Here is a 113,604-nt window from a genome sequence, read left to right as displayed (position 1 = left end):
CCCGCTGGCCGTCCTGTCCCTGGCCGTCTTCGCCGCCGCCCTCCCCGCCCTCGCGATCACCCAGTACGTCTGGGGCGCGCGGGCCCGCCTCGTCCGGCGGAGGGAGCGGGAGCTGTACGCCGCCGCCCGCTCCGGCCGGGCCCGCCCCCTGACCCGGCTGGCCGTCGCCTGCGGCTGGGCGGTGACCCTCCTGCTCGGCTGGACCGTGCCGCGCTTCTTCCGCGAGGCCGCCCTGTACACCTTCGCCGACGCGCTGAGCTGGGCCGTCGAGGCGCTGTCGGTCATCAGCGTGGCCGCCGGGGTGTTGTTCCTGCTCTGGTGGGCACGGGACGCGTTGGGGATACTGGCGCGTGCCCTGCGATCGGGCGGATCACCTGGCGATCCATGGGACCCCGGCCACGGCGCGCGTCCGCGAGAGGGCGCGGCGCTCTGGACGGGCGCGGCCGTTGCGGTCGCGGCCCTGCTCGGGGCCCGCGCCCACCTCTGGGAGCCGGCCACCGGCGTGATCTACGCGCTGCTCACCGCCGCCCTCGTCTGCGGGGTTGTTACCGACGAGTAGCATAGGCACGGAACCCCATCCACAAGCGAGGAGCGAATCCGTGCCTTCCTCTCGTGACGTCGTGTTCGTCGACGGCGTGCGCACGCCCTTCGGCAGGTCAGGGCCGAAGGGGCTGTACGCGGAGACCCGCGCCGACGACCTGGTCGTCCGCGTCATCCGCGAGCTCATCAGGCGTAACCCCAACCTGCCACCCGAGCGCGTGGACGAGGTCGCCATCGCCGCGACCACGCAGATCGGCGACCAGGGCCTGACCATCGGGCGCTCGGCGGCGGTGCTGGCCGGCCTGCCGAAGACCGTGCCCGGCTACGCCATCGACCGCATGTGCGCGGGCGCGATGACGGCGGTCACCACGGTCGCGGGCGGCATCGCGTTCGGCGCGTACGACGTCGCCATCGCCGGCGGCGTCGAGCACATGGGCCGCCACCCCATGGGCGAGGGCGTCGACCCGAACCCGCGCTTCCTGTCGGAGAAGCTGGTCGACCCCAGCGCGCTGGTCATGGGCATGACGGCGGAGAACCTGCACGACCGCTACCCGGCGATCACCAAGGAGCGCGCGGACGCGTACGCGGTGCTGTCGCAGGAGAAGGCGGCCAAGGCGTACGCCGACGGCAAGATCCAGCCCGACCTGGTGCCGACCGCGATCAGGACGGCGGAGAAGGGCTGGGGCCTGGCCGTCGAGGACGAGGCGCCGCGGCCGGGCACGACGATGGAGGGGCTGGGCGGGCTCAAGACGCCATTCCGGCCGCACGGCCACGTCACGGCGGGCAACTCCTCCGGCATCAACGACGGCGCCACCGGCTGCGTGGTGGCCGCCGCGGACGTCGCGGCCGAGCTGGGGCTGACGCCGAAGATGCGGCTGGTGTCGTACGCGTTCGCGGGCGTGGATCCCGAGGTCATGGGCGTGGGGCCGATCCCGTCCACGGAGCGGGCGCTTCGCCTGGCGAATCTCGATATTTCGGATATCGGGCTGTTCGAGATCAACGAGGCGTTCGCCGTACAGGTGCTGGCCTTCCTCGACCACTTCGGGATCGCCGACGACGACCCCCGCGTCAACGCCTACGGCGGCGCGATCGCCTACGGCCACCCGCTCGCCTCCTCGGGCGTGCGGCTGATGACGCAGCTCGCCCGGCAGTTCGGCGAGCGTCCCGACGTGCGTTACGGCATCACCACGATGTGCGTCGGCATGGGCATGGGCGGCACCGTGATCTGGGAGAACCTGGCATGACCAACATCGACACCTGGCGGGCGCTGCTGAGCGAGCGCAACACCGACGAAGTCGTCACCAAGGCGCTGGTGCGCGACGTGCAGCTGCCGTACGGCGCCGGCACGATGGCGCTCATCACCCTGGACAACGGCTTCGACCACACCAAGCCCAACACGTTCGGCCCGCACGGCCTGTTCGCGCTGAACGGGGCGCTGTCGGAGATCGCCCAGCGCACCGACCTGGCCGCGGTGGGCGTGACGGGCAAGCCGTTCATCTTCGCCGTGGGCGCCGACCTCAAGGGCGCGGCCTCCGTGGCCTCCCGGGAGGAGGCGCTGGCCATCGGCGCGCTCGGCCACCACGTCTTCCGCCGGCTGGGCGAGCTGGCGATCCCGTCGTTCGCGTTCGTGAACGGCGCGGCCATGGGCGGCGGCCTGGAGATCGCGCTGCACTGCACGTACCGGACGATCTCGGCGGGCGTGCCCGCGGTGGCGCTGCCGGAATGCTTCCTCGGCCTGGTGCCGGGCTGGGGCGGCACGCAGCTGCTGCCCCGTCTCGTCGGCCCGGCGAACGCGATCAAGCTGATCATCGAGAACCCGCTGGCGAACAACCGCATGATCAAGGGTGCGGACGCGTTCGAGCTGGGTGTGGCCGACGCGATGTTCGAGCCCGCGGACTTCCTGGAGGAGTCGCTGCGCTGGGCCGCCAAGGTGGTCAACGGCGACGTGGCGGTGGAGCGGCCGGCTCACGGGGAGGGCTGGGAGAAGGCCGTCAACGACGCCCGGTTCCTGGTGGACATGAAGCTGCGGGGCGCCTCGCCGGCGCCGTACCGGGCGCTCGACCTGATCGCGCGGGCGGAGACCGCCGGCCGGGACGAGGGCTTCGCCGCCGAGGACGAGGCGCTGGCCGACCTGCTCATGAGCGACGAGCTGCGGGCCGGGCTCTACTCCTTCGACCTCGTGCAGCGCCGCGCCAAGCGGCCGGCGGGCGCGCCGGACGCGTCGCAGGCCCGCAAGGTGACCAAGGTCGGCGTGGTGGGCGCGGGCCTGATGGCCTCGCAGATGGCGCTGCTGTTCGCCCGCCGCCTGGAAGTGCCCGTCGTGCTGACCGACCTCGACCAGGCCCGGCTGGACAAGGGCGTCGGGTACGTGCACGCCGAGGTGGACAAGCTGCTGTCCAAGGGCCGCGTGTCACCGGACCAGGCCAACCGGCTCAAGGCCCTGGTGACCGGCTCGCTGACCAAGGACGCGTTCGCCGACGCCGACTTCGTGATCGAGGCCGTGTTCGAGGACATGGCGGTCAAGAAGCAGGTGTTCGCCGAGGTCGAGGCCGTGGTCTCGGCGGAGTGCGTGCTGGCCACGAACACCTCCTCGCTGTCGCTCACCGAGATGGGCGCCGGGCTGGCGCACCCGGAGCGGCTGGTCGGGTTCCACTTCTTCAACCCGGTCGCGGTCATGCCGCTGCTGGAGATCATCAGGGGCGCCGCGACGGACGACGCCACGCTGGCCACCGCGTTCGCGGTGGGCAGGTCGCTGAGGAAGTCGTCGGTGCTGGTCAAGGACGCCCCGGCGTTCGTGGTCAACCGGTTGCTGACCTGCTTCATGGGCGAGGTCGTCGCCGCCGTGGACGAGGGCACGCCGCTGGAGACGGCCGAGCACGCGCTCGACGGGCTCGGGCTGCCGATGACGCCGTTCGCGCTGCTGCAGCTCGTCGGCCCGGCGGTCGGCCTGCACGTGGCCGAGACGCTGCACGAGGCGTTCCCCGACCGCTTCGGCGTCTCGGAGAACATGGCCAAGCTGGTCGCCTCGGGCAAGCCGGGCGTCTACCGGCCGGACTTCACGCTCGACCCGGAGGCGGTGGCCCTGTTCGAGGGCGGCTCCGCACCGTCCACGGCCGAGCAGGTGCGCGAGCGCGTGCTGCGGGCCCTGGCCGAGGAGATCCGCATCATGCTGGACGAGGGCGTCGTGGCCGCCGCGCAGGACATCGACCTGTGCATGATCCTCGGTGCCGGCTGGCCGTTCCATCTGGGCGGGATCACCCCGTACCTGGACAGGAGCGGCATCGCCCGGCCGCGGTTCCTCGAACCCGGCGTAGCCTCGCTGCCCGCCTGATTTTAGGGAGGCCCGTACGGCGGGCCTCCTTAACTCCCTCCGGCCTCCGTCGTAGCGTTTGGTGCCGTCCTACGAACGGAGAGTAACCATGATGAGAGCAGCCGCCGCCATCGCGCTCTGCGGGACCTTCCTGATCGGCGGGTCGTCGCCCGCGACGGCCGCGCCCGATCCGAAGCCCAGGGTGCAGCTCAAGATCGTCAACGCGGTCAAGGGCGGGGAGACGAAGACCGTCTGGCTCCACTGCGCGCCCGTCGGGGGCACCCATCCCAACCCGCGGGCCGCCTGCCGCCTGCTGGAGCAGGTGAACGGCAAGCCGGCGCAGCTCGCCGTGGCGCCCGGCACGGCGTGCACCCGGGAGTTCGAGCCGCACGCCGTCGTGGTCGTGGGCCGCTGGCACCGCCAGGTGGTGAAGTGGGCCAAGGTCTTCCCGAACTCCTGCGAGGTGCGGGCCGCGACGGGTGCCGTCGCGTCACTCTGAGACGTACGCGCGGGGGGTGGGCGACGCGCTCATCCCCCCTCGCGCTCGGCGGCGGCCTTCTTCTGCCACGGGGTCGCGGTGCGGCTGTGCCAGTAGCCATAGCCGAAGTAGAGGACCACGCCGATGGCCATCCAGATCAGGAACCTCAGCCACGTCTGCACCGGCAGGTTGAGCATCAGGTAGAGGCAGGCCAGCACGGACACGATCGGCAGCACCGGCACGAACGGCGCCCGGAAGACCCGGGGCAGGTCCGGCCGCGTCCTCCTGAGGATGATCACGCCGATCGACACGACCACGAACGCGAACAACGTGCCGATGTTCACCAGCTCGGCCAGCTCCCCGAACGACACGAACCCGGCCAGCGCCATCGTGACCAGCCCGATGATCACCGTGAGCCGGGCCGGGGTGCCGTAGCGCGGGTGGACCGTGGCCAGCGAGCGCGGCAGCAGCCCGTCGCGGCACATCGCGAACAACACCCGGGTCTGGCCCAGCAGCAGCACGAGCACCACCGTCGTCAGGCCGGCGATCGCCCCCACGCTGATGATCGTGGCCAGCCAGGCATGGCCGACCGCGGTGAAGGCGTCCGACAGCGGCGCGGCCGTGCTCAGCTCGCTGTAGTGCTGCATGCCGACGACGACGAGCGAGACGGCGACGTACAGGACCGTGCAGATGGCCAGGGAGCCGAGGATGCCGCGCGGCACGTCGTGCTGCGGCCTGATGGTCTCCTCGGCGGCGGTGGCCACGATGTCGAAGCCGATGAAGGCGAAGAACACGATCGCCGCGGCGGAGAAGATGCCGATCACGCCGAACGCGACCGGCGTGATGCCGAACAGCACCTGGATGAGCGGCGCCTGGAGCCCTTCCACGCGCGCCGTGGACACCGCCTCGGGGATGAACGGCGTGTAGTTGGCGGCCTTGACGAAGAACAGCCCCGCCACGATCACCAGCAGCACGACCGTGATCTTGGTGATCACCAGGATCAGGTTGACCCGCGAGGACAGCTTGATCCCGGCCACCAGGATCACGGTGAGGAGCAGCACGATGAGGATGGCCGGCACGTTGACCACCGGATCCTCGCCGGCGATGGCGGCGGGCAGCTCGAGGCCGATGGAGGCCAGCATCGAGGCGAAATAGCCCGACCAGCCGACCGCCACCACGGCGGCAGCCAGCGCCAGCTCCAGGATCAGGTCCCATCCGATCACCCAGGCGGGGAACTCGCCCAGGGTGGCGAAGGAGAAGGTGTAGGCCGACCCGGCGACCGGGATCGTGGAGGCGAACTCGGCGTAGCACAGAGCCGCCAGCCCGCAGACGATCGCGGCGACGACGAACGACAGCGCCACCGCGGGACCCGCCACCTCCTTGGCGACCTGCCCGGTGAGCACGAAGATCCCGGTGCCGACGATCACGCCGATGCCGAAGACCGTGAGGTCGGTGGCCGTCAGGCGCTTGCGCAGCTGATGCTCCGGGTCCTCGGTGTCGCGGATCGACTGCTCGACAGTCTTCGTCCGAAAGATGTCCACGATCAGCCATCCTTCCCATACCCTCGGTGATCATTCCGATGTCAGGGTCGGATCGGGGAGGATCCCGATGGAATCTCGCGATCCGGGTAGCAGGCTGGAACTATGCTCAATGATCTGCTCGATGCCCTGGCCGGGCAAGACCTCGGCGTGGTGCTGCCACTGCTGCTGGTCTTCCTGACCCTGGACGCCTCGGTGGGGGTCGGCCTGATCACTCCGGGCGACGGGCTGCTGCTGGTCGCGGGCGCCACCGCCGACAGCGCGGGCGAGGCGCTGGCGCTGATCGTGGCGGGTGTGCTGGCGTGCTTCGCGGGCGCCTCGGGGGGCCACTTCCTCGGCCGGCGCTACGGCTCCCGGCTGCGGCACGGCAGGCTGGGGCGGCGCATCGGGGAGCCGCGGTGGGTCCGCGCGGAGCTGCTGTTCGAGCGGAGCGGGTGGGCGCTGGCGCTGGCGTATTTCCTGCCGGTGCTGCACGCGCTGACCCCGGCCGTGGCGGGCACGGTGGGCATGTCGTACCGCAGGTTCATGCCGTGGGCGATGCTGGGCAGCACCGCCTGGGTGAGCACGTACGTGACGCTCGGCGCGGTGGCGGGCGGCGTGGTGCGGCAGCACGCGCAGTGGCTGCTGCCGGTGGCGGCCGCGGCGGTGGTCGTGGTGCTGGGGATCACCGCCGCGGTCCGCAAGATGGTCAGCGGCGGGCCGGCTCCACGTGGGAGGTCCGCTTCGCGACCGCCTCGGTGATCTGCCGGGCGAGGTCCTGCCCGGTCAGGCCGATCTGGCCGAGGATCGCGGCCCGCTTGGCGTGGTCGAGGAAGCGCTGCGGGATGCCGAAGGTGCGTACGGGCACGTCGACGTCGGCGTCGCGCAGCAGGCGGGCCACGGCGTCGCCCACGCCGCCCACGCGCCCGTTGTCCTCGACGACCGCCACCAGCTTGTGCGCGCCGGCGGCCAGCACCAGCGCCTCGTCCAGCGGCTTGACCCAGCGCGGGTCGACCACGGTGGCCGAGATGCCCTGGGCGTCGAGCAGGACCGCGGCGTCCATGCAGGCCTGGGCCATCGGGCCCACACCCACCAGCAGCACGTCGGGCTCGCCCGCGCCGTCTCCTTCCGGTGCCCGGAGGAGGTCCATCTCGCCCAGCTTGCCCACCGGATCGAGCGCCTCGGCGACCGGCCCCTTGGGGAAGCGCAGCACGGTGGGGCCGTCGGTGACCTCGACGGCCTCGCGCAGCAGCTCGGTCAGGCGGTCGCCGTCGCGCGGCACGGCGATCCGGAGCCCGGGCACGACCTGGAGGATCGACAGGTCCCACATGCCGTTGTGGCTGGCGCCGTCGTCGCCGGTCACGCCCGCCCGGTCGAGCACCACCGTGACCGGCAGCCGGTGCAGGGCGACGTCCATGAGGAGCTGGTCGAAGGCCCGGTTGAGGAACGTGGCGTAGACGGCCACCACCGGATGCATGCCGCCCAGCGCGAGCCCGGCGGCGCTGGTCAGCGCGTGCTGCTCGGCGATGCCGACGTCGTAGATGCGGTCGGGGTAGGCCTCGGCGAAGGCGTTGAGGCCCGTCGGGTGGAGCATGGCGGCGGTGATCGCCACCAGGTCCTCGCGCTCCTTGCCGAGCCTGACGAGCTCCTCGCTGAAGACGTTGGTCCAGATGCGGCCCTTGGGCTTCTCCGCGCCGGTGGCCCGGTCGAAGGCGCCGGGCGAGTGGAACTGGTCCTCGTCGTGGTTCTCGGCGGGGGTGTAGCCGCGGCCCTTCTGGGTGAGGGCATGGACGATGACGGGGCCGCGGAAGTCGCGGGCCTTGCGCAGGGCCGCCTCCATGGCCTGCTCGTCGTGGCCGTCGATGGGGCCGACGTATTTGAGGCCGAGGTCCTCGAACATCACCTGCGGCGCCAGGACGTCCTTGACGCCCTTCTTGAAGCCGTGCAGGGCGTCGTAGAGGACGGGAACGTTCCCCAGCTTGTCCTTGAAGTATTCGAGCATGTCCTCGTAGCGGCGGTTGACCCGCAGGGAGGACAGGTGTGAGGCCAGGCCGCCGATCGTGGGCGAGTAGGAGCGCCCGTTGTCGTTGACCACGATCACGACGGGCAGGTCCTTGACGGCGGCGATGTTGTTGAGCGCCTCCCAGGCCATGCCGCCGGTCAGGGCGCCGTCGCCGATCACCGCGACGACCGTGCGGTCGCTCTGGCGGCGCAGCTTGAACGCCTTGGCCAGGCCGTCGGCGTAGGACAGCGCGGTGGAGGCGTGGGAGTTCTCCACGAAGTCGTGCTCGGACTCGGCCTGGCTGGGATAGCCCGACAGGCCGCCCTCCTGCTTGAGTGCCTCGAAGCCGGCGGCCCGGCCGGTGAGCACCTTGTGCACGTAGGCCTGGTGACCGGTGTCCCAGACGATGGGGTCGTTCGGCGAGTCGAAGACACGGTGGAGCGCGATGGTGAGCTCCACCACACCGAGGTTGGGGCCGAGGTGACCGCCGAACCTCGCGCAGGAGTCGACGAGCACGTCACGAATCTCCCCCGCGAGCCGCGGCAACTCCTCGGCAGCGAGCCGTTTGACGTCCTGCGGTCCCTTGATCGAGCCCAGCAACCCGCTCACGGATGCGACTCCCCTCTGCTCTTGTACGCCGATCCCCAGAGTCTAGTTCGCGGACGCCTCACTGACTCCATCGAGTCAAATCCACCCACATATGTCCGATCTTGACCTACTCTTTCGGTACCTATGAACTCCGTCCCCAAAAGCAGACTCGCGACACTTGTGGCGGCCGCGCTGGCACTTGCCCTGGCAGCGGCCGCTTTGGTGCTCGTGCTGGCGGACGTGGCCACCACGTCGACGGACCCCGTCAACGAGGGCCAGCAGCTCTCCTCCCCGCCGGCGAAGGTGTCCAGCGAGAAGCAAGGGGCCGGAGCTCCCGGCAGGGCGCTGGCGACCGCGAACCCCCTCTACAGGACCGGGCGGCTCACGGACGTGAACTGCTCGCCCGGCACCCTCCCGGCGGGGAGCATGGTGGCGTACCGGCGCTTCCTGACCCGCGTGACGGCCTGCCTGAACAGGGCGTGGGCCGCGCAGTTCCGCAAGGCCGAGATGCCCTTCGCCAAACCGCGGCTGCGCATCATCACCAGCAAGGTCAAGACGCCCTGCGGCGCGTGGAACACCGGCGCCGACGGCGTCTACTGCTCCACCGACCGCACGATGTACCTGATGATCAGCAGGGAGCAGCTGCGCAACCCGTTCCCGCTCGGGATCACCCGGCTGATCGCCCACGAGTACGGTCACCACGTGCAGCAGGTCTCCGGCATCTGGAATTACTACTGGTCCGCCAGGGCGACCGCCGGCAAGGCCAAGCGGCTGCAGTTGTCGCGCAATTCCGAGTTGCAGGCGGAGTGTTTCTCCTCGGTCTTCATGAGCACCATGAAGGGCACGCCACTGGTCACCGACGCCGACTGGGCGTACACGGTGGGCTGGTTCAGGAAGAACGGCGCCAAGGGCTGGCCCCAGAACGACCACGGCAAGGGGCCGACGCAGGCGGCGTGGATGACCCGCGGTTTCAATCGCGGCACCCCGGGCTCGTGCAACACCTGGGCGGCAAATCCCCGTAACACCACCTGAACACCCTTTAACGTTGCTTTACCTGGGACTCCCTCTTTAATAGGGTGCCTTCTCATGCGTATCCCCCGATTGGCGCTCATGGCGGGCGTCCTGGCGAGCATGCTATTCGCCGGCACCGCCCATGCGGCCACCGCGTCCGCGCCGGCGTACAAGCCGGTCTTAGTGAAGAGCCCGATCTACAAGACGGGCAAGCTCGGCTACGAGACCTGCGAGGAGCCGCGCGTCCAGGGCGGGAGTCTGGACGAGGTGAAGGGCTATCTCGACGCCGTGCTCGACTGTCTCAACGAGGCCTGGGAGCCCAAGGTCAAGCAGGCCGGCTTCAAGTTCAGCAAGCCCGGCATGCAGGTGATCACCAAGCTCGGCGCCAAGACCGGCTGCGGCGGGTTCCCCGCCGGCGCCCAGGCGCTCTACTGCTCGCTGAACAACAAGATCACGTTCCTGGTCAGCCCGAACCTGGTCGAAGAGCCGAACGACCTCATGCTGATGCTGGTCCTCGCCCACGAGTACGGCCACCACATCCAGCAGCTCACCGGCATGTTCAAGGCCCTGCAGTCCTACGACGGCAAGAGCGAGGCCGTGCTGCTCGACGTGATCCGCCGCTTCGAGCTCCAGGCCGAGTGCCTGTCCGGGACGTTCATCGGCAGCGTGTGGCACTCGCTCGGCCGCCCGGAGACCGACTTCACCTACATCGTGAAGCACGGCGGCAGCGGCCTCGACCTGTCCGCCATCGGCGTGAAGCAGAAGAGCTGGGGCGAGCAGACGCACGGCAGCGCCAAGAACGCCGGGCTCTGGCTCAAGCGGGGCTTCGACACCGAGTCGGCCGGCGGCTGCAACACCTGGAAGGCGCCGAAGTCTCAGGTGTCCTAAATCACGCTTTTGTCACTAAGATCCGCGATCGTGCGCATAACCCTCACAGCGCTGGCCACGTGCATGGTCGCGGGTCTCCTCGCCCCGGCCCCGGCCCGGGCGGCGCCCGGGGTCGCGCGGCCCGGGCTGCTGGACGAGATGGGCGGCGACGTCGTCCCGCTGGCGTGCTCGATCCCCCCGATCCGGCTGGGGAGCGTGGCCTCGCTCAGGTCCTTCCACCGGGCGATGGCCGGGTGCGCCGACCACTTCTGGTCCGCCAGGTTCGCCGCCGCCGGCCTCCCCTACAGCCCGCCCGAGGTCACGATCACCACGGGCGACGACTCGGTCTGCGGGTCGATCACGGGGAGCGGCGCGCAGTACTGTCCCGACCACCGCACGATCGTCATCCGCATCATGAAGCACGATCTGCGGGACCCGTTCCGGATGAACATCGCGCACTCCGTCGCCCACGAGTGGGGGCACCACGTGCAGCAGCTCATCGGGGTGCTGGACGCGCAGGCCGCGCTGTACGAGCCCGCCTCGGACGGCGCGCGGAGGCTGCTGAGCCACCGGCTGGAGATGCAGGCCGAGTGCTTCGCCGGGGTCTTCTACAGCGCCACGCTGAAGTCGATCAAGCCCGGGATCTCCTGGGAGGACTGGATCTCTGCGGTGCGGATGGCGGACGAGAGCGACATCCACGGCAAGCCCCGCAACCTGGCGCTGTGGCAGGACCGGGGGTACAAGGGCGGGGCCACGGGGTTCTGCAACACGTGGACGGCCCCAAGGGGCAAGGTCACCTGAGGCTCTCAGGCGTTGGCGCGGGCCAGCACCTCCAAGGGGTCGGCCAGGACGTGGGCGAAGGCCAGCTCGGCCGCGCCCACCAGGGTGGCCGCGTCGCCCAGCGCCGACGTGCGCAGCCGTAGCCGCTCCCGCTGCGGCGCCATGGCGTGCAGGGTGAGCTGCGAACGCACCTGCGCCGCCGAGCCCAGGTAGATCTCCCGCAGCATCCCCCCGAAGATCACCATTTCCGGGTTGAAGATGTTCACCAGGTTCGCCACGCCCAGCCCGAGCCAGTCGCCCACCCGGCTGAGCGCCTCCTGGGCCACGATGTCGCCCCGGTCGGCCGCGTCCACCACGACCCGCACCGCGTCCCGGCCCTGGCGCCCCGACGAGACCCGGCCCGCCGACTCCAGCAGCGCCCGCTCTCCCACCTCCGCCTCCAGGCAGCCGTGCGAGCCGCAGCCGCAGGCGCGGCCGCCCGGGTTGACGACCATGTGGCCGACCTCGCCCCCGTAGCCGTCGTGGCCGCCGAGCAGGTGGCCGCCGGCGATGATGCCGCCGCCGATGCCGACGTCGCCGTGCAGGTAGATGAGGTCCCGGACGGCGGCTCCGACGCCGCGGCTGTGCTCGGCGAGCGCGCCCAGGTTGGCGTCGTTGCCGACGCTGACCGGCAGCCCCAGGCCGAGCCGGCGGGCCAGCTCCTCGCCGAACGGCACCTCCTCGGCCTTGAGGTTGGGCCCGAACCGCACCACGCCGTCGCCCTTGCGCACACCGCCCGACACGGCCGCCGCCGCGCCCACGCAGACGGTGTCGGCCCTGGTCTTGCGGCGCATCTGGCGGGCGAACCCGGCCAGCACGCCCACCACCTCGTCCAGCTCGAACGTGCCGCGGTCGCGTACGGTCTCCCGGCGGTCGAGGATCACCCCGCCCAGCCCGACGCGGGCGACGGCCAGCCGGTCGGGGCCGACGTCGAAGGCGAACACGTAGACCCGCGCCGACTCCGGGCGCACCACGAGCGAGGGCCGGCCCGCGCGCCCGGTCTCGCGCGGCAACTCCTCGCGGACGAGCCCGGCCGCCGTGAGGTCGGAGGTCAGGGCCATGATCGTGCTGCGGTTGAGCCCCATCTTCGAGGTCAGCTCGGCCCGGGAGATCGGTCCGCCCAGGTGGACATGGCGGAGCAGCGCGCCGAGATTGTGGCGCCTGATGTCCTCTTGGGAGGGACCGGCACGCATGGTCTGGGGTTCCTTCAGGGGCTGAGAGTCGCTGATCACCTTAGACCAGCGGCAGCCGCCCGCTTGCGCGCCAGGGCGTCCACACCTGCGGCGAGCAGCAGGACAGACCCTGTGACCAGGTATTTCACGCTCGCGCCGTACCCCATCAGGCCCATGCCGTTCTCGATCACGGCCACCACGGCGCCGCCGAGCACGGCGTCGAGCACCCGGCCCTTGCCGCCGAACAGGCTCGTGCCGCCGATGACCGCCGCGCCGACCGCGTACAGCAGGACGGAGCTGCCGCCCGTGTTCGGGTCCACGGAGCTGGCCCGCGACGCGGCCACGATGCCGCCGATGGCGGCCATCGAGGAGCAGATCACGAACGCGCTGATCTTGATCCGGTCGACCGGGATGCCCGCCCGGCGGGCGGCCTCGGTGTTGCCGCCGACGGCGTAGAGGTGCCGCCCGAACGCGGTACGGCGCAGCACCAGCGTCCACACGACCAGCAGCGCCAGGATGACCGGCACCACGATCGGCACACCGGTGAGCGAGACCAGCGCGGGGTTGCGGCTGCGCTCCAGGTTGAGCGCGAAGACCGCGAGACCGGCGACGAGCGCCAACATGCCGACGCGGAAGGCGATCAGGGTGAGCGGGTCGGCCACCAGGCCGCGCTTGGACCGGCTCCTGGCCCGCCTGAGCTGCACCCCGGCGAAGATCGCCACGCAGGCCGCGTACAGGGCCCAGCCGAGCCAGGGCGGCAGGTTCCGGTTGGCGATGGCGACGACCACGCTGTCGCGGATGGAGATGTTCGTGCCCTCGTCGACCAGCACCAGGACCAGGCCCTGGAAGGCGAGGAAGGCGGCCAGCGTGACCACGAACGACGGTATGCCCACCTTCGCGACCAGCGTGCCCAGCACGGTGCCGATGATCACGCCGGTGAGGACGGCGGCCAGCATGGCCACGTACCAGGGCTGGCCGGCGCTGGTGAGCGTGACGGCCAGGACCGCCGCGCAGACGCCGCTGGCGAAGCCGGCCGACAGGTCGATCTCGCCGAGCAGCAGCACGAACACCAGGCCCATGGCGATGAGCGTGATGGCCGCGCCCTGCGTGAACAAGTTGGCGAAGTTGATCGCGGTGATGAAGGAGGGGCGGGCGACGGCGAAGACCGCGCAGAGCACGACCAGGCCCAGCACGGCGGGCAGCGCGCCCATGTCGCCGCCGCGCACCCGCTGCGCGTACGCGAGGAAGCTGTTCCTGATCGACGGGGCCTGCGCAGCCGCGACGATGGCCTCCCCCGGGAGTTCCTTGACCTTGTTCATGGGGTGACCCCGTTCTTGAGGCCCAGATCGCCGCTGCGGCCTGAAGTGATCAGTTCGACGACCTGTGCATGCGTCACGTCGGCGGTCTTGACCTGGGCGGCCATCCTGCCGAGATAGAGCGCCGCGATCCGGTCGGAGACGGCGAACACGTCGTTCATGTTGTGCGAGATGAGCACCACGGCCAGGCCGGTGTCGGCCAGCCGGCGCACCAGCTCCAGCACCTGCGCGGTCTGGGCCACGCCCAGCGCCGCGGTGGGCTCGTCGAGGATGACGACCTTGCTGTTCCACAGCACGGCCTTGGCGATGGCCACGGTCTGCCGCTGCCCGCCGGACAGGCTGGAGACCTGCTGCCTGATGGACTTCACCGTGCGCACGGAAAGGCCGCTGAGGGTCTTCTCGGCCAGTTCCTCCATGCTGTCCTCGTCGAGCAGGAGGCCGTTCTTGCGCTCCCGGCCGAGGAACATGTTCTGGACGATGTCGAGGTTGTCGCACAGGGCGAGGTCCTGGTAGACGATCTCGATGCCCAGCTCGCCCGCGTCGCGGGGGCTGTGCACGTTGACCTCGCGGCCGTCGAAGAGGACCTGGCCCGCGTCGATCGGGTAGATGCCGCCGATGCACTTGACCAGCGTGGACTTGCCCGCGCCGTTGTCGCCGACGAGCGCGGTGACCTCGCCGGGGAACGCGGAGAGCTCGACATTGTGCAGGACCTTCACCGGGCCGAAGCTCTTGTCGATCCCGCGCACTTCAAGGAGGGGGGTCATGTGGCTCCCTAAACAGGGGTACGGCCGCGCTGGTGGCGCGGACCGTACCCCGCGGTGTTATTGAATTCCTGCCTCGGTGCACTTCTCGGCGAAGTCACCCGTGCACAGTTCCTCCTTGGTGACGTAACCGTCGGCCACCACGTCCTTGACGTTCTCCGCGTAGATGGCCTGCGGGTCCATCAGCTCGGCGGGGACGTCCTGACCCGTCTCGGGGTCCTTGACGCTGCCGCTCGCCGTGGGCTTCTCACCCTTGGCCAGCGCGACCGCGAGCTTGGCGGCGGCGTCCGCCTCCTTCTTGACCGCCTTGTAGACGGTCATGCACTGGTCGCCGGCCAGGATGTTCTGCAGGCCCTGGACAGTGGCGTCCTGGCCCGTGACCGGCACCTTGCCGTTGAGGTTGTTCTTCTTCAGCACGGTGATGGCCGCGTTGCCGAGGCCGTCGTTGGCGGCCAGCACGCCGGCGATCTTCGGCTGCTCGGTCAGCATCTGCTCGAAGATCGTGCCGGCCTGGGTGTTGTCCCAGTCGGGCACGGCCTGGTCGGGGCCCTTGACGTACTCACCGGCGTCGAACTTGGGCTTGAGCACCCCGTCGTAGCCACTCTTGAACAGCGTGGCGTTGTTGTCCGTCGGCGAGCCGTTCAGGTAGGCCACGATGGGCTTTTCGGCCTTCTTGTCGGTCAGGCACTTGCTCAGGCCCTCGCCCTGAAGCGTGCCGACCTTGGTGTTGTCGAAGCTGACGTAGTAGGCGGCACCGCCGCCGAGCGTCAGCCGGTCATAGTCGATGGTGGCCACGCCCTGGGACTTGGCCTTCTCGATGACCGTCTTGCCGGTGCCGCTGTCCAGATTCACGATCATCAGAACGGTGGCACCGTTGGTGATCATCTGGTCGGCGATGGTTTGGAACGCCGTCTTGTCGTTCTGGGCGTTCTGGATGTCGTACTGGACGCCGGCGGCCTTGAACGCCTCTTCCAGGTACTTGCGGTCCGCCGTCTCCCACCTTGCCGAGGACTTGCTGTCCGGCAGGATGACGCCGATCTTGCCTGCCTTGGCCGCGGAGGCGGTGGCGGACGAGGTCGACGTGGTGGTCTGACCGCTATCGCCCCCGCAGGCGGTGAGACCGAGGGCGAGCGCTGCTGCCGCGGCGGTCAGGCTGAGGATCCCCTTGCGCATGGTGCAGGGTCCTTTCTTCCGGAGGGGCCCGGATGAATGTTGTTTGCGGCAACGTATTCCGGGACGGACCGGTTTGGAAGGGGGTCGCGGCGGCTAGTTTGTTGTTTCGGGTAACAATCCAGAAACGTCGCCTCAACCTTCCCGACTCCTGCCGTTGCCGTTCGGGACCGATCCAGTGTGTTCTCACGCCGGATCCGGCAGCTCCGCTCCCGCCCGCCGGCCGGATCGCTCAGGGTCGCGAGGGCGGCGATCCGGCCCTCGACGACGCGTCACCGGCCCTCGATCGAGTGGACGGAAAATTGCGCGCCACGCACTATGTGCGCGATGCGCAAGTCGCGAGTAGAGTGCGACGGGGACGCCCGGGCTCTCTCCGGTCACGGGGGCCCGCCCCAGCCCGCATGTCCACTCGCACGACCACACGGAGCCCTCTGATGCGTGCCTACGGTGTCACCTATGACACCGGCTTCCTGTCTGCCGGAACCACCACCCACGAGCCCTTCGAGCCTGGCACGGTGCGCCGCGAGATGCAGATCATCCGCGAGGAGCTCCACTGCGACGCGGTCCGCGTCACCGGAGGAGACCTGGACCGCCTGGAGATCGCCGCACGCCACGCCGCCCGCGCGGGCCTGGAGGTCTGGTACTCGCCGTTCACCAACGGCCTCACCCAGGAGGAGCTGATGGCGTTCATCGTCGGCAGCGCCGAGCGGGCCGAACGTCTACGCCGGGAAGGGGCTCGCGTCGTCTTCCTCACCGGCTCCGAGATCAGCCTGTTCACGAAGGGATTCCTGCCCGGTGACAGTCTGCGGGAGCGGCTCGGCCTGATGGCCGAGCCCGCACGGCTGCGCGCCACGCTCCCCGAGCTGCACGTCCGCGTCAACACCTTCCTGGCCCGGGTCACCGCCGCGGTCCGCGACCGATTCGGCGGCCCGATCAGCTACGCCTCCGTGCCCTTGGAAGGCGTGGACTGGGCTCCGTTCGACATCGTCGCCACCGACGCCGGATACCGCGACGCGACCACCGCGCCCGGCTTCCGCGAGGCGGTCCGCGCGCAGGTCGGGCAGAGCAAGCCGTTCGCCGTGACCGAGTTCGGCTGCACCACCCACCGCGGGGCCGCCGCACTGGGCGCACGCGGCGACTCCATCGTCGAATGGGACGAACGCGCCCGCCCCCGCCTGACCCGGACCGTCACCCGGGACGAGGAAGAACAGGCCGCCTACCTGCGCGAGTTGCTCGCCGTCTACGACGGCGAGGGCGTGGACGCGGCGTTCGTCTGCACCTTCGCCTCCCGTCACCTGCCGACGTCCGCCGAGCCCGAGCGGGACTTCGACACCGCGAGCTTCGGCGTGGTCAAGATCCTGGAGCACGGCCGCACGGGGACGACCTATCCGGGCCTGCCGTGGGAGCCCAAGAGCGCCTTCCGCACCCTGGCCGAATACGGCCGCGCCAGGGCGGCCGGGACCGGGGAAGGGGCGACAGCGTGACACCGCCCGCAACGCGGCTCGGCAGGACCGGACTGCAGGTGAGCCGCCTCGGCTACGGAGCGATGGAGCTACGCGGGCCGCGCGCATGGGGCGAGCCGATCAGCGACGATCGGGCCCGCGCGGTGCTGAACACGGTCCTCGACTCGGGGGTGAACCTCATCGACACCTCGCCGGACTACGGCGACGCCGAGGAGCACATCGGCCGCTGGATCTCCCACAGGCGCGACGAGTTCATCCTCTCCAGCAAGTGCGGCTGCCCGCCCGCCGTGGACGGTGACCCGCGGACGTTCCCGCCCCACACCTACACGAGGGCGAACGTCCGGGCGTGCGTCGAGCAGAGCCTGCGCCGGATGCGTACCGACCACCTCGACATCCTGATGGTCCACATGAGCCCGAGCGTCGCCGTGCTGCGGGCCGAGGACACCGTCGCCGAGATGCTGGCGCTCCGGGACGAGGGCAAGATCCGCTACACCGGCATGTCGGGCGAGCTGCCTCACCTCCCGGAGCACATCGCGCTCGACGCGTTCGACGTCTTTCTCCTGCCGTACTCGGCGCTCGACCGCTCCCATGAGAAGCTGATCGGCGCCGCCGCGGCAGCCGGTGCGGGGACGATCGCCCGCGGCTCGGTCGCCCGCCCGCTCACCGCTCCGCCCGAGGCCATCCCGGAGCCGATGCGCCGGCCGCTCGCCGACCGCCACGCCCGGCTCGCCGCCGCGCGCCTGGACGAACTCGCGGACGGTGCCTCGCCCATGGAGCTCCTGCTCCGCTTCATCCTCACTCACCGAGACCTGCACTCGGTGATCGTCGGCTCGACCCGGATCGCGCACGTGCAGGCCAACGTCGCGGCCGCCGGCAAGGGCCCGCTCCCGCCGGACGTGTACGACGCGCTGCGCGACCGCCTCAGCGCCTGACAGGCGGGTCATGTCCGTTCGAGGGGCATGGCCCTGCCCGTACGCAGGACCCGGCAGGTCCGTCCGCACACGGGCATGGCCCTGCCCATACGCAGCACTCGGCAGGCCCGTCCGCACACCGGGTCCGGGAGGTCCATCCTCGCGCGTCCCCGTGCCCCCGCCCACGGTGTCAAAGATCGGACACGTGCCGTCCGATTGTGGACACGACCCGTGACAGACCGCCCGCCCGCCTGCGATACCTCGATGAGGCCATCCTGCGGTGCGGGCTGGTGAGCTCACTGGGGGTATCCGTGAAGCGGCTCTGCAGCGCCCTGACCTCGATGCTGATCGTCACCACCGGGCTGGTCGCCGGTCTGGCACCGCCCGCCGGGGCGTTACCGGCGTCGTTCCAGAGACAGACCGTCTTCAGCGGCCTGAACCACCCCTCCAACCTCGAGTTCTCCCCCGACGGCCGGGTCTTCGTGGCCGAGAAGAGCGGGCTGATCAAGGTCTTCGACTCGCTCGCCGACACCACCCCGAGCGTGTACGCCGACCTGCGCACCCAGGTGCACAACTTCTGGGACCGCGGCCTGCTCGGCCTGGCGCTGCATCCGGACTTCCCGGCCGACCCCCGGCTGTACGTCCTGTACGCCCACGACGCCGTCCCCGGCGGCACCGCGCCACGCTGGGGCACCCCCGGCGGCACGGACGACCCCTGCCCCACCCCGCCCGGCGCCACCGGTGACGGCTGCCTCGTCACCGGCCGCCTGTCGGTCATCTCCCCCTCCGGCGCGGAGACGCCGCTGATCACCGACTGGTGCCAGCAGCACCCCAGCCACTCCGTCGGCGACCTCCAGTTCGGCCCCGACGGCGCCCTGTACGCCTCCGGCGGCGACGGCGCCAGCTTCAACTTCGCCGACTACGGCCAGGACAACCTGCCCGCCTCGGACGTCACCCCGGACAACCCCTGCGGCGACCCGCCCTCGCCGGTCGGGACGGCGCTCACCCCGCCGGCCGCGGAGGGCGGCGCGCTGCGCTCACAGGACGTACGCACCGGCGCCGACCCGGCAGGGCTGGCCGGAACGGTCATCCGGGTCGACCCCGGCACCGGGGCGGCCGCCGCCGGCAACCCCAACGGGAGCAGCTCCGACCCCAACGTGGCCAGGATCGTCGCCCACGGCCTGCGCAACCCGTTCCGGATCACCAACCGGCCCGGCACGTCCGAGATCTGGTCCGGCGAAGTGGGCTGGAGCACGCACGAGGAGGTCAACCGGATCGCCTCGCCCACCACCGCGGTGCCCAACTTCGGCTGGCCCTGCTACGAGGGCGTGACCCGCCAGGCCGGCTACGACAACCTCGACCTGACCCTCTGCGAGAGCCTGTACACCGCCGGCGCCGCCGCGCACGCCGCCCCCTACTTCGCCTGGCACCACAGCTCCAGGCCCGCCGCGAACGACCCCTGCCCGACCGGCGGCTCGTCCTCCAGCGGCGTGGCCTTCTACGAGGGCGGCCGCTACCCGGCCGCCTACGACGGCGCGCTGTTCTTCTCCGACTACAGCCGCTCGTGCGTGTGGGTGATGACCAGGGGCGCGAACGGCCTGCCCGACCCGGCCACGGTGGCGAACTTCGACTCCGGCATCCCCGCCGTGGAGCTGGAGACCGGCCCGGGCGGCGACCTGTTCGCGGTCGACTACACCGGCGGCCGGATCGTCCGCTACCTCTACGACAACGCCCCGCCCACCGCCGTCATCGACGCCACGCCCGCCTCCGGCGAGGCCCCGCTCACCGTGAGCTTCTCCGCCACCCGCTCCGGCGACGCCGACGGCGACCCCCTCACGTACGCCTGGGACCTGGACGGCGACGGCGAACTCGACGACTCCGCCTCCGCCAACCCGTCTTTCACCTACACCCAGCCCGGCTCCCCGGTGGTGCGGCTGCGGGTGATCGACGACCGCGGCGGCCAAGGGGACGCCACCGTGACGATCAACGTGGCCAACACCGCGCCCACCGCCGCCGTCAACGCGCCGACGGCCGCCACCACCTGGGCGGTCGGGCAGTCGATCGCGTTCTCCGGGAGCGGGAGCGACGCCCAGGACGGCGCCGTCCCCGCCGCGCGCATGCGCTGGGCGCTCGTGCTGCACCACTGCCCCAGCACCTGCCACGAGCACGAGATCACCACGTTCACCGGCGCGAGCGGCTCCTTCCAGGCGCCCGACCACGACTATCCCGCGCACCTGGAGCTGCGCCTGACCGTCACCGACGCGCACGGGCTGACCGACACCGAGAGCGTGCTGCTGCAGCCCAGGACCGTGAACCTGACCTTCGCCTCGTCACCGTCCGGCCTGCGGCTCGGCTTCAACAGCGAGCAGGTGGCCACGCCGTTCACCCGCACGGTGATCGCCGGGTCGGGCAACTCGGTCTCGGCGCCCTCGCCGCAGAGCGCCGGGGGTCAGAGCTACGCCTTCGCGTCGTGGTCCGACGGCGGGGCCGCCTCGCACCAGGTGGTCGCACCCGCGACGGGGACGACGTACACGGCCGCGTACACGCTGGTGCCGGCGCCCACCGGCCTGGTCGCCGCGTACGGCATGAACGAGGGCTCGGGCGGCACGGTCGCCGACTCCTCCGGCAACGGCAACAACGGTGCCACCAGCGGCACGAGCTGGACGACGGGCGGCAGGTACGGCCCGGCGCTGTCGTTCAACGGCCTCTACAGCTGGGTCAACGTGCCCGACTCAGCCGGGCTGCGGCTGACCGGGGGCATGACGCTGGAGGCCTGGGTACGCCCGTCGAGCGTCAGCGGCTGGCGCACGGTCGTCATGAAACGGCACTCGGGCGGCCTGGCCTACGCCCTGTCCGCCGGCGCCACCGACCAGCGCCCGCACGTCCGCGTGCACACCACCGCCGCCGCCGACCTGCCCGGCGCGGCCGCGCTCCCGGTCAACGCCTGGTCGCACCTGGCGGCGACGTACGACGGGGCGACGCTGCGGTTGTACGTCAACGGCACGCAGGTCGCCCAGCGGGCGATCACCGGAGCGGTCAGAACGGACGGCGGCTCGCTCAGGATCGGCGGCAACGGCCTGCTCAACCAGGTCTTCAGCGGCCGGATCGACGAGGTGCGCATCTACTCCCGAGCCCTCACCGCGGCCCAGATCCAGACCGACATGAACACCCCGGTGAGCTGACCCCCCGGTGCGGGCCGCACACCGCACCGGGCCTCACGCCCCCATCGAGGTGAGGATGTTCTGCACGATCAGCCCCACAGCCGAGGCCGCCGCCACCGCCAGCACCGCGATCCGCACCTTGCCCCCGTCGAGATAGCGCCGCAGCGGCCCCGACACCAGGAACCCGAGCACCATCGGCACGATCAGTACCGCCCCGACCAGCAGCGCCTGGGAGGGCAACTCGTCCACGAACGCCAGGATGGCCAGCGACTGGGCCGCGCTGAGGAAGAAGAACATCGCCAGCGTGGCCCTGATCTGCGGCCCCTTGGCGTTCTGGTAGACGAGCGCGACGGGCGGCCCGCCGATGCCGGTGGCGGTGCCGGTGATCCCGGACACGAAACCGGCCGTGGTGATCGTGTACCCGTTGCGCGGCACGCTGATCGCCCTGGCCGTCAGCGCCACGGCGACCAGCACCATGACCGCCACGAAGATGCCTCTCGCGTATATGGAAACGTAGACAACGATGACTGCACCGATGGCGCTCCCGGGCAGCCTCCCGAGGACCGCGAACCCGAGCCCGCGCCAGTCCACCTTCCGCCATTCGACGGCCAGCGTGAACAGCGGCAGGATCATGTTGACGACCTGGATCGCGCCGGGCATGAGGTCGGGGCCCAGCATGGTGAGCACGGGCGCCGCGACCAGCCCGAGCCCGAAACCCACGCCACCCTGGACGATCGCGCCCACGAAGACCGCCAAACCGCCAACAATCAGCACCAATGCCGTACTAGTCATGCAGGAGAGTCAACCATCTTTACTCTGCGTTGCCATTCATCCCACAAGAGTGACCGGCGCGCTGTAGTGTTCCGGATGACGCGGACGTAGCCTCGGAAGTATGAGCACGAAGCACAAGGCGACGACGATCCGCGTCAGTGTCGTGACCAGAGACCGACTGGCCCAGATCGCCCGGCAGGAGGGCCGCACCATGACCGAGGTGCTCAACGAAGCCATCGCCGACTACGAGCAGAAGCTCTTCTGGCAAACCGTCGACGATCAGATCGAGCGAACCCAGCGCGAGGACCCCGAGGCGTGGGCCGATTATCTGGCCGAACGCGAGCTCGTCCTGGGGACCCGTCCGCGCACCCGCCGGGTGGCACCCGAGTGGGCGGGCCTGATCACATTTCCCGAGGAGAGAGAGTGAAGCTGGCACAAGGAGATATCTGGTTCACCCGGTTCGACCGGCCGACCGGTCGCGAGCAGGGTTTCGACCGCCCGGCATTGATCATCAGCAACGACCGGTTCAACCAGTCACGGCTGGATCTCGTCCTGGCCGTGCCGCTGACCACCCGCGAACGCGGATACATCACCCACATTCGCGTCGACCGCGACGCGACCGGGTTGGCCAAGACGAGTTGGGCGATGACGGAGCAGGTCCGCGCCATCTCCCCCGACCGGTTCGACTTCTTCGTCGGCAGCGTTCCGGGAGAGGTGGTCACCGAAGTGGTCACCGTGCTGAGGCGCATGATCTGATCGCCACCTCACTGGCCTAGGCTGCCGACCGTGCCCTCCTCACCCCTCACCGTCGCGGTCCTCCTCCTCACGACCGCCTGCCTGTCCCCCGGCGGCGACCCGTTCCCCAAGGCGGCCGGGAAGCCGGCCGTCACCTCGTGTCCCGAGACGCCGCTGAGCTCGGGCGGGATCCCGCGTCATCGCGAGTACCTCCAGACAGTCGTGAAATGTCTGGACAAGTCATGGAGGGCCTATTTCGCCCGTACCGGGGTCCGGTTCAAGGAGCCCGCGGTCCACTTCCACGAGGAGCCCCAGGGCACCGTCTGCGGGATGCGGCTCGCCGACGTCGACGCCTTCTACTGCCACGGCGACCGGTCGCTGGAGTTCACGCTCACCGGCCGCTGGATCGACGACCGCACCGACCTCTACCCGTTCAAGGTCGCCGCCCACGAGTACGCCCACCACCTGCAGACCCTCACCGGCCTCCGCCGTGCCTACGAGGCCCGCTACCGCGCCGCCGCCCCCACCCGCCGCACGCGGTTGCAGCGCCGCTTCGAGTTGCAGGCCGACTGCCTGGCCGGGGTGTTCATGGGCAGCGTGCGCTCCTCCCTCGCCCGTACCGAGCGCGACTGGTCGGCCCTGTACGAGGCGATCCGCGCCAACGGCGACGCCGACGGGCGGCGCAGCCACGGCACGGGCGCCGGCCGGGCCTACTGGTTCAGGCGCGGCCTGACGACCGGGTCCCCGGCGGCCTGCGACACCTGGTCGGCACCCGCTTCCAGGGTTTCGTGAGAGACGAAAGCCGCCCCGCGGGGGTTTCCCGCGGAGCGGCTCTCCGGGTGTCGGGTGGTTCCCCCGATGCGGGCGCGTGAGGATCGCGCCCAACCCCCGGCTCGACGGCCAAGGGTTCCCCGGCCCCCGCCCGGCTCATGACCGGGCGCGGGCACGGGAAGTCACTTCGCGAGCAGCGAGCGCAGCACGTACTGCATGATGCCACCGTGCCGGTAGTAGTCGGCCTCGCCCGGCGTGTCGATGCGGACGACCGCGTCGAACTCCACCTCGCCGGCCTTGACGTGCACCGTGCTCGGGATGCCGCCCTGGTTGAGCTCCTCGACGCCCGTGATGTCGAACGTCTCCTCGCCCGTCAGGCCCAGCGTCAGCGCCGTGGCGCCCTCGGGGAACTGCAGCGGCAGCACGCCCATGCCGATCAGGTTGGAGCGGTGGATGCGCTCGTAGGACTCCGCGATCACGGCGCGGACGCCCAGCAGCGCCGTGCCCTTGGCCGCCCAGTCACGCGAGGAGCCGGAGCCGTATTCCTTGCCCGCCAGCACCACCAGAGGCGTGCCGGCCGCGGCGTAGTTGACGGAGGCGTCGTAGATGAACGACACCGGCCCGTCCGGCTGGGTGAAGTCGCGGGTGTAGCCGCCCTCGGTGCCCGGCGCGATCTGGTTGCGCAGGCGGATGTTGGCGAACGTGCCCCGGATCATCACCTCGTGGTTGCCGCGCCTGGAGCCGTAGGAGTTGAAGTCCTTGACCTCGACCCCGTTGGCCCGCAGGTATTGCGCCGCCGGGGTGCCGGTCTTGATGGAGCCGGCCGGCGAGATGTGGTCGGTGGTGACCGAGTCGCCGACCTTGACCAGCACGCGGGCGCCGGAGATGTCGGTCACGGGCTCGGGCTTCGACGGCATGCCGTCGAAGTAGGGGGCCTTGCGCACGTAGGTCGAGGACGGGTCCCACTCGAACGTGTCGCCCGTGGGGATCGGCAGCGTGCGCCAGTGGTCGTCGCCCTTGAACACGTCGGCGTAGTCGCGCTCGAACATGTCACGGCCGATCGAGGAGTTGACCACCGACGAGATCTCCTCCGGCGACGGCCAGATGTCGCGCAGGTAGACCGGCTTGCCGTCGTTGCCGAGGCCGAGCGGCTCGGTGTCGAGGTCGAGGTCCATGGTCCCGGCCAGCGCGTACGCCACCACGAGCGGCGGCGAGGCCAGGTAGTTCATCTTGACGTCGGGGTTGATGCGGCCCTCGAAGTTGCGGTTGCCGGACAGCACGGCGGTGACCGCGAGGTCGTTGGCCTGGATGGCGTCGGAGATCTCGGGCAGCAGCGGGCCCGAGTTGCCGATGCAGGTGGTGCACCCGTAGCCGACGAGGTTGAAGCCGATCTTGTCGAGGTAGGGCTGCAGGCCCGAGCGCTCGAAGTAGCCGGTGACCACCTGGGAGCCCGGCGCCAGCGAGGTCTTGACCCACGGCTTGCGGGTCAGGCCCTTCTCGACGGCGTTGCGGGCCAGCAGGGCCGCGCCGATCATGACGTACGGGTTGGAGGTGTTGGTGCACGAGGTGATCGCGGCGATGGAGACGATGCCGTGGTCGATCTCGAACGAGGTGCCGTCGGCCAGCGTGACGGGCACCGGCTTGTGCGGCCGGCCGCCGTTGGCGCTGGCGTTGGAGGCGGGCGCGTCGGAGGCCGGGAAGGTCTCCTCGCCCGCCTCGTCCACGTCGTCGGCCACGTAGTTCTGCACGTCGTGGCGCCAGGTGGCCTTGGCCGCCGACAGGGCGATGCGGTCCTGCGGGCGCTTGGGGCCGGCGATCGACGGGACGACGGTGCCGAGGTCGAGCTCGATGTACTCGGAGAACACCGGCTCGTCCGCGGCGGGGTCGAGCCAGAGGCCCTGGGTCTTGGCGTACGCCTCGACGAGGGCGATCTGCTCCTCGGAGCGGCCGGTCAGGCGCAGGTAGTCGATGGTCTGGCCGTCGATCGGGAAGATCGCGCAGGTGGAGCCGAACTCGGGGCTCATGTTGCCAATCGTGGCCCGGTCGGCCAGCGGCACGGAGGAAACGCCCTCGCCGTAGAACTCCACGAACTTGCCGACCACGCCGTGCTTGCGCAGGATCTCGGTGATCGTCAGAACCAGGTCGGTGGCGGTGGCCCCGGCGGGCAGCTTGCCGTTGAGCTTGAAGCCGACCACCCGCGGGATGAGCATGGAGATCGGCTGGCCGAGCATCGCGGCCTCGGCCTCGATGCCGCCGACGCCCCAGCCCAGGACGCCGATGCCGTTCTCCATGGTGGTGTGGGAGTCGGTGCCGACGCAGGTGTCGGGGTAGGCCTTGCCGTCGCGGATCATCACCACGCGGGCCAGGTGCTCGATGTTGACCTGGTGGACGATGCCGGTGCCGGGCGGGACGACCTTGAACTCGTCGAAGGCCGTCTGGCCCCAGCGCAGGAACTGGTAGCGCTCGCGGTTGCGCTCGTATTCGCGCTCGACGTTGCGCTGGAAGGCGTCGGGGTGGCCGAAGTAGTCGACGATGACCGAGTGGTCGATGACCATCTCGGCCGGCGCGAGCGGGTTGATCCGGGAGGCGTCGCCGCCGAGGTCGCGTACGGCCTCGCGCATGGTGGCCAGGTCGACCACGCACGGCACGCCGGTGAAGTCCTGCATGATGACGCGGGCGGGCGTGAACTGGATCTCCACGCTCGGCGCCGCGTTCGGGTCCCAGCCGCCCAGCGCACGGATGTGGTCGGCGGTGATGTTGGCGCCGTCCTCGGTGCGAAGGAGGTTTTCCAGCAGGATCTTCAGGCTGTACGGGAGGCGTGCGGCGCCCTCGACGGCATCCAGCCGGAAGATCTCGTATGACGCGTCGCCGACGCGTAGCGTGTCACGGCTGCCGAAGCTGTTCGCGGACACGGTGATTCGCCTCCTCCATAGACAGGTGTTCAGACAGAATCCTGCCGCACTGCGGGAACGCACAGCACGTTAGGTGACCCTAACTCGCAGGCCGCGGCGGATGTCTCGACGTCAAGATATCCCTAGGATATCTCGACATCAAGTTAAACCGGAGCCAGCCGCCAGAACAGCAGGCCGACGATCGCCACGGAGAGGATCGGGGCCAGGATCTTCTGCTCGAACTTCCTGCCCGTCTTGATGCCGATCTTCCACGGCAGCACGAACTTGGCCCCCAGCGGCCACAACACGGGGCATCCCCGTTCGGTCATGCAGTCCCCGACCACGTGCATGAGGCAGCCGATCCCCACCGCCAGCCCCAGCCAGGCGTAGCCCACGCCGAGGGAGAGGAAGACGGCGTACAGGCCGGCGGTCAGCCCGATGTTGACCATGGCGGAACCCATCTTGTTCCCCGGGATCCCGACGCCGATGGCCCGCAGGGCGAGCCCGATGAGCAGCACGACCATGATGTCGCGCCCGATCGGATAGGTGCCGGCCAGCCAGTGCGCCCCGAACCCGAGCGCCACCGCGAACACCAGTGAATGCGTCGCCCCGCGGTGCCCGCCGCTGAGCCAGGCGACGGCCTTGCTGAGCGCCCAGGTGACGGGCCCGAACGTCTGCGCGATCGTCGCGCTCGGGTGGTCGAGGTCGGGCAGCATCGCGGCCCCCGCGCAGATGACGGCCCCGGCGACCAGTTCGGCGGGACTGAGCGCGGTGGCCATGATCCCGGTGTCGACGAACCGGGAGGACTCGTTCATCAACGGCAGTGCGGCCAGGGGCGGAGCCAGCCCCAGCCAGGCGATGGCCCCTGTCATCGCGTGCGTGTGCCCCATCATGATCGGGACTGTACGGCAAAGAAGTCCTTTACGCGGCGAGCCATGCCGGGCGGAGACGTCACGCCGGGCGGAGGTGCCCGCAAACTGCCCGCAAACGCAGACGAGGTCGTCTCCGCGGCGACAGCACCCCCCAGCCCTGCCGACGCGGAACGACCTCGTCTGCTGTGAATAACGACGTCCTCCCCAATCCTGTTCCCGGATTCCGCAACTTTTTCGTGATCTGGCTCACTCCCACACCGGTCTTGCTAACGACACACTATCGATATATCTTTGACGCATCGAGAATAGATCACGATATAGGAGTAGAAGATGACTCATCACATCGCAGCGAGCGGGCCCTGGCCCGGCGCACACGACTACCGGCGCGCGGCCCGCGAGGCGTTCCACGCCATGGCCGACGCGTTCGAGCACATGGGAGGCCACCGAGGTCGCGGTGGCGGGCCCGGCGGGGGCGGCGGCGGCCCGGACGAGCGGCGGCTGCGCGGCAGGAGGGGCGGGCCCGGCCCGTTCCCGTTCGACTTCGGGCGCAGCGGCCCGTTCGGCGGCCCGGGCGGGCCGTGGGGCGGCGGCCACCGCGGCTGGGGCGGCCGCCCGCGCAAGGCCAAGCGGGGCGACGTACGCGCCGCGATCCTGGCCCTGCTCGCCGAGGAGCCGCGCAACGGCTACCAGGTCATCCAGGAGATCGCCGAGCGCAGCGAGGGCGGCTGGAAGCCCAGCCCGGGCGCCGTCTACCCGGCGCTGCAGCAGCTCACCGACGAGGGCCTGGTGGTCGCGGAGGAGAACGAGGGGCGCAAGACCTTCCGTCTCACCGAGGAAGGCCGCAACTACATCGAGGCCCACGCGGACGAGGTCCGCGCCCCGTGGGACGAGATGCGCCCGGACATCGATGACAACACCGCCGATCTCTGGCATATCGCCCGACAGTCGGCATTCGCCATGATGCAGGTTCTTCAGACCGGAAACGACGCACAAATCCGCGAAGCGCGTAAGACTCTGGTTGAGACCCGGCGCAAGCTCTACCAGATCCTGGCCGACGGCGACCCGGGCGAGGAGTGACGAGTCCGGGGAGAGCGAGGACCGGCATGGACCGTAACGACCTCCGCATCGGCGACGCCGAGCGGGAGCAGACGATGGCCGACCTGCGCGAGCACTTCGCGCAGGGCCGCCTGACCCACGAGGAGCTCGACGAGCGACTCGACCGGACGCTGGCCGCCAAGACGGCCGGCGACCTCGCCCAGGTCACCGTCGACCTGCCCGGGCAGCAACCCGCCTACCGCGAGCCCGCCTCCCCTTACGAGGTGGGCGACTGGCGGGCGGCGATGCACGCCCAGCGGCACCAGATCCAGGCCATGCGGCACGCCCAGCGGGAGATGCACCGCGCGGCCTGGGCGGGCCGGCGGGGGCAGATGGGGCGCCGGCACCGGGGGCCGCACCCGTTCCTGCCGGTGCTGTTCGTGTTCATGATCCTCGCCCTGATCTTCGGCTTCGGCATCTTCAAGGTGCTGTTCGTGGTGTGGGTGGGGGCCATGATCTTCAGCCTGGTGCACCGGCGCTTCCACTACCGCGGCTGACGGCCCGGCCAGATCGTTTTGGGCCTTGACCCGGTCAAGGGCTCAATTGATGATCTGGGCGGGTCTTCAGAGCGAAGGGGAACGACGCATGACCGAGCAGGGCACTCCGGTCCGTCTCACGAACCCGTTCGCCGCCGTCGCGGGCGCTGACGGCGTCGTCCTGGACGTGCCGGAGTACCAGGCCGGTTTCGAGCGCGACCACGCCGCCTGCGCGGAGCCGATGTGGAAGCTGGAGCGCGCGCAGAGCTTCTACGAGCCCGACGTGGCCAGCTGGCGGGCCATGATGGACGGCGACTGGGCCGGCTCGCTGGCCCTGACCCGGCGCATGTCGGCGCCCCTGGCCGACTACTTCCGCCGCCGCCACCCGGTCAGGCGGGTGCGGGTGGTCGAGTTCCCGATCACCGCGTACCTGCAGTGGGAGATGCACATCCTGGCGTTGCGCGCGGCGGCGGGCTCACCCTGCCGGGTGGTGCCCGCCGCGCGCGTGGCGGCCTTCGAGCCCGTGCCGGAGCTGGTGATCTTCTCTCCGTCCCTGATGTACGAGGTCCTGTACGACCGGTACGGCGGGGGCCGAGGCGGCAGGCGGATCACCGACCCCGGCGTCGTCGGCCCATGCCTGGGCGCGGTCCGCGAGCTGTTCGACGAGGGCGAGCCCGTGCACGACTTCCACGAGCGGGAGATCGTCCCGCTGCCCCCGCCGGTGATCACCGACGAGATGCGGGCCGCGCTGCCCGCCTACGCGCACCGCACCGAGGAGTTCAGGATCTGACCACCTCGTTCACGCAGCGCAGCACGGGGAAGGCGGTCAGGGCCCGGGTGTCCAGCTCGCGCCCGGTCGTCACCTCGAAGACCGCGCTCTCGCCCGGCAGCAGCGTGACAAGCTGCTCGTCCACGCTCGCGGCGGGGTCGAGCCGGTCGGGGAAGAGCGCCAGCTCGCGCAGCACGGTGGCGGCGGTGACCGTCACCCGGTAGCCGCCGGGGGTCCGCTCGGTGTGCGCGTCGTAGGCGGCCTCGGGGTAGGCCACGGCGGTGTCCTCGGCGTAGCCGCCGACCACGCGCTCGCCGCCCAGCCGGGCCACGAGCAGCTCGCGCGCCGGATCGTCGGGCCCGGCCACGGACGGCGGCAGCGCCACCCGGAGCACCGACCTGGGCGCGGCGTGCACCGCGACGACCTCCTTGGCCAGCGGCCGGCCGTCGAGGCCCTGCCGCACCAGGTGCAGCTCGCCCGACCAGGGCTCGGCGGCGTCGTTGACCAGCACCGCCGCGCCGTCCTGCACGGTGAGCAGCCGGTCGGCGTAGACGCGGCGCAGCGCGTACCACAGGGGCTTGCGCCGCCCGTCGCCGTCGATGGCCGACCACGAGGTGACCGGCCAGCAGTCGTTGAGCTGCCAGACGATCGTGCCCATGCAGTACGGCATCAGCGAGCGGAACCGCTCGATCCCGAACGCCATCGCGCGGGCCTGGTTGAGCTGGGTCAGGTAGTGCCAGTCGTCGAACGTCCCCGGCTGCGGCAGGTGGTCGCCCAGGCCGCGCAGCAGCTTGGCCTGCCCGTCCACCGCCTTCTGGTGGGAGGAGTCCGGCGTGAGCGGCTCGTCGGAGGAGCCCCGGCGCAGCGTGGCGTACGCGGGCGGCCCCTGGAAGCCGAACTCGGCCACGAACCTCGGCCGGTAGGCGGCGTAGTGGCGGTAGTCCTCGCGGTTCCAGACATCCCAGATGTGGATCGTGCCACTGGCGGGGTCGTTCGGGGGCAGGAGGGGCCCGCCGGAGTAGGGGCTGCCCGGCCAGTAGGGCCGCGTGGGGTCCAGCTCGGCCACGATCGACGGGAGCAAGTCGTGGTAGAAGCCCGCGCCCCAGCTGCGCCCTTCGAGCCGGTCCTGCCAGCCCCAGTCGGCGTGGCCCTCCAGGTTCTCGTTGTTGCCGCACCACAGGACCAGGCTCGGGTGCGGGGCGAGCCTGGCGACGTTCTGCCTGGCCTCGGCCTCGACCTCGGAGCGGAACGGCTCCTCCTCCGGGTAGGCGGCGCAGGCGAACGGGAAGTCCTGCCACACCAGCAGGCCGAGCTCGTCGGCCAGGTCGTAGAAGTCCTCGCTCTCGTACCGGCCGCCGCCCCAGACCCGCAGCAGGTTCACCCCGGCGGCGGTGGCCTGCCCGAACCGCTCGGCCAGCCGCTCCCGGGTGATCCGCGAGGGGAAGCAGTCGTCGGGGATCCAGTTGACGCCCCTGACGAACACCGGCACGCCGTTGACCTTGAGCCTGAACGCCTCCCGGTCCAGCTCGACGTCCCTGAACCCGATCCGGCCGCGCCACTCCTGCGCGCCGAGCCGCACGGTCAGGTCGTAGAGCGGCTGGTCGCCGTAGCCGCGCGGCCACCACAGGCCGGCGCCGGGCACCTGGAGCGCGAGCACGGCGGCCCGGCCCTCGACGCGCTGTTCCGCGGTGACGCCCGCGACCTCGGCGGTCAGGTCGAGCGGCTCCTCCGTCGTCCGCTCGACGCGGACGCTCACCTCCACCGTGCCGTCGGCGCGCGCGATCGGACGCACCTCCGCCAGGCGGGCGCGGCTCCAGCTCTCCAGCCCGATCGGCCGCCAGATGCCGGCCGTCACCACGTTCGGGCCCCAGTCCCAGCCGAAGTTGCAGGCCATCTTGCGGATGAAGGGGTAGGGCTCGTCGTAGGCGCCGGGCCGCTCCCCGAGCGCCGCCCGCCGCTCCTCGGCGTAGGCGTAGGCCGAGCCGAAGCGCACCACGAGCTCGTTGTCGCCCTCGCGCAGCAGGTGACGGACGGGGAAGCGGTAGGAGCGGTGCTGGTTGGCGGTGTCGCCGAGCCGGGTTCCGTTGAGGGTGAGGGTGGCGACCGTGTCCAGCCCCTCGCACACCAGGTCGGTGCGCTCGTGCTCGTCGGGCGACCAGGTGAAGGTGGTGCGGTAAATCCAGTCCGTACGGCCGATCCAGGACAGGCGGTGCTCGTTGCCGTCCAGGTAGGGGTCGTCGATGAGCCCGGCGGCGAGCAGGTCGGTGTGCACGCAGCCGGGCACCGTCGCCGGGACGCCGTCGAGCTCGTGGGAGGACCCGTCGGAGGACAGGCTCCAGCCGGCGTGCAGCGGGTGGTACGTCAAGAAGATCTCCTCAGCAGGTCGCGAGCCGGGCGCAGGCCACGAAGTGGCCGGGTTCGGCCTCCACCAGGCCGCCGGACGCCCCTCGCTCGTGGTACAGGCAGGTCTCCACCGGCAGGGCATCGTCCCACGCCTCGTGCAGGCGCGGCACGGCCGACAGCAGCTCGCGCGTGTACGGGTGCAGCGGATCCCCGAAGACCCGATCGGTCAGCCCCATCTCCACCACGCTCCCCTTGCGCAGCACCACCGTGCGCTCGGCGAGGTAGTTGCCCAGGGACAGGTCGTGCGTGATGTAGAGGACGCTCAGCCCCCTGCCCTTGAGCTCGGCCAGCAGGTTGAGCACGTCGATGCGGGTGGAGGCGTCGAGCATGCTGGTGATCTCGTCGGCCACCAGCAGCTTCAGGTCCAGCAGCAGCGCGCGGGCGATGAGCAGCCGCTGGAGCTGCCCGCCGCTGAGCTGGTGGGGGTACTTGCCGAGCACCTGGTCGGGGCTGAGCCGCACGTCGCGCAGGGAGGTGGCCACCCGGTCGGCCCATTGGGCCTCGGGCACGGCCGGATAGTACGCCTCCCTGATCATGGCGAACACCCGGTCGGCCTTGAACACCGGGTTGAAGGAGCTGAACGGGTCCTGGAAGATGCCCTGGACGTGCCGGTAGTACGCCTTGCCCGCCCGTACCGGCAGGCCGTCGAAGGTGATCGAGCCGCTGGTGACCGGGTTCAGGCCGAGGATCATCCGGCCGATCGTGCTCTTGCCGCTGCCGCTCTCGCCGATCAGCGAGACGACCTCGCCGGGGACGACCTCGAAGCTCACCCCCCGCACGGCCGCGACGCTCTTGCCGCCGAAGGCGCCGACCCTGAATTCCTTGGTGACGTCGTCGAGTCTCAGCATCAGGCCTTCCAGCAGGCTACGTGGTGGCCGGGGGCGAGCTCGGCCACGGGCGGGTCCTCGGCGCACTCCTCGCCCGCGATCGGGCAGCGGTCGCGGAAGCGGCAGCCAATGGGCGGGTTCAGCAGCGACGGCGGGCTGCCGGCGATGCCTTCGAGCCTGCGGTCGGCGTAGCGGACGCCGACCGCGGGCAGGGAGTCGAGCAGCAGCCGGGTGTACGGGTGCCGCGGCGCCTTGACGATCACGTCGGCGGGGGCCTTCTCGGCCAGCCGGCCGGCGTACATGACCATGATCGTGTCGGCGATGTGGTGGGTGAGGGCGAGGTCGTGCGTGACGAAGATCATGCTCTTCACGTAGCCGCTGTCGCGGAAGCCGAGCAGGGCGCGGGCGACGGCCTTCTGGGTGGAGACGTCGAGCGCGGAGGTGACCTCGTCCGCGATCAGCAGGGACGGGTCCAGCAGGGTGGAGATGACCATCACCATGCGCTGCTTCATGCCGCCCGACAGCTCGATCGGGTAGCGGTCGAGCACCTCGCGGGGCAGGCCGACCTGGTCCATCCGGCGTCCGAGCTCGGCGGCGTCGAGGGTCGCGCCCCTCGATCTGAGGAGCTCGGTGACCATTCTGCGGATCTTGCGAGTGGGGTTGAGCGCGCTCATGGCGTACTGGGGGATGAGGGAGACCTCGCGGAAGCGGAAGTCGTTCATCCTGCGGTCGTCGTCGATGGGCAGCTCGTGGCCGTCGAGCACGACCGTGCCGCCCACGCGGCGCATGCGGCTGTCCATGCGGATCAGGGACTTGCCCAGGGTGCTCTTGCCGCAGCCCGACTCGCCGACCAGGCCGAGGATCTCGCCGTCGCGCATTTCGAAGGACATGCCGTCGAGCGCGCGCACGTCGCCCTTGAGCGTCCTGTAGTGCACCCGCAGCTCGCTGACCTGCAGACTCATGTCTCCCTCAGTTTCGGGTTGAAGACCTCGTCGAGCCCGACGTTGGCCACGTACAGGGCGCCCACGATGGCGGTGATGGCCGCCCCCGGCGGCACGAACCACCACCACATGCCGAGCTGGAGGGCGCTCCACTGGCTGGCGTTCTGCAACATCAGGCCGAGCGAGACCCCGTCGGTGGGACCGAGGCCGATGAAGTCCAGCGAGGAGGCGATGAGCACCGAGCCGCCGAACAGCAGGATGAACGTCATGAACAGGTAGGAGCTCATGTTCGGCGCGACCTCGCGGGCGATGATCTTGCCGGTACCGGCGCCGCTCATCCTGGCCAGGTCCACGAACTCGCGCGTGCGCAGCGAGAACGTCTGCGCCCGGATCGCCCGCGCCGCCCACGGCCACTGCGTCAGCCCGATGAACAGGCCCTGCACCGCCACGCTGCGGATGCCCAGGTACGCGTTGATGATCAGCAGCACGGCCAGGGTGGGGATGACCAGGATGACGTTGGTCAGCATGTTGAGGATCTCGTCCACCACGCCGCCCCGGTAGCCGGCCACGAAGCCGACGAGCATGCCGATGACGGCCGCGATGCCGCCGCCGATCACCCCGACCACGAACGTGCTGCGCAGGCCGTGCACGAACTGGAGGAAGACGTCCTGGCCGAACGTGGTGGTGCCGAACCAGTTCTCGGCCGAGGGCGGGCTCATGGGGCGGGGGCCGTACTCGTTGGGGGTGCCGCCGGTCAGCAGCGGCCCGACCAGGCCGAGCACCAGCAGCGTGAGCACGATGCCGAACCCGGTGACCAGCTTGCCGTTGCGCACCGCGAAGTAGAGCGCCTCACGGCGCACCCCGGCCCGCTCGCGTGGCTCCACTTCCTGTAGAGCGGTCATGAGGCCTCCTTCGTCGGACTCATGACCAAGGTGCTGTGTCTATTGATGACCTCGACAAGCTCGGTCATGCCTGCGCACCCGCCATTCCCGCCCTGGTCCGCGGATCGACCACGACGTAGACGATGTCGATGATGAAGTTGGCGATCAGCACGCCGAGCACGATGAACAGGAACGTGCCCTGGAGAAGGAAGAAGTCCTTGTTCTGGATGGCCTTGAGGATCAGGCTGCCCAGGCCCGGATAGGCGAAGACGATCTCGGTGACCAGCGCCCCGGCCACCAGGACGCCCAGCTGCAGGGCCAGCCCGGTGATCTGGGGCAGGACGGCGTTGCGGAAGGCGTACCTGCGGATGAGCCTGCTGGGCGCGCCGAGCGCGGCCAGGTAGTTGGAGTAGTCTGACTCCAGCTCATAGATGATCATGTTGCGCATGCCGATGGCCCAGCCGCCCAGCGCCACCAGGAAGAGCGACAGGAACGGCAGCGTCCAGTGGTGCAGCAGGTCGAGCAGGAACGTCCACGACCAGTTGGGCCGCATCGAGAAGCTGTAGCCGCCGGCCACCGGGAACCATCCGAGGATCACGCCGAACCCCCAGGCCAGGAGCACGGCCAGCCACATGTACGGCATCGCCGTCAGCACGTAGCCCACCGGGAGCACGGTGTTGTCGAGCAGCTTGCGGCGGGCGGCGTACGCGCCGAACTGGTTGCCCACCACCCAGCTCAGCAGCACCGACGGGACGATCAGCGCCAGCGTGTACGGCACCGCCCGCGTGATCACGTCGCTCACCGGGGTCGGGAACAGCCAGATGCTGATCCCGAAGTCCCCCCGGAACAGCGCGCCCCAGAAGTTGACGTACTGCTGCCACAGCGGCTGGTCGAGGCCGAACAGGTTGTTGTAGTAGGCCCGCATGGCCTCGACGGCCTGGGCGTTGGTGACGTTGGCCCGCGCGATCATGCTGGCCACCGGGTCGCCCGGCATGAAGCGCGGGATCATCCAGTTGACCGTGACGGCGACGAAGAAGGTCAATCCGTAGATGAGCAGTTTTCTGCCGAAATATCGACGCACGTGATTCTCTCCGGGAAGGACCCTCCGCCCCCTGCGGCGTTCCGGGGGCGGAGGGACAGGGGTTCGTCCGGTCGGATCGTTACGAGCCCGAGGGCTGCAACTGGGTGAGCGTCTCGAAACCGCCCAGTTCGAGCCAGTTGCGCCACATCACGGCGCCGGTCTTGGGCGCGCTGCCGGCCGCGGCCGGCCAGTTCTTCCACACCTGCGTGCTGGACTGCGCCCACAGGCCGTTGTACCAGAGCGGGATGACCGGCATGTCGTCCAGATGGATCTGCTGGAGCTGGGAGATGATCTTCTGCATGCCGGCGGTGTCGTCGGTCTTGACCTGGTCGAGCTGCTGGACGAGGTCCCAGGCCTTGTCGTTCTTGTAGCGGGCGAAGTTGACGGTGTTCTGCTGCTTCTGGACGGGCAGCTGGAACATGTACTCGTAGTAGGTGTACGGGGAGTTCGAGAGCTGCCGCTCGTTGTTGATGAGCAGGTCGAAGTCGCCCTTGGCGCGCCTCTCGACCAGCGCGTTGAAGTCGGGGAAGTCGGGCGTGATCTGGATGCCCGCGGTCTTGGCGCTGGCGGCGATCGACCTGGCCGACTCCATCCAGTCGGTCCAGCCCGAGGGCACGATGAGGGTCAGGCTGACCTTCGAGCCGTCCTTGTTCTCCACGTACCCGTCGCCGTCGCCGTCCTTGTACCCGGCGTCGGCCAGCAGCTTCTTGGCCTTGGCCGCGTCGAACGTGAAGCCCGAGGCCGAGACCACGCTCTGGTCCACGAACTTGTCCCACTGCGGCAGCAGGCCGGTCGGGCTGGCGGCCTTGACGAGGTTGCCGTACACACCTTCGACGATCTTCTTGACGTCGACGGAGGCGGCCAGCGCCTTGCGGAAGGCCGGGTCGTCCATCGGCTTCTTCGTCGTGTTGGGCACCAGCCAGGCGGTGTTGGCCGACAGCATGTACGGGGGCTCGTTGTAGTAGGTCGTCAGGCCGAAGTTGCCCTTGACCAGGTTGGCGACGCCGGGCAGGAAGTTGTTGCTGAGGTCCAGCCCCTTCTGCAGCAGCATGCCCATCGCGACCTCGTTGCTCGGGGTGGCGATGTCGACGATGTAGCGCGGCTTGGGCTCCATGCTCAGGGCCGTCTTGCCCCACCAGTCGTCACGGCGCTGCAGGACCACGCGGTCCTGGTCCTTGCTCATGAACTTGTACGCGCCCGTGCCCACCGGGTTCTCGTTGATCCCGTCGAGCACCTCCTTCTCGGAGCGGCCCTTCCAGATGTGCTCGGGGACGATCGAGCGGCTGTACAGGTTGAAGTCCCACTGCTGGTAGTTGGCCTTGGAGAAGGTGAACTTCACGGTCTGGTCGTCGGTGGCCTCGACCGACTTCAGCCACTCCCACAGGTGGTGGTACGGGATGGTCTCCATCTTGCCGAGCTCGAAGGAGAAGACGACGTCCTTGGCGGTGAAGGGCTGGCCGTCCGACCACTTGATCCCCGGGCGGAGCTTGAGCTCGAAGGTGGTGTCGTCGGCCCACGCGCCGCTCTCGGCCAGCCACGGCTTGAGCTTGGCCGCGGTGGTGTCGTAGTGGAAGAGCGTCTCGTACACCAGGCCCTTGGTGCCGACGGCCGAGTCCCATTCCCTGATCGGGTTGAAGTTGGCCGGCGGGCCCCACTGGGTGCCGGTGGTGTAGATCGTCTCGTTGCGCGGCAGCTGGTCGGGGTTGGCGCTGGCCACCGCGCCCTGGCTCTGCGGCTGTGAGGCCGGCGGGGTCGGCGTGGACCCGCCGCCGGTGCAGGCCGAGGCGAGCAGGCCCGCCGCCACGAGCGGGATCAGGATCCGAGCCCGGTTACGCATCGCTTCTCTCCTTCCTCCGCGCCCCGCGGCGCGAAGGTACGCACGTATGTCAGACACCCCGATGGACCGGCTCCGGCCGACACCTCCTGGGAGCGCTCCCAGACCTGACACAAAGACAGGCTCCCGCCCGGTGACCGTTCACTACGTCAATCTGCTGAACCGGATAAGTACCGCGAACGTAAATTCCGCGTGTCCACCCCGTCAAGAGTCGTGACGCTTTCGAGACGTGGCCCGCAAACGCTCTCACGCCTCCTGGACTAACCGGTTCAACGAGGCGAACCCGTACCGCGGTCAGCCGTCCTCCGCCTACGTCAGCTGCTGAAACCCGTGGTGCTCCCCGGCGGGCACGCGTGGCCTGCCGGGGAGCACCCAGGCGGTCGATCTACTCGCAGTCGGTCAGGATCTCGGCGTCGCACTTGTCGACGCCGTCACCGCCGTTGGCGCTGTCCGTGCCGGCGCCGCCGAGCAGGACGTCGTTCCCCGCCAGCCCGGCGAGCCGGTCGTCGCCGTCGTCGCCGGAGGCCATGTCCGTGTCCAGCCCGCCGATGAACATGTCCGCGCCCGGCCCGAGGACGACCCTCGACCGCAGCGTGGTCCGGTTGCGCAGCGTGTCGTCGCCGGCCGCCGTGTTCGCCGAGATGGTGGTGATGCCCGCGGCCGGGCAGACCGCCTCGTTCTTGGCCACCGCCACGCACGGCGCGGCCGGGATGACCAGGTCGCCGTTGTTCCGGACGACCAGCCGGCCGCCCACCTGCGAGACCAGGAGGTCGTCGGACACGCCTCCCGAGGTGATCTGCAGCACCGCGCCCGACACGCTCACGTTGGTGGTGGCGTGGGCGGGCCCGGCGACGGCGATCAGCGCGGCCGCCAGCGCCGCCCCTGCCGTCAGCGCGCGCACCCCGTGCCTGCGCAGGACAGTGGCCCTGGAGCGCCTCTCGGTCCCCCGTGTCGTACTCATGAGTTCCCCTCTGTCGGATGACAGGCCGCCGGGATCGGCGGCCGAGGACGAGTACAGCGCGGGAACCGCCCGGTGTTCAGTGCCGGAGCGGACAGCGTTTGTGTGCCGTTCTACGTGTCTTTTCGGGGCCTCTTCCGGGAGGTCAGAGCCAGCCCATGCGCTGGGCCGTGCGGATGGCCTCCAGGCGGTTCTGGGCGTTGAGCTTGGTCATGGCGCTCGACAGGTAGTTGCGTACCGTGCCCTCGGTCAGGTGCAGCTCGGCGGCGATCCTGGAGATCGTGGCGCCGTCGCCGGCCAGGCGCAGCGCGTCGCGCTCGCGCTCGGTCAGCGGGCTGTCGCCGGCGGCCATCGCGGCCGCCGCCAGCTCGGCGTCCAGATAGCGGCCGCCGCCCTGGACCTTGCGGATGGCCATCGCCAGCTCCTCCGCCGAGGCGTCCTTGCCGAGGAAGCCGCTCACGCCCGCCGCCATGGCCCGGCGCAGGTAGCCGGGGCGGCCCAGGCTCGTCAGGATGACGATCTTGCACTGGGAGCTGATCTGCTCGGCCGCGCTCAGGCCGTCCATGCCCGGCATCTCGATGTCGAGCACGGCCACGTCGGGCCGGTGCTCGGCGACGGCGGCCATGACCTCGTCGCCGCGCCCCACCTGGGCGACGACCTCGATGCCGTCCTCCAGGTCGAGCAGGGCCGCGATGGCACCGCGGATCAGGTGCTCGTCGTCGGCCAGCAGCACGCGCGTGGTCATGCCGGCACCGCCGCCCGCAGCAGGTAGCGGCCCTCGTGGGTCGGCTCCGCCTCCAGGGTCCCGCCCGCCGCGCGCACCCGCTGCGCCAGCCCGGCCAGCCCGTTGGGGGCGTGCTCACCCACCGGCCCGCTCACCCCGTCGTTGGACATCTCCAGCACCCCATCCTCGATCGTGATCGTGCAGCGTTCGGCCCTGCTGTGCTTGAGCACGTTCGTCGCGCCCTCGCGTACGACGGTGGCCAGCAGCGTGCGCGTCTCGGGCGTCAGCGAGCCGGTCTCCGCGCGCACGGTGCAGCGCACGTCGGCCGCCTCCAGCACCGCCCGCACGCTGGCCAGGACCTCGTCCAGGTCCACGGCCCGGTAGTTCTGCACGACAGTGCGCACCTCGCGCAGCGACCGCCGGGCCAGGTCGCGCACCTCGAACATCTCGGCCGCGGCCGCCTCCCGGTCGGCGGGCAGGGTGTGCTCGGCGTGCTCCGTCCTCACCGCCACGTCGCTGAGGCTCTGTCCGAGCAGGTCGTTGAGATCGCGGGCGAAGCGCAGCCGCTCCTCCGAGACCGCCAGCCTGGCCAGCGCCTCCTCACCCTCGTGCGCCTCCCGGGTCAGGCGCCAGAGCGCCAGGTTGGCCCGCACCGCGCCCACGCTGACGACGGTGAACAGGGCCTGGACCGCCACCAGCAGGGCGATGTCCCACCCGCCGTCCCACCACATGTACAGGTTGGCCAGCACGATCGAGGCGGCGGACAGGACGACGGCCGCACGCAGGCGGACGAAGGGCGCCAGCAGCGCCATCCAGGTGGGGATCGCCCAGACCTGTGAGAACACGGTCAGCAGCACCAGGACGATCGCCCCGGTGACCGCCAGGATGGCGGTGGGCCGCGGGCCACCTCTGACGGCGATCCGGAACGGTCGCGTGCTGAGCACGTTGAAGGTCAGCAGCAGGGCGCACCCGGCCAGCACCTTGAGCACCGGGCCGCCCGCCTGCCAGCTCAGGTAGAAGCCGAGATATCCGAGGAGGGGGAACAGCAGGATGATGTCCGTGCAGTAGACGATCAGCCAGCGGACCTTGGTCAGCTTGGACGCGTTCCGCATCCGGTCGAACGCCTTCACGCCGGGACCGCCGCGCGCAGGAGGAACTCCCCGTCCGGCGTGGGCCCGGCGGTGACCGAGCCGCCCGCCGTAACCAGCCGTTCGGACAGGCCGCGCAGGCCGTTGCCGGGCGCCGCCGAATGCGCCGTCACGCCGTCGTTCCGGATCTCGAGCACGCCTCCGTCGATCCTGATCGCGCACCGCGTGGCCGTGCTGTGCTTGAGGACGTTCGTACCCCCCTCGCGCACCGCCCAGGCCAGCAACGCCCTGGCGGGTGGCGGCAGGTCGTCGACGCTGGCCTCGATCGCGCAGTCCGCGCCGGCCGCCTCGAGCGCGGCGCGCAGCCCCACGAGCTCCTCGTCCAGGTCGAGCTCCTGGTAGCCGTGCACCGCCTGCTGCACCTCGAACAACGACTCCCCGGCCAGCCTGCGCACCATGGCCATCTCTTCGGCAGCGCGGTCCACATCCTTGGTCGCGAGCTTGGCGGCCAGCTCGCTCTTCAGCGTGATGACCGACAGGCTGCGTCCGAGCAGGTCGTGCAGGTCGCGGGCGAAGCGCAGCCGCTCTTCCGCCACGGCCAGCCGGGCCCTGGCCTCGCGGCTCTTGTGAGCATCCCTGATCACCCACCAGAGCCAGCGCCACAACAGCATGGCCAGGATCATCATGACGGCGTTGAACGCCTCGGCGGCCAGGATGCCCGGCCATGACCGTCCGGTGATGAGGACGACGTAGACGGTGATCGCGGAGACCACCGTCGCGGACAGCCATACCGTCGTCCACGTCCTCAGGTGGAGCGCGGCCAGCGCCAGCCACAACATCGACGTGTCCACCCATACGGCCGTCGCGTCGCCCAGCTGCAGCATCAGCGCCACGGAGAACAGCCCCGCGATCAGCAGTCTCGGCGACGGCTTGGGGCGGTGTTCGAAGGCCGCCCTCAGGATGAGAGGGAAGAGCCCGAAGAAGCCGGCCAGCAGGACGAGGACGAGCACCATCTGCGGGATGGGGAGCCGGCCCTCCACCACCGCCGCGAGCGTGAGCACCACGTACATCAGGGCCACGAGCGCGACGGAACCGTCCATCCAGTAGAGCAGGATCTTCCTCGCGGTCTCCGGACGCGTCGCCATCACGCCCTCCCCTGCTGACTGAACAACCTCCCCGGTCAGCGAGATCCTATCTTCAGGGTGGACTTCGCCAAAGAATTCGTGACACGTCCGGCTTTGGCGTGACTCCCCGCAGTGACAACCATGCCAGCCCGTGACGGGCGGCGTACGCGGCCAGCTTGCGGGCGTCGAGCTCGGTCAGGTCGCCCTCGCCGGCCAGCACCGGGGTCAGCGCGATGCGCCGCCACGCCTCAGCGGGGTCCGCCAGGTCCTGGGCCAGCGCGATCTGCTCCCCGGCGGCCTCCACGGCCGTCGCCACCCGGCCCAGGCGCCCGCCCTCGGTGTCGCGGGGCTCGATGGGCGCCAGCAGGTTGACGGTGCCGATCTCCGCGCCCGCCTGGCGGGTGGCGCGCAACATCTCGACGTCGCCCGCGGCCAGCCCGTACCGGCGCAGCGGCAGCGTGAAGCTGACCCGCAGCGGCTGCTCGCGCTGCATGGCGTGGATGGCCCGCGCGCGGCGCAGCACGGCGGCCCGGTCGGCGCTGTCGCGGACCTCGAAGTCGATGCTGCCGGCGTCGAACGCCCCGACCACCCGGCGGTAGGCGGCGGCCAGGCCGCCCGGCCTGGTGCAGGTGGCGGCCAGCTCCTGGCCGGCGGGTCCGCCGAAGACCGGGGCGGCGTCGCCGCCCATCGCCCTGAGCCGGCCGATCCGGTTGGCCACCGGGTTCCGGCCGGGGTCGGCGAGGCCGCTCCACTTGGGGGCGCAGCCGTCGCCGCCCGCGACGAGGTGGCCGAGGGCGTAGCGGCGCACTCCGGTGCGGCGGGAGTCGGCCGGCAGGTCGAAGGCGGGCTCGCGGGCGGTGTCGACGAACGCCACGAACGCGGCGGCCGGTTGCTCCGCCGTCGCGGGCGGAGGCTTGGCGGGAGCCCGCGCGGCCGGCGGGCGCGCGGGCGGCGGAGCCGCTCCCGCGGGGAGCAGGTGGATCGCCGCCGCGGTGGCGGCGGTGAGGGCGAGCGCGCCGAGAACGGCGAGCGGACGCGGGAGCGTACCGGGCTCCCTCCTGTGCCGAGGCATGGGCCACCCCAGGTGGTCGATCGGCTACAAACGGCCTGGCGGGTGAACGCTAGCAAGCCCGTACGGCGTGGCGCGGGCCTTTTCCGGTTCGCGTCCGTTGTGTGCGGATAATGTGCTCATGAAGCTGCGGATCTTCACCGAGCCCCAGCAGGGCGCGACCTATGACGACCTGCTCGCCGTCGCTCAGGCCACCGAACGGCTGGGTTTCGATGCTTTCTTCCGGTCTGACCACTACCAGCGCCTCGATCCGGGTGACCCGGGCCCCGGCTCGACCGACGCGTGGATCACGCTGGCCGGCCTGGCGAGGGACACCTCCACGATCCGGCTGGGCACGCTGGTGACGCCGGCCACGTTCCGGTTGCCGGGGCCGCTGGCGATCAGCGTGGCGACGGTGGACCGGATGAGCGGTGGCCGGGTGGAGCTGGGCTTCGGCACCGGCTGGCACGACGGCGAGCATTCCTCGTACGGCATCCCGTTCCCGCCGCTGGGTGAGCGGTTCGGGCGGTTCGAGGAGCAGTTGGAGATCATCACCGGCCTGTGGACGGCGGAGAAGGGCTATTCCTTCGAGGGCCGCTACTACCGGCTGGCCGACTCCCCCGCGCTGCCCAAGCCGGCCCAGCGGCCAAGGCCGCCGCTGATCATCGGTGGCCTCGGGACCAAGCGCACGCCGAGGCTGGCGGCGACGTACGCGGACGAGTACAACGTGCCGTTCCACACGCCGGCCGACACCGGTGCGGCGTTCGTGCGGGTGCGGCAGGCGTGCGAGGCGACCGGCCGTACGCTGCTGCTGTCGGCGGCGCAGACCGTCGTGGTCGGGGCGGACCGGGCGGAGGTCGAGCGGCGCGCGGCCGCCATCGGCGAGAACCCCGTCACCCTGCGCGAGCACGGCCTGGCCGGCACGCCGGCCGAGGTGCTGGACAAGCTCGGCAAGCTCGCCGAGCTGGGCGCCGATCGGGTCTACCTGCAGATCATGGACCTGAGCGATCTGGAGCACCTGGAGCTGATCGCCGCCGAGGTGCTGCCGCACGTGTAGTAATCGAATAGCGGCGCTTTGCGGGGTTACGGCAGACTTGGGGGGTGCTGCTGACGATCTCCACCACCGCCCGGCCCGCCACAGACCTGGGCTTTCTCCTGCACAAGCATCCAGAGCGGGTGCAGGAGTTCAGCCAGTCGTTCGGGACGGCCACGGTGTTCTACCCCGAGGCGGGCGACGCGCGCTGCACGGCGGCGCTCATGCTTCAGGTGGACCCGATCGCGCTGGTCAGGTCGCGCGGCAAGAACTCGCCCGACTTCAGCCTCTCCCAGTACGTCAACGACCGGCCCTACGCGGCCTCCTCGCTGCTGGCCGTGGCGCTGGCCGACGTGTTCCGCACCGCGCGGGCGGGCCGCTGCAAGGCCCGTCCCGAGCTGCCCGGCACGTCGCTGCCGCTGGAGCTGCGCCTGCCCGCGCTCCCCTGCCGGGGCGGTCCCGAGCTGGCGCGGCGGTTGTTCGAGCCGCTCGGCTGGGAGGTGGACGCGCGGCCGGTGCCGCTGGACGAGGGCTTCCCCGACTGGGGTGATTCCCGCTATGTCGGGCTCTCCCTGCGCGGGACCACCCGCCTGCAGGACGCGCTCAACCACCTGTACGTCCTGCTGCCCGTGCTCGACGACGGCAAGCACTACTGGATCGCGCCCGACGAGGTGGACAAGCTGATCAGGGCCGGTGAGGGCTGGCTGCACGGCCATCCCGAGCGCGGTCTGATCACGCGGCGCTACCTGGGGCGGCGCTGGGCCCTGGCCCGCACCGCGCTGGCCCGGCTGGCCGAGCTGGGCGACGAGACCGAGGAGCGGCTGGAGCCCGCGGTCGAGGAGGAGGCCCCCGCCGACGTGACCGCCGCCGACGAGGCCGCCGCCGCGGAGGCCGAAGCCCAGGAGGACGAGGCGCGGGAGGGCGAGGCGCGGGAGGGCGAGGCGCGGGAGGGCGAGGCTCCGGTTCCCGGGCAGGGTGAGGTGCCCAAGCCGAAGGCGCTCAACGTGCGGCGGCGCGAGGCCGTGCTGGCCAAGCTGGAGCAGCTCGGCGCGGCCAGCGTGATCGACCTCGGCTGCGGCCAGGGCGAGCTGGTCGGCGCGCTGCTGGCCAGGCCCCGCTTCACCAGGGTCGGCGGCATGGACGTCTCCTCGATGGCGCTCACCATCGCCGCCCGCAAGCTGCGCCTGGAGCGCATGCCCGACGCCAAGCGCGCCCGGCTCACCCTGTTCCAGGGCGCGCTGACGTACGCCGACAAGCGCCTGGCCGGCTACGACGCCGCCGTCCTCATGGAGGTGATCGAGCACGTCGACCCGCCCCGGCTGGCCGCGCTCGAACGCGTCGTGTTCGACCGCGCCCGGCCCCGGCACGTGCTCGTCACCACCCCCAACATCGAGCACAACGTCCGCTACGAGTTCCTGACCGGCCTGCGCCACCCCGACCACCGCTTCGAGTGGACCCGCGCCGAGTTCGCCGCCTGGGCCCAGCGGGTGGCCGGCCAGTTCGGCTACCAGGTCGCCGTCGAGCCGGTCGGCGACGACGACCCCGAAGTCGGCCCGCCCACCCAGATGGGAGTGTTCACCCGTGATCAGCGTTCCTGAGCTCTCCCTCGTGGTGCTCGTCGGCGTGTCCGGCAGCGGCAAGTCCACGTTCGCGAGCAGGCACTTCAAGCCCACCCAGGTCATCTCCTCCGACTTCTGCCGCGGCCTGGTCTCCGACGACGAGAACGACCAGGCGGCCACCCCGGCGGCCTTCGACCTGCTGCACCACATCGTCGGCGTGCGCCTGGCCAGGGGCCTGCTCACCGTGGTCGACGCCACCAACGTCCAGTACGCCGCCCGCAAGAGCCTCATCGACCTGGCCAGGAAGCACGACGTGCTGGCCGACGCGATCGTCCTCGACGTGCCGGAGGAGGTGGCCATCGAGCGCAACGCCACCCGCCCCGACCGCGACTTCGGTCCCGGCGTGGTGATCCGGCAGCGCAAGGACCTGCGCCGCTCGCTCGGCAAGATCTCCAACGACGGCTTCCGGCGGGTGCACGTGCTGCGCGGCCTGGAGGAGGTCGACCAGGCCGCGATCACGTACGAGAAGGCGTGGTCCGACAAGACCGAGCTGACCGGCCCGTTCGACATCATCGGCGACGTGCACGGCTGCCGCTCCGAGCTGGAGACGCTGCTGCGCGAGCTCGGCTGGCAGGGCCTGCGCCACCCCGCGGGCCGCACCGCGGTGTTCGTCGGCGACCTGGTGGACCGCGGCCCGGACACGCCGGGTGTGCTGCGCCTGGTCATGGACATGGTCGAGGCGGGCACCGCGATCTGCGTGGCCGGCAACCACGAGCAGAAGCTGGTGCGCGCGCTCAACGGCCGCCAGGTCAAGACCGCGCACGGCCTGCAGGAGTCGCTCGACCAGCTCGCCGCGCAGCCGCCCGAGTTCGTGGAGCGGGCCAGGGTGTTCATGGACGGGCTGCTCAGCCACTACCGGCTGGACGGCGGCCGGCTGGTCGTCGCGCACGCGGGCCTGAAGGAGGCCTACCACGGCCGCGCCTCCGGCCGCGTACGCGCGTTCGCCCTGTACGGCGACACCACCGGCGAGACCGACGAGTACGGCCTGCCGGTCCGCTACCCCTGGGCCGACGAATACCGCGGCCGCGCCATGGTCGTCTACGGCCACACCCCGACCACCCGGCCGGAGTGGGTCAACAACACGATCTGCCTCGACACCGGTGCCGTGTTCGGCGGTCACCTGACCGCGCTGCGCTACCCGGAGCGGCAGATCGTCCAGGTCCCGGCCGAGAAGGTCTGGTACGAGCCGGCCAAGCCGCTGTCCGCCACGGGCCGCGACCCCGGCATGCTCGACATCGGCGACGTGATCGGCACCCGGCACGTCGAGACCAGGTTCGGCTCCCGGGTCAAGGTCATGGAGCAGAACGCCGCCGCCGCGCTGGAGGTCATGAGCCGGTTCGCGGTGGACCCGCGCTGGCTGGTCTACCTGCCGCCGACCATGGCCCCGCCGGAGACCTCCAAGCTCGACGGCTACCTGGAGCACCCGCACGAGGCGTTCGAGGAGTTCGCCGCCGCCGGGGTGCGCGAGGTCGTGTGCGAGGAGAAGCACATGGGCTCGCGGGCCGTGGCCGTGCTGGCCAGGACGCCCGAGGTGGCCGCGGCCAGGTTCGGGGTGGACGACGGGAGCGCGGGCGCGATCTACACGCGTACCGGGCGGCCGTTCTTCGCCGACACCGCGCCGCTGGTCGACCGGCTGCGCGCGGCGTGCGAGCCGCTCTGGGCCGAGCTCGGCTCCGACTGGGTGGTGCTCGACTGTGAGCTGCTGCCCTGGTCGGCGAAGGCCGGCGAGCTGATCAGGTCGCAGTACGCCTCCGTCGGGGCGGCCGCCCGCGCCGCGCTGCCCGAGGCGGTCTCGGCCCTTGAGGCGGCGGCCGGGCGCGGGCTGGGTGTGAGCGATCTGCTGGACCGCACCCGACGCCGCCTCGACAACGCTGCCCTGTTCCGCGACGCTTACGCACGCTACTGCTGGCCGGTCGACGGCCTGGAGGGGATCCGGGTCGCGCCGTTCCAGATCCTGGCCTGCGAAGGGCGGGCCACGGCGCTGGAGCCGCACGCCTGGCACCTGTCCACGCTGGGGCTGCTGGACTCGCCGCTGATCACCGGCACCCGGCACGTCTTCGTCACGCTGGACTCCCCCGAGTCCAGGGCCGAGGCGACGGCCTGGTGGGAGTCGATGACGGCGGCCGGCGGCGAGGGCATGGTGGTCAAGCCGGCCGCGTACACGCCGGGCCGGGTGCAGCCGGGGGTCAAAGTGCGCGGGCGTGAATACCTGCGCATCATCTACGGCCCCGACTACACCGAGTCGCTCGACGTGCTGCGCCGGCGCTTCCTCGGCAAGAAGCGCTCGATGGCGTTGCGCGAGTACGTCCTCGGCCTCGAGGCGCTGTCGCGGCTGGCGGAGGGCGAGGCGGGCTGGCGGGTGCACGAGCCGGTGTTCGCCGTGCTCGCGCTGGAATCGGAGCCCGTCGACCCGCGGCTCTGATGGGCATACAAGGGTGATCAGCGGGTAGTTCCCCGACCATTCGGGGGAAGGTCCGGCATGGCTACTCAATACACCCATCATGAGCATTTGGGCCACGTCGTGTTCATCACGGCCGCCGCGGCCATCGGCGGGTTCCTGTTCGGGTACGACAGCTCCGTCATCAACGGCGCGGTGGTCGGGATCCAGAAGCACTTCCAGGTGGGCCCGGTCGAGATCGGCTTCGTGGTGGCCATCGCGCTGCTGGGCTCGGCCCTGGGCGCCTGGGTGGGGGGTGGCCTGGCCGACCGGTTGGGGCGTACGCGGTCGATGCAGGTCGCGGCGCTGCTGTTCGCGGTCAGTTCGATCGGGCAGATGTTGCCGTTCGCGATCTGGGACCTGGCGCTCTGGCGGGTGATCGCGGGCTTCGCCATCGGCATGGCGTCGGTGCTCGGCCCCGCGTACATCGCCGAGGTGGCCCCGCCCGCCTACCGGGGGCGGCTGGGGTCGTTCCAGCAGCTGGCCATCGTGCTCGGGATCGCGGTCTCGCAGCTCGTCAACTACGTGATCGTGCGGATGGCCGGCGACGACGTCAACAACCACCTGTGGCTGCTGCAGGCGTGGCAGTGGATGCTGGGCGCCTGCGTCGTGCCGGCCGTTTTCTACCTGCTGTTCGCGCTGAACATCCCCGAGTCGCCGCGCTATCTGATCATGTCGGGCCGCACCAGCCGGGCGCGCGAGGTGCTGGCCGAGGTCGAGGGCGACGACGTGGACCTCGACGGCCGCATCTCGGAGATCCAGCGCGTGCTGCGCACCGAGCGCGTGCCGGGGCTGCGGGACCTGCGCGGCAGCGCGCTGGGGCTGCTGCCGATCGTGTGGATCGGCATCGTGCTGTCGGTCTTCCAGCAGTTCGTCGGCATCAACGTGATCTTCTACTACTCGTCCGTGTTGTGGCAGTCGGTCGGCATCAACCAGAGCGACTCCCTGCTGATCAGCTTCTCCAGCTCGATCATCAACATCGTCGGCACGTTCATCGCGATCTCGCTGGTGGACAAGATCGGGCGCAGGCCGCTGCTCCTGATCGGCTCGGCCGGGATGGCGATCGCGCTGGCCACCGCGGCGTGGGCGTTCAGCTTCGCCAGGGGCGAGGGCGCGGCGGTCTCCCTGCCGGACCCGCAGGGCGCGATCGCGCTCATCGGGGCCAACCTGTTCGTGCTGTTCTTCGCGCTGTCGTGGGGCGTGGTGGTCTGGGTGCTGCTCGGGGAGATGTTCCCCAACCGCATCCGCGCCGCCGCCCTGGGCGTCGCCGCGGCGGCCCAGTGGATCGCCAACTGGGCGATCACGGTGTCGTTCCCGGCCCTGGCGGATTGGAACCTGCCGCTCACGTACGCCATGTACGCCCTCTTCGCCCTCCTGTCGTTCCTCTTCGTGACCAAGTGGGTCAGGGAGACCAAGGGCCGCAAACTCGAGGACATGGGCTAATCTCCGGCACGTGCTCGAAGACATCCTCGGTCCCTCGCTCGACGTGCTGTTCTGTGGCATCAATCCCGGCCTCCTGTCCGAGGCCACCGGACACCACTTCGCCCGGCCGGGCAACCGGTTCTGGCCGGCGTTGCACCTGTCCGGCTTCACGCCCCGCCTGCTGGCGCCCGCCGAGCAGCACCTGCTGCCCTCGTACGGGCTGGGCATCACCAACATCGTGCCGCGGGCCAGCGCCAAGGCCTCGGAGCTGACCCGGGAGGAGCTGGTGGCGGGCGGGACGGCGCTGGCCGCCAAGGTGGCCGGGATCGGCCCCCGGGTGCTGGCCGTGCTCGGCGTCTCCGCCTACCGCACAGCCTTCGCCCGGCCCAAGGCGGCCATCGGCCCGAGGGACGAGCTCGTCGGCGGGGCCAGGGTCTGGGTGCTGCCCAATCCCAGCGGGCTGAACGCCCACTGGAGCCTGGCCGGCATCGCCGACGAGCTCGGCCGCCTGCGCGCGTCCCTCTAGCTCTGGTGCGTCACTTCGCGGCGAAGTCCTGCGTCCAGTAGATCTTGCCCGAGGAGTTCTTCGCCGCGCCCACCCCGATGAGCGTGTACTTGCAGTTCATGATGTTGGCCCGGTGCCCGGAGCTGTTCATCCACGCCTGCACCACCGAGGCGGGGCTCGTCTGCCCGGCCGCGATGTTCTCGGCCCAGCCGGAGCCGCCGGTGAAGCCGGCCGCCCTGATGCGGTCCATGAAGCTGCGGCCGTCCTGGGAGTCGTGGCTGAAGTAGTTCTTCGCCGCCATGTCGGCGGAGTGGCCGCGCGCCGCGGCGTTCAGCTGAGCGTCGTGCTTGAGCGGCTGACAGCCGCCCTTGGCGCGCTCGGCGTTGGTCAGCCTGACGACCTCGTTCTCCTCGGCCGAGCCCACGGTGCCGTTCGCGGGGGGCGGCGTGGTGGGGGTGGAGGTGGGGGACGGCGACGTGGGGGTGGGAGTGGGGGTGGGGGTCGGGGTGCCGCTGCCCGGGGTGCAGGTGAGCCTGGCGGCCCTGGACTTGGCGGTGCGGCCGCGGTAGTCGGTGGCCACCGCGTAATAGGTGCCCGGCTCGCAGGGGAGCGCGAGGGTGATGCGGCCGTTCCTGGTGGCGCCGCTCTTGACGACCGGGTCGGCGCCCGGGACGGCGCGCTTGATGCGGATGCGAAGCAGCGCCGAGCCGGAGCAGCCGCGGCGGGCGGCCGAGGTCTGGATCTTGAGCGTGTCGCTGACGCGCGGCTTGGCCACGCTGACGCGGCACCTGGCCGCCTCCGCCGCCGCTCCCGACGCCGCGGCGGCCTCGGCCACGCTTGCGGGCGTGGCGATCGCTGCCAGGCTTACGGCTGCGGCGAGTACCCCAAGGGGTCTACGCATAGGGGTTTTCCTCCAGTTGCGGTAGACGCTGGATGGCACCGCATTCTGTCGGGACCGATACCGATTTGTCATCAAAATCGGGACATTTCCTTAAAGCAGGAGTAAACCAGAGTGACCGCTGGGGCGTCTGCGCAGGCCATCGCGGGTGACCGAAACCCCCGCAGCACGCCGGAAAGCGCCGGCGCGAGCGCCACGCACCCGTCCTCGCCGGGCGCTATCTGCGGGTCAGGCTGGGCGGGCCGCTTGGCCCGGTTCATCCGTTCGCACCTGCCGCGATGATGAGGGCGGTGACGAACAGCCAGGCGTGGTGCCAGGACTGGTCCAGGGCGTACCGCCCGGTGCCGAGGTGCGGGGCGTCGTCATGGCCTGGCCGGGGCAGCCCCATCCGGAAGAACTCGCCCTTGCCGACCTTCTCCGCCAGCCAGGCGAGGGTGGTCCTGCGGTCCGCCCAGTAGTGCGAGGCCGCGTCCGCCAGCAGCCCCGCCGCGACGTACAGCGGGGACGGCCTCAGGCCGGTGACGAGCAGCAGCGCCCCCAGGGCGCTGAGCTTGGTCAGGGTCAGGGTGGCAACGTGGCGAAGGCAGGCCAGTCGGCCGGCCCGGCCGGGCGCCGCCTTGTGGCGGGCCTGGTGGTTGGTCTGGGCCCAGTGGTCGCCCACGCTGTGCGCGACGAGGAGGGCCACGAAGACCGCCGCGAAGGTGACGGCCCTGAGAACGGTGATCTCGGTCATGCTGCTGCCTCTCTCGTACGCGTGTCCGTACCGAAGACCGCTCGTTGCGGCGGGCGCGCCGGTCGGGTGGCTCGAATACGTTTCGCCGGCCGGGTGCCGGCGTGCGTGCTCCTCGGTCAGTCAGCTCGTCCCAGATCGGCCGAGCCATGGCGTAGATACCTCGGCCGGTCTCCTCGTTGCCGTCGTCACCTGCGCGGCGCACACCGCGGCCGGGCCGCCGCAAGATCACCGAGAGCGCGATCAAGGATGGGTTCGCCCTGGGATCGTTCGTGGGACGGAGCCGCAACGATGAGGAGTGCACAGCGCCCCGCGGCCCGGTTCGGGCCGCGGGGCGCTTTCGTGATCGTGCGTCACCGGTGCGTCATGATGCTGAGAATTCCAGAGGCTCCCGGAGACGCCATGAGACTTGGTCCGTTGCGCTGGCCAGAGGCACGTCCTAGGCCTTGACCAGCAGTGCCACGCACTCCACGTGATGGGTCATCGGGAAGGCGTCGAAGGCCCGCAGGTCGGACAGCGTGTAGCCGCGCTCGCGCAGCCAGGCCAGGTCGCGGGCGAGCGTGGCGGGGTCGCAGGAGACGTACACGATGCGCAGCGCGTCCAGCGAGGCGATCCGGTCCACGACCTCTCGCCCCAGCCCGGCCCGCGGCGGGTCCACCACCACGATGTCGGCCCGCTCGATCTGGAAGCGGTCGAGCGCCTCCTCCACGCGCCCCCGCTCCACCCTGGCCTGCGGCAGGTCACGCAGGTTGGCCCGCGCGTCGCGGACGGCCGCCGCCTCCGACTCCAGCCCGAACACCGCCCCCTCGGGACCCACGGCCTCGGCCAGCCCGGCCGCGAACAGGCCGACGCCGCAGTAGAGGTCGAGGGCCCACTCCCCCGGCTCCGGGGCCGCGTACGCCAGCACCGCGTCCACCAGCGTCTCCGCCGCCCCCGGGTGCACCTGCCAGAAGCCGCTGCCCGCCACCCGGAACTCCCGGTCGCCCACCTGCTCGTGCAGCACGCCGGACCCGCGCCGCGGCACGGTGCGGCCCTTGCCCTGGTCGAGCAGGATCGAGGCGGGCGCCTCCAGGTCGGGCACGGTGACGCTGCGCCGGGGCCGGGGCGCGACCACCACGGCCCGGTCGCCGCTGGACGAGGCGATGACCTCGACGCCGGAGGCCCCCGGCCACAGGTGGCTCTCCACCGCGACGGCCTCCACCTCCGGGTGGGCGATCAGGCAGGCGTCCACGATCTCGATGTCGTGCGAGCGGTGCTTGCGGAAGCCCAGCTCGCCACCGGACGTGGCGGCGAACTGCACGCGGGTGCGCCAGCCGAGCCCGTCCTTGGCCCCCGGCACCTCCTCCACCACGACCTCGCGCTCGATGCCGGCGAGCCGGTGCAGCTGCTCGGCCACGACCTGGGCCTTGAGCCGCCGCTGCGCCTCCGGGGTGGCGTGCTGCCAGTCGCAGCCGCCGCAGCGCCCCGGCCCGGCGTACTGGCAGGGCGGCACGACGCGGTCGGGCGAGGCCTCCAGGATCTCCACGGCGTCGGCCCGCAGGAAGCGGGTGGTCTCCTCGGTCACGTCGGCGATGACCCGCTCGCCCGGCAAGGCGTGCCGTACGAACACCACGCGCCCTTCATGGCGCGCCACACACCAGCCGCCATGGGCGACCGGACCTACCGTCAGCTCGAGAGATACCTGTTCCACAAGGACACCCTATGCCCAGCCGGGATGACTACTTATCCGACTTCTTCCATTACTCTAGGTGATCGTGGACAGGTCGCGGGTGGTGCGGCGGCGGCTCGGCTTCGGCGGGACGCTGCTGGGCACGCTGTTCGCGTGCGCGTCGCTGACGCCGTCGCTGCTGCCCCGCACGTGGCTGTACCAGGGGGTGATGGGCGCGGTCACGGGCATCCTGGGCTACGCGGTGGGTGCCTCGCTGGGAGCGCTGGGGCGGTCGTTGGTCCCGTACCGGCTGCCGGAGCGGGGGCGGCGGATGGCCTGGCAGGTCATGCTCGGCGGCTGCGCCGCGCTCGCGGTGGTGGCGCTCTGGTACAGCCTCGACTGGCAGCGCGACCTGCGGGCGCTGATGGGGGTCGACACGCGCATCACCTGGTTCCCGCCGGTGATCCTGGCGGTGACCTGCGGGCTCTTCGCGGCGGCGCTGCTGGCCGCCCGGCTCGTACGCCTCGGGGGCCGCCGGCTGAACGCCTGGCTGGACCGGTACGTCCCCGCGTACGTGGGCCACGCCTTCGGCGTGTTCGTCATCGGCCTGCTGGTCGCGGTGTTCGCCAACGACGTGCTGTTCAACGGGTTCGTGGCCAGGATGAGCGACATCTCGTCGGTCGCCAACGAGGGCACCCACCCGGGCGTGCGCAAGCCCGTGTCGGCGTTCGTGTCGGGCGGGCCCGGCTCGCTCGTGAGCTGGGAGTCGCTGGGCCGGGAGGGCCGCCGCTTCACCGGCACCGCCGCCACCCCGGCCCGGCTGGCCGCCTTCTCCGGGGAGCCCGCCGCCGAGCCGATCCGGGTTTACATCGGACTTGACAGCACCTCCTCGCCGCGGGCCCAGGCGGCGCTGGCGGTGCGCGAGCTGGAGCGCACCGGCGCGTTCGGCCGGCCCGTGCTGGCCGTGCTCGGCACCACGGGCACCGGCTGGGTGGACCCGCACATCGCCGACGCCCTGGAGTACATGTACAACGGCCGCTCCGCCATGGTCGCGCTGCAGTACTCGTACCTGCCGAGCTGGGTGTCGTTCCTGGTCGACAGGGAGAAGGCGGCGGCCTCGGGGCGGGCGCTGTTCGAGGCCGTGCGCGAGCGGTGGGCCCGGTTGCCCGCCGGGGAGCGGCCGCGGCTGCTGCTGTCGGGCGAGAGCCTGGGCTCGTACGAGCTGGAGGGGGCCTTCCGCAACCTGTCCGACCTGGTGTCCAGGGCGGACGGGGCGGTGTTCGTGGGGCCGCCCAACGCCAACCACATCTGGTACCACCTCACCAGCGCGCGCGAGCGCGGCAGCCCCGTGTGGCGGCCCGTCTACCGCTCCGGCCGGACGGCCAGGTTCGCCCAGCTGCCGGCCGACCTGGGCCGGCCACCGCGCGCCCCGTGGCCGCGCCCGCGCGTGGTCTACCTGCAGAACGCCTCCGACCCGGTCGTGTGGTGGTCGCCCCGGCTGATCTACCGCAGGCCGGCGTGGCTGGAGGGCGCGCGGGGGCCCGGCGTGAACCCGCAGATGAACTGGTTCCCGCTGGTGACGTTCTGGCAGGTGCTGGTGGACATGACGGCCGCGCTGGACGTGCCGCCCGGGCACGGCCACCGGTACGGCGCCAACATCGTGGACGGCTGGGCCGCCGTCGCCGCGCCGCCGGGCTGGGACGCGCGCGACACGGGGCGGCTGCGGGCCCTGATCAGCGGGCCCTGATCCGGCTCTCCTCGTCCTTGACCGTCTTGTGCCACGGACGCCGGACCGACCCGGGCGCGAACGGCTCCGGCCTGCCCTGCAGGCGGTCGGAGGAGTGCAGCTGCCACGGCACGCTGGTCACCATGACACCCGGCTTGAACAGCAGCCGCGCCTTCAGCCGCAGCGCGCTCTGGTTGTGCAGCAGGTGCTCCCACCAGTGGCCGACCACGTACTCGGGGATGAACACGGTCACCACGTCGCGCGGCGAGCGCCTGCGCAGGGTCTTGACGTAGTCGAGGATGGGCTGCGTGATCTCGCGGTAGGGCGAGTCGAGCATCTTCAGCGGCACCGGGATGCCCCGCCGCTCCCACTCCTCCTGCAGCTTGCGCGCCTCCTCGCCCTCGACGCCGACGGTGACGGCCTCCAGCGTGGAGGGGCGGGTGGCGCGGGCGTACGCGAGGGCGCGCATGGTCGGCTTGTGGATCTTCGAGACCAGCACGATCGTGTGGTTGCGGGCGGGCAGCATGGCCGGCTCGTAGTCCTCGGTGATCTCCAGCTCGGCCGCCACGTTGTCGTAGTGGCGCCTGATGCCCTTCATCATGAGGAACAGGATCGGCATCGCGATCACCACGATCCACGCGCCCACCAGGAACTTCGTCAGCAGCACGACGATCAGCACCAGCCCCGTCATGACCCCGCCGAAGAAGTTGATCACGCGCGAGCGGTGCATCTGGCGGCGGATCCTGGGGTCGGTCTCGGTCTTCAGGTGGCGGGTCCAGTGGATGACCATGCCGGTCTGGCTGAGCGTGAAGGAGACGAAGACGCCGACGATGTACAGGTTCAGCAGGCGGCTGACGTCCGCCTGGAACCCCCACAGCAGCAGGCACGCGCCCAGCGCCAGGATGACGATGCCGTTGGAGAAGGCCAGGCGGTCGCCGCGGGTGTGCAGCTGGCGCGGCAGGTAGCGGTCCTGCGCCAGGATCGAGCCGAGCACCGGGAAGCCGTTGAAGGCCGTGTTGGCCGCCAGGAACAGGATCAGGGCCGTCACCGCGGAGATGATCACGAACGGCAGCGACCCGCCCCCGAACACCGCGTCCGCCACCTGGGAGATGATCGGCTGCTGGTAATAGCCGGGGCCGACGGGCGTGCCGTCCGGCCTGAGCAGGTCCTCGGCGACCACCGACGGCTCGGCCACCTTCACCCCGGAGGCCAGGCCGAGGGCGATGATGCCGCCGAACATGGTGATCGAGACCAGGCCCATCATCAGCAGCGTGGTGGCCGCGTTCTTGCTCTTGGGCTTCCTGAAGGCGGGCACGCCGTTGCTGATGGCCTCGACACCGGTCAGGGCGGCGCAGCCGGAGGAGAACGCGCGCAGGACCAGGAAGGCCGCGGCGAAGGCGGTGAGGTTGGTCTGCTCGGGCTCGATGCTGAAGTGGGCGCTCGGCGCCTCGATCGCCTCCCCCAGCACCAGCAGCCGGAACCCGCCCCAGGCGATCAGGCTCAGGACGGCGATCATGAACGCGTACGTGGGAATGGCGAAGGCGGCGCCGGACTCGCGGATGCCGCGCAGGTTGACCACGGTGAGCAGGATGACGATGACGATGGCGACGGCGGGCTTGTGCTGCCCCACGAACGGGATCGTGGCGCCGACGTAGTCGACGCCGTTGGCGACGGACACCGCGACGGTCAGCACGTAGTCGACCATGAGGGCGCTGGCCACGGTCAGCCCGGCGTTCTTGCCGAGGTTGGTGGTGGCGACCTCGTAGTCGCCGCCGCCGCTGGGGTAGGCGTGGACGTTCTGCCGGTACGACGCCACGACCGTGAGCATCACGACGACGACGGCGATCGCGACCCAGGGGCTGAAAGAGTAGAAGGAGACGCCGGCCAGCGACAGGATGACCAGAATCTCCTGGGGGGCGTACGCGACGGAGGACAACGCGTCGCTCGCGAACACGGGGAGCGCGATCCGTTTGGGGAGTAGTTGCTCGTGGAGCTGCCCGCTACGCAGGGCACGTCCCACGAGCAAACGTTTGACAAGATCCGTTACCTTCGCCACGTAACGAGATGCTAGCCCCACGACGAGGCCCTAAACGAGGCGCTCCCCCATCGGGCCATACTGGTGTCGAACAACCGGCCGACCGCGACGATGCGGGGGGAAATGCATATAGTGATCATGGGGTGTGGCCGGGTCGGATCGACCCTCGCCCACATCCTCGAAGACAGCGGGCATTCCGTCGCGATCATCGACCGCGACCCGCAGGCGTTCCGCCGCCTCCGGGCCGGGTTCCGCGGGCGGCGGGTGACCGGCGTGGGCTTCGATCGCGACGTGCTCACCGAGGCCGGCGTCGAGTCGGCCACCGCCTTCGTCGCGGTCTCCAGCGGCGACAACTCCAACATCATCTCCGCCCGCGTGGCGCGCGAGACGTTCGGCGTCGACAACGTGGTGGCCCGCATCTACGACCCCCGCCGGGCCGAGGTCTACCAGCGGCTGGGCATCCCGACGGTGGCGACCGTACGGTGGACGGCCGACCAGATCATGCGCCGCATCCTGCCGGAGGGCGCCGAGCCGCTCTGGCGCGACCCCACGGGCACCGTCGTCCTGGCCGAGGTCACCGTCAACCCCTCCTGGATCGGCACCCGCGTCATCGACCTCGAATCCCGCGCCCGGACACGCGTCGCCTTCCTCAACCGCATGGGAGAGGCCCTGACCATCACGGAGGACTCCGTGGTGCAGGAGGGCGACGTGCTGCACGTCATCGCCGCGGAGACCGACATGAACCGGATCAACAAGGTGCTGGCCGCGGCACCGGAAGAGGACGAGTGATGCGCGTCGCCATCGCCGGAGCCGGCGCCGTCGGCCGCTCCATAGCGGCCGAGCTCCTGGAGAACGGCCACGAGGTCCTGCTCATCGACGTCGACCCCCGGGCCATCAAGATCGACAGCGTGCCGCGCGCCGAGTGGCTGCTCGCCGACGCGTGCGAGATCGCCTCCCTGGACGAGGCCGGCCTCAACAACTGCCACGTCGTGGTCGCCTCCTCCGGCGACGACAAGGTCAACCTCGTCGTCTCCCTGCTGGCCAAGACCGAGTACGGCGTGCCGCGCGTGGTGGCCCGCATCAACCACCCCAACAACGAGTGGCTGTTCAACGAGTCGTGGGGCGTCGACGTGGCCGTCTCGACCCCGCGCCTGCTCAGCGCCCTGGTGGAGGAGGCGGTCAGCGTCGGGGACCTCGTACGGCTGATGACGTTCCGGCAGGGGCAGGCGAACCTGGTGGAGCTGACCCTGGCGGAGGACGCACCGGTGGTGGGGCAGCGGGCCGGCTCGGTGCCCTGGCCGGTGGACTCCGCCCTGGTGGCGATCCTGCGGGAGGGACGCGTGCTGGTGCCGACGGCGGACGATCCGCTGGAGGCCGGGGACGAGCTGCTGTTCGTGGCCAGCCAGGAGGTCGAGCAGGAGCTCGCCCACCTCCTCTCCCAACACTGACCCCTCGGGATCCGCCCACCCGCGAGCCGGCTGCCGGGTGGGCCTCATATGCCCGTCCCGAGCGGTCCTGCGTCGTCGGCTCGTACGCGCTGTCCGGGCTCGGGGTTCGGCCCCGAGCCCGCGGCAAAGGGACCTCCCGGCCCTCTGGCGCCGGCCGGGCCTGGACGTGGCCACGACGCTGCGACTTTCGGGCGCTGGCTACGATCCGGGCATGTCCCGTTTCGAGGTGACCACCCTCGTCCTCGCACCCCCGGCACTCGTCTTCGACGCGTCCTTGTCCGTCGAGTCGCACACCTCCTCCATGCGAGGCTCGCGCGAGCAGGCCGTCGCAGGGGTCACCTCAGGGCAACTCTCCCTGGGCGATCATGTCACCTGGAGAGCACGCCACTTCGGCCTCACCTGGCACCTCACCTCCACCATCAGCGCCTGCACCCCGCCCTCGTACTTCGTCGACGAACAAGTGAGCGGCCCGTTCCGGCGCTGGGTTCACACGCACACCTTCGAATCGACGCACGACAGCGAAACCGGCACCGAAGCGACCCTCATGAAGGACATCGTCGACTTCGCCGCCCCCGCCGGGCCGCTGGGCACCATCGCGGAGGTCCTGGTCCTGCGGCGCTACATGACCGAACTCATCCTGCAGCGCAACGCGTACATCAAGCAGATCACCGAACCCGCCGTCCGGTGAACCGCCCTTATGGCTTGCCGATGCACCCGAGCGCCAGGCGGAGGTTGCTCTCGACAGAATCGACCGCGTCCAGAACCAGATGCTCCTGAGCCAAGGACGGAAACTCGCGACGCATGCGTTCGACGTGGTCCCACCCCACCTCGTGCCACCCCGGTATGCCACGCTTCCGCCCTTCAACCCGGCGGCGGTGAATCTCGACGTCGCTGCACAGGCATTCGATGACGATCAAGCGGGCATCGTACCGATCCGAGAGCTCCTGCCAGCGCGCGACGACGTCGTCATTCACGAGACAATCCACCACCGCCGACTGACCGAGCATCAGCTGCCGCGTCACGAGCGTGCTGAGCAGGTCGTAGTACATGCTGAGAAACGCCGGGCGGTCCAGGTTCCTCAGCAGGCCGTGGGGCTTGAGCGACCCCATCAACCAGTCGCCCGCGAACGCCGGAGCGCCGATCGCCATCGCCACGCGATCGGCCAGCGTCGACTTCCCGGTGCCGGGAAGACCGGTGAACACGATGATCCTCGGCTGCTCGCCACCCATCCCGAACACCGTCCCCTCGGTCCAATGACCACGCGGCAAGCCGCGACGATCATAGGCGTTCGCCGGCTTGAGCTCAGGAACTTCCGCCCATCGCCGGACGGCTCCGGCTGTCCGGTGTTGTCGCCGGCGGTCACGTGCCGGTGTGCTTGGCGTACTGCGATCAGGGCGATGCCGGTGGGGGTGGAGGCGCCGACGTGCCGCAGCAGGTCGCCGAGCGTGGTCGTGGTGCGGGTGGCCAGGAGGCAGGCGTCGAAGTCTCCGGCATCGTCCTGCTCGTTCACCGGCCCGGTGGCTTGGGCCGGAAGGTCACCAGGTGCTGGAGCAGCGTGCTGCCGTTCCGGCCGTCGCCCGGCGTGACTTCTTCCCCGGCCGGGTTTTGGGGAGGAACTCATCAGGACAAAGCCCTCGTGGAGGGGCATGAGCCTGCGGGAGCGCCTGAGCATGCATTGGCACGCCTACCGGTGGACCGGCGCCGGAGCCGAGCGGGGCAACGAGGACGAGCGCCGTCCCGCCTCACCCGGCTTCCGTGCCTCCCCGCTGCCGCCCATGCGGACCGGCGACTGGCTGGCCAAACCCGCATCGCGCATCGCCGCGACCTTCGACGACGCCCGGCAGGCCACGGGGTGGATGGCGGGCGAGTACGCCAAGGTCGGCGCGGCGCTGCTCCTGCCGGAAGCGGTTCCGATCGAGGAGCGGCTGAGGGCCGCCCTCGACCTGCTGAGCCGTGGCGTGGACGTGCAGTGGGGCGAATGGCTGCAGGGCGGGCGGTTCATCACGATCGGCGTGATCTGCTGCCCTAACCGGCAGGTCCGCCACCCGTGCCCGATCCGCCGTCCGCACGCGTGAGCCGCCGCCACGTCCGGCCGCGCCGGCGGATGTGCGCCGACAACTCTCCGCACAGCAGGAAACCCCTCGCGACACCCGTCCGAGGGGCCTCCCGGTTCCGACGTACGGACTCAGTCCATGTCCGCGTGGGTCTCGTCCTTCATGCCGAGCTCCTTCATGCCGAACTCCTTGATGTCGAACTCCTCCATGTCGAGTTCCTCCATCTCGAACTCCATGTCCGCACATGCTCCGTTCGTGAACACCACGAGCATCGGCTCGCGGAACTTGACCAGCGTGGCCACTTGCTTTTCGCATTTTCCGTGCTCCGGTGCCTTGGAGTCGGCATCGTCGGATGCGAGCGCGGGCATGGCGGCCAGGAGCAGGGCGGCCGCGGTCATGGTGACGGCGGCGATGGCGCTTTTGTACATGGTGGTCCCCCGATGAAGTGCGAGATGATCGTTCGCCAGCCTTCGTACCCGCACAAGTGGATCAAGTGGTTAAGGGTTGGACCCGGAGGTCTTTACTCCAGCCCCCACCCGGCCCGCAGCCCCGCCAGCGCCTCGTGGAAGCCGGGGAACGTCTTCTTCACACACCCCGGCTCGTCCAGCGTGATCCCCGGCGTGCGCAGGCCCGTGACGCTGAACGACATCGCGATCCGGTGGTCACCGTGGCAGGCGATCTCGGCGGGGCGCGGCGTCGCCGGGTGGATCTCGATCCAGTCCCGCCCCGTGGTCACCGGGACGCCGAGGCGGCGCAGGTTCTCGGCGCACGCCTCCAAACGGTCGCACTCCTTGACCCTGGTGTTGTAGACGTCCTCGATCCGTACGGGGCCGTCGGCGAACGGGGCGATGGCGGCGAGCGTGGGGACGGTGTCGGAAATGTCGCGCATGTTGACCGTGAGACCGTTCAAGCGCCCGGTCCCAGTAACGGTCACGGCATCGGTGGACATCTCGACGGATGCCCCCAGCCGGCCGAGAACCTCCGCGAACCGTACGTCCCCTTGCAGGGAGCCCGAGCCCAGACCCGGGATGGTGACGCTGTTCCCGGTGAGCGCGGCGGCGGCGAGCGGGTAGCTCGCCGTGGAGGCGTCGGGCTCGATGGTGTAGTCGGCGGCGGTGTACGGCTGCGGCGGCACCAGGAAGGTGTCGCCCGCCCGCCCCACCTCGACCCCGAAGCTCCGCATCATGGCGAGCGTGATCTCCACGTACGGTGCCGACACCAGATCCGTCACCGTGATCTCCAGTCCCTCGTGGGTGAGGGGGCCGACGAGCAGGAGCGCGGTGAGGAACTGCGAGGACAGCCCGGCGTCCAGCGTGACCCGGCCGCCCTTGATGCCGTTCGCCCGCACGGTCAGCGGGTGGTGCCCCTCCTCCCCTTCGTGCGTCAGGTCCACGCCCAGCTCGCGCAGCGCCCGCGTGAGGGGGCCGAGCGGGCGGCGGCGCATCTGGGCGGAGGCGTCGAAACGGAAGACCCCGTGCCCGGCCGCCACCAGCGCGGGCAGGAAGCGGGCGGTCGTGGCCCCGTCGCGGCAGAACACCTCGGCCTCACCGGACGGCGGCCCCTCGGGGCGGCCCTCGATCGTCCACGCGTCCGGCCCGCGCTCCACCCGGTACCCCAGCGCGAGCAGTCCCTCCGCGAAGCCCTCCGTGTCATCGGAGGCCAACGGCCGCCGCAACACCGTGGTGCCGCGCGCGGCGGCGGCGAGGAACAGGGCGCGGGCGGTGACCGACTTCGATCCCGGAACGTACATGATGCTCATCCCAGGAGCCTAGGGCTCCGAGGTCTCAGGGCCCGGCCACCCCGGACCGTACGCTCCCAGCTCTGACCGCACCCACCGGACGCCCGCGCCCTCCTCCCGCTCGGCCTCGACCAGCCCTCCCCTGCGGCCGGTCCAGCGCCGCGTACAGGGTGCCGGCACGCGGCCGCACCCGCTCCCCGGAGAGATGCGCCGGACGTCGTGCGACCAGGTCAAAGTTCACCTCGGATTCACCTGTCCGGCCGGATGCCCGGCCTCCGCCGGGTAGATGAGGATCATGCGCTACAACGTGCTGGCCTGCGACTATGACGAGACCCTGGCCAGGGCCGGTCAGGTGGCCGACGAGACGATCGAGGTGCTGGAGCGGCTGTCCCGCGCCGGCATCAAGCTGCTGCTGGTGACCGGGCGCGAGCTCGACGACCTGCTGTCCGTCTTCCCGCACCCGGCCCTGTTCGACCTGGTCGTGGCCGAGAACGGCGGTCTCCTGTACGACCCCCGCCAGCACACCTGCGACGCCCTGGCCGAGCCTCCGCCGCCCGAGCTGGCCGAGCGGCTGCGGGAGGTGGGGGTGAGCCCGCTCGGGATCGGGCAGGTGCTGGTCGCCACGCGCGAGCCCCACGACCACGACGTCCTGGAGGCGATCCACGACCTGGGCCTGGAGCTGCAGGTGATCTACAACAAGGGCGCCGTCATGGTGCTCCCCCCGGGCGTGAACAAGGCCACCGGCCTGACCGCCGCCCTCGACCGGCTGGGCCTGTCGCGGCACAGCGTGGTCGCGGTCGGCGACGGGGAGAACGACCACGCGTTCCTGACCGCCGCCGAGTGCGGTGCCGCCGTGGCCAACGCCCTGCCCGCGCTCAGGGACGCCTGCGACCTGTGCCTGGACGGCGAGGCCGGGCGCGGGGTGGCCGAGCTGGCCGGGAAGCTGCTGGCGGGCGACCTGGACGGCCTGGCGATCCCGCGCCACGACGTCCTGCTCGGGCACGCGGAGGGGGACGAGGTACGCCTGCCCACGTACGGGGTCGGCCTGCTGGTGGCGGGACCCTCGGGCAGCGGCAAGTCCACGGTCACCACGGCGCTGCTCGAACGGCTGGCCGGCGACGGCTACCAGTGCGTGATCGTGGACCCGGAAGGCGACTACGCGGAATATCCGGGTGTCACCGTGCTGGGCGACCCGGACCGGGTGCCCGGCGTGGACGAGGTCGTCCACGTGCTGGAGCAGCCGGGCCACAGCGTCGCGATCAACCTGATCGGCCTGCAGCTGCGCGACCGGCCCACGTACTTCGCCGAGTTGCTGCCCCGGTTGTCCGGGCTGCGGGCCAAGCTGGGGCACCCGCACTGGCTCGTGCTCGACGAGGCCCATCACCTGATGCCCGCCGAGGTGCGTCACGTACCCATCGAGGACCCCGGCGACCTGGGCGCGGTCCTGATGATCACCGTGCATCCCGACGCGATGAGCCCGTCCGCGCTGCGGCTGGTCACCAGCACGGTCGCGGTGGGCAAGGAGCCGGAGAGCACGCTGGCCGCGTTCGCCGGCGCGCGGGGCCTGGAGGCGCCCTCGCTGCGCCCCTTCCCGGACGGCGACCTCGCGCTGTGGCACGACGGAACCGCGGAGGCCCGGCGGCTCACGCTTGCCCCGGCCCGGATCGAGCGGACCCGGCACCGGCGCAAGTACGCGGCGGGCACCATGGCCAAGGACAAGAGCTTCTACTTCACCGGCCCCGAGGAGCGGCTGCGGCTACGGGCCAGGAACCTGCACACGTTCGTCGAGCTGAGCGAGGGCGTGGACGACGACACGTGGATGCACCACCTGCGCCGGGGCGACTACTCGGCGTGGATCCGCGACTGCCTGGGCGACGCGGAGCTGGCGGACGAGGTCGCGGCGCTGGAGCGCGCGGAACGGGACGGCCCGCCGCAGGAGAGCCGGCGGCGCGTGGCCGACCTCATCGGCGCGCGCTACACCCTGCCCGCCGAGCCCACGGCGTACGACCCCGACCACAAGGACCGCTGACGACCGGTGCCCGGACAGGCCGGGCCCCGACCGCGGCTCAGGCCGGAGCGACGGGCGGCTTGATCGGGGTGCGGCCGCGGCCGAGCACCCAGAGCATCGCCGCCAGCCCGGCCACCTGGAGCGGCCAGCCCATGACGATCTTCGCGAAGCCGAGCGCCGCCACCGCCTGGTCCCCGCCACCGAACAGGTAGACGGGACCCTGCACCGCCACCCGCACCGCACAGGGCAGCATGAGCAGCCAGGTCAGCCGCGTGCACAGCTTCACGATGCCGGGATCCTTGTGCCAGGCGGTCGGATCACCGGTGACCGAACCGATCAGGAAGCCCACGACCGGCCATTTGGTGACGATCGAGATCAGCATCGCCACCATGTAGCCGGCGTTGTACAGGATCCCGGGCAGGAAGTAGTCTTTCGCGTCGCCCGTACGGCTGGCGAAGAACGCGCCGATCGCGATGCCGATCAGGCTGTTGATCACGAACTGTGGCGAGGACCGCTGGATGATCCGCACCGCCAGCAGCAGCACCGCCAGCGAGATGCTGACGATGAGCGACGTCTTCAGGTCTTCGGTGGTGATCCACGACAGCGTGAACGCGATCGTCGGCACCGCCGCCTCGATGATGCCCCGCACACCGCCGAACGCCTTGGCGAGCTGTGCTCGCACCGCCGCCTCAACGGTGTCGTGGGCGACTTCTTCCGCCTCAGCACTCACCTGATCAACTCCCTGGGCGCAGCTCGTAACGCGGATTGAACATCACCTTGCGCCCGTCCTGCATGCTGACCAGGCCCTCGGCCTTGACGATCCGGCCGGGCTCGATGCCCGCGATCTTACGGCGGCCGAGCCAGACCAGGTCGATCACGTCTGACCCGTCATAGAGCTCGGCCTCGAGAGCGGGGGCACCGCCCCGCGGACGCAGTGTCACCGTACGTAGCGTACCCGCCACGCAGAAGCGTCGACGGCCGCCACACGAGACGATCGGGGTCGCTCCGATCTCGTCGGCGTCTTCTCGCAGTTCCTGGGCCTCGATCTCGGACTGGGTGGATGCCAGCCGACTGAAGAACCCGCGCAATCCCCCACGTTTGGGGGGCTCTGCCGTACTCATGATGGTTCAGCCTATGTGAATGTCAGCCCTTAGCGAATCTCGCTGATTTCAGGACCTCGTTTGAACGGGTTGAGGCCCGGCCGCTCCTCGCCCTCGCTCGCCTGATCGTTGGGCCGGCGCAGCGGGATCGCCTCCTCCCGCGCCATCGGCTCGTCACCGCGGACGACCACGACGTCCTTGATGAAGTCGACGTACGCCGCCGCCACCGTGTCGTCGACGGCCGCCTTGCCGGAGACCACCGCGAGCAGGAACCAGCGCGGGCCGTCGATGCCGAGGTAGCGGACCGGTCTGGTGTTGCCGTCGGTCTTCATCTCGCCGGTCAGCTCGCTGCCGAACGGCCCCTCGCGCTCCTCCAGGTGCTTGGCCTGGGCCAGGATCTTCGTCTTCACCTCGTCCCACAGGCCCGAGCTGCGCGGCGCGGCCAGGGCCTGGAGCTGCAGCGAGCTGTCCTCGTACAGGACGACCACGCCGACGTGCTGATCCCCGACCGAGGCCAGGCGCACGTCGAAGTCGGGGTTGTGCGGCAGCCGCAGACCGCCCAGGTCGATCCGGTCGGTCTCCGGGTGGGGCTCGTCGGCGTCCCACGGGCCGGACTCTCGCGTGGGGGCCGCAGCCTCCTGCTCGCCCACTTGCTCCGGCTGCTCACGACGACGACGTCGGAACACGTTCCTCACTCTCCCTGCTCATCGGGCCACTCGCGGGGCCCCTTGTCGGTCGGGCCCCGGCCGGGACCCCTTGCTGCGCACCGGTCAGCGACCGGTCGATCCGAACCCGTTGGCGCCGCGTACGGACCCCGGCAGGCGCTCGACCTCGGAGAAGACCGCGCGCTCGACCCGCTGGACGACGAGCTGCGCCACGCGGTCGCCCCGCTTGAGCCGGAACGGTTCCTTGGCGTCGGTGTTGATCAGCGTCACCCTTATCTCGCCCCGGTAGCCGGCGTCCACCGTGCCGGGGGCGTTGACCAGTGTGACACCGTTCCTGGCCGCCAGCCCCGAACGCGGGTGCACGAATGCGGCATAACCATCGGGCAGGGCGATCGCCACCCCGGTGCCGACCACGGCCCTTTCGCCGGGCATCAGCTCCACGTCCTCGGCCGCGTGGAGGTCGGCGCCCGCGTCTCCGGCATGGGCGTACGACGGCATCGGCAGCTCAGGGTCGAGCCGCTGGATGAGAATCTCCACGTTGCTCAAGGGTTCACCTCGTAGTCCTGGTGTTCGGCGGCGATGGCGGCCAGGTCGCCGTACTTGGCGAAGTGTTCCATGTTCACCTCGATGAACAGCGCTGCCGCGCGGACGGCGACCGGTCCGTCGGGGGCGCCGATGCGCCCCTCAGCCTCAAGGTACGCCTTCCTGCCCGAGATGCCGTTGCACCAGGCGCGCAGGTGGAGTGTCGTGCCCACGGGAACGGGGAGAAGGTAGTCGGTCTCCAGCCGTCCCGTCACATAGGGCTTGTGGAACAGGTAGACGGACATTCCGATGACCTCGTCCATGGCGGCGGCCAGCACACCGCCGTGCGCCAGCCTGGGCGCTCCCTGGTGCGCCTCCCCCACCGTGAACTCGGCCTCGACGGTGGCGCCGTCGGGGGTCCTGGCCGTGAGGTGCAGCCCGGTCGGGTGCCCGGTGCCGCAGCCGAAGCACTGGCTGTAGTGGGAGCCCAGGGTGGTGCCCGGCGCCGGCGCGTCGGGATGCGCCTCGGGCGCTCTGGCGCCCGGTGGCGGGGTGGTGAGGGAGGAACGAGTCACGGGTGACGAGGTTACTCCGTGTCCCCCCACCGCTCGTCCCCAGTCGCCGTGCCGCCCCGACGCCACCATCACACGGCCCAGCACCACCGCCACACGCGCCCGACGCCACCGCCTCACGGCCCAGCACCACCGCCTCACGGGCCCGACCCACCGCCACGCGGCCCAGCACCACCGCCTCACGGGCCCGACCCCACCGTCACGCGCCCCCGCCTCGCGGGGTACTCCCGGCCGCGCGGGCCTGCCCTCGGCCTCGCTGGCGGTGTGCGCCCCGACCTCGCGGGCGGTGGGCGCTCCGACCTCGCGGGCTTACGACCCTGCCGCGCGGGCCTGCGCCCCGGCCTCGCGGCCCTGCGCGCCAACACTGCCGTCACGCGCGGCGCCCTCTCCGTCACGCACCCCGGCAGCCTGCTCGCCAGACCCGGCGGCTCGCTCGCCAGACCCGGTGGAGCGATCGCCCGACTCGGTGGGCGCTTCGGACCCAGCAGGTCGATCACCCACGCCCGCAGACCGGCCACCCGGCCCAGCAGGCCGCTCACCCGACCCAGCGGGTCGCTCACCCGAGCCGCCAGGCCGCTCCGGCCACCCCCGGTCGCCGCCACCGTCGTCGCCGAGCAGCCCCCTCCCGGGACCCGGGCCGGGCGGAGGGGCGCCGCCTGGGGGTTCGTCGTCGTGGCCCGGTGGTAGCTCGGGTGGTTTGTGTCTCAGCTCCGGCAGCGCCCGGTAGATCACCGCCGCCACCGGAACCGCCACGGCGGCCCCCGCGATGCCCGCCAGGATGCCCCCGATGGACAGCACCAGGATGATCGCCAGCGGATGGAAGTTCAGCGCCCGGCCCACGATCAGCGGCTGCAGCACGTGGTTCTCGAGCTGCTGCTCCACGATGAGGATTCCCAGGAAGATCAGCGCGTAGACGAGCCCCTTGGCACCGAGCGTGACCAGGGTCGCGATGGTCCCGGCGAAGAAGATGCCGACGATGGGGATGAAGCTGGCGAAGAAGATCAGCACGGCCAGCGGCGCCCAGAGCGGCACCCCCATCCCGGCCAGCACGATGCCCATGATCAGCCCGTGCACGGCGGCCACCGCCACGGTGCCCTGGACGTAGTGGGAGAGCGTGGCCCACGCGGCCCGCCCCGCCCGGTCGACCCGCGGCGCCACCCCGCCGAACGCCTTCAGGAACCAGGACCAGATCCGGTCGCCGTCCTTGAGCAGGAAGAACGTCACGAACAGCAGCAACACGATCGAGGCGAGCACCTCGACGGCCACCGCGCCCGCGGACAGCACGGTGCCGGTGATGGCCGAGCGCTGCGCGTTGACCATGGCGGCGATCTCGTCGACGTAGCCGGTGATCTGCGCCTGCTGGAGGTGCAGCGGGCCGGTGATCAGCCACTCCTGAACGGTCCTGGCCGTCTCCTGCACCTGTTTGACCAGGTTGGGGAACTCCTCGCCGGCCCGCGCCCCCACCAGCCACCCGGTGCCGACGAGCACGGTGAGGGCCACCAGCATGGTGATCCAGGTGGCGTAGATGGGCCGCATGCCCGCGTTGCGCAGGCTTCTCGTCAGCGGGAACAGCAGCGCGGTCAGCAACAGCGCGATCGCCACGGGCAGCGCCACGAACGCGAGGCGGGCGATCACCTGGACGATGAAGTAGACGACCACGCCGACGACGATCAGGCACACGCACCATGCGGTTATCTTGGCCAGCACGGGCGGCACGAGCTTGGTTGGGCGGTCGGACAGCACGTGTTCAAGACTGGCATGTCCGGGCCCAGGATGCGCGCGGATAACGGCCGGGCAGCTCACAGCGTAATGAAGCAGCACGCCGCGCACCCATGCGACGGCACGTGGCTCACAGCCCCGAGATCGGGTCTGTGCAAGGGGTGGAGCGCGTGTCACCGTCATGGTCATGAAGGCTGTGGTGGTCCTCACCGTGCTGGCGTCCCTCATCGCCGCCCCCTCCCCCGCGTACGCCTCCCGCGCCGCCCTGGCGCTGGAGGTCCTCTCCAGCCGCGCCGACCAGGTCAGCGGCGGCGACGCCCTGATCAGGGTCCGTCAGACCCGCGGCGCGCGCCTCAAGGTCCTGCGCAACGGCGAGGACGTCACCCAGTCCCTCACGAAGACCGCGGACGGCCTCACGGGCCTGGTGACCGGCCTGGCCGACGGGGACAACACGATCACCGCGGTGGCGTGGCCGCACCGGGAGAGCCTGAGGGTGCGCAACCACCCGATCCAGGGGCCGATCTTCTCGGGCGCCCACCAGTACCCGTTCCTGTGCAAGACCGAGCGCAGCGGCCTCGGCCCGCCGGCCGTGGACAACCAGGACGGCCAGGGCATGCGCGTCAGCGGCGGCTGGAGCAAGGACTGCTTCGCCCCCACGGTCACCGACCGCCTCTACCGGTCCACCGACGGCACGTACAAGCCCATGCCCGCGCAGCGCCCCGCCGACCTGGCCACGACCACGCTGCTGGACGGCCGTACGGTCGACTTCGTGGTACGCCGCGAGCGCGGCGTCATCAACCGCTTCCTCTACTCGATCGCCATGCTGGAGGACGGCTGGAACGGCCGGGCGATCTACCGGTTCGACGGCGGCGTCGCGATCGGCCACGACCAGGGCACGCTGGGCGGCGCCGCCCTCGACCCGTACGGCCTGGGCAAGGGCTACGCGATCCTGCACTCCTCGGGCACCCGCACCTCCACCCACTACAACCTGATCCTGGGCGGCGAGACGGCCCTGATGGTCAAGGAGCGCTTCGTCGAGCGGCACGGCCTCCCGCTCTACACGGTGGGCGTGGGCGGCTCGGGCGGCGCCATCCAGCAGTACATCTACGGCCAGAACCACGGCAACAGGGTGATCGACGCCGCCGTCCCGCAGTATTCCTACCCGGACATGGTCACCCAGACCATCCACGTGGGCGACTGCGAGCTGCTCGAACGCTACATGGACCACAACCCCCGCTGGGCGAGGTGGGACGACCGTACGGCCCTGATCGGCATGAACGCCAGCGACACCGTGCCCAACCCGTACACCGGCCGGCCCGGCTCCGACGAGTGCGTCAACGGCTGGCGCGGCCTGACCCCGCTGAGCATGAACCCGCTGTGGACCTCCAACAACGACCCCGAGTGGCAGCGCATGGACCCGCCGGGCGTCAAGGACACCGTCCAGTGGACCCACTGGGACGACCTCAGGAAGGTCTACGGCGTGGACGAGCGCGGCTATGCCCGCTCGACCTGGGACAACGTGGGCGTCCAGTACGGGCTGAGGGCGCTCACCGACGGAGTGATCACGCCGGAGGAGTTCCTCGACGTCAACGCCAAGGCGGGCTCGTGGAAGGAGGCGGCCGACATGGTGCAGGAGGGCTGCCCGTTCGTGCCCTCCGCCTGCCCGGCCGACCTCGACCCGTGGAGCGCCCGCAACGCCAACCTGGGCGACCCGGCCCCGAGGCGTACGGGAGACCCCGTCGCGATCAGGAACGTGCAGCGCAGCGGCCTGGTGTTCCGCGGCGACATCGACCTGCCGATCATCGACTGGCGCCCGTACCTGGAGGACCAGCTCGACATGCACAACTCGCACCAGTCGTTCGCCTCCAGGAAGCGGATGCTGGACCACGACGGCCGGGCCGGCAACCAGGTCATCTGGTTCACCGACGCCCGCCCGGACGGGCCGAAGTTCGACCAGACGCCCGAGGCGCTGCGGGTGATCGACGAGTGGATGGCCAATATCCGGAAATATCCGGCGCGCGGCGTGACGGGCAACAGGCCGCCCGACGCCGTGGACCGCTGCTTCGCCACGGACGGCACCCAGATCGCGGCCGGCCCGCACGTCTGGGACGGGGTCCTCGACCGCCGCTCCCCCGGCGCCTGCACCCAGCGCTTCCCGCTCTACTCGACCTCCCGCATCGTGGCGGGCGGCCCGATCGAGGGCGGGGTCTACAAGTGCCGGCTCCAGCCGGTCGAGCGGGCCGTCGCGCGGGGCCTGTACGGCTCCTGGCAGCCGACGCCGGACCAGCGCGCCCGGCTGAAGCAGATCTTCCCTACGGGCGTGTGTGACTACTGACGGGCAGCTCCCGCATGGAGCGCATGGGCGAGGTGACCACCCACAGGAACGCCAGGCAGGCGCCGCACGCGGCGACCAGCAGCGTGTTCCTGACCCCGATCGCCTCGCTCAGCGCCCCGCCCAGCAGGCCGCCGAGCGGCATCGTGCCCCAGACGAGGAAGCGGATGGTGGCGTTCATCCGGCCGAGCAGCGGCTCGGGTGTGATGGCCTGCCGGAAGCTGAGCTGCGTGACGTTGAAGACGACCGCGCCCGCGCCGAAGCAGAACTCGAACACGACGAACAAGCCCAGCCGCCAGTCGGCCTCCACCCACGGCACCAGGAACATCAGCGGCGCGGGCAGCCCGATGGCCAGCCAGATCGTCGGCCCCTGCCCGAAGCGCGCGGCGATCCGGCGGTTGACCAGCGCTCCGGTGACGCCCCCGAGCCCGCCGGCGGCCATGAGCAGCCCGATGGTGCCCGGGGCCAGCGCGAGGTCCCTGGCCAGCAGCAACAGGATCGGCGGGTGGGCCATGGTGGCGAACAGGTTCGCGGTGGCCGCACACCCCGCGACGCGGCGCAGCAGCCGATGCCCGAGCACGAACCTGACGCCCTCCCCGATCTCCCTCCCCAGGTGGCCACGGCGGCGCTCCTGGCGGGCCTCCGGTTTGCGGATGGTGGCCAGGCACAGGGCCGACCAGGCGAACCCGGCCACGGTGACGACGAGCGCGAACGGCGCGGTGAGGAACTGGATCAGGTAGCCGCCGGCGCCGGGCCCGCCGAGCTGCGCCACCGTACGCACGCCCTCCAGCGCGGAGTTGCCCTCGACGAGCCGCTCGCGCCCGACGAGGTGCGGCAGGTAGCTCTGGTACGCGGCGTCGAAGAACACGGTGAACACCCCGAGCACGAGCGCGACGGCGTAGAGCTGGTGGATCGTCAGCCCGTCCAGCCACCAGGCCACCGGCACGGAGGCCAGCGCCAGGGCCCGCGCCCAGTCGCTGACCACCATCACCGCGCGCTTGCTCAACCGGTCGACGATCGCCCCGGCAGGCAGCCCGATCACCACGAACGCCAGCGTCTGGCACGCGGCCAGCGCGCCCACCTCGAACTCCGAGGCGTGCAGCGCCGAGACCGCGACCAGCGGCAGGGCCAGCACCAGGATCTGGGTGCCCGCCTGGCTGGCGCTGTCGGCCAGGAACAGCCCACGGAAGTCGTGATCTTTTAACAAGCTCACGAAAAGAGAATCCATGACCGATTGATAAAAATCAACCGGTTATAGGGTGGCCTGCCATGGGCACCAAACGCCGCCCGGCCACCGAGGCCGAGGCCCGCGCGCTGGCCTCCGCCATCCGCCTTCGCATCCTGCGGCTCTGCCTCGACCAGGCGCTGACCAACAAGGAGATCGCGAGCCGGCTCGGTGCCAATCCCGCCACCACGCTCCACCACGTGCGCAAGCTGGTCGACACCGGCTTCCTGGCGGCCGAGCCGAGCCGTCCCGGCCCGCGCGGCTCCACCGAGATCCCCTACCGCGCCACCGGCAAGTCGTGGGAGATGGACGTCCGCGAGAGCGGCGTGACCGGAGCCAACACCGCGATCCTCGACGCCTTCCTGGAGGAGGTCAGGCTCGCCGACGTCGAGGAGGGCGACTTCACCCGGCTCGGCCTCAGGCTCACCGCGCAGGGCCGGGAGGAGCTGCGCAGGCGGCTGCAGGAGGTGTTCGACGACTTCCAGGGCCGGCAGTCGCCGCCGGGCGGGGAGGCGTATTCGGTGTTCCTCGCCCTCCACCGCGACGTCGCCAGAGAAGGCTGACGCCGGGCACCCCGCGGGGGCGCCCGAGCGCCGGTCAGCCCAGGTGGACCTCGACCTTCAGCTCGTCGCCGTAGTCGAGCACGAACTCCTCGACGTTGCCCGCCGCGCACAGGTCGTCCTGCGCCTGCCGCACGAGCTCCACGTCGGGCGCCCACACGGTCAGCCGGGAGACCTCGGCCCGCATCGACTGCTTGGCCTCCGACTTGGCCTTGCGGACCTGCCCGAGCACCTCCGAGGCCACCGCCAGCACGGCCGGGTCGCCCTCGCCCCGCTCCGTGAGCGGCCAGGCGGCGCGGTGGACCGAGCCGTCGCGCCACCACGACCACACCTCTTCGGTCACGAAGGGCAGGAACGGCGCGAACAGCCGCAGCAGCGTGTCGAGCGCCTGCCGCAGCGCCGCGTGCGCCGACGCCGAGGCGGCGCCGGACTCGTACGCGCGGGCCTTGACCAGCTCCAGGTAGTCGTCGCAGAACGCCCAGAAGAAGCGCTCCACGGCCTCGATCGCCCGGGTGTGGTCGTAGGCCTCGAACGCCTCCGTCGCCTCGCGTACGGCGTCGCTCAGCGCCGTCAGCATCGACCGGTCGAGGGGCTCGGTCACCTCGGAGCCGACGTCGTCGGAGGCCAGCCCGAGCACGAACTTGGAGGCGTTGAGAATCTTGATCGCCAGCCGCCGCCCGATCTTGAGCTGCCCCGCGTCGAAGGCGGTGTCGACGCCGTAGCGCCCGTTGGCCGCCCAGTAGCGCACCGCGTCGGAGCCGTGCTGCTCCAGCAGGTCGAGCGGGGTGACCACGTTGCCCTTGGACTTGGACATCTTCTTGCGGTCGGGGTCGAGGATCCACCCGGAGATCGCCACGTCGCTCCAGGGCGTGTCGCCGAACTCGTAGTGCGATCTGACCACGGTCGAGAACAGCCAGGTGCGGATGATCTCGTGGGCCTGCGGCCGCAGGTCGGCGGGGAAGACGCGGCGGAACAGGTCGTCGTCGGAGCCCCAGCGGCCGGCGATCTGCGGCGTGAGCGACGAGGTGGCCCAGGTGTCCATGACGTCGGGGTCGGCCATGAACCCGCCGGGCACGTCCCGCTGCTCCTCGGTGTAGCCGGGCGGCACGTCGGAGGACGGGTCCACCGGCAGCATGTCCTCGGTGGGCAGGATCGGCGCGTCGTGGACGGCCTGCCCCGACTCGTCGATCGGATACCACACCGGGAACGGCACGCCGAAGAAGCGCTGGCGCGAGATCAGCCAGTCGCTGGTGAGCCCCTCGACCCAGTTGTCGTAGCGCACGCGCATGTGCGGCGGGTGCCACGTCAGCTCGCGCCCGCGCGCCAGCATCCGCCGCCGCAGCTCCTCGTCACGGCCGCCGTTGCGGATGTACCACTGGCGGGTGGTGACGATCTCCAGCGGCTTGTCGCCCTTCTCGTAGAACTTCACCGTGCGCCGCACGGGCCGGGGCTCGCCCTCGAGGTCGCCCGACTCCCGCAGCAGCTCCACGATCCGCTCGCGGGCGCTGTGGACGGTCTTGCCGGCCAGCTCCTTGTACGGCTCGTCCTCCACGCCCTCCGGCGGCTCGGGCAGCAGCCGCCCGTCCCAGCCGAGGATCGGCCGGGTCGGCAGGTGCAGCTCCCGCCACCAGGTGACATCGGTGATGTCGCCGAACGTGCAGATCATCGCGATGCCGGTGCCCTTGTCGGGCTCGGCCAGCCGGTGGGCCAGCACGGGCACCTCGACCCCGAACAGCGGCGTCAGCACCGAGGTGCCGAACAGCTCCTGGTAGCGCTCGTCGTCGGGATGGGCGACCAGCGCCACGCAGGCCGGGATCAGCTCGGGCCGGGTCGTCTCGATCCAGACCGGGCCCTTCTCGCCGTAGAAGGAGATCTTGTGGAAGGCGCCGGGCCACTCCCGGTCCTCCAGCTCGGCCTGGGCGACGGCGGTGCGGAAGCTGACGTCCCACAGGGTCGGCGCCTCGGCGAGGTAGGCCTCGCCGCGCAGCAGGTTGCGCAGGAACGCCCGCTGCGACACCGCTCGGGACTCGTCGCTGATCGTGGTGTAGAGCAGCGACCAGTCGACCGACAGTCCGACCCGCCGCCACACCTCCTCGAACGCCTGCTCGTCGAGGGCGGTCAGCTTGTGGCACAGCTCCACGAAGTTGCGCCGCGAGATCGAGATCTCACGCTTGCCGGGCTTGTCCGGGGGGACGAACTCGGGGTCGTAGGGCAACGACGGGTCGCAGCGCACGCCATAGACGTTCTGCACCCGGCGCTCGGTGGGCAACCCGTTGTCGTCCCACCCGATCGGGTAGAAGACAGACTTACCGATCATCCGCTGGTAGCGGGCCATGATGTCGGTGTGGGTGAAGGAGAAGACATGCCCGACGTGCAACGACCCCGACACGGTCGGCGGCGGCGTGTCGATCGAGTAGACCTGCTCACGCGGCTTGGACCGGTCGAAGCGGTAAGTGCCCTCGTCCTCCCAGCGAGCTACCCATACCTGCTCCAAGCCGTCAAGGGTCGGCTTTTGGGGCATGGATGGACGGCGTAGTCGCTGTTGAGTCATGCCTCCTTATGGTACGGCTTCACGGGCGCGGCCTGCGGTAGAGACTAGTGTTCGTTACAAAGGGGAAGGGAGATCGACATGGCGGAGGACAAGCCCGATGTCGCCTGGCGTGTCATCGGTGGCCTGGTGGGCCTGGTGACCGCCTGGGCGGCGCGGAAGATCCTCGGGTTCGCCTGGCGGAAGGCGACCGGCAAGGAGCCGCCCATCGACACGGACTCGCCCGAGGTCAGCATGGGTGAGGCGATCGGCTACGCCGTCGTCATGGGAGTGGGCATGTCAGTGGCGCAGATCGTGGTCAACCGGACCGCCAAGAAGCGCTACGACGCGTGGAAGTCTGTGAAGCAGGTGTCTCCAGGGCCGTGAGGAACTCGCTGGCCCAGCGGTCCACGTCGTAGGTGGCGACCCGGCGGCGCATCGTCCGCATCCGCCGGGCCAGCTCGTGCGGCGTGGCGCGCATCGCGGCCAGCATCTGCCTCTTGACGTCCTCCACGTCGTACGGATTGACCAGATAGGCCTGCCGCAGCTCGTCGGCGGCCCCGGCGAACTCGCTGAGCACCAGCCCGCCGTGCAGGTCGTGGTGACAGGAGATGTACTCCTTGGCCACCAGATTCATCCCGTCGCGCAAGGGCGTGACGACCATGACGTCGGCCGCCAGATAGAGCGCCGCCAGCTCCTCGTGGCCGTAGGACTGGTGGAAATACCAGATCGGCTGGTAGCCGAGCTGGGCGTGCTCCCCGTTGATCCGGCCGACCTGCAGCTCGATGTCGTCGCGCAGCCGGCGGTATTCGTCCACCCGCTCCCGGCTCGGCGTGGCGATCTGCACGAACACGGCCTCGCCGGGCCGCAGCTGCCCGGCCTTGAGCAGCTCTCCGAACCCCTCCAGCCGCTGCCCGATGCCCTTGGTGTAGTCGAGCCGGTCCACGCCCAGCAGCACGTGCTCGGGGTCGCCCAGCTCCATCCTGATCTCCTTGGCCCGCGCCACGATGTGCGGCTCGCGCACGATCGAGTCGAGCTGCGCGAAGTCCACCGAGATCGGGAACGCCTGCGTGGTCACGATCCGGTCGTCGAGGAAGATCTCGTTCCCCTTGTACGGCAGCCCGAGCAGCCGCCGGCACAACCTGCGGAAGTTCGAGGCGCCGCCGGGCAGCTGGAAGCCCACCAGATCGGCCCCGAGCAGCCCTTCGACCAGCTCCTTGCGCCACGGCAGCCGCCAGAACAGCTCCGTCGGCGGGAACGGGATGTGCAGGAAGAACCCGATCCGCAGGTCGGGCCGGAGCCTGCGCAGCATGGCGGGCACGAGCTGGAGCTGGTAGTCCTGCACCCACACGACCGCGCCCTCCTCGGCGGCCTCGGCGGCCGCGACGGCGAAGCGCTCGTTGACGGACCGGTACGTCTCCCACATCGCCCGGTCGAACACCGGCGGCGCCACCACGTCGTGGTAGAGCGGCCACAGGGTGGCGTTGGAGAAGCCCTCGTAATAGAGCTCCACCTCGCTGGCCGACAGCGGCACGGGGATGAGACTCATCCCGTCCTGCTCGAACGGCTCCAGCTTCTCGTCGGGCGCCCCGTGCCAGCCGGCCCAGGCGCCATGGCGGCGCTGCATCACCGGCGCTATCGCGGTGACGAGCCCTCCTGGACTCCTGCGCCACGAGGCCGCTCCGTCAGGCTCGATCGTCCGGTCCACCGGCAACCGGTTCGCGACGATCAGAAACGAGCTACGGCCACTCACGCAGTCCTCCTATGGGGTCATGTGTCAGGAGAGCCGCCGAGTGCGCGGCTCACAGCGGCCGCCACCGACTCCGGCCCCGCATGGGGGATGATCGCGGCGATGTGGGAATCGGGCCTGATGAGCCATGCCTCATCCGGCCCGGCGCCGAGCCTCTCAGCGAGCGAGCCAGTCCCATCCATCTCCGCGAGCCCGCGTACGGCGAGCGGCGCCGTAATGACCTTGCCCAGGACCTGCACAAACAAACTCGAATCGCACATATCACCCAATAGCACGAGAAATCCGTCCCGGGCAATCTGCCGCAATCTGCCCCCGGGAAGCGGCACGTCGGGCAGGATCACGCCCGGCGCGGGCACGCACAGCGCTCCCTTCGGCGGCCTGCCGAGGAAGGGCCGCGACGGCTCGGGCGTGGTGAGCGGCGAGTCCACATACCAGTACGGCTCGGCGAAGCGCCCCGAGTCCACCTCGGCGACCCGGCCGCCCTCCAGCACGGCCCGCCTGCGCATCCGCTCCTCCACGCTCCTGGGCGCGAGGAAGCGCATGGTGGCCGCGGTGACCTGCAGGTTCTCCCGCGCGGCCGCGTGCCGCTCGGCGTGGTACGACTCCAGCAGCCCCTCCCCCGCCCAGCCGTTGAGCACGAAGGCCAGCTTCCAGGCCGCGTTCTCGGCGTCGGGCACGCCGGAGTTGAGCCCCCGCGCGCCGAACGGGGCCACCAGGTGGGCGCAGTCGCCCGCCAGCAGGACCCGGCCGACCCGCATGCGGGAGGCGATGCGCGAGTGGAAGCGGTAGGTGCTGTGCCAGAGCAGCTCGTACGACCGATCCCCGATGATCTGCCGGATTTTTCGCGATATATCGGCTTCTGTTGGGATGAAGTCCGGCGCGATCTGCCAGTCGATCCGGTACGTGCCGCCGGGGCAGGGATGGATGAGCACCTGCCGCCCCGGGTTCCAGACCGGGTCGAAGTAGAAGCGGCGCTCGTTCTCCCAGCCAGGCAGCTCGGCCTTGATGTCGCAGATCAGGAACTGGTCCTCGAACGTCTCCCCGGAGAAGGCCACCCCCAGCCCCCCGCGTAGCCCCTGGGCCCTGGCGCCCGCGCAGGCCAGCACGTAGGGCGCGCGCAGCCGCCGCTGGCCGCAGTGCACGGTGACGCCCGTGGAGTCCTGGGACAGGCCGGTGACCTCGTGGTCCCAGCGCACCTCGATGAGCGGCTGCCCGGCGATGACCTCGTCGAGGATCTGCTCGGTGCGGCTCTGGGAGATGTTCACGCAGGGCGGCAGCGGCCCCTCGCGCTCGAACGTCCAGGAGAACAGCTCACGGTCGCGGTAGTAGGTGCGGGCCGTGGTCCAGGCCAGGCCCTCCTCTGCCACCCTGCCCGCCCCGGCGGCGGCCCAGATGTCGAGCACGTCGCGCTGCTGGCAGATGGACTTCGAGCCGCCCCTGCCCCGCGACGGGCGCTGGTCGAGCACCAGCACCTGGACGCCCCAGCGGGCCAGCAGCAGCGCGGCGCTCTGCCCGACCGGGCCCGCGCCGATCACGATGACCTGTGCGTCGTTCCTCATGACTGCAGCTCGTCCCACACCTGCCGGTCGCGCTCGGCGGTCCAGATGCGTGGCCGCTCGACGCCGTGCAGCTCGTCCCAGAGCCTGGAGACGTTGAACGGCAGGCAGTGCTCGAAGATCGGCCAGGCGCCGTAACGCGGCTCCAGGGCCCGGTGCGTACGCTCGAACGCCTCCTTCATCGACCCCGCCGCGCCCACCTCGCGCAACATCACCGCCAGGAAGTCGCGCGTCTGCCCGATCGCCGCCGCCACGCCGTCCTTCCCCCTGGCCACCGCGCCCCGGCCGCCGACCAGCGTCTCCGCCCCGAACGACGCCACCCGGTCGAGCGTCCCCGAGGACCACTCCCGGTGGAAGGCGTCGCCGGTGTAGAGGGCGGCCTGCGACTCCACCAGGTCTCCGGCGAACATGATGCGCCGATCCGGCAGCCACGCCACCAGGTCACCCTCGGTGTGGCCGCGCCCGCAGTATTGCAGGACGAGGTCGCCCCGCCCGCCGCCAAGATCGATGCTGAACCGGTCGCTGAACGTCGCCGTCGGCCACGTCAGGCCCGGGATCGAGCCCGGCTCCTTGAACAGGCGCGGCATCCTGCCGTATTCGCTGGCCCAGTCCTGCTCGCCGCGCTCGGCGATCAGCTCGCGGGTCTTCTCGTGGGTGACGATCACGTCCGCGCCGAACGCCGAGGCGCCCAGCACCCTGACCGCGTGGTAGTGCGACAACACGAGGTATCTGACCGGCTTGTCCGTGTGCTCGCGCAGCCGGGCCAGCCACTCGCGGGCGGCCACCGGCGTGGCCAGCGCCTCGAAGCAGACGAGGAAGTCCTCCCCCTCGATCGCGCCCACGTTGGGGTCGCCCTCGGCCGTGAGCGCGTAGACGCCCTCCGCCAGCACCTCCAGAGACTGCCTCTTCTCGCCGAGATCCGCCGACGAGGCGAACGGCTTGGCCATCGCTCCTCCTCCGCTCAGCCGTCGAAGTCCATCCGCACGCCCGACGTCCTGCCCATGCCCATCTCTTCCGAGATCAGGCGCACTCCCCGTGCCACGCCGGCCGCCTGGACCGCACCGCGTGGAAGCGCCCCGCGACGTGGCCGGGCCGGCGTTTCATCTCTTGACAGGGAAGTCAGGACGGTGATTGGTTTACCGAACATTCGGTCAGTTGACAAGGGAGACTTGCGTTGGAGAGCGCGCGTCGCATGATGGACGCCGACACCGCCTCCGCGGCCCTGGGCATCGAGTTGACGGAGCTGGGCGAGGGCCGGGCGGTGTGCCGCATGACCGTGACGGGCCAGATGATCAACGGCCATGACCTGTGCCACGGCGGATACGTGTTCCTGCTGGCCGACACGGCGTTCGCGTGCGCCTGCAACACCTACGGCCCGGTGACGGTGGCGGCGGGCGCAGAGATCACGTTCGTCTCCCCCGCCCGCGCGGGCGACGTGCTGGTCGCCGAGGCGGCCGAGCGCACCCGCTACGGGCGCAGCGGCATCTACGACATCACCGTGCGAAGGCCGGACGGACAGGTGGTCGCGGAGTTCCGCGGCCGGAGCCGGGAGCTGAAGTGAGACTTGGAGATCCCCCTGCCGCCCACGAGCTCGACCCGGTCGAGCGGGTGTCCCGCGACGAGCTCATGGCGCTGCAGCTGGAGCGCCTGCGGCGGACCCTCGACCACGCGTACCAAAACGTCCCGATTTATCGGGAAAAATTTGACCAAGCCGGGGTACATCCGAGCGACTGCAAGGAGCTCGGTGACCTGGCGAAGTTCCCCTTCACCACCAAGCAGGACCTGCGCGACAGCTACCCGTTCGGCATGTTCGCCGTCCCCCGCGAGCAGGTGGCCAGGGTGCACGCCTCCAGCGGCACCACGGGGCAGCCGACCGTGGTTGGCTACACCAGGAACGACATCGACGTCTGGGCGGAGGTCATGGCCCGCTCGATCCGCGCCTCCGGCGGGCGGCCCGGCGACATCGTGCACGTGGCCTACGGCTACGGCCTGTTCACCGGCGGGCTGGGCGCGCACTACGGGGCCGAGCGGCTGGGATGCACGGTGGTGCCCGTCTCGGGCGGCATGACGGCCCGGCAGGTGCGGCTCATCGCGGACTTCCGGCCCGACATCGTCATGATGACGCCGTCGTACATGCTGGCCCTGCTGGACGAGTTCGCCGCCCAGGGGCTGGACCCGCGCGCCGCGTCCCCGCGCGTCGGGATCTTCGGCGCGGAGCCGTGGACGGAGCGGATGCGCGCGGAGATCGAGGAGCGCTTCGACCTGCACGCCGTGGACATCTACGGCCTGTCCGAGGTGATCGGGCCCGGCGTGGCGAACGAGTGCGTCGAGAGCAAGGACGGCCTGCACGTCTGGGAGGACCACTTCTACCCGGAGACCGTCGATCCGTTCACCGGCGAGCCGGCCGAGGCGGGCGAGCTGGTCTTCACCAGCCTCACCAAGGAGGCCATGCCGGTCATCCGCTACCGCACGCGCGACCTGACCCGGCTGCTGCCCGGCACGGCCAGGCCCGCGTTCCGCCGCATGGAGAAGGTGACCGGGCGCACCGACGACATGATCATCGTGCGCGGCGTGAACGTGTTCCCGACCCAGATCGAGGAGCTCGTGCTGGCCACGCGGGGCCTGTCTCCGCACTTCCAGCTGCACCTGACGCGCCCGGAGCGACTCGACGTGATGACGGTCAGGGTCGAGGCGCGTCCCGAGCTCGGCGGCGGGCGGGGCGAGGCGGGCGAGGCGCTGCGCAGGGCGGTCAAGGACGTCGTCGGCGTGAGCGTGGAGGTCGAGGTCGTGGATCCGGAGACGCTGGAGCGATCGGTCGGGAAGCTCAAGCGGGTCATCGACCGGCGAGCTGCGGCGGACGACCACGACAAGCAGGGATAATCGGGCATATGGCCACTCCAGCCCCTACGCGTCAGCGCAGGCGCGGGCACGACCCCGAGTCCGTGCTGTCCATCGCCGTGGGCGTCTTCAACGAGCGTGGCTACGACGGCACCAGCATGGAGGACCTCGCCAGGGCGCTGGGCGTCACCAAGTCGGCCATCTACCACCACGTGCCGGGCAAGGAGCAGCTCCTCGCCCGCGCCCTCGACCGGGCGCTGGACGGCCTGTTCGAGATGGTGGCCGACGAGCGCGCCGCCTCGGGGGCGGCCATCGAGCGGCTGGAACGGGTCGTACGGCAGAGCGTGCGCATCCTCGTCGACCGGCAGCCGTACGTGACGCTGCTGCTGCGGGTGCGCGGCAACAGCCGCACCGAGCGGGCGGCGCTGGAGCGGCGGCGAGAGTTCGACGCTTTCATCAGCCACCTGGTCGGACAGGCGGCGGCGGAGGGCGGCATCCGGGCCGACCTGGATCCCGCACTGGTGACGCGGCTGCTGTTCGGCACCGTGAACTCGATCACCGAGTGGTACCACCCGTCACGCGGCGCCTCCGCCGACGACCTGGCGGACGCGTTGATCACGATGATGTTCGACGGGCTGCGCTCGAACGCGGCCTAGAGACCTGCCACGGGCTCGCCGCCGGGAGGCAGGGCTACGGGTCGAGCTCGTTACGCCGCGGGGACTCGACGGCCTCGGGCTGCCCGTCACCGGGCAGCGGGCGTTTGACGCGCAGGTCGTTGCGGATGGTCTCGCCGAGCTTCTTAGTGGCCATGCGGTTGAGCGCGCCGCCGGCGACGGCGCCGGTCAGGAACGGGCCGAACGTGGTCAGGTGGCGGCCCAGCGTACGCATGAGACGGTTGCGCAGAGCCGTCTTGGTGGCCGCTCCGAGCGCCAGTGAGACGGACGCGGGCGCGAGGGGGTCGATGCCGCGTTGCTTGGCCCAGGCGGCCGTGAAGGCGACCGCGCGCTGGGTGCCGGAGCCCTGGACCCGTACGCCGTAGACCTCGTGCAGCTCGGCCAGGAGCTTGACCTCGATGGCGGCGACGACGATCGTCTCGGCGACGAGCTGGGCGGGGGCGGAGAGCAGGAGGGGTGGCGCGGCGAACTCGGCCGCGGCCAGTGCTCCGCCGATGGCGCCGACCGTCATCGTGGCCTTCTGCGCGGTGCGCACCAGGTCGTCGGCGAGCTCCTCGCCGGTCAGGCCGTGATGATGTTCGGCAAGGGTGTGCAGATCCCGGATCGGGATGCGCGGCGCGATGTTGAGGAAGACGTCCGCCAGCCAGCGTCCCCGGCCCGCGCCGGTCGCGCGTGCCCTTTTGGCTCCCGCGGACAACGCCTGGGCTAGGCGGCCGAGCAGCCTGCGCCGCTCGGCCGGCTCGAGCTCACCGGACGCGGTGAGCCTGCCTACGAGCTCGCCGACCTCACGGTCGGGGTCGGCGATCTCGCTGCCTGGTTGCTGGTCTTTCTCCGGTACGGCCACGCGATGCCTCCATGTCTCTTGGTCGCGACCGCTCAGGGTTCGTGGGCTTCGGTCATCGCTCCCTCGCTACCCCGAGCACTTTCGCTCCAGAAATTAGGCGGCGCACTCCCGGCAAACCTGCTGGCCGTTCCTCTCAGAGGCCAGTTGGCTGCGGTGATGCACCAGGAAGCAGCGTGAGCAGGTGAACTCGTCGGCCTGGCGGGGAATCACCCGCAGGGAGAGCTCTTCGTTCGACAGGTCCGCACCGGGCAGTTCGAGCGACTCGGCCAGATCGGTCTCGTCGATGTCGATGCTGCCAGACGACTTGTCGGTGCGCCGCGCCTGGAGTTCCTGGAGGCTGTCTTCCCCCAGGTCGTCGTCTGTCTTGCGCGGGCTGTCGTAGTCGGTAGCCATTGTGCTTACTCCATCCCCCTCATCCATATGTGTTCGCGCTCATCGCGCGTCTTCTAACGTCCGGGAAGCCCATCTTGTGCCCGTTCCGTCGGGGAGATTTCCCATCGGTACCCCGCGGAAACGGACAACGAACCTCCCAACACGTCAGGGCCTGCTGCCGACGGCAATGGTTAGCCAAATATGGCGAAACCCACAGCCTTGGCGTCATGCACCACCGTGTTCGACGGCACATCCAACCACATGTGCGGCGCGAATGAGACGCCCCCCGGGCCTCAACACGCGCGTCAACACGCGGACGAACGCGCCTGAACGACACGCCCGTCAACGCCTCGGCAGCTGAATGGTCACGACAAGCCCTCCACCATCACGCGGCACGGCGGCCACATTCCCGCCGTGCGCCTGCACCACCGCACGCACGATGGACAGCCCGAGCCCCGCTCCCTTGGCCGATTCCACGCGGTCCGCATGGAGCCTCCTGAACGGCTCGAACAGGCTGTTCACCTCGTACGCCGGGACGTGCTGTCCCGTGTTGGCCACCTGAACAACCAAGGCACCGTCCACCATTCCCGTTCGGATCCAGACTTTTCCGTTTTCGGGAATGTTGTACTTCACGGCGTTCTCGAGCAGGTTGCTGATGGAGCGCTCGAGGAGCACGGGATCGCCTATGGTAGGCGCGCTGACCAGTTCGGCGCTCACGGTTACGCCGTGTTCCTCGGCGAAGGGCGTGACCTGTTCCAGCGCCGTCTCGGCGACGTCCTGAACGTCCAGCGGTTTGCGCACGGCGAGTTCGCGCTCGCTCCTGGCGAGCAGCAGCAATCCCTCGATGAGCTTCTCGTTACGCGCATTGACCTCGAGGAGGGTACGGCCTAGCGCTTTGAGGTCCTCCGACGCCTCCGGATCCGACAGGGCGATCTCCAGGACCGTCCTGTTGATGGTCAGGGGCGTACGCAGCTCGTGCGACGCGTTGGCCACGAACCTGCGCTGGGTGTCGAAGGCGACGTTGAGCCTGGTGAGCATGGCGTCGAAGGTGTCGGCCAGCTCCTTCAGCTCGTCGTTGGGGCCCTCCAGGGCGATGCGCTGGTGGGCCAGGGTGCTCTCGGACAGCTTGCGCGCCGTCACGGTCATCTGCGCGACCGGCTTGAGCGCCCGGTCGGCCACGAAGTAGCCGATGATGAGCGCCAGGATCCCCACACCCACCAGCGCCATGGGCGCGCTGCCGAGCAGCGCGTCACGGGCGTTGATGATCGCCAGCTGTTCGTACTGGCGCCAGCGGACCTGCATCTGCGCGTCGGAGATCGGGTCCAGCCCGGTGTCGAGGGTCGGCCAGGCAGTGCTGATCGCTGTGCCGAGGATGACGTACACCGACAGCAGCAGCGCCGCGCCCGCCCCGAAGACGAGCGCGCCGTAGGTGAGCGTCAGCCGCCATCGGATGCTGACCTTGCCCGGCAGATCCTTCACACGATCCATAGTGGATCGCGAAGCCGGCGCCTGCTGCTCCAGCGGAGGGGGACCGTCCCAGGCGGGCGGGCCGACCGGGGGCGGCGCTTCCTGCACCCGCGTCGCCTTCCTCGCCGAGTGCGGACTGATCATCGGATGCGTCGGGCCCGCCTCACGCTCTGGCCGTTCACTCACAAGGCCTCCTCCGTCGGCCTTGTGAGTGCACTGCTGCGTCTGATGGTTCGCTCGCTCCGCTCGCTCACAACTTGTACCCAACCCCGGGCACAGTCTCGATCACCTGAGGCTCGCCCAGCTTCTTCCGCAGCGTCATCATGGTCACCCGGACCACGTTCGTGAAGGGATCGATGTTCTCGTCCCATGCCTTGTCCAGCAGGTCCTCCTGGCTGACCACGGCCCCTTCGGCCCGCATCAGCTCCTCGAGCACCGCGAACTCCTTCTTGGTCAGCACGACCTCCTTGCCGTCGCGCTCCACCAGCCGCTTGCCCGGGTCGAGCCGGATCCCGGCCCGCTCCAGGACGGGCGGCAGGGCGGGAGCGGAGCGGCGGCCGAGGGCCCGGACCCGCGCGACCAGCTCGATGAACACGAACGGCTTGGCCAGGTAGTCGTCGGCCCCCAGGCCGAGCCCCTCCACCTTGTCGTCCACGTCCCCCGACGCGGTCAGCATGAGGATCCGCGAGGCCGTCCGCTGCTCCACCAGCCGGCGGCACACCTCGTCGCCGTGCACGACGGGCAGGTCGCGGTCGAGCACGATCACGTCGTAGTCGATGTAGGAGGTCCGCTCCAGGGCGCCCCCGCCGTCGTACGCGACATCGACCGCCATGGCCTCACGCCGCAGCCCCGTCGCGATCGCGTCGGCGAGCACCCGCTCATCCTCTACCACCAGCACCCGCACGCCTGGTACACCTCTTCTCCGGATTCTGGGCACTCATTCTGCCCACGGCCTCGATAAGCGCACGGTAAGGCATGTTCAGGGCTGGGTGACCCCGCGGTGAGACGGCCCTTGGAGAAATTCATGTTTCGGTGGGCGACAAGCCGGGGTATGCCTGCGGGACACCCATTGCCCGGTCTTCATCTGGCGATGGGGTAACTTCGCCCCCCACACGGATCGAACCCCCAGAGAGTAGGTGAGATGGGCGAGTTCACGACCACGATCGAACACCGCCTCGACCAGGCTTACAAGGGCCTTCGGGAGGCCCGTAGCGTCGGCGACGACTACCTCGCCGACACACTCACCGCCGAGATCGAGGACCTGCGCAGGCTGGCCGACGATCACGGCATCCCGTTGCCCCGCTAGCCGTGCGAAACGGCCGGAGCCCGGCTCCGGCCGTTTCTCGACCCGGTTCAGCGATCAGACGGCGCGTTCGGGGTCCAGCCGCGCCAGCAGGTCGTGCAGTTCCTCGAACAGCCCGGGAGCCGCGCACAGCGCGAAGGCGGGGCTGACCGGCTCGCCGCGCAGCCCGCCGAGCCTGGCGCCCGACTCGGTGGCGATCAGCCCGGCCGCGGCGAAGTCCCACTGGTTGACGCCGCGCTCGTAGTACGCGTCCACCCGGCCGGCGGCCACGGAGCACAGGTCGACGGCGCACGAGCCCCCGCGCCGGATGTCGCGCACGCGGGGCAGCACCTGGGCCACCACCTCGCCCTGGACCGCGCGCTGGGCCTGGGCGTAGCCGAAGCCGGTCGAGACCAGCGCCTGCGCCAGCGGCACGCCGGTGTTGCAGCGCAGCCGCCCGGCCCCGAGCCAGGCGCCCTCGCCGAGCGCCGCGGTGTAGACCTCGCCGCGCGGCGGGACGTTGACGACACCGGCCACGACCTGGCCGTTCACCTCGACGGCGATCGACACCGCCCAGTCCGGCAGGCCGTACAGGAAGTTGACGGTGCCGTCGATCGGGTCGACGATCCAGCGCACGTCGGACTCGCCGGGCTCCTCCCCGCCCTCCTCGCCGAGGATCCGGTCGCCGGGCCTGGCGGCCAGGATGCGCTCGCGGATGAGCTCCTCCGACGCCTTGTCGAGGGTGGTGACCACGTCGGTGGGGCTGGACTTGGTCTCGATCTCGCCGGACATCGTGGGCCGCTTGGCGAGGAGCATGTCCCCCGCCTCGCGGGCGATGTCCTCGGCGAGCCTCAGGAAATCCGTCATCAGGCCACCGAGTCCGGGCGCTTCCACTCCTGTCCGAGCACGTGCTGGGCCAGGAAGGCCAGGACGGTCTCGTACCAGGCGACGGCGTTGCCGGGCTTGAGGATCCAGTGGTTCTCGTCGGGGAAGTACAGGAACTTCGACTCGACCTCGGTGCGGCGCAGGTCCCACCACAGGCGCAGCGCCTCGCCGACGGGCACGCGGTAGTCCTTGTCGCCGTGGATGACCAGCACCGGGGTGGTGATGTCGGTGAGGGAGTGGTGCGGGGACAGCAGCTGGTACCGCTCGGAGCCGGGCTCGCCGAACTCGCGCTGCCAGTACATGGAGGCGTCGGTGGTGCCGGCGAACTGGTCGAGGTTCCAGAGCGAGGCGTGGGTGACGATGGCCTTGTAGCGGTCGGTGTGGCCGGCCAGCCAGTTGGCCATGTAGCCGCCGTACGAGCCGCCCATCGCGGCGATGCGCTCGCTGTCGATGTCGTCCCTGGCCAGTGCCACGTCCACGATCGCGTCGAGGTCGGCCTGCGTGCGCGGGCCCCAGTTGCCCCAGCCGCGGTCGATCATCTCCTGGCCGTAGCCGGTGGACAGGCAGGGGTCGGGCATGAGCACGGCGTACCCGTGCTGGGCCATGATCCAGGACTGCCAGCGCCACTGCCAGTCGTTCCACGAGGCGACCGGGCCGCCGTGGATGAACAGCACGAACGGCGCGGGGTCCTCGGCCGAGGCGCCCTCCGGCAGCACGAGCCAGCCGCGGACGGTGGCGCCGTCGTCGGCGGTGGCGGAGATCTCGGTCAGCGTGCCGGGCACCTCGGGGCGCGGGGCGGGCGAGGGCGGCTCGGTGATCTCACCGGTGACCGCGTCGATCCTGGCCGGGGCGGGCGCGAGGTTGACGGCGCTGCGCAGCGCGTACACGAACCGGCCGTCGGGGGACGGGCTGAGGCCGAGGTAGGCGCAGTCGTCCTGGGTGAGCCTGGTCGCCTCCCCCTCCAGGGGCACGCGGAAGACCGGGCGGCGGCCCTGGAAGTCGGCGGCGAGGTAGACGGTCGAGGAGTCCGGCGACCACTCCACGTCCGCGGGGAACAGGTCGGGCGCGTACGCGCGGCCCTGCCCCGTGGCGAGGTCGGCGATCCACAGCTCGCTGCGCGCCGAGATGTTCAGGCCCGTGAGCCGGTCGCGGGAGCAGGCGATCCTGGCGCCGTCAGGGGAGACGGCCAGCGGGCCGGTGAAGTCGTAGGCCTCGTCGCTGAGCAGCACCCGCCGCTCTCCCGTGGCGACGTCGATGGCCACCAGGTCGGTACGCCACTCGCCCTTGGGCAGGTAGTTGCGCCAGGTGGAGATCACGGTGGCGCCGTCGGGGGTCAGCTCGAAACCGCCCTCGCGCAGCGCGTCGCCGGCGTCGGGGGTCAGATCGCGCACGTCCTCCAGGCGGTCGTCGCCGAGCCGGGCCACGAACAGGCGGGGCCGGCCGGGGCCGAGGTCCTGGTCCCAGTAACGCACGGGGTAGCCCTCGTGCAGGACGGCGCTGATCCCGGCGTCCTTGCGGGCCTTGCGCTTCTCCTCCTCCGCGGCCTCCTCGCCGTCGAGCACGTCGGCGACGAACACGACCACGTCGCCGGCCGTGCGCACGGCCCCGATGCCACCGGGCCGGGCGGCCACCTGGCGGGCCTCACCGCCCGCGCGGGGCAGCAGCCACAACGAGGGGACCTCGTCGCCGGAGTCCTTGACGGTGGGGTCGGGGCGGGCGGAGGTGAACAGCACGTCCCCGGCGGTGGTGAAGACCGCGGCGGACTCGCCCTTGGCGGAGCGCGTCAGCCGGTACGGCTCGCCGTCCACGGGAACGGCCCAGAGCGCGGTGCCGAACGACTTTCCATCGGGGTTGAGGGACTGGACGGTGGAGATCAATCTGGAGCCGTCGGGCGAGAGCCGCAGCGAGAGAACCCGGGGGATGGCCACATAGTCACGTATGTCGTTGAATGCGCTCACTCGATCGAACCTACCTCGCGGAAGGGACCGCCGACACTCCCGCATAGGGTTGTCACGTGGGAATTTACGACGCCTTGCTGGTCCTGTCGTTCGGCGGCCCGGAGGGACCGGACGACGTGATGCCGTTCCTGGAAAACGTCGTGCGCGGCCGGGGAGTGCCGCGCGAGCGGCTGCTCGAGGTGGCCGAGCATTACCAGAGTTTCGGCGGGGTCAGCCCGATCAACCAGCAGAACCGCGACCTGGTCGAGGCGCTGCGCCCGGTCGCCGGCGTCCCGGTCTACTGGGGCAACCGCAACTGGCACCCGTTCGGCGAGGACACGGTGCGGCAGATGAAGGCCGACGGCATCCGGAAGGCGGCCGTGTTCGCGACGTCGGCGTTCGCCGGCTACTCGAGCTGCCGGCAATACTACGAGGACATCGCCCGGATCTCCGTCGACGGCGGCCCCGAGCTGGTCAAGATGCGCCACTACGGCGACCACCCCGGATTCGTGGCCGCGATGGCCGACCGCACCGGGGCGGCGCTGGAGCGGCTCGGCCGCGACGACGCCCAGCTGGTGTTCACCGCCCACAGCATCCCCGTCTCCATGGCCGAGACGGCCGGGCCGTCCGGCGGCCTCTACGAGGCGCAGCTGCGCAGGAGCGCCGAGCTGGTCAACCAGGCGCTCGGCCGCACCCAGCCGTGGGACCTGGTGTGGCAGTCGCGCAGCGGGCCGCCGCAGGTGCCGTGGCTGGAGCCGGACGTCTGCGACTTCCTGCGCAAGACCGACGCGAGGTCCGTCGTGCTGGTGCCGATCGGGTTCGTCTCCGACCACATGGAGGTCGTCTACGACCTCGACACCGAGGCCAGGGCGGTGGCGGCGGAGCTGGGCCTGCCGATGGAGCGGGCGGCGACGGCGGGCACGCACCCGAGCTTCGTGCGGATGGTGCGCGAGCTGATGGAGGAGCCCGAGCCGGTGCCGTGCGCGCTCACCTGCTGCCCGCCGCCGCGCAGGCGGCCTGAGGCGCCTCAGGCGCCTCAGGCGTAGGTGCGGGCGTACGCCTCGGCGATCCCCATGACCTTGTTCACGTAGTCCCACGAGTGGTTGTAGAACCAGATCGCCTTGCGCAGCCGCTCGCCGCCCTGGCCCGCCTTGTTGGCGCACAGGTAGTTGGCCGCGCCGGGCACGGCGTCGTACGGGCTCCAGATGTCCTTCTTGCCGTCCCCGTCGCCGTCCACGCCGTAGTGCTTCCACGTGGCGGGCATGAACTGCATCGGCCCGAGCGCGCCCGCGCTGGAGGGCCCGTTGTTGCGCCCGTGTGAGCTCTCCACCTGCCCGATCGCGGCCAGCACCGTCCAGGACAGCCCGGGGCAGCGGGTGGCGGCGGCCTTGTAGAGCTCCAGATAGCTGCCCGGCCGGCCGACGTTGACCTGCTGCGGCTGCTGCTGGGCGGGCTGCTGCTGCTTGGCGGTACGGGCTGCCGCGTCCAGCACGACGACCTGGGCGTCCTTGCCGAGCAGCTTGCGTACGCCCGACTCGCTGATCTTGCCTTCCTTGCCGTGCAGCAGCACCGCCACTCCCGGCGCGAACCCCAGCGACCGGCCCAGGTCCGCGCTCACCAGACCGTCCACGCCGTGCAGCCCGAGCGTGGCCGAGGCCGCGACGCGGAGCCGGGGCCCGCCGTCCACCTGGTACATCGCGCCCAGGATCATCCCGAACTTGCGTATCGCACCAGCGTCGGCGACCAGCCCGCCCCTGGCCAGCGCGCTCCACAGCGCGGGCTGGTCGGCCACGGGCTGCGGCGTCCAGGAGCGGAAGTCGGACGGGTCCACGGCCAGCAGGTTCAGCGCGGTGCCGGACACCTTGACCGCGCCCGCGTCCACCACGATCACCTTCTGCACGTGCTTCAGCTCTCCCAGGCGGAACCTGGTCTGCTTGGGCACGGTGCCCGGGGCGATCGCCAGCACGCGCGGCGGCGTGGAGGTGATGCCGGGACCGCCCTGGCCGAAGTCCTTGACCGGTGCGGCCGTGGGCACGATCTGGTCCAGGCGGGGAGCGGCGGACGGCCCGGTCTCCTGCTGGGGGCGGGGCTCCCGGCGTACGGGCTCCTGCACGGTCCTGACCAGGCCATCGTCCATGATCACGACGATGCCGCCGGCAGCGGCGCAGACCGCGAGCACGGCGATGACCATGAGCATGACCGCGCGAAGGCTGGGAAGACCGGACACCCGGGACACGTTAACTCACGCCCGCGCCAAATCACTTGCCATCCGGACATACAGTGCGCAATGGTTAGCTGCTTGAGTAAGGGGGAAACAGCGTGGTCGGGCCTTACCGGGGGTTGTTCGAGAGGCCCGGTGTCAAAGCTTTCGTGCTGGCCGGTCTCATCGGCCGGATGCCGATGTCCATGCTGGGCATCGGGGTCATCCTGCTGATCTCAACGCTCACCGACAACTACGCCACCGCCGGCGCGGTCGCCGCCACCTCCAACGTCGCCTTCGCCGTTGCCGCGCCCATGTCGGGCCGGCTGGCCGACAGGTTCGGGCAGGGGCGGGTGATCGCGCCGATCGCCATCGTCAACGCTCTCGCCCTGGCGGCCCTGATGATCCTCGCCGGGTCCGGGCTGCCCGAATGGACGCTGTACGCCTCGGGGCTGATCGTGGGCGCCACCTCGCTGTCGATCGGCTCGATGGTGCGCGCCCGCTGGTCGGTCATCTACGGCGGCTCCGGCCAGTTGCACACCGCGTTCGCGTTCGAGTCCGTGGCGGACGAGGTCGTCTTCGTCACCGGCCCGGCGCTGGTCACGGTGCTCGCGACCGCCGTGAACCCGTACGCGGGCCTGATCGTGGCCCTGGTCTGCATGCTGCTGGGCTCCCTGGCGCTGGCCTCGCAGGGGCGCACCCAGCCGCCCGTGCAGCAGTTCAGGACGTCGGCGGGCACGCCCATCCTGATCCCCGGCATCGCCCTGATCGCCGGCGTCTCCCTGGCGCTGGGCGCGATCTTCGGGTCCGTGGACCTGATCACGGTGGCGTTCGCCGAGGAGCGCGGCGTGAAGGGGGCCGCGGGGTTCCTGCTGGCCTCGTTCGCGGGCGGGTCGATGGTGTCGGGGCTCTGGTTCGGGTCCCGCAACTGGCGCATCTCGATGCGCGCGCGGTTCGTGCGGGCGCTGGCCCTGTTCATGGTGGGGCTGGTGCCGATCCTGTTCATCGACAGCCCGTGGCTGATGGCGGGGGCGCTGTTCCTGGCCGGGTTCGCCATCTCGCCGACGCTCATCACGTGCTTCTCGCTCACCGAGCGGCTGGTGCCGCCGTCCCTGCTCACCGAGGGCATGGCGTGGATCTCGACGGCGATCGGGTTCGGCGTGGCGATCGGCTCGTGGGCGGGCGGTCAGCTCACCGAGACGTACGGCGCGTCCAGCGCGTACGGCTTCTCACTGTGCGCGGCGGTGCTGGCCGTGATCGTGGGAATCGGAGGTTCGGGTTTGCTGAGACTTCCCGAGGCTCCTTCACCCCCGCGGACCTGATCCGCTACGGTCGGGACATCCCTCGCAACACCCATCACACTGGAAGCACTAGTTATGTCCCGACAAATCAGTTCACTTCTAGCTATCGCGGCTGTTTGCGTGACTCTTGCCCCGGCACCGGCTCTCGCGCAAACCCCCACCAAGAAGGAGCCGGTCGACTGCGAGCAGGTCAAGTGCATCGCACTGACCTTTGACGACGGTCCGGGCAAGTACGCGGGAACGCTGCTCGACACGCTCAAGAAGTACGACGCGAAGGCGACGTTCTTCCTTGAGGGCCAATACGTGAAGAGCCGCCCCTCCTACGTCAAGCGCATGGCCACCGAGGGCCACGAACTCGGTAACCACAGCTACAGCCACCCCGACTTCACCAAGATCGAACCGGGGGCGATCAAGAGCGAGATCCAGAAGACCCAGGACGCGGTGAAGAAGGCGGCGGGCGTCGAGCCCAAGCTGCTGCGGCCGCCGTACGGGATGGCAGACCTGCAGGTCTCCGACATCGCCGCCGAGTTCGGCATGCCGATGATCCTGTGGACCGCCGGTTCCCAGGACTGGAGCTCCAAGAACGTCGAGGCCATCCAGAAGCAGACCCTGGCCGTGGCCAAGCCGAACTCGATCATCCTCATGCACGACTGGGTGAAGCAGACCGTGGACGGCATGCCCTCGCTCATCAAGACCCTGCAGGGCAAGGGTTACCACCTGGTGACCGTGTCCGACGTGGTCAAGAGCCAGGACCTCAAGCCCGGGGACATCTACCCCGTTCCGGAGGGCTGGGAGAAGTGAGTATCGTTCGCGTTTAGTCGGAACGATGCTCTTGGGTGAGGGGTGCTCGTGGCCTTCGTGAACTGGGCACGCAACCAGTCGGGCACCCCCGCCGAGGTGCGTACGCCGGCCTCCGTCGAGGACGTCGTACGCGCCGTACGCGACGCCGCCGCCTCCGGGCGGCGGGTCCGCATGATCGGCACGGGCCACTCCTTCACCGGGGTGGCCCTCACCGACGGCATCATGCTGTGCCCCGGCGCGCTGACCGGGATCAGGTCACGCGCGGACGACCGCGTCACCGTGCTGGCGGGCACGCCCCTGCGGGCGCTGAACGAGCTGCTCGCCGAACACGGCCTGGCGCTGGCGAACATGGGTGACATCACCGAGCAGACCGTCGCCGGCGCCATCCAGACCGGCACCCACGGCACCGGCCGCGACAGCGGCGGCCTCGCCGACCAGGTCGCCGAGCTGGAGCTGGTGCTCGCCGACGGCTCGGTGGCCACCGTCTCGCCGGGCGAGGAGCTGTTCGACGCCGCCCGGGTGGGCCTGGGCGCGCTCGGGGTGCTGACGGCCGTGACGTTCCGGGTGGAGCCCGCGTTCCTGCTGCACAACCGGCGGCGCAAGCTCACGCTCAGCGAGATCCTCGGCTCGCTCGACGAGCTGACCTCCGCGAACGAGCACCTCGACTTCTTCTGGCTGCCGCACACCGACGCCTGCCTGGTCAAGACCAACAACCGGAGCCCCGGCCCGGCGCGGCCACCGGGCGCGCTCCGGCACTGGCTGGACAACGTGTTCCTGGAGAACACCGTCTTCGGCGCGGCCTGCGCCGTCGGCGCCCGCCTGCCCTCGCTGATCCCGCGGATCAACGCGGTCAGCGCGGCGGCGCTCGGGGACTCGGAGTCGGTGGACGCGTCGTACAGGGTGTTCACGGCGCGGCGGGACGTGCGCTTCCTCGAGATGGAGTACGCCGTCCCGCGCGAGCGCCTGGCCCAGGCCCTGCGCGAGACCCGGGACCTGGTCGAGCGGATGGACTGGCGGATCACCTTTCCGGTGGAGGTGCGGGTGACGCCGCCCAGCGACGCGTGGCTGTCCACCGCGTACGGGCGGGCGTCGGCGTACGTCGCCTGCCACATCTACCGGCCGACGCCGAACCCCGCGTACTTCGAGGGGGTCGAGGAGATCATGACCCGCCTGGACGGCCGCCCCCACTGGGGCAAGCTGCACACCCGCGACGCCGCCTACCTGGGCAAGGTCTATCCCCGCCTCGCCGACTTCCAGGCCCTCCGCGACCGCCTGGACCCGGCCCGCCTGTTCACCAACGACTACCTGGACAAGGTGCTCGGCCCCTGACCCCGGCTCCGGGACGACCCCCGGTACGGACCTCCCTCGCCACCCGGCCAGGACCAGTGCCGAAGTGCGGCGGGAAGGGGAACGGCGACCCGCGGAAGACGGACTCATCGCGCGGGCGTGTCCGCGGGCTGCCCGGTCGGTGCCGGCGGCGCGCTGGACACCGGCGCCTCCTCCCCCACGTCGGGCTGGTCCTGCTGCGGCGGCGCGCTCGTGACCTCCCCCGACGGCTCCACCGTGTCCGACCGCGTGGGCGTCGGCTCCGGAGTCGGCCCCGGGGTGGGCGTCCTGGTCGGCTGGGTCGTCGTGGGGCTGGGCGAGGGGGTGGACGGCGCGGGTGTGGAGGTCTGCGGCGGGTACGCGGGCGCCTCGCTCTCCCGCTCCTGTCGTACCGGCCGGCCTCTGTGCTCCTCCTGCGGCTTCTTGGGCGCCTTCCCGGTCACCTGCTCGTGCACGGTCTGCTGCGCCGCCGCCTGGTAGACGAGGATGCTCCCCATGCTGACCCCGAACACGATCGTCGCCGCGGCCGCGATCTTCAGCCACGGCAGCCTCCGCCGCGGCTCCTCCACGACCGGCATGACCAGCGTGGACTCGCCAACGCCCGGGGTCGCGTGCGCGGCGGCCGCGAGCAGCCGTCCCTCCTCCGGCGGGCCGTCCGGGTCGTGCTCCTCGCGCCAGGAGGTCAGCGTGTGCTGCTTGACCCGCTCTCCGGTGCGCTTGAGATAGTGCGTGTACACGGCCGTGGCGACCGAGCTGGCGATGCTGACCACCGCCGCGCCGATCACGGTGCCCGCCACGCCGAGATACGACGCGGCCACGGCGGCGGTCACGGCGGCCAGGGCGCTGCCCAGGATCTGCGGCATGCTCAGCTCGAACTTCCGCTGCTCGCCGCTCATCTCCGGGATCAGTCCCCTCTAGTCATGCGTTCGGTAAAGAGCTGTCTCGTGAATAGACGCGAGTGCGTGTCCTGTTGTTCCTGTGACCTGCGTGACAGGCACCCTTGTAACTCGTGCCCCGACGACTCGGCCTGCCCTCCGTTTACCTCGCCGCGGCCATGGCCACGGCCGCCACGACCGCCGTCCCTCCGGCCATGACGCCCGCCTCAGGACTCGCCCTGCGGCCCGCCCCGGTGGAACCCGCCCGGCCCTACATCGTCACCGCCCGCGACCGGGCTGACGCGCGCGACCTCGTCGGTGAGGTGCGGTGGCGGGTACGCCGTTACTTCACCTCGGCGCTGCCCGGATTCGCCACCTTCCTCACCGCCGCCGAGCTGGCCGAGCTGCGGGCCGACCCGCGGGTGCGCACGATCGAGCCGGATCGCCAGATCCATCCCATGGCGAGCACGAGACCCGACCGGCCGTCCACCGTACGGGCCGACGGCGCCGGCGTCACCGTGTACGTCGTGGACAGCGGCATCAAGGCCAGGCAGGCCGGGTTCGGCGAGCGGGCCTGGCGCGCCTTCGACGCCACCGGCGGCACCGGCCGCGACTGCGGCGGCCACGGCACGCGGGTCGCCGCCCGCGCCCACGACGTCGCGCCCGGGGCGAGGATCGCCTCGGTACGGGTGCTCGGCTGCGACGGCACGGGAACACTGGCCGACGTGCTGGCGGGGCTGGACTGGATCCACCGGCACGCGCGCGGCCCCTCCGTGGCGAATTTGTCGATCGACGGCGCCGGCTCGCCGGCTCTGGAGGCGGCCGCCCACTCGCTCGTACGTTCTGGGGTGTTCGTCGTCGGGGCCGCGAACCACGGCACATGTCAGGTCACATCGGACGGACGCGCCTTCTCGGCGCACGCGCCGTACCTCGCCGGCGCCGCCGCCCGCCACCTGGAGCTTCACCCGAGCGCCGGCCCCGCCGCACTGGCCACCCGGCTCGGGTGCGCGGCGGCCCGCGGCGCGATTCGCCAGAACCCGTCGCGGCGATCTAACCTCCTCATGCGCGATGGCGGGCTCTAGAGGGATGGATTCCATAAATGTGACCGGCGTCACATCGCCTCCTGGCTATCCCAGGAAGGCGATGTTCGGACATGCCGGGTACGGTGCTGGCAGGCAACCGGCACACGCGAGAGACTCAAGGGTCCGGGGGAAGAATGGCGACGCTGACGAAGGGACTCGCATGCAGGAGCTCCGACTCGTCGCGGTGAGTGAGGACGGCACCTACCTCGTGCTGGCTACAGCCGGACGGGGTACACGCTTCACGCTTCCCGTGGACGACCGGCTCCGTGCTGCCGTCCGCGGCAACTTCTCCCGTCTCGGCCAGTACGAGATCGAAGTGGAGAGTCCGTTGCGCCCCAAGGAGATCCAGGCCCGCATCCGAGCCGGAGAGACGGCGGAGGAGATCGCCGCGACCGCCGGGATCCCGGTCGAGCGTGTCCGCTGGTTCGAGGGGCCGGTGCTGCAGGAGCGGGAGTACGTCGCCCAGCAGGCCCAGCGCGTCGCCGTCCGCATGCCCGGCGAGTCCGCGCCCGGGCCCACCCTCGGCGACCTCGTCGCGGAGCGGCTGACCAGGCGCGGCGTGCCCACCGACGAGATCGACTGGGACTCCGCCAAGCGCGACGACGGCCTGTGGCGGGTCAAGCTCGGCTACGTGTGGAACGGTCACACCCGCCACGCCGAATGGCTCTTCGACCCGCGCAAGCGTCACGTGACGCCCCACGACGACGAGGCCATGCGCCTGTCGGCCGCCGACTTCGACCCCGAGCCGGCCGTGGTGGAGGACACCACGGTGACGCCGTTCGCGCCGCGCGTGGCCAAGCTGCAGCCGGTGCCGCCGCTGACCTCCGACACGCGGCAGTTCCCGTCGGTGGTGCGGCACGAGCCCGAGGAGCCGGCCGTCGGCTACGACCCGCCGCCCCGATCGCCGTCGGACGGCGCGTACACCCGGGCGCCCGAGCCGCCGTCCCGCGAGACCCCCTTCGACCGCGACCCCCGCCAGGACTCCCCCTCCCGAGACCCCCGCCAGGAACCGGCCAGAGAGTCCGCCCTCCGCCAGGATCCCGTCAGAGACCCCGGCCTCCGGCAAGAGCCTCCGTCACGCGAGCCCTTCCGGCCCGAACCTCCGGCCCGCGAAACCGGCTACACCCGCCCCGGCGACACCACGTCCCGCCGCGGCGGGACTTCGCCATGGCTGCCCGATTTCAGCTCGGGACGTGGGGGGGAGCGTGAGAGCGACTCCATCTACGCCCCCGCCACCCCACCGTCCACCCGCCCCACCACCGACGCCCCGGCACCCCCGACCCCCACCCAGGACCGGCATTCCGCCCAGGACCAGCACTCCGGCCAGGACCGGCAGGAGGCCCAGGACCAGCGGCCCGCCCAGCATCAGCCGGCCGCCGAGGCCCAGGACCAGCGGCCCGCCCAGGACCGGCGGGAGGCCCAGGACCAGCGGCCCGCCCGGCATCAGCCGGCCGCCGAGGCGCAGGCTCAGCCCGTCGCGCAGTCGCCGGCCCCCGCCGCCCAGGGATCACCTGCCGCCCAGGCGCAGAGCCCGGCCTCCGCGCCGGCACAGCCCACCACCGCGCCGACGGCCACCCCGCCGACGCAATCGGCCGCCGTGCCGGTGCAGTCAACGGCCGCCCAGGCACAACCGGTCAGCGCGCAGCCTGCCGCCCAGACGGCCCAGTCCGGTCAGACGGCTCAGGCCGCCCAGGCCGCAGCGGCGGTTGCCCCGGTCGCGGAGACGGCCCCAGTCGCGGAGACGGCCCCAGTCGCCGAGACGGCCCCAGTCGCCGAGACGGCCCCAGTCGCCGAGACGGCCTCGGTTGCGGAGACCGCCACCCCGGATACGACCGACGCCGCGCAGTCGGACGAGTCCCCGGCCGCCACCTTCGGAACGCAGCCTTCACCGGTCGCGAGCTCCACCACGGAAGCGGCTGCCCCGGCGCCGGTCTCGCCCGACGTCACCGGCGAAGCGCCCGAGCAGCCCACGACCACGGCGGAGCCCAAGAGCGAAGTCACCGCCCCGGCCCAGCCGGAGACGGCGGCCGCCCCTGCCGCGATGGCCGAGGCGCCCAAGACCGAGGCCGCCGAGACCGCCGAGCCGACTCAGCGGACCGAGCAGGCCGAACAGCCCAGCAAGACCGAGGAGATCGCGCAGACGGGAGCTGCGGAGAGCGGCAAGGCCGTCGCCTCCCAGGCATCCACACCGGAACCCACGGCAACCGCACAGGAGCCCACGACAACCGCACAGGAGCCTGCGGCAACCTCGCCCGAGCCCACAGCAGCCGCGCCCCAGACCGCAGCGGCCACACCCGAGGCCGCAGCGGCCACATCCGAAGCCGCAGCGGCCGCACCGGAGCCCGCAGCAGCTACGTCAACCACGTCGCCGGAGCCAACGGCGGCGCCGGACGCTCCGGCGCCCGCGCTGGAACCTGCCGCGACCGCGACGGAGACGACCGCAGGGAAGACGACCGCGACGGAGACGACCGCGAAGACTGTCCCCGAACCCACCGCGACCGTCCCCGAACCCGCGACGGCCACTCCCGACACGGCGGCGACCGCTCCCTCGAAGCCCGCCGCTCCCGAGAAGCCCGCCGCTGCGACCGAGCCCGCCGCTTCAGCCGAGCCGCCTGTCACCGCGGCCAAGCCTGCCGCGGCAGCCGAGCCCGCCCCTTCGACCGAACCCGCCGTGGCAACCGAACCCGCCGCTTCGGCGGAGCCCGCCGTTGCCGACAAGCCGGCCGTCCCCGGGAAGAAGGCGGCACAGGCGGAGCCGGAGCCCGAGCAGCCCGCGCAGGAGACCAAGCCTCCGGCGCCCAAGCCGAAGCCCGCACCCTCGGTGCCGGCGGCGCGGGCGGGCAAGGACGAGGGCAAGGAGGACCCGGCCGTGCCGGTGCCGTCCCCGCCGCCCGCCCCGGCCGCCCGCCAGGCGCGCAAGAGTTCGAGGGGCCGTCGCGCCTCCGTACCGACGTGGGACGAGATCATGTTCGGCGCCCGCCGCCAGGACTGACCGCCGCAGCAGAGCAGGACCGACCGCAACAGAGCAGGAGACGACCGAGTCACCGCCGGGACGCCCGGCACCAAGGTGACGAGCGAGCCGGCGCCGGGAAACCCCTCCCTGGCCCCGCCCGCCGCCCGCGTCAGGGTTCGGCGCGCTCCAGGAAGGGCGCCAGCCACTCCGGCGTCACCTCGGCGGGGAACTCCACCGCCTGAGCCTCCGACACGTCGATCGCCGAGTAACCCCCCTTGCCGGCCCCGACCCCGGCGATCAGCGTGAGCACCCCGGCCCGCCGCTGGAACCACGTCTGCCGCATCCGCCAGCCCACCACGGCCCGGCGTTCGACCACGGCCTGGGCGCGCCGCAGCGACCCCGACCGCACCGCCACCCGCACGCCGTCGTAGCCGTGCCCGAGCGACGCGTACCGGTCGAGCCCGAGCGGCACCCCGACGCCCGCCAGGAGCAGCGCCAGGACCAGGAGGATCCACCAGATCATCGTCCCGGCGACCCAGACCCCGGCGGCGCCCACCAGGGCCAGCAGGAGCCAGGGGAAGACGGCGCGGAACAGGCGGCGGTTCCGCGCGACCGGCGGGTGGGGCCGGAGCTCGGCGTGGTAGGGCCCGATGGCGTCGCGGGTCACCTGGAAGGCCACCTCGCGCGGTACGTCGGGCAGGAGCTGCCCGCGCGTCTCCGAGTCGCCGAGCCCGGTCACGATGGCCCAGACGCGCGCGACCCCCGCCCAGCGTTCGGCCAGGCCGTCCACGATCTCGTAGCCGCGTACGCGCTGGGACTCCAGCGACACGCTGCGCCGGTTGATCAGCCCGCGCTCCGCCACGAGGTAGCCGTCGCGCCGCTTGAGCCGGAAGTTCCAGTTGAAGACCGCGTACATCAGCCCGCCGGCGAACGGCATCGCCAGCACGAGCAGCACTGCCACGGCCAGCAGCAGGTAGGGGCGCTCCCAGAGCCACTCCCCCGCGGTCCAGGCGGCGTCCTGGCTGACGCCCAGCTCGTCCCCCCACTGGAACGCCAGCCCCACGGCGCCGCCGACGAAGGCGAAGGGGGTGAGCAGGTACGCGCCCGACAGCGGCCCGTAGAGCAGCCACCTGCGCGGCACGTCGATGATCGGCCGCTCCGTGGGCCCGGGAGATGGCGCGGCGCCGGTGACGTGGGTCTCGGGGACGGCGGCACGGCGCAGCAGCACGGCCTTGAGCCGTTCGGCCTCCTCCAGCGTGACCCCGGCGAGCTTGGCCTCCTCCGCGTCGCCGCTCGCGCCCGTGTCGATCTTGAGCACGCTCAGGCCGAGCAGCCGGTGCATGGGCGGGGTGGACACGTCGACGCCGCGGATGCGCTCCAGGGGGATGGTGCGGACGGAGCGGCTGATCAGCGACCGCTTGGTCTCCAGGCGGTCGCCGACGATCTCGTAGGTGAAGGTGACCCACCTGATGACCGAGAACACCACGGCGGCGACGACCCCGGCGGCCGCGTAACCGTACGAGCGGGCCGAGAAGCCGCCCACGAACAGGACCCCGACCAGGGGGAGGAGGAGGGAGGGCAGCATGCGTACGGGGTCGATGAGCAGCACCTTGGGGCTGAGCCGCTGCGGCAGCCGCACCACGGGCGGCGGCCCGCCCGCCGGGCCGGGATGAGGCGGCCCGGCCGCCGGGCCGGGGTACGGCGGGATGTCACCGGGGGCGCCCTCCGGGATGGGCGCCGGGCCGTCCGGACGGGGCTCGGTCATGTCGCGTCGTCTCTGAGCTCTTCGGCCCGGCGCGCCAGCTGCTCGGCGAGCCCGGCCGCCACCCGGTAGTCGAGCCCCTTGATCGTCGAGGACCCCGCGTGGGAGGCCGTCCTGATCTCCAGCGTGGCCAGCCCGAGCATCCTCTCGAACCATCCTTGGCCCTTGTCGACCGTCTGGATGCGGCTCACGGGCACGAACACCCACTCCCTGGTCAGGAACCCCGACCTGGCGTAGACGACGTCTCCAGAAAGCTCCCAGCGATGCACGGCGTACCGCACGAACGGCTCGGCCGCCAGGAACGGCAGCAGCACCACGACCACCGCGACGGGCAGCAGCCACGGGTCCCGGGCGAACCATCCGGGCACCCACGACCACCCGCTCCCCCCGACCCACCGCGACACCAGCAGCGCGCCACCCAGGAAGAACGCGAACGCGATCAGCGACTCCAGCAACCACATCCGGACGGCTTTGGGCGAGACGCGGTTCGCCGGGTCACGTAGCGGGCCATTTGACGTCACAAGCCCAGCTTAGGGCGCGAACCCGGAAGGCGATCTGCCGGCGGACCGGTAAAGATCCGCCGACGGTCCCGGCGTGTCTGCCGAGCCCCGGCCCGGCCCCGGTGCCATGCTCGGTGGCGGCCGGCCGCAGGCTGTCGAGCTTGGCCACGTCGGCGGCGCCACGTTCGTGCCAGCCAGGCCCGGCCAGCGCGTGACCGCACCACAGCGCGAGCGCCTCACGCAACGTGGCAGCCGCCGTCCGCGCACCCCCACCGCCGCCCCGCGCACCGCCCGCCATCGCCCGCGCACCTCCTACCGCCGCCCGCGCATCACCACCACCATCTGCGCGTCCCCGCATGCAGACCACCGGCCGCCGTCGCGCATACCCTTCCGCCGCGATCTGGCGCACCTGGTTTTCGCCGCGACGCGCGACCGAAACCGATGCCCGTTTCGCCGGCCCGCCGCACGGGCGGCCCCGCCCGCGCCCCTCCGCCCCGAAGCAGCAGGCGGAAAGGTCTCCTCGGTACGGCGGCCGTCGGATCCCCGGGACCCTCGCGGCGGCCGTCGCTGTGGTCAACTTCACTACGCGGATGCCCACATTCTGGCGGTTTTCGGATCCTTTACCGACCACCGACCATCGAGAAACGGTCTGCGCACCGCCGAGAGCCGCGTAGCATCGTCCGGCATGGGGCTGTGTAACACGGCATCACGCGTGCGACGCATCGCTGTCAGTGTGACAGCGGTGGCTGTCGTCTTCGCCTTGTCAGGTTGCGGCAGCTTCATCGGCAGGTCACAGGCTCTGGACATCGCGGAGATGAACGTCACGAGCCCGGAGCTGCGCGAGGGCAAACCGCTGCCGCGCGAATACTCCTGCCATGGCGATCAGGGCAGCCCGCCGCTGCGCTGGTCGAGCCAGCCACTGTCCGAGGCGAAGTCGATCGCGATCGTGATCGACAGCCACACGTCATCCGATTCGGCCGTGCACTGGGTGCTCTACAACATCCCGGCGACCACGACCGAGCTGGGTCCCAACGCCGCCGCCGACCCCCCTGAGGGGTCCGGGCAGGCGAAGGTGACCAGTGGGAAGGTGGGCTACGAGCCCCCCTGCCAGGACCGGGCCAGTTACCGGCTCACCGTCTACACGTTGAACGGCAAGGTCGACCTCCCGGAGGGCTCTGAGCTCCCCGAGATCCTCAAGAAGATCGCGGACCAGACCATCGCCCGCGGCCGGCTCACGGTGGTGAACATCGAGTGAGCGGTCAAATACGACATGTAGTGCTGGTGTACCAATTCTTCACGTAGGGTGTGACAACTCTCATAGTGGTCCGACACAATCAGATCCAATTGTTAGGCACTGGTGATCAAAGGGGGCAGATCGCGTCGATGGCCGCGCGATCTCATCGGTGCCAGAGGGAGGCCATGGCTTTGAGGGTGGTGCAATGATCGCGGTCGTAGTGAGCTTGGTCGCTGTCGTGCTCCTCGTGCTCGTCGTCGTGGCACTGGGCATGCGTTCGATGAACCGCAGAGAGAGCTCGCTTCCTCCGGAACGGCTGAAGGAGATGGCCGAGAAGGAGGAGATGACCCATGCTCGTTCCACGGACGAGTTCGCGGCGCATGAGCCGCGAATGGCCAATTTCAGTCCCGACTTCAGTCCCATAGACGAGCCTAAGCAGAAACCGGTGCGCACCGGTCAGCGCGGCAGGCGTGGCGTCGACGAGTGGGGCAACCCGTCCACGGACGACGACGACGAGGAGTTCTGGGCCAACATCCGCAGTGACGCGGAAGAGGGCGGTTTCGGCGCGGGTGGCACGGTGGCTGCCAGGAAGGCCGCCTCCCGCCCCGTCGAGCGCGAACGCCCGGCCGAGTCCGAGCGTCCCGCCAAGCGGCCCCAGCGTCCGGCCAAGCCGCAGCCCGCGGCCGCGGCCGCCGCCGACCCCAACGCCGCCACCGTCCAGGCCCCCCTGCCGCAGCGCCAGCCCGCCGCCGCGGCCGCCAATCTCGCCGACCTGGTCGAGCCGCAGAAGCGTGCCACTCCCTCGCAGGCCGATCTGGCCGACCAGCGCACCGTGACGTTCGCGGCCCCGACGGCCGACGTGATGAGCATCCTCGGCGCGGGCGCCCAGCCGGTGCCCGCCCCCACCCGCTCCGAGCCGGCCCCTGTCAGCCGGCCCGCGTCGGTGTCGTCCAACGCCTATCCGGCGGTCAACGGCAGCGGCTCGTTCCCCGCCACGCCGGCCGTGACCGGCAGCGGCGCCTTCCCCGCGGTCAGCCCGACCTCCAGCGGCAGCTTCCCGGCCGCCCCCGCCCCCATCCACGGCGCCCCGACGAGCGACCCGTTCCCCGCCTACGGCGGCGTGGCCGACCCGCTCGAGACGACCTGGACCAACAACCAGCCCGCGGCGACCACGTCCGGCTCGTGGGCCGCCTCTCCCGACATCCTCGACGACCCGGCCCCCGCCCCGACGCCGACCCCTTACGGCTCGGCGAGCTCGTGGCCGGCGTTCGAGCAGCCCGCCGCGCGCTCGTCCTACCCCGCCTCCTACGAGGTGCGCTCCGGCTGGGCCGTGGCCGACGACACCGACCCGCTGACCGGCCCCTCCCCCGCCGCCGGCACGCCCACCGTGCCGGGCCGCGCGGTCTCGAACTACGACGACGTGCTGTCAGCCCCGACGCCGCCGGCCTCCCCGTTCGGGATGGGCGCCTACGAGACGGGCGACATCACGACCAGCCCCGCCGCCGCCTGGCCCGAGCCCCCGTCGTCGGTCAACGGCGCCCCGGGCACCTGGCCGGCGTACGGCGGCCAGCAGCCGCAGCCGCAGGACGGCGGCCGGAACGACCACCGCCGGGGCCCGGAGCAGGACTATCCGCACGACTACTACCGATGATCTCCAGCGCTCATTAATCCGTAAAACCCGCGCGACGCCCCCTTAAAGCAGGGTCGACGGAGCATTAGGGTTTGCACCATGTTCCGCGACACGCAGAGTAGCTGGCTGAGCACCCTCCGGCATGATGTGCCAGCCTCGCTCGTGGTTTTCCTCGTCGCGGTGCCCCTCTCCCTGGGCATCGCGATGGCCTCCGGGGCGCCCCTCGCCGCCGGACTGATCGCCGCCGTGGTGGGCGGGATCGTGGCGGGCGCCCTCGGCGGCTCGGCCGTGCAGGTGAGCGGGCCGGCCGCCGGTCTGTCATTGGTGGTCGTGGACCTCGTGCACACGTACGGATGGCGTGCCACCTGCATGATCACCCTCCTGGCGGGCGCCGTGCAGCTCGTGCTCGGGGTGTTCAAGGCGGCCAGGGCGGCGCTCGCCGTCTCGCCGGCCGTCATCCACGGCATGCTGGCCGCGGTCGGCGTGATCATCGCCCTCTCCCAGCTCCACATCGTGCTGGGCGGCAGCTCGCAGCGCTCGGCCATCGCGAACCTGGTGGAGCTGCCCGGCCAGATCGTCGACCTGCACGGCCACAAGGTCGCCGTGGGCCTGCTCACGATCATGGTGCTGGCGTTGTGGACGCGGCTGCCGAAACGGGTCAAGGCGGTGCCCGCACCGCTGGCGGCGCTGCTGGTGGCGGCGCTCACGGCGTGGATGTTCGGCTGGGACGTCACGCGGGTCGACCTGTCCGGGAGCTTCACCGAGTGGGCCTTCCCGGTGCTGCCGCAGGGCGACTGGCATCTGGTGGTGTCCTCGGTGCTGCTGGTGGCGCTGCTGGCCGGGTGCGAGTCGCTGCTGTGCTCGGTGGCGGTCGACGGGATGCACGGCGGGCGCCGCGCCGACCTCGACCAGGAGCTGACCGGACAAGGCGTGGCCAACATGGTCACCGGCGCGCTCGGCGGCCTGCCCGTGGCCGGGGTGATCGTGCGCAGCACGGCGAACGCGCAGGCCGGGGCACGTACGCGCTGGTCGGCGATCCTGCACGGGGTGTGGGTGCTGGTGTTCGCGCTGGGGTTCGGCTGGTCGATCACGCTGATCCCGCTGGAGGCGCTGGCCGCGCTGCTGGTGTTCATCGGCGTGCAGATGGTGAACCTGGGCCACATCAGGAAGGTGCACGGGCACGGCGAGGTGCCGGTGTACGTGGTCACGATGGCGGCCGTGATCCTGCTCGGACTGGCCGAGGGGGTGCTGGCGGGGCTGGCCCTGGCCGCGCTGCTGGCGCTGCGCCGTCTGACCTGGGTGACGGTGCGCAAGCGCGAGGACCGCGACGGGCGGCTGCACGTGACGATCTCGGGGTCGCTGACGTTCCTGGGGGTGCCGCGGCTGACGCACGAGCTGCGTACGATCCCGGCCGGCACGCCCGTGGACCTCGACCTGAACATCGACTTCATGGACAACGGCGCCTTCGAGGCCATCCACTCGTGGCGGCTGGACCACGAGCGCATGGGCGGCACGGTGGTCATCGACGAGCTGCACGACGAGTGGTACGCGCTGGCGGCCAGCGGGGCGCGCATGTTCCCCGTGAAGTCGCCGCCACAGGCGCCGGACCGCTGGTGGCTGCCGTGGGCGCAGCGGCACCGGCGTGACGTGCCGATCCAGGTGCCGACGGACGGCACCGCCGCGCCGACGGAGTGCCTGCTCACGGCGGGGGCGCGCGAATATCACCGGCGTACGGCGCCGCTCGTCCGGCCGATCTTCACCGAGCTGGCCCGCAAGCAGCAGCCCACGCATCTCTTCATCACCTGCGCCGACTCCAGGATCATGCCCAGCCTGATCACGGCCAGCGGCCCCGGCGACCTGTTCACGGTGCGCAACATCGGCAACCTGGTGCCGCGCAGGGGCTCCGAGCCGCAGGACGACTCGGTGGTGGCCGCGATCGAGTACGCGACGCAGGTGCTGGGCGTGCACACGATCACGGTGTGCGGCCACTCGGGGTGCGGGGCGATGGCGGGGGTGCTGAGCGGCGGGGTGCAGGCGGGCAGCCTGCCGGGGCTGCGCAGGTGGCTGCGGCACGGGGACCACAGCCTGGCCACGTTCATCGAGACCGAGGGCGACCGGCTGCACAGCGGGGCGCTGGACGTGCTGTGCCGGGTCAACGTGCAACAGCAGCTGGAGAACCTGCTCACCTACCGGAAGGTCGACGAGCAGGTCAGGGCCGGCAAGCTGGAGCTGGTCGGGCTGTTCTTCGACATCGGGTCCGCGCGGGTGCACATGGTGCCGCCGCTGCGCTCTACGCTCTCCGTGAAGACGTCTGATCGGACGGTGCTCGCGAGCGAAGAATGAGCCCATGAGAGTTCTGGTCATGGGCGGTTCGGGTTTCCTGGGGCGCGCCGTCGTGTCGGCGGCGCTGGCCCGGGGGCATGAGGTCACGACGTTCAACAGGGGGCGCAGCGGGGCCGACGTGGCCGGCGTGGAGGCCGTGCGCGGCGACCGGGAGGTGGCCGCGGACCTGGAGCGGCTGGCCGAGGGGCGGTCGTGGGACTTCGTGGTCGACACCTCCGGCTACGTGCCGCGGGTGGTGGGCGAGTCGGTGCGGGCGCTGTCGGGGAAGGCGGCGACGTACGCGTTCATCTCCAGCATCTCGGCCGTCGACGGCTTCCCCGGCAAGCCGGCCGCCGAGGAGGCGGCCGGGTGGTCCTGCGAGCCGGACGCGGGGCCCGACGACGGCGACTACGGCGTGCTGAAGGCGGGCTGTGAGCGGGCGGTCGAGCAGGGCTTCGACGGCAACGCGCTGATCGTCCGGCCCGGCCTGATCCTGGGGCCGCACGAGGACGTGGCGAGGCTGCCGTGGTGGCTGACCAGGATCTCGCACGGCGGCAGGGTGCTGGCGCCGGGCGACCCCGGCGCTCCGATGCAGCTCGTGGACGCGCGCGACGTGGCCGCCTTCACCCTCGACCAGGCCGAGCGCGGCACGTCGGGCCAGTTCCTGGTGACGGGTCCCGCGGGCAACGCCACCTACGGCGAGTGGCTGGGCTTCTGCAAGGAGGCGACCGGCTCGGACGCGGAGTTCGTGTGGGTGGACGACCAGTTCCTGGTGGATCAGGGGGCGGGGACGTTCGTGGAGCTGCCGCTGTGGGGCGGGCCGCCGTCCGCGGTGACGGCCAACTTCTGGAGCGTCCCGACGGCCCGGGCGGAGGCGGCCGGGCTGCGCACCCGGCCGGTGGCGGAGACCGTGCGCGACACGTGGGCCTGGCTGCGGGAGATCCCGGAGGACGAGCGGAGCTATGGCGCGAAGACCCGGCACGGGATGGCCCCGGAGAAGGAGGCGACCATCCTCGCCGCATGGGAGGCGCGTTCGGCGTAGTGAGGATCCGCCCGGGAGGCGCGTTCGGCGTAGTGAGGATCCGCCCGGGAGGCGCGTTCCGCGTAGTTCGATTGCCTGCGGGAGGCGCGTTCTGCGTAATCCTGCGCAGACCGGGCGGTGCGGGCGGGGTTAGGGTCGCGGTGCCAGCGAGGTTCTCCCGTTGCCCACGGCGCACCTCGCGGTGCCGGTCCTGACTCCCAGGGGCCGGAGGGGCGGAGGTGCCCGCCGTCGAGCCATGTCCCCCTTGACCGGGGGCCGCCGATGGTGGCGAGACGGCGGGCGGTCGCCTCCGCCCCTCACCTTCCCGGATATTTTCCCGCCGGGAGGCAGCCAGGATGTAGAGGGCGGGCGGACGGCTCCGACTTCCTCGTGAGCGGCGCGAAAAGGAGCGCCGAAGCACAGGAGGTAGTCAGATGAGCAAGGTCACCTGCGACATGGCGATGTCCCTCGACGGTTTCGTGACAGGGCTCGGGCAGAGCCTGGAGCAGCCGTTCGGCGAGGGGGTGGGCGATCGCCTGCACCAGTGGATGTTCGATGAGCCCGAGGCGCACGCCGCGGTGATCGAGGGCATCACCGCGGCGGGGGCCTTCATCATGGGCCGCAACATGTTCGGCCCCGGCCGCGGCGACTGGGACCTCGACTGGAACGGCTGGTGGGGTGCCGAGCCGCCGTACCACGCTCCGGTCTTCGTCCTCACCCACCACTCGCGCGAGCCGGTGACGATGCAGGGCGGCACGACGTTCTTCTTCGTGACCGACGGGATCGGGCCGGCCCTGGAGCGGGCGCGCGAGGCCGCCGGCGACGGCGACGTCGCCATCGCGGGCGGCGCGCACACCGTGAACCAGTACCTCGCCGCCGGGCTCATCGACGAGCTCCGCCTGCACGTCGCGCCCGTGATCCTGGACAGGGGCGAGCGGTTGTTCGACGGGGTCGGGGACATCACCCTCGAACCGCTGGGCGACGCGTGGGGCACCGCTCTGGTCACGCACCTGCGCTATCGCCCCGTACGGTGACCGCGGCCCGCTGCTAACACCGTGGAAACACCCGTCCCGTAATGCTGCCTGCCATGACTTTCATGGCAGTACACGACCCGTTGCCGCTTCCCTCCGCTTTCGCGTAAGCCGTCATGCCCGCGAAGCCCGGGAGGCGGGTCGCGCTGGGGGCCGCGGCAGCGTCGCTGGCCCTCCTGACGTCAAGCGGCGCCTCCATCCCCGCCCCCGCCCCCCTCGCCGCACCCGTATCCACCTCCTTCGAGCACGACCCGGTCGCGGTGGCGTCCGCCCCGGAGCCGGCGAAGAAGCCCCGCAAGCCCTCCTACGGCAAGTCCCTGACCCGGTCCCTGGACCGCTACCTGGACGGCCTGGCGGACGATCTAGCGGTCTCGGTGCGGGAGCTCTCCTCGGGCCTGTCCTTCTCCTACAACCGCGGGCTCAGAACGGCCACGGCCAGCATCGTCAAGGTGAACATCGTGGTGGCGCTGCTGCTGCGCGCCCAGCGGCAGCGGCGCGGCCTGACGGAGTGGGAACGGCGCGCGGCGGCGCAGGCCATCAAGGTCAGCGACAACGCCGCCGCGTCCTCCCTGTGGGGCGCGATCGGCGGCGCGTCCGGCCTGGCCGCCGCGAACAAGAAGCTCGGCCTGCGGCACACGCGCCCCGGTCCGGGCGGCTCCTGGGGCTCCACCACGACCAGCGCCGCCGACCAGGTACGCCTGCTGAACGCGCTCGTCTCGGCCAAGAGCCCCCTGTCGGCCGAGAACCGCCGCTACGTCCTCGGTCTCATGCGCGACGTGGCTCCCGAGCAGGCGTGGGGCGTGAGCGCGGCCGGGCACAAGGGGGCGGACGTGGCGCTGAAGAACGGCTGGCTCCCCCGGGAGCGGGACGGCGGGCGGTGGACGGTCAACAGCATCGGCCGGGTACGGGAGCGCGGCCGAACGTACCTGATCGCCGTCGTCTCCCGGCGCAACCGCTCGATGGGTTCGGGGGTCAAGGCGGTCGAGCGCGTCAGCGAGATGGTCGCCAGGGCCATCGCCGAGGCGGGGTGACCCGGGTGCATGCTGGAAGGTGTGGCTGCCTTTCCTGAGGTGATTCGATGACCCGGTTGTCCGACTTGCAGCATCCCCGCTTCGCGCGGGCGTACGTCGAGGCGTCCGAGCTCGCCGACCGGCGCGGCGCGTACGAGCACCGGCGGCGCCTGCTGGCCGCGGCCGAGGGGCGGGTGATCGAGATCGGGGCCGGCAACGGCCGCAACTTCCCCCACTACCCCGCGCGGGTGACGGAGGTGGTCGCGGTGGAGCCGGACGACACGCTGCGGGCGCTGGCGCGCGAGCAGGCCGCGTCGGCGCCGGTGCCGGTCTCGGTGGTGGCCGGCCACGCCGAGGCGCTGCCCGGGGGCGAGGCGGCCTTCGACACGGCGGTGGTGTCCCTGGTGCTGTGCTCGGTGCCGTCGCTGGAGCGGGCGCTGGCGGAGATCGTACGGGTGCTCCGGCCCGGCGGGCAGTTGCTCTTCTACGAGCACGTACGCTCGGCCAATCCCGTGCTCGGCCTGCTCCAGGACGTCATCACCCCCGCGTGGCGGCGTGTCGCGGCGGGCTGCCACCCGAACCGGGACACGCTGGGCGCGATCGAGCGGGCCGGGTTCGCTGTGTCGGAGGCCGACCGGTTCGCCTTCGCCCCGCAGCCGGTCATCCCGCCGCTCACGCACATCCTGGGCCAGGCGCGGCCGGCCGCCTCTACTCCAGGGGCGTGAGCACCGCGATCCGGTATCCGTCGCCGCCTTCGACCAGCTGGTAGCAGAACCGCTCGCGCGGCCGGCCCGAGTAGGACCAGGTGACGTCGGCCCAGACGCTGCCCGGCGCCTCCGCCATGATCACGACCTGCTGATCGAGCTCGTCGATCCCGTCGTACTGGTCCCAGGAGGCGGCGAAGAAGCTCTCGGTCTGGCCGGCGTCGCTGACGGCGATCGAGGCGCCGGGGAAGAGGATGAGCGAGGGCACCGCGTACATCCCCGCGATCGCCTTCGCGTCGCGGGCCAGAAGCGCGGCCGCGTAACGCCGGAAGAATCCGTTCACCTTGTCGTCATCGTTGCGCATGCTCCCACGCTAGGGTCCGAACAAGACGGGCCTGTGTCTCCTTTGAAAGGCGAAATCCGTGGACCGAGTCCTCCGGCTCGCCGCATCCTCGCGCGACGGGCACCTGGCGCTGCGGCGCGTCGAACGCCAGCAGGCGCTGATCGAACGGCTGCACGCCGCCCGCGGCGAGCGGGTGCGGATGGGCGAGCTGGCGCGCGAGCTGGGCGTCTCACCGCGAACGGTCGCCCGCGACGTGGAACGGCTCCGGCTCAGCGGGGTGCCCCTGGACGCGTACCGGGGCCATGGGGGCGGGGTGCGCCTGCTGTCCACCGGCGCCGCGATCCACCTCGTGCTCGACCTGCCGGAAGCGGCCGCGCTGATCTCCAGCCTCGCCGTCCTCGGACCGACCGCCAGCGAGAGCGCCGCCTCGGCCATGCGCAAACTGGCCGAGGCCCTGAACCCCCCTTCGGGGGAGGGGTGACGAGTCGGCCTGTAGGCCGGGTTCCTTTCTCGGCTCTGGCATGAGCTGCTGAGATTCGCGATCCACGCGTTGTGACCTGCAATTTTTGTTCTCAGGGGTTCTCAACGTTTCGTGCATGATCGCGTTGTCATGTGCCCTGTACATCATCACCTCCAGGCATACTAAGGTCCCCGCACCAACATCTAGCCTCTGCCCTACTACGCCTCTACGATCATCTCCATGACGGGGCGAAATGTGTGCTTCACCACAGGTGCGGTAATCCTCTTTTTTGCTGGGTACGGCGCCCTGGTTGTCAACTCGGCAGTGGATATCGGCAAGGCCGTCGCTCTGGCCATCGTAGGAGTCGGCTTCATGATCGGTGCTGTAGCCCTGGCCACTGGCGTGGATAACCAACGGCGTCGTAGGCGTCCCCAACAGGCGACAAACAGGTCGACGCACCCAACCCATGGGGCAAGGCTGTGAGCCGGGAACACCCAAGGCACGCGCGCCTCTTGGCCTGCCCGTCTGCCGTCGTCCCACCCGCAGGGTAGCGGGCCGGCCGCGGGGCTGCCCCGGCCGCGCGCCCGGTGTCAGGATCGTGATGGAACGCAGGCGGCCCCGTGGCTGGTCTGCTAGGGCTTGCCCTGGGACGGCGGCAGGCGGGCAGGCTTCCACGGCAACCCGCTCAGACGGACAGTCCGCGATCTTGGGCCTGCCCGGAGCCGGAGCGCCCCCGCCGGAGGCATGCAGTAAGGCCGGCTCCGTGGCCGCGCACGCGTGCGCTGACTGGCCCGGCCCCGTGACCCGAGCAGCGCGCTCCCCCAGTGATCACCCTGTACCATCGCACGGCGGCCCCCTTTCACTCGTCCGCGCCAGCCGTCCGGCGATGCTTTTAGCCGCCGCCGGGAGCGCCAGCGGGAGGCGGCGGCGTGCCGAGACGGCGGTGCGTGCGGCCCCCTCGGGGCCGCCTTGATTGATGTACAGAAAGTTTTCACAAGATGGGCTGGGACTAGACAGGGCTGGGTCACCTATCGCCGAGGATCTTGGTCCCGTTGTACTGGCGTACGGTGGGAACGCCGTTGTGAAGGGCGTCAAGCACGCGGACAGCGAAAGCTTCGGCTGCCATGGATATCACGTCGTCGGGCGTGGCCCAGTGGAAGCCACTTACCTCGTTGTTAATCGACAGCTCGCCCCCAGTCATGGCACAGCGAAAAACGAGGGCGACAACGCCACGGACCATGTTCTTGTAGATGCCTGTCAGGGCGATCGGTTCTACGTCAAGGCCGGTCTCTTCTTTGACCTCGCGGCAGAGTCCGTGGTGGAAGGACTCAGCGAGCTCAAGAACTCCGCCTGGTGGCTCCCAGTGGGAGTTGTCCCGTCGTTGAATCAGGAGAGCTCGGCCGGCGGGATCGAGGACAATGCCAGCGACGCTGACTGAGTGTTTCTGCTGGTCACTGCTCATACTTATTCTCTAGGTTGCCCTTGTGCCCCGTATCACTGGTACCTACGGGGCTATGTCGATACTCCTGAGGCAGGAACGGAACGCGGCGCCGAGATAGTCAAGGACTGCTCGTCCTTTTTCGGCGGTAGCGAGTGACGGACGACCGATAACAGCGTTTTTGGTGTATGCCTCCAAGCCGACTGTAAGAAGATCCTGGCGGTCGTCCGCGACGTGGTCGACGGTTTCGAAGCCCTCTCTCACCAGCTCGGGGTGAGTTGCGAGGAGGATGGAAACTTCGAGTTCACCTGCGTGCATGTCTTCGTGACTACTGGTTTCCATGTTGGCCTTCGCGCGTGCCGCGTTCCAGTGGGTGTTGGTCGGAAAGAGCGCCATACAGCGTTCGGTGACCGTGGCTTCCTGTACGACGTTAGACAGTACGTAATTCCCACCGTGAGCGTTAATCAAAACTAGTTTGTTGATGCGGGATGCGCGCAACGAGTGTTGAATGTCGGTGATGATGGCAAAGAGAGTCTTAGCTGAGATGCTTACAGTGCCGGGCCATGCCTTGTGTTCGTGGGGAACAGGAGATGGTGATCGGGGGCAAGTGGCGCGCCGGGTAACGTTGTGCGATTTCGTGGGCAATGATTGAGGCAATAGCCTCGATTCTTCAGCTGGTCGGGGTGCGTGAGTGGCTCCGCGGGTTTCGCCCGTAATGTCCCCGAGGCGGTTGGGGCGGGCCGTCGCATGACGCTGCGGGGGCGCCGGGTTCCACGGGCCCGGAGGAGGCTCCTTTCTGGATCGTCGTGGTCGGGTCCGGCTCTCAGGTGAGAGCGGGCAGGTTGGTGAGGCGCTGCCAGGCCAGGACGAATGCCTGGGCCCAGGGCCAGGTCCGCTCGATGCGCAGGTGGCGGCGGCGGGCGTGGGCGGCCAGCCGGGCGGGCAGGTGGTAGAGCCGGTAGCGCATGGTGTCCGGCTCGGCGCGGTCCAGTCCGGGCTGGTCGTGCAGGGTGAGCAGGCGCAGCCAGCAGTCCAGGTCGTGGCCGAGGTTGGCGGCCAATACCCATCCTTGGTTGACGGTCCAGTCCTTGCTGGGCAGATTACGCAG

General features: G+C 70.9%; 102 protein-coding genes (1 of these 102 only partly in view). 49 read left to right on the top strand and 53 right to left on the bottom strand.

Annotated elements, in window-relative coordinates; genetic code table 11:
- The 4 genes from AB0J69_RS10080 to AB0J69_RS10065 form a co-directional block, all read left to right on the top strand.
- Window positions 1–559 carry the 3' portion of a hypothetical protein gene (locus AB0J69_RS10080; protein ID WP_364114930.1) on the top strand. 170 nt of this gene lie to the left of the window's left edge, so the window shows 559 of its 729 coding nt (coding positions 171–729); its start codon lies beyond the left edge, outside the window; the stop codon is at window positions 557–559.
- A 61-nt stretch (window positions 560–620) separates the two neighbouring features.
- Window positions 621–1,784 (top strand): acetyl-CoA C-acyltransferase, encoded by a 1,164-nt coding sequence (locus tag AB0J69_RS10075; RefSeq protein WP_364115158.1) that lies wholly within the window; start codon window positions 621–623, stop codon window positions 1,782–1,784.
- Window positions 1,781–3,871 (top strand): 3-hydroxyacyl-CoA dehydrogenase NAD-binding domain-containing protein, encoded by a 2,091-nt coding sequence (locus AB0J69_RS10070; protein WP_364114928.1) that lies wholly within the window; start codon window positions 1,781–1,783, stop codon window positions 3,869–3,871. The genes AB0J69_RS10075 and AB0J69_RS10070 overlap by 4 nt, the downstream gene beginning before the upstream one ends.
- Window positions 3,872–3,959: 88 nt before the next feature.
- Window positions 3,960–4,349, top strand: coding sequence for an SSI family serine proteinase inhibitor (locus AB0J69_RS10065; protein WP_364114926.1), 390 nt, complete (start codon window positions 3,960–3,962; stop codon window positions 4,347–4,349).
- Window positions 4,350–4,378: 29 nt separating this feature from the next.
- On the opposite strand, the gene AB0J69_RS10060 is transcribed toward AB0J69_RS10065, so the two are convergent.
- Window positions 4,379–5,869, bottom strand: coding sequence for an amino acid permease (locus AB0J69_RS10060; RefSeq protein WP_364114924.1), 1,491 nt, complete (start codon window positions 5,867–5,869; stop codon window positions 4,379–4,381).
- A 102-nt stretch (window positions 5,870–5,971) separates the two neighbouring features.
- Between AB0J69_RS10060 and AB0J69_RS10055 the strand changes: the two genes are divergently transcribed.
- The gene (locus AB0J69_RS10055) at window positions 5,972–6,607 is read left to right on the top strand and encodes a DedA family protein (RefSeq protein ID WP_364114922.1); all 636 of its coding nucleotides are present in this window, start codon (window positions 5,972–5,974) and stop codon (window positions 6,605–6,607) included.
- Here AB0J69_RS10055 and dxs read toward each other — a convergent pair.
- Window positions 6,555–8,447: a 1-deoxy-D-xylulose-5-phosphate synthase gene (gene dxs / locus AB0J69_RS10050; protein WP_364115156.1), complete on the bottom strand. Its 1,893-nt coding sequence runs from the start codon at window positions 8,445–8,447 to the stop codon at window positions 6,555–6,557. The two genes, AB0J69_RS10055 and dxs, sit on opposite strands and share 53 nt — an antisense overlap.
- A gap of 132 nt (window positions 8,448–8,579) precedes the next feature.
- On the opposite strand from dxs, the gene AB0J69_RS10045 reads away from it, so the two are divergent.
- The 3 genes from AB0J69_RS10045 to AB0J69_RS10035 are packed head-to-tail and all read left to right on the top strand — an operon-like array spanning window position 8,580 to window position 11,114.
- On the top strand, window positions 8,580–9,467 hold the full coding sequence (locus AB0J69_RS10045; RefSeq protein ID WP_364114920.1) for a neutral zinc metallopeptidase: 888 nt from the start codon (window positions 8,580–8,582) through the stop codon (window positions 9,465–9,467).
- Between the two features lie 54 nt (window positions 9,468–9,521).
- A complete protein-coding gene (locus AB0J69_RS10040) occupies window positions 9,522–10,334 on the top strand; it encodes a neutral zinc metallopeptidase (RefSeq protein ID WP_364114918.1) in 813 nt (270 codons plus the stop codon).
- A 30-nt stretch (window positions 10,335–10,364) separates the two neighbouring features.
- A complete protein-coding gene (locus AB0J69_RS10035; protein WP_364114916.1) occupies window positions 10,365–11,114 on the top strand; it encodes a neutral zinc metallopeptidase in 750 nt (249 codons plus the stop codon).
- A 5-nt stretch (window positions 11,115–11,119) separates the two neighbouring features.
- Here the strand turns inward: AB0J69_RS10035 and AB0J69_RS10030 are convergent, their stop codons facing one another.
- Genes AB0J69_RS10030 through AB0J69_RS10015 form a run of 4 tightly spaced genes read right to left on the bottom strand, consistent with a single transcriptional unit; the run spans window position 11,120 to window position 15,554 of the window.
- Window positions 11,120–12,325 (bottom strand): ROK family transcriptional regulator, encoded by a 1,206-nt coding sequence (locus AB0J69_RS10030; protein ID WP_364114914.1) that lies wholly within the window; start codon window positions 12,323–12,325, stop codon window positions 11,120–11,122.
- 35 nt (window positions 12,326–12,360) lie between these two features.
- Window positions 12,361–13,623: an ABC transporter permease gene (locus tag AB0J69_RS10025; protein WP_364114912.1), complete on the bottom strand. Its 1,263-nt coding sequence runs from the start codon at window positions 13,621–13,623 to the stop codon at window positions 12,361–12,363.
- Complete coding sequence (locus AB0J69_RS10020; protein WP_364114910.1) at window positions 13,620–14,384, bottom strand: ATP-binding cassette domain-containing protein; 765 nt, start codon at window positions 14,382–14,384, stop codon at window positions 13,620–13,622. Before AB0J69_RS10020 ends, AB0J69_RS10025 begins: the two co-directional genes overlap by 4 nt.
- Before the next feature lie 57 nt (window positions 14,385–14,441).
- Window positions 14,442–15,554: a substrate-binding domain-containing protein gene (locus AB0J69_RS10015; protein ID WP_364114908.1), complete on the bottom strand. Its 1,113-nt coding sequence runs from the start codon at window positions 15,552–15,554 to the stop codon at window positions 14,442–14,444.
- Window positions 15,555–15,985: 431 nt separating this feature from the next.
- Here AB0J69_RS10015 and AB0J69_RS10010 point away from each other — a divergent pair, with 431 nt between their 5' ends.
- The 3 genes from AB0J69_RS10010 (at window position 15,986) to AB0J69_RS10000 (ending at window position 21,107) form a co-directional block, all read left to right on the top strand.
- Entirely contained in the window at window positions 15,986–17,035 is a 1,050-nt protein-coding gene (locus tag AB0J69_RS10010) for a hypothetical protein (protein WP_364114906.1), read from the top strand.
- Window positions 17,032–17,946, top strand: coding sequence for an aldo/keto reductase (locus AB0J69_RS10005; protein ID WP_364114904.1), 915 nt, complete (start codon window positions 17,032–17,034; stop codon window positions 17,944–17,946). The genes AB0J69_RS10010 and AB0J69_RS10005 overlap by 4 nt, the downstream gene beginning before the upstream one ends.
- 290 nt (window positions 17,947–18,236) lie before the next feature.
- On the top strand, window positions 18,237–21,107 hold the full coding sequence (locus tag AB0J69_RS10000; protein ID WP_364114902.1) for a LamG-like jellyroll fold domain-containing protein: 2,871 nt from the start codon (window positions 18,237–18,239) through the stop codon (window positions 21,105–21,107).
- 33 nt (window positions 21,108–21,140) lie between these two features.
- On the opposite strand, the gene AB0J69_RS09995 is transcribed toward AB0J69_RS10000, so the two are convergent.
- Entirely contained in the window at window positions 21,141–21,842 is a 702-nt protein-coding gene (locus AB0J69_RS09995; protein WP_364114900.1) for a sulfite exporter TauE/SafE family protein, read from the bottom strand.
- A gap of 136 nt (window positions 21,843–21,978) precedes the next feature.
- Here AB0J69_RS09995 and AB0J69_RS09990 point away from each other — a divergent pair, with 136 nt between their 5' ends.
- Genes AB0J69_RS09990 through AB0J69_RS09980 form a run of 3 tightly spaced genes read left to right on the top strand, consistent with a single transcriptional unit; the run spans window position 21,979 to window position 23,384 of the window.
- Entirely contained in the window at window positions 21,979–22,284 is a 306-nt protein-coding gene (locus AB0J69_RS09990) for a hypothetical protein (protein WP_364114898.1), read from the top strand.
- Window positions 22,281–22,613, top strand: a complete 333-nt coding sequence (locus tag AB0J69_RS09985) for a type II toxin-antitoxin system PemK/MazF family toxin (RefSeq protein ID WP_364114896.1) — start codon at window positions 22,281–22,283, stop codon at window positions 22,611–22,613. Before AB0J69_RS09990 ends, AB0J69_RS09985 begins: the two co-directional genes overlap by 4 nt.
- Window positions 22,614–22,643: 30 nt before the next feature.
- Window positions 22,644–23,384, top strand: a complete 741-nt coding sequence (locus AB0J69_RS09980) for a neutral zinc metallopeptidase (protein WP_364114894.1) — start codon at window positions 22,644–22,646, stop codon at window positions 23,382–23,384.
- A gap of 161 nt (window positions 23,385–23,545) precedes the next feature.
- Here AB0J69_RS09980 and acnA read toward each other — a convergent pair whose 3' ends face one another.
- On the bottom strand, window positions 23,546–26,275 hold the full coding sequence (gene acnA, locus AB0J69_RS09975) for an aconitate hydratase AcnA (RefSeq protein ID WP_364114892.1): 2,730 nt from the start codon (window positions 26,273–26,275) through the stop codon (window positions 23,546–23,548).
- A 143-nt stretch (window positions 26,276–26,418) separates the two neighbouring features.
- Window positions 26,419–27,147, bottom strand: coding sequence for a metal-dependent hydrolase (locus AB0J69_RS09970; protein WP_364114890.1), 729 nt, complete (start codon window positions 27,145–27,147; stop codon window positions 26,419–26,421).
- Window positions 27,148–27,456: 309 nt separating this feature from the next.
- Between AB0J69_RS09970 and AB0J69_RS09965 the strand changes: the two genes are divergently transcribed.
- From AB0J69_RS09965 to AB0J69_RS09955, 3 genes are all read left to right on the top strand, one after another.
- Entirely contained in the window at window positions 27,457–28,203 is a 747-nt protein-coding gene (locus tag AB0J69_RS09965) for a PadR family transcriptional regulator (RefSeq protein WP_364114888.1), read from the top strand.
- A gap of 26 nt (window positions 28,204–28,229) precedes the next feature.
- Window positions 28,230–28,718 (top strand): DUF1707 domain-containing protein, encoded by a 489-nt coding sequence (locus tag AB0J69_RS09960; RefSeq protein ID WP_364114886.1) that lies wholly within the window; start codon window positions 28,230–28,232, stop codon window positions 28,716–28,718.
- Window positions 28,719–28,806: 88 nt separating this feature from the next.
- Entirely contained in the window at window positions 28,807–29,487 is a 681-nt protein-coding gene (locus tag AB0J69_RS09955) for a DUF6879 family protein (RefSeq protein ID WP_364114884.1), read from the top strand.
- On the opposite strand, the gene AB0J69_RS09950 is transcribed toward AB0J69_RS09955, so the two are convergent.
- From AB0J69_RS09950 to AB0J69_RS09900, 11 genes are all read right to left on the bottom strand, one after another.
- Window positions 29,477–31,831 (bottom strand): glycoside hydrolase family 2 protein, encoded by a 2,355-nt coding sequence (locus AB0J69_RS09950; protein ID WP_364114882.1) that lies wholly within the window; start codon window positions 31,829–31,831, stop codon window positions 29,477–29,479. The genes AB0J69_RS09955 and AB0J69_RS09950 overlap by 11 nt on opposite strands.
- A 10-nt stretch (window positions 31,832–31,841) precedes the next feature.
- Window positions 31,842–32,717, bottom strand: a complete 876-nt coding sequence (locus tag AB0J69_RS09945; protein ID WP_364114880.1) for an ATP-binding cassette domain-containing protein — start codon at window positions 32,715–32,717, stop codon at window positions 31,842–31,844.
- Window positions 32,717–33,658, bottom strand: a complete 942-nt coding sequence (locus tag AB0J69_RS09940) for an ABC transporter ATP-binding protein (protein WP_364114878.1) — start codon at window positions 33,656–33,658, stop codon at window positions 32,717–32,719. Before AB0J69_RS09940 ends, AB0J69_RS09945 begins: the two co-directional genes overlap by 1 nt.
- Window positions 33,655–34,539, bottom strand: coding sequence for an ABC transporter permease (locus AB0J69_RS09935; protein WP_364114876.1), 885 nt, complete (start codon window positions 34,537–34,539; stop codon window positions 33,655–33,657). The genes AB0J69_RS09940 and AB0J69_RS09935 overlap by 4 nt, the downstream gene beginning before the upstream one ends.
- Before the next feature lie 64 nt (window positions 34,540–34,603).
- On the bottom strand, window positions 34,604–35,599 hold the full coding sequence (locus AB0J69_RS09930) for an ABC transporter permease (RefSeq protein ID WP_364114874.1): 996 nt from the start codon (window positions 35,597–35,599) through the stop codon (window positions 34,604–34,606).
- A gap of 79 nt (window positions 35,600–35,678) precedes the next feature.
- Window positions 35,679–37,436, bottom strand: a complete 1,758-nt coding sequence (locus AB0J69_RS09925) for an ABC transporter substrate-binding protein (RefSeq protein WP_364114872.1) — start codon at window positions 37,434–37,436, stop codon at window positions 35,679–35,681.
- Window positions 37,437–37,818: 382 nt separating this feature from the next.
- A complete protein-coding gene (locus AB0J69_RS09920) occupies window positions 37,819–38,394 on the bottom strand; it encodes a hypothetical protein (protein ID WP_364114870.1) in 576 nt (191 codons plus the stop codon).
- 142 nt (window positions 38,395–38,536) lie between these two features.
- Complete coding sequence (locus AB0J69_RS09915; protein ID WP_364114868.1) at window positions 38,537–39,136, bottom strand: response regulator transcription factor; 600 nt, start codon at window positions 39,134–39,136, stop codon at window positions 38,537–38,539.
- Window positions 39,133–40,245, bottom strand: a complete 1,113-nt coding sequence (locus tag AB0J69_RS09910) for a histidine kinase (protein ID WP_364114866.1) — start codon at window positions 40,243–40,245, stop codon at window positions 39,133–39,135. The genes AB0J69_RS09915 and AB0J69_RS09910 overlap by 4 nt, the downstream gene beginning before the upstream one ends.
- The gene (locus AB0J69_RS09905; protein WP_364114864.1) at window positions 40,242–41,348 is read right to left on the bottom strand and encodes a histidine kinase; all 1,107 of its coding nucleotides are present in this window, start codon (window positions 41,346–41,348) and stop codon (window positions 40,242–40,244) included. Before AB0J69_RS09905 ends, AB0J69_RS09910 begins: the two co-directional genes overlap by 4 nt.
- Before the next feature lie 52 nt (window positions 41,349–41,400).
- Window positions 41,401–42,399, bottom strand: a complete 999-nt coding sequence (locus AB0J69_RS09900; RefSeq protein WP_364114862.1) for a hypothetical protein — start codon at window positions 42,397–42,399, stop codon at window positions 41,401–41,403.
- A 118-nt stretch (window positions 42,400–42,517) separates the two neighbouring features.
- Here AB0J69_RS09900 and AB0J69_RS09895 point away from each other — a divergent pair, with 118 nt between their 5' ends.
- The 5 genes from AB0J69_RS09895 to mug are packed head-to-tail and all read left to right on the top strand — an operon-like array spanning window position 42,518 to window position 49,412.
- Window positions 42,518–43,432 (top strand): LLM class F420-dependent oxidoreductase, encoded by a 915-nt coding sequence (locus AB0J69_RS09895; protein ID WP_364114860.1) that lies wholly within the window; start codon window positions 42,518–42,520, stop codon window positions 43,430–43,432.
- A 44-nt stretch (window positions 43,433–43,476) separates the two neighbouring features.
- On the top strand, window positions 43,477–45,006 hold the full coding sequence (locus AB0J69_RS09890) for a 3' terminal RNA ribose 2'-O-methyltransferase Hen1 (RefSeq protein WP_364114858.1): 1,530 nt from the start codon (window positions 43,477–43,479) through the stop codon (window positions 45,004–45,006).
- Complete coding sequence (locus AB0J69_RS09885; RefSeq protein ID WP_364114856.1) at window positions 44,990–47,449, top strand: polynucleotide kinase-phosphatase; 2,460 nt, start codon at window positions 44,990–44,992, stop codon at window positions 47,447–47,449. The genes AB0J69_RS09890 and AB0J69_RS09885 overlap by 17 nt, the downstream gene beginning before the upstream one ends.
- Window positions 47,450–47,506: 57 nt before the next feature.
- Window positions 47,507–48,907 (top strand): sugar porter family MFS transporter, encoded by a 1,401-nt coding sequence (locus tag AB0J69_RS09880; RefSeq protein ID WP_364114854.1) that lies wholly within the window; start codon window positions 47,507–47,509, stop codon window positions 48,905–48,907.
- Between the two features lie 10 nt (window positions 48,908–48,917).
- A complete protein-coding gene (gene mug, locus AB0J69_RS09875) occupies window positions 48,918–49,412 on the top strand; it encodes a G/U mismatch-specific DNA glycosylase (protein WP_364114852.1) in 495 nt (164 codons plus the stop codon).
- A 10-nt stretch (window positions 49,413–49,422) separates the two neighbouring features.
- Here the strand turns inward: mug and AB0J69_RS09870 are convergent, their stop codons facing one another.
- From AB0J69_RS09870 to AB0J69_RS09860, 3 genes are all read right to left on the bottom strand, one after another.
- On the bottom strand, window positions 49,423–50,292 hold the full coding sequence (locus AB0J69_RS09870; RefSeq protein WP_364114850.1) for a CAP domain-containing protein: 870 nt from the start codon (window positions 50,290–50,292) through the stop codon (window positions 49,423–49,425).
- 253 nt (window positions 50,293–50,545) lie between these two features.
- A complete protein-coding gene (locus AB0J69_RS09865; protein WP_364114848.1) occupies window positions 50,546–51,022 on the bottom strand; it encodes a DUF3307 domain-containing protein in 477 nt (158 codons plus the stop codon).
- A gap of 436 nt (window positions 51,023–51,458) precedes the next feature.
- On the bottom strand, window positions 51,459–52,688 hold the full coding sequence (locus AB0J69_RS09860; protein ID WP_364115154.1) for a class I SAM-dependent RNA methyltransferase: 1,230 nt from the start codon (window positions 52,686–52,688) through the stop codon (window positions 51,459–51,461).
- Between the two features lie 85 nt (window positions 52,689–52,773).
- On the opposite strand from AB0J69_RS09860, the gene AB0J69_RS09855 reads away from it, so the two are divergent.
- Window positions 52,774–54,414 (top strand): alpha/beta-hydrolase family protein, encoded by a 1,641-nt coding sequence (locus AB0J69_RS09855; protein WP_364114846.1) that lies wholly within the window; start codon window positions 52,774–52,776, stop codon window positions 54,412–54,414.
- Here the strand turns inward: AB0J69_RS09855 and AB0J69_RS09850 are convergent.
- Window positions 54,401–56,449: an APC family permease gene (locus AB0J69_RS09850; RefSeq protein WP_364114844.1), complete on the bottom strand. Its 2,049-nt coding sequence runs from the start codon at window positions 56,447–56,449 to the stop codon at window positions 54,401–54,403. The genes AB0J69_RS09855 and AB0J69_RS09850 overlap by 14 nt on opposite strands.
- A 102-nt stretch (window positions 56,450–56,551) precedes the next feature.
- Here AB0J69_RS09850 and AB0J69_RS09845 point away from each other — a divergent pair, with 102 nt between their 5' ends.
- The 3 genes from AB0J69_RS09845 to AB0J69_RS09835 all read left to right on the top strand — a co-directional run bounded on the left by AB0J69_RS09845 (window position 56,552) and on the right by AB0J69_RS09835 (window position 58,564).
- Window positions 56,552–57,217: a TrkA family potassium uptake protein gene (locus tag AB0J69_RS09845; protein ID WP_364114842.1), complete on the top strand. Its 666-nt coding sequence runs from the start codon at window positions 56,552–56,554 to the stop codon at window positions 57,215–57,217.
- Window positions 57,217–57,876 (top strand): TrkA family potassium uptake protein, encoded by a 660-nt coding sequence (locus AB0J69_RS09840; protein ID WP_364114840.1) that lies wholly within the window; start codon window positions 57,217–57,219, stop codon window positions 57,874–57,876. The genes AB0J69_RS09845 and AB0J69_RS09840 overlap by 1 nt, the downstream gene beginning before the upstream one ends.
- Window positions 57,877–58,087: 211 nt before the next feature.
- Window positions 58,088–58,564 (top strand): SRPBCC family protein, encoded by a 477-nt coding sequence (locus AB0J69_RS09835; protein ID WP_364114838.1) that lies wholly within the window; start codon window positions 58,088–58,090, stop codon window positions 58,562–58,564.
- A gap of 7 nt (window positions 58,565–58,571) precedes the next feature.
- Here the strand turns inward: AB0J69_RS09835 and AB0J69_RS09830 are convergent, their stop codons facing one another.
- A complete protein-coding gene (locus tag AB0J69_RS09830) occupies window positions 58,572–59,105 on the bottom strand; it encodes an AAA family ATPase (protein ID WP_364114836.1) in 534 nt (177 codons plus the stop codon).
- Window positions 59,106–59,522: 417 nt separating this feature from the next.
- Here AB0J69_RS09830 and AB0J69_RS09825 point away from each other — a divergent pair, with 417 nt between their 5' ends.
- Window positions 59,523–59,951 carry a hypothetical protein gene (locus tag AB0J69_RS09825; RefSeq protein ID WP_364114834.1) on the top strand — a complete coding sequence of 143 codons (429 nt, stop codon included), beginning with the start codon at window positions 59,523–59,525 and terminating at the stop codon, window positions 59,949–59,951.
- 110 nt (window positions 59,952–60,061) lie between these two features.
- Here the strand turns inward: AB0J69_RS09825 and AB0J69_RS09820 are convergent, their stop codons facing one another.
- Together AB0J69_RS09820 and aroA are read right to left on the bottom strand one after the other, a co-directional pair.
- On the bottom strand, window positions 60,062–60,358 hold the full coding sequence (locus AB0J69_RS09820; protein ID WP_364114832.1) for a hypothetical protein: 297 nt from the start codon (window positions 60,356–60,358) through the stop codon (window positions 60,062–60,064).
- 92 nt (window positions 60,359–60,450) lie between these two features.
- Window positions 60,451–61,689, bottom strand: coding sequence for a 3-phosphoshikimate 1-carboxyvinyltransferase (gene aroA, locus AB0J69_RS09815; RefSeq protein WP_364114830.1), 1,239 nt, complete (start codon window positions 61,687–61,689; stop codon window positions 60,451–60,453).
- 274 nt (window positions 61,690–61,963) lie between these two features.
- Here aroA and AB0J69_RS09810 point away from each other — a divergent pair, with 274 nt between their 5' ends.
- A complete protein-coding gene (locus AB0J69_RS09810) occupies window positions 61,964–63,697 on the top strand; it encodes an HAD hydrolase family protein (protein ID WP_364114828.1) in 1,734 nt (577 codons plus the stop codon).
- Window positions 63,698–63,734: 37 nt separating this feature from the next.
- Here AB0J69_RS09810 and AB0J69_RS09805 read toward each other — a convergent pair whose 3' ends face one another.
- The 6 genes from AB0J69_RS09805 to AB0J69_RS09780 all read right to left on the bottom strand — a co-directional run bounded on the left by AB0J69_RS09805 (window position 63,735) and on the right by AB0J69_RS09780 (window position 68,278).
- Entirely contained in the window at window positions 63,735–64,406 is a 672-nt protein-coding gene (locus AB0J69_RS09805) for a DUF3159 domain-containing protein (RefSeq protein ID WP_364114826.1), read from the bottom strand.
- Between the two features lie 4 nt (window positions 64,407–64,410).
- A complete protein-coding gene (locus AB0J69_RS09800) occupies window positions 64,411–64,797 on the bottom strand; it encodes an OB-fold nucleic acid binding domain-containing protein (protein WP_364114824.1) in 387 nt (128 codons plus the stop codon).
- Window positions 64,798–64,826: 29 nt separating this feature from the next.
- A complete protein-coding gene (locus tag AB0J69_RS09795) occupies window positions 64,827–65,462 on the bottom strand; it encodes a DUF3710 domain-containing protein (RefSeq protein WP_364114822.1) in 636 nt (211 codons plus the stop codon).
- 84 nt (window positions 65,463–65,546) lie between these two features.
- Window positions 65,547–65,987: a dUTP diphosphatase gene (gene dut, locus AB0J69_RS09790; RefSeq protein ID WP_364114820.1), complete on the bottom strand. Its 441-nt coding sequence runs from the start codon at window positions 65,985–65,987 to the stop codon at window positions 65,547–65,549.
- A complete protein-coding gene (locus tag AB0J69_RS09785; RefSeq protein ID WP_364114818.1) occupies window positions 65,984–66,538 on the bottom strand; it encodes a PaaI family thioesterase in 555 nt (184 codons plus the stop codon). The genes dut and AB0J69_RS09785 overlap by 4 nt, the downstream gene beginning before the upstream one ends.
- A gap of 306 nt (window positions 66,539–66,844) precedes the next feature.
- The gene (locus AB0J69_RS09780; protein ID WP_364114816.1) at window positions 66,845–68,278 is read right to left on the bottom strand and encodes an AI-2E family transporter; all 1,434 of its coding nucleotides are present in this window, start codon (window positions 68,276–68,278) and stop codon (window positions 66,845–66,847) included.
- Window positions 68,279–68,441: 163 nt separating this feature from the next.
- Here AB0J69_RS09780 and AB0J69_RS09775 point away from each other — a divergent pair, with 163 nt between their 5' ends.
- A complete protein-coding gene (locus AB0J69_RS09775; protein WP_364114814.1) occupies window positions 68,442–70,589 on the top strand; it encodes a DUF6351 family protein in 2,148 nt (715 codons plus the stop codon).
- On the opposite strand, the gene AB0J69_RS09770 is transcribed toward AB0J69_RS09775, so the two are convergent.
- The gene (locus AB0J69_RS09770; protein WP_364114812.1) at window positions 70,567–71,799 is read right to left on the bottom strand and encodes an MFS transporter; all 1,233 of its coding nucleotides are present in this window, start codon (window positions 71,797–71,799) and stop codon (window positions 70,567–70,569) included. The two genes, AB0J69_RS09775 and AB0J69_RS09770, sit on opposite strands and share 23 nt — an antisense overlap.
- Window positions 71,800–71,855: 56 nt before the next feature.
- Between AB0J69_RS09770 and AB0J69_RS09765 the strand changes: the two genes are divergently transcribed.
- On the top strand, window positions 71,856–72,374 hold the full coding sequence (locus AB0J69_RS09765; RefSeq protein WP_364114810.1) for a winged helix-turn-helix domain-containing protein: 519 nt from the start codon (window positions 71,856–71,858) through the stop codon (window positions 72,372–72,374).
- Window positions 72,375–72,408: 34 nt separating this feature from the next.
- On the opposite strand, the gene valS is transcribed toward AB0J69_RS09765, so the two are convergent.
- Entirely contained in the window at window positions 72,409–74,922 is a 2,514-nt protein-coding gene (gene valS, locus AB0J69_RS09760) for a valine--tRNA ligase (RefSeq protein WP_364114808.1), read from the bottom strand.
- Window positions 74,923–75,000: 78 nt separating this feature from the next.
- On the opposite strand from valS, the gene AB0J69_RS09755 reads away from it, so the two are divergent.
- Window positions 75,001–75,285 (top strand): DUF4235 domain-containing protein, encoded by a 285-nt coding sequence (locus AB0J69_RS09755; protein WP_364114806.1) that lies wholly within the window; start codon window positions 75,001–75,003, stop codon window positions 75,283–75,285.
- Here AB0J69_RS09755 and AB0J69_RS09750 read toward each other — a convergent pair.
- The 3 genes from AB0J69_RS09750 to AB0J69_RS09740 are packed head-to-tail and all read right to left on the bottom strand — an operon-like array spanning window position 75,218 to window position 79,151.
- Entirely contained in the window at window positions 75,218–76,651 is a 1,434-nt protein-coding gene (locus AB0J69_RS09750; protein ID WP_364114804.1) for a trehalose-6-phosphate synthase, read from the bottom strand. The two genes, AB0J69_RS09755 and AB0J69_RS09750, sit on opposite strands and share 68 nt — an antisense overlap.
- A 17-nt stretch (window positions 76,652–76,668) precedes the next feature.
- Window positions 76,669–78,207 carry an FAD-dependent monooxygenase gene (locus tag AB0J69_RS09745; RefSeq protein ID WP_364114802.1) on the bottom strand — a complete coding sequence of 513 codons (1,539 nt, stop codon included), beginning with the start codon at window positions 78,205–78,207 and terminating at the stop codon, window positions 76,669–76,671.
- Window positions 78,204–79,151, bottom strand: a complete 948-nt coding sequence (locus AB0J69_RS09740; protein WP_364114800.1) for an MBL fold metallo-hydrolase — start codon at window positions 79,149–79,151, stop codon at window positions 78,204–78,206. Before AB0J69_RS09740 ends, AB0J69_RS09745 begins: the two co-directional genes overlap by 4 nt.
- Window positions 79,152–79,396: 245 nt before the next feature.
- On the opposite strand from AB0J69_RS09740, the gene paaI reads away from it, so the two are divergent.
- The 3 genes from paaI to AB0J69_RS09725 are packed head-to-tail and all read left to right on the top strand — an operon-like array spanning window position 79,397 to window position 81,698.
- Complete coding sequence (paaI, locus tag AB0J69_RS09735) at window positions 79,397–79,765, top strand: hydroxyphenylacetyl-CoA thioesterase PaaI (protein WP_364115152.1); 369 nt, start codon at window positions 79,397–79,399, stop codon at window positions 79,763–79,765.
- Complete coding sequence (gene paaK / locus AB0J69_RS09730) at window positions 79,762–81,084, top strand: phenylacetate--CoA ligase PaaK (protein WP_364114798.1); 1,323 nt, start codon at window positions 79,762–79,764, stop codon at window positions 81,082–81,084. Before paaI ends, paaK begins: the two co-directional genes overlap by 4 nt.
- 8 nt (window positions 81,085–81,092) lie before the next feature.
- Window positions 81,093–81,698 carry a TetR/AcrR family transcriptional regulator gene (locus tag AB0J69_RS09725; RefSeq protein WP_364114796.1) on the top strand — a complete coding sequence of 202 codons (606 nt, stop codon included), beginning with the start codon at window positions 81,093–81,095 and terminating at the stop codon, window positions 81,696–81,698.
- A 34-nt stretch (window positions 81,699–81,732) separates the two neighbouring features.
- On the opposite strand, the gene AB0J69_RS09720 is transcribed toward AB0J69_RS09725, so the two are convergent.
- The 4 genes from AB0J69_RS09720 to AB0J69_RS09705 all read right to left on the bottom strand — a co-directional run bounded on the left by AB0J69_RS09720 (window position 81,733) and on the right by AB0J69_RS09705 (window position 85,303).
- On the bottom strand, window positions 81,733–82,560 hold the full coding sequence (locus AB0J69_RS09720; protein WP_364114794.1) for a hypothetical protein: 828 nt from the start codon (window positions 82,558–82,560) through the stop codon (window positions 81,733–81,735).
- A 93-nt stretch (window positions 82,561–82,653) separates the two neighbouring features.
- Window positions 82,654–82,953, bottom strand: a complete 300-nt coding sequence (locus AB0J69_RS09715; protein WP_090929286.1) for a DUF4193 domain-containing protein — start codon at window positions 82,951–82,953, stop codon at window positions 82,654–82,656.
- 321 nt (window positions 82,954–83,274) lie between these two features.
- Entirely contained in the window at window positions 83,275–84,507 is a 1,233-nt protein-coding gene (locus AB0J69_RS09710) for a HAMP domain-containing sensor histidine kinase (protein WP_364114792.1), read from the bottom strand.
- Between the two features lie 142 nt (window positions 84,508–84,649).
- A complete protein-coding gene (locus tag AB0J69_RS09705) occupies window positions 84,650–85,303 on the bottom strand; it encodes a response regulator transcription factor (RefSeq protein ID WP_138693059.1) in 654 nt (217 codons plus the stop codon).
- A gap of 237 nt (window positions 85,304–85,540) precedes the next feature.
- Between AB0J69_RS09705 and AB0J69_RS09700 the strand changes: the two genes are divergently transcribed.
- Window positions 85,541–85,705, top strand: coding sequence for a hypothetical protein (locus AB0J69_RS09700; protein WP_165974805.1), 165 nt, complete (start codon window positions 85,541–85,543; stop codon window positions 85,703–85,705).
- Between the two features lie 54 nt (window positions 85,706–85,759).
- On the opposite strand, the gene AB0J69_RS09695 is transcribed toward AB0J69_RS09700, so the two are convergent.
- Both AB0J69_RS09695 and AB0J69_RS09690 read right to left on the bottom strand, forming a co-directional pair.
- Window positions 85,760–86,548, bottom strand: coding sequence for an inositol monophosphatase family protein (locus AB0J69_RS09695; protein WP_364114789.1), 789 nt, complete (start codon window positions 86,546–86,548; stop codon window positions 85,760–85,762).
- Window positions 86,548–88,569 (bottom strand): S9 family peptidase, encoded by a 2,022-nt coding sequence (locus tag AB0J69_RS09690; protein ID WP_364114787.1) that lies wholly within the window; start codon window positions 88,567–88,569, stop codon window positions 86,548–86,550. Before AB0J69_RS09690 ends, AB0J69_RS09695 begins: the two co-directional genes overlap by 1 nt.
- Before the next feature lie 11 nt (window positions 88,570–88,580).
- On the opposite strand from AB0J69_RS09690, the gene AB0J69_RS09685 reads away from it, so the two are divergent.
- Window positions 88,581–89,549 carry a ferrochelatase gene (locus tag AB0J69_RS09685; RefSeq protein ID WP_364114785.1) on the top strand — a complete coding sequence of 323 codons (969 nt, stop codon included), beginning with the start codon at window positions 88,581–88,583 and terminating at the stop codon, window positions 89,547–89,549.
- On the opposite strand, the gene AB0J69_RS09680 is transcribed toward AB0J69_RS09685, so the two are convergent.
- Window positions 89,540–90,730, bottom strand: coding sequence for a lytic transglycosylase domain-containing protein (locus AB0J69_RS09680; RefSeq protein ID WP_364114783.1), 1,191 nt, complete (start codon window positions 90,728–90,730; stop codon window positions 89,540–89,542). The two genes, AB0J69_RS09685 and AB0J69_RS09680, sit on opposite strands and share 10 nt — an antisense overlap.
- Window positions 90,731–90,822: 92 nt before the next feature.
- On the opposite strand from AB0J69_RS09680, the gene AB0J69_RS09675 reads away from it, so the two are divergent.
- From AB0J69_RS09675 to AB0J69_RS09665, 3 genes are all read left to right on the top strand, one after another.
- On the top strand, window positions 90,823–92,025 hold the full coding sequence (locus AB0J69_RS09675; RefSeq protein ID WP_364114781.1) for an MFS transporter: 1,203 nt from the start codon (window positions 90,823–90,825) through the stop codon (window positions 92,023–92,025).
- Between the two features lie 99 nt (window positions 92,026–92,124).
- Window positions 92,125–92,805 carry a polysaccharide deacetylase family protein gene (locus tag AB0J69_RS09670; protein WP_364114779.1) on the top strand — a complete coding sequence of 227 codons (681 nt, stop codon included), beginning with the start codon at window positions 92,125–92,127 and terminating at the stop codon, window positions 92,803–92,805.
- Between the two features lie 48 nt (window positions 92,806–92,853).
- On the top strand, window positions 92,854–94,134 hold the full coding sequence (locus AB0J69_RS09665) for a D-arabinono-1,4-lactone oxidase (protein WP_364114777.1): 1,281 nt from the start codon (window positions 92,854–92,856) through the stop codon (window positions 94,132–94,134).
- Between the two features lie 104 nt (window positions 94,135–94,238).
- Here AB0J69_RS09665 and AB0J69_RS09660 read toward each other — a convergent pair whose 3' ends face one another.
- Window positions 94,239–95,027, bottom strand: a complete 789-nt coding sequence (locus AB0J69_RS09660) for a hypothetical protein (RefSeq protein WP_364114775.1) — start codon at window positions 95,025–95,027, stop codon at window positions 94,239–94,241.
- A 113-nt stretch (window positions 95,028–95,140) separates the two neighbouring features.
- Here AB0J69_RS09660 and AB0J69_RS09655 point away from each other — a divergent pair, with 113 nt between their 5' ends.
- A complete protein-coding gene (locus AB0J69_RS09655) occupies window positions 95,141–96,088 on the top strand; it encodes a S8 family serine peptidase (protein ID WP_364114773.1) in 948 nt (315 codons plus the stop codon).
- Between the two features lie 160 nt (window positions 96,089–96,248).
- The gene (gene sepH, locus AB0J69_RS09650; protein WP_364114771.1) at window positions 96,249–99,080 is read left to right on the top strand and encodes a septation protein SepH; all 2,832 of its coding nucleotides are present in this window, start codon (window positions 96,249–96,251) and stop codon (window positions 99,078–99,080) included.
- Window positions 99,081–99,210: 130 nt separating this feature from the next.
- Here the strand turns inward: sepH and AB0J69_RS09645 are convergent, their stop codons facing one another.
- Genes AB0J69_RS09645 through AB0J69_RS09635 form a run of 3 tightly spaced genes read right to left on the bottom strand, consistent with a single transcriptional unit; the run spans window position 99,211 to window position 101,601 of the window.
- Window positions 99,211–100,806, bottom strand: a complete 1,596-nt coding sequence (locus AB0J69_RS09645; RefSeq protein ID WP_364114769.1) for a PH domain-containing protein — start codon at window positions 100,804–100,806, stop codon at window positions 99,211–99,213.
- Window positions 100,803–101,324, bottom strand: coding sequence for a PH domain-containing protein (locus AB0J69_RS09640; protein ID WP_364114767.1), 522 nt, complete (start codon window positions 101,322–101,324; stop codon window positions 100,803–100,805). Before AB0J69_RS09640 ends, AB0J69_RS09645 begins: the two co-directional genes overlap by 4 nt.
- On the bottom strand, window positions 101,299–101,601 hold the full coding sequence (locus tag AB0J69_RS09635) for a BTAD domain-containing putative transcriptional regulator (protein WP_364114765.1): 303 nt from the start codon (window positions 101,599–101,601) through the stop codon (window positions 101,299–101,301). The genes AB0J69_RS09640 and AB0J69_RS09635 overlap by 26 nt, the downstream gene beginning before the upstream one ends.
- 444 nt (window positions 101,602–102,045) lie before the next feature.
- Between AB0J69_RS09635 and AB0J69_RS09630 the strand changes: the two genes are divergently transcribed.
- From AB0J69_RS09630 to AB0J69_RS09600, 7 genes are all read left to right on the top strand, one after another.
- Entirely contained in the window at window positions 102,046–102,558 is a 513-nt protein-coding gene (locus AB0J69_RS09630; RefSeq protein WP_364114763.1) for a YbhB/YbcL family Raf kinase inhibitor-like protein, read from the top strand.
- Between the two features lie 184 nt (window positions 102,559–102,742).
- Window positions 102,743–104,188, top strand: coding sequence for a hypothetical protein (locus tag AB0J69_RS09625; protein WP_364114761.1), 1,446 nt, complete (start codon window positions 102,743–102,745; stop codon window positions 104,186–104,188).
- Between the two features lie 78 nt (window positions 104,189–104,266).
- The gene (locus AB0J69_RS09620; RefSeq protein WP_364114759.1) at window positions 104,267–106,510 is read left to right on the top strand and encodes a bifunctional SulP family inorganic anion transporter/carbonic anhydrase; all 2,244 of its coding nucleotides are present in this window, start codon (window positions 104,267–104,269) and stop codon (window positions 106,508–106,510) included.
- A 4-nt stretch (window positions 106,511–106,514) separates the two neighbouring features.
- Complete coding sequence (locus AB0J69_RS09615) at window positions 106,515–107,531, top strand: NAD-dependent epimerase/dehydratase family protein (protein ID WP_364114757.1); 1,017 nt, start codon at window positions 106,515–106,517, stop codon at window positions 107,529–107,531.
- 413 nt (window positions 107,532–107,944) lie between these two features.
- Window positions 107,945–108,544, top strand: a complete 600-nt coding sequence (locus AB0J69_RS09610) for a dihydrofolate reductase family protein (protein ID WP_364114755.1) — start codon at window positions 107,945–107,947, stop codon at window positions 108,542–108,544.
- Window positions 108,545–108,657: 113 nt separating this feature from the next.
- Window positions 108,658–109,572: a serine hydrolase gene (locus AB0J69_RS09605; protein ID WP_364114753.1), complete on the top strand. Its 915-nt coding sequence runs from the start codon at window positions 108,658–108,660 to the stop codon at window positions 109,570–109,572.
- Window positions 109,573–109,619: 47 nt separating this feature from the next.
- Window positions 109,620–110,276, top strand: a complete 657-nt coding sequence (locus tag AB0J69_RS09600; protein ID WP_364114751.1) for a class I SAM-dependent methyltransferase — start codon at window positions 109,620–109,622, stop codon at window positions 110,274–110,276.
- Here AB0J69_RS09600 and AB0J69_RS09595 read toward each other — a convergent pair.
- Complete coding sequence (locus AB0J69_RS09595; RefSeq protein ID WP_364114749.1) at window positions 110,260–110,619, bottom strand: hypothetical protein; 360 nt, start codon at window positions 110,617–110,619, stop codon at window positions 110,260–110,262. The two genes, AB0J69_RS09600 and AB0J69_RS09595, sit on opposite strands and share 17 nt — an antisense overlap.
- Before the next feature lie 58 nt (window positions 110,620–110,677).
- On the opposite strand from AB0J69_RS09595, the gene AB0J69_RS09590 reads away from it, so the two are divergent.
- Window positions 110,678–111,079: an HTH domain-containing protein gene (locus tag AB0J69_RS09590; RefSeq protein WP_364114747.1), complete on the top strand. Its 402-nt coding sequence runs from the start codon at window positions 110,678–110,680 to the stop codon at window positions 111,077–111,079.
- Between the two features lie 1,003 nt (window positions 111,080–112,082).
- On the opposite strand, the gene AB0J69_RS09585 is transcribed toward AB0J69_RS09590, so the two are convergent.
- The 3 genes from AB0J69_RS09585 to AB0J69_RS09575 all read right to left on the bottom strand — a co-directional run.
- On the bottom strand, window positions 112,083–112,520 hold the full coding sequence (locus AB0J69_RS09585; RefSeq protein ID WP_364114745.1) for an NUDIX hydrolase: 438 nt from the start codon (window positions 112,518–112,520) through the stop codon (window positions 112,083–112,085).
- 42 nt (window positions 112,521–112,562) lie between these two features.
- Window positions 112,563–113,141 carry a creatininase family protein gene (locus tag AB0J69_RS09580; protein ID WP_364114743.1) on the bottom strand — a complete coding sequence of 193 codons (579 nt, stop codon included), beginning with the start codon at window positions 113,139–113,141 and terminating at the stop codon, window positions 112,563–112,565.
- Window positions 113,142–113,319: 178 nt separating this feature from the next.
- The coding region (locus tag AB0J69_RS09575; protein WP_364114741.1) for a transposase at window positions 113,320–113,604 on the bottom strand (285 nt) is incomplete at its 5' end.

This window comes from Nonomuraea sp. NPDC049709, assembly GCF_040674815.1.
Classification (GTDB): Bacteria; Actinomycetota; Actinomycetes; order Streptosporangiales; family Streptosporangiaceae; genus Nonomuraea.
Note: the sequence above shows the minus strand (reverse complement) of the source record. Positions and strands in the feature narration are given on the sequence as shown.

What these genes read in the sequence shown, in the direction of transcription:
- AB0J69_RS09725 (WP_364114796.1), top strand. Translation starts at nt 81,093, where the DNA reads ATGGCCACTCCAGCCCCTACGCGTCAGCGCAGGCGCGGGCACGACCCC.
- AB0J69_RS09895 (WP_364114860.1), top strand. Translation starts at nt 42,518, where the DNA reads ATGAAGCTGCGGATCTTCACCGAGCCCCAGCAGGGCGCGACCTATGAC.
- AB0J69_RS10010 (WP_364114906.1), top strand. Translation starts at nt 15,986, where the DNA reads ATGCGTGCCTACGGTGTCACCTATGACACCGGCTTCCTGTCTGCCGGA.
- AB0J69_RS09745 (WP_364114802.1), bottom strand. Translation starts at nt 78,207, where the DNA reads ATGAGGAACGACGCACAGGTCATCGTGATCGGCGCGGGCCCGGTCGGG.
- AB0J69_RS09920 (WP_364114870.1), bottom strand. Translation starts at nt 38,394, where the DNA reads ATGAGTACGACACGGGGGACCGAGAGGCGCTCCAGGGCCACTGTCCTG.
- AB0J69_RS09585 (WP_364114745.1), bottom strand. Translation starts at nt 112,520, where the DNA reads ATGAGCAGTGACCAGCAGAAACACTCAGTCAGCGTCGCTGGCATTGTC.
- AB0J69_RS09765 (WP_364114810.1), top strand. Translation starts at nt 71,856, where the DNA reads ATGGGCACCAAACGCCGCCCGGCCACCGAGGCCGAGGCCCGCGCGCTG.
- AB0J69_RS09825 (WP_364114834.1), top strand. Translation starts at nt 59,523, where the DNA reads ATGAGCCTGCGGGAGCGCCTGAGCATGCATTGGCACGCCTACCGGTGG.
- AB0J69_RS09905 (WP_364114864.1), bottom strand. Translation starts at nt 41,348, where the DNA reads ATGGCGACGCGTCCGGAGACCGCGAGGAAGATCCTGCTCTACTGGATG.
- AB0J69_RS09605 (WP_364114753.1), top strand. Translation starts at nt 108,658, where the DNA reads ATGCCCGCGAAGCCCGGGAGGCGGGTCGCGCTGGGGGCCGCGGCAGCG.
- AB0J69_RS09645 (WP_364114769.1), bottom strand. Translation starts at nt 100,806, where the DNA reads ATGACCGAGCCCCGTCCGGACGGCCCGGCGCCCATCCCGGAGGGCGCC.
- AB0J69_RS09965 (WP_364114888.1), top strand. Translation starts at nt 27,457, where the DNA reads ATGACTCATCACATCGCAGCGAGCGGGCCCTGGCCCGGCGCACACGAC.
- AB0J69_RS10020 (WP_364114910.1), bottom strand. Translation starts at nt 14,384, where the DNA reads ATGACCCCCCTCCTTGAAGTGCGCGGGATCGACAAGAGCTTCGGCCCG.
- AB0J69_RS09830 (WP_364114836.1), bottom strand. Translation starts at nt 59,105, where the DNA reads ATGGGTGGCGAGCAGCCGAGGATCATCGTGTTCACCGGTCTTCCCGGC.
- AB0J69_RS10045 (WP_364114920.1), top strand. Translation starts at nt 8,580, where the DNA reads ATGAACTCCGTCCCCAAAAGCAGACTCGCGACACTTGTGGCGGCCGCG.
- AB0J69_RS09690 (WP_364114787.1), bottom strand. Translation starts at nt 88,569, where the DNA reads ATGCGGGAGTGTCGGCGGTCCCTTCCGCGAGGTAGGTTCGATCGAGTG.
- AB0J69_RS10030 (WP_364114914.1), bottom strand. Translation starts at nt 12,325, where the DNA reads ATGCGTGCCGGTCCCTCCCAAGAGGACATCAGGCGCCACAATCTCGGC.
- AB0J69_RS09610 (WP_364114755.1), top strand. Translation starts at nt 107,945, where the DNA reads ATGAGCAAGGTCACCTGCGACATGGCGATGTCCCTCGACGGTTTCGTG.
- AB0J69_RS10065 (WP_364114926.1), top strand. Translation starts at nt 3,960, where the DNA reads ATGATGAGAGCAGCCGCCGCCATCGCGCTCTGCGGGACCTTCCTGATC.
- AB0J69_RS09915 (WP_364114868.1), bottom strand. Translation starts at nt 39,136, where the DNA reads ATGACCACGCGCGTGCTGCTGGCCGACGACGAGCACCTGATCCGCGGT.
- AB0J69_RS09840 (WP_364114840.1), top strand. Translation starts at nt 57,217, where the DNA reads ATGCGCGTCGCCATCGCCGGAGCCGGCGCCGTCGGCCGCTCCATAGCG.
- AB0J69_RS09695 (WP_364114789.1), bottom strand. Translation starts at nt 86,548, where the DNA reads ATGACGGATTTCCTGAGGCTCGCCGAGGACATCGCCCGCGAGGCGGGG.
- AB0J69_RS09960 (WP_364114886.1), top strand. Translation starts at nt 28,230, where the DNA reads ATGGACCGTAACGACCTCCGCATCGGCGACGCCGAGCGGGAGCAGACG.
- AB0J69_RS09925 (WP_364114872.1), bottom strand. Translation starts at nt 37,436, where the DNA reads ATGCGTAACCGGGCTCGGATCCTGATCCCGCTCGTGGCGGCGGGCCTG.
- paaI (WP_364115152.1), top strand. Translation starts at nt 79,397, where the DNA reads ATGATGGACGCCGACACCGCCTCCGCGGCCCTGGGCATCGAGTTGACG.
- AB0J69_RS09870 (WP_364114850.1), bottom strand. Translation starts at nt 50,292, where the DNA reads ATGCGTAGACCCCTTGGGGTACTCGCCGCAGCCGTAAGCCTGGCAGCG.
- AB0J69_RS09990 (WP_364114898.1), top strand. Translation starts at nt 21,979, where the DNA reads ATGAGCACGAAGCACAAGGCGACGACGATCCGCGTCAGTGTCGTGACC.
- AB0J69_RS10015 (WP_364114908.1), bottom strand. Translation starts at nt 15,554, where the DNA reads ATGCGCAAGGGGATCCTCAGCCTGACCGCCGCGGCAGCAGCGCTCGCC.
- AB0J69_RS09660 (WP_364114775.1), bottom strand. Translation starts at nt 95,027, where the DNA reads ATGAGCGGCGAGCAGCGGAAGTTCGAGCTGAGCATGCCGCAGATCCTG.
- AB0J69_RS09635 (WP_364114765.1), bottom strand. Translation starts at nt 101,601, where the DNA reads ATGGCGGGCGGTGCGCGGGGCGGCGGTGGGGGTGCGCGGACGGCGGCT.
- AB0J69_RS09615 (WP_364114757.1), top strand. Translation starts at nt 106,515, where the DNA reads ATGAGAGTTCTGGTCATGGGCGGTTCGGGTTTCCTGGGGCGCGCCGTC.
- AB0J69_RS09820 (WP_364114832.1), bottom strand. Translation starts at nt 60,358, where the DNA reads ATGTACAAAAGCGCCATCGCCGCCGTCACCATGACCGCGGCCGCCCTG.
- AB0J69_RS09625 (WP_364114761.1), top strand. Translation starts at nt 102,743, where the DNA reads ATGATCGCGGTCGTAGTGAGCTTGGTCGCTGTCGTGCTCCTCGTGCTC.
- AB0J69_RS10055 (WP_364114922.1), top strand. Translation starts at nt 5,972, where the DNA reads ATGCTCAATGATCTGCTCGATGCCCTGGCCGGGCAAGACCTCGGCGTG.
- AB0J69_RS09810 (WP_364114828.1), top strand. Translation starts at nt 61,964, where the DNA reads ATGCGCTACAACGTGCTGGCCTGCGACTATGACGAGACCCTGGCCAGG.
- AB0J69_RS09740 (WP_364114800.1), bottom strand. Translation starts at nt 79,151, where the DNA reads ATGGCCAAGCCGTTCGCCTCGTCGGCGGATCTCGGCGAGAAGAGGCAG.
- AB0J69_RS09845 (WP_364114842.1), top strand. Translation starts at nt 56,552, where the DNA reads ATGCATATAGTGATCATGGGGTGTGGCCGGGTCGGATCGACCCTCGCC.
- AB0J69_RS09945 (WP_364114880.1), bottom strand. Translation starts at nt 32,717, where the DNA reads ATGCTGAGACTCGACGACGTCACCAAGGAATTCAGGGTCGGCGCCTTC.
- sepH (WP_364114771.1), top strand. Translation starts at nt 96,249, where the DNA reads ATGCAGGAGCTCCGACTCGTCGCGGTGAGTGAGGACGGCACCTACCTC.
- valS (WP_364114808.1), bottom strand. Translation starts at nt 74,922, where the DNA reads ATGACTCAACAGCGACTACGCCGTCCATCCATGCCCCAAAAGCCGACC.
- AB0J69_RS10070 (WP_364114928.1), top strand. Translation starts at nt 1,781, where the DNA reads ATGACCAACATCGACACCTGGCGGGCGCTGCTGAGCGAGCGCAACACC.
- AB0J69_RS09800 (WP_364114824.1), bottom strand. Translation starts at nt 64,797, where the DNA reads ATGAGTACGGCAGAGCCCCCCAAACGTGGGGGATTGCGCGGGTTCTTC.
- AB0J69_RS09700 (WP_165974805.1), top strand. Translation starts at nt 85,541, where the DNA reads ATGGGCGAGTTCACGACCACGATCGAACACCGCCTCGACCAGGCTTAC.
- AB0J69_RS09620 (WP_364114759.1), top strand. Translation starts at nt 104,267, where the DNA reads ATGTTCCGCGACACGCAGAGTAGCTGGCTGAGCACCCTCCGGCATGAT.
- aroA (WP_364114830.1), bottom strand. Translation starts at nt 61,689, where the DNA reads ATGAGCATCATGTACGTTCCGGGATCGAAGTCGGTCACCGCCCGCGCC.
- AB0J69_RS09940 (WP_364114878.1), bottom strand. Translation starts at nt 33,658, where the DNA reads ATGAGTCTGCAGGTCAGCGAGCTGCGGGTGCACTACAGGACGCTCAAG.
- AB0J69_RS09865 (WP_364114848.1), bottom strand. Translation starts at nt 51,022, where the DNA reads ATGACCGAGATCACCGTTCTCAGGGCCGTCACCTTCGCGGCGGTCTTC.
- AB0J69_RS10040 (WP_364114918.1), top strand. Translation starts at nt 9,522, where the DNA reads ATGCGTATCCCCCGATTGGCGCTCATGGCGGGCGTCCTGGCGAGCATG.
- AB0J69_RS09970 (WP_364114890.1), bottom strand. Translation starts at nt 27,147, where the DNA reads ATGATGGGGCACACGCACGCGATGACAGGGGCCATCGCCTGGCTGGGG.
- AB0J69_RS09755 (WP_364114806.1), top strand. Translation starts at nt 75,001, where the DNA reads ATGGCGGAGGACAAGCCCGATGTCGCCTGGCGTGTCATCGGTGGCCTG.
- AB0J69_RS09880 (WP_364114854.1), top strand. Translation starts at nt 47,507, where the DNA reads ATGGCTACTCAATACACCCATCATGAGCATTTGGGCCACGTCGTGTTC.
- AB0J69_RS09775 (WP_364114814.1), top strand. Translation starts at nt 68,442, where the DNA reads ATGAAGGCTGTGGTGGTCCTCACCGTGCTGGCGTCCCTCATCGCCGCC.
- AB0J69_RS09835 (WP_364114838.1), top strand. Translation starts at nt 58,088, where the DNA reads ATGTCCCGTTTCGAGGTGACCACCCTCGTCCTCGCACCCCCGGCACTC.
- AB0J69_RS09955 (WP_364114884.1), top strand. Translation starts at nt 28,807, where the DNA reads ATGACCGAGCAGGGCACTCCGGTCCGTCTCACGAACCCGTTCGCCGCC.
- AB0J69_RS10025 (WP_364114912.1), bottom strand. Translation starts at nt 13,623, where the DNA reads ATGAACAAGGTCAAGGAACTCCCGGGGGAGGCCATCGTCGCGGCTGCG.
- AB0J69_RS09600 (WP_364114751.1), top strand. Translation starts at nt 109,620, where the DNA reads ATGACCCGGTTGTCCGACTTGCAGCATCCCCGCTTCGCGCGGGCGTAC.
- AB0J69_RS09900 (WP_364114862.1), bottom strand. Translation starts at nt 42,399, where the DNA reads ATGCCTCGGCACAGGAGGGAGCCCGGTACGCTCCCGCGTCCGCTCGCC.
- AB0J69_RS09595 (WP_364114749.1), bottom strand. Translation starts at nt 110,619, where the DNA reads ATGCGCAACGATGACGACAAGGTGAACGGATTCTTCCGGCGTTACGCG.
- AB0J69_RS09715 (WP_090929286.1), bottom strand. Translation starts at nt 82,953, where the DNA reads ATGGCTACCGACTACGACAGCCCGCGCAAGACAGACGACGACCTGGGG.
- AB0J69_RS09935 (WP_364114876.1), bottom strand. Translation starts at nt 34,539, where the DNA reads ATGACCGCTCTACAGGAAGTGGAGCCACGCGAGCGGGCCGGGGTGCGC.